The sequence below is a fragment of the Halorussus marinus genome, assembly GCF_004521895.1.
Classification (GTDB): domain Archaea; phylum Halobacteriota; class Halobacteria; order Halobacteriales; family Haladaptataceae; genus Halorussus; species Halorussus marinus.
This window is the reverse complement of the sequence record NZ_SBIR01000002.1, coordinates 54,644-164,171: the sequence shown is the minus strand read 5'-3', so window position 1 is coordinate 164,171 and position 109,528 is coordinate 54,644. Positions and strand designations below refer to the sequence as shown.

116 protein-coding genes (2 of these 116 cut by a window edge) are annotated in these 109,528 nt (G+C 68.9%); 56 read left to right on the top strand and 60 right to left on the bottom strand.

Translation table 11 applies throughout. The features are described 5' to 3' along the window. The 3 genes from EPL04_RS03070 to EPL04_RS03060 all read left to right on the top strand — a co-directional run. A protein-coding gene (locus tag EPL04_RS03070; protein ID WP_134669313.1) for a DUF3179 domain-containing protein crosses the window boundary here: on the top strand, positions 1–510 show its end. 600 nt of this gene lie to the left of the window's left edge; 510 of the gene's 1,110 nt are visible here — the last part of the coding sequence; its start codon lies beyond the left edge, outside the window; the stop codon is at positions 508–510. Next, positions 510–1,121, top strand: coding sequence for a hypothetical protein (locus tag EPL04_RS03065; protein ID WP_134669311.1), 612 nt, complete (start codon positions 510–512; stop codon positions 1,119–1,121). The genes EPL04_RS03070 and EPL04_RS03065 overlap by 1 nt, the downstream gene beginning before the upstream one ends. A gap of 230 nt (positions 1,122–1,351) precedes the next feature. Beyond that, the gene (locus tag EPL04_RS03060) at positions 1,352–1,885 is read left to right on the top strand and encodes a hypothetical protein (protein ID WP_134669310.1); all 534 of its coding nucleotides are present in this window, start codon (positions 1,352–1,354) and stop codon (positions 1,883–1,885) included. Positions 1,886–2,101: 216 nt separating this feature from the next. On the opposite strand, the gene EPL04_RS03055 is transcribed toward EPL04_RS03060, so the two are convergent. Both EPL04_RS03055 and EPL04_RS03050 read right to left on the bottom strand, forming a co-directional pair. Then, positions 2,102–3,337 (bottom strand): mandelate racemase/muconate lactonizing enzyme family protein, encoded by a 1,236-nt coding sequence (locus tag EPL04_RS03055; RefSeq protein ID WP_134669308.1) that lies wholly within the window; start codon positions 3,335–3,337, stop codon positions 2,102–2,104. A gap of 372 nt (positions 3,338–3,709) precedes the next feature. Next, the gene (locus tag EPL04_RS03050) at positions 3,710–4,627 is read right to left on the bottom strand and encodes a dihydrodipicolinate synthase family protein (protein ID WP_134669307.1); all 918 of its coding nucleotides are present in this window, start codon (positions 4,625–4,627) and stop codon (positions 3,710–3,712) included. 99 nt (positions 4,628–4,726) lie between these two features. Here EPL04_RS03050 and EPL04_RS03045 point away from each other — a divergent pair, with 99 nt between their 5' ends. Then, on the top strand, positions 4,727–4,999 hold the full coding sequence (locus tag EPL04_RS03045) for a MoaD/ThiS family protein (protein WP_134669305.1): 273 nt from the start codon (positions 4,727–4,729) through the stop codon (positions 4,997–4,999). Between the two features lie 15 nt (positions 5,000–5,014). Here EPL04_RS03045 and EPL04_RS03040 read toward each other — a convergent pair whose 3' ends face one another. After that, on the bottom strand, positions 5,015–6,283 hold the full coding sequence (locus tag EPL04_RS03040; RefSeq protein ID WP_134669303.1) for an HAD family hydrolase: 1,269 nt from the start codon (positions 6,281–6,283) through the stop codon (positions 5,015–5,017). Between the two features lie 147 nt (positions 6,284–6,430). Here EPL04_RS03040 and EPL04_RS03035 point away from each other — a divergent pair, with 147 nt between their 5' ends. After that, positions 6,431–8,113: an acyl-CoA mutase large subunit family protein gene (locus EPL04_RS03035; RefSeq protein ID WP_134669302.1), complete on the top strand. Its 1,683-nt coding sequence runs from the start codon at positions 6,431–6,433 to the stop codon at positions 8,111–8,113. 42 nt (positions 8,114–8,155) lie between these two features. Here EPL04_RS03035 and EPL04_RS03030 read toward each other — a convergent pair whose 3' ends face one another. Next, positions 8,156–9,277 carry an aminotransferase class V-fold PLP-dependent enzyme gene (locus EPL04_RS03030; protein ID WP_134669300.1) on the bottom strand — a complete coding sequence of 374 codons (1,122 nt, stop codon included), beginning with the start codon at positions 9,275–9,277 and terminating at the stop codon, positions 8,156–8,158. Positions 9,278–9,378: 101 nt separating this feature from the next. Here EPL04_RS03030 and mce point away from each other — a divergent pair, with 101 nt between their 5' ends. Next, positions 9,379–9,762 carry a methylmalonyl-CoA epimerase gene (gene mce / locus EPL04_RS03025; protein ID WP_134669298.1) on the top strand — a complete coding sequence of 128 codons (384 nt, stop codon included), beginning with the start codon at positions 9,379–9,381 and terminating at the stop codon, positions 9,760–9,762. Between the two features lie 95 nt (positions 9,763–9,857). Further along, complete coding sequence (locus tag EPL04_RS03020; RefSeq protein WP_134669296.1) at positions 9,858–10,613, top strand: creatininase family protein; 756 nt, start codon at positions 9,858–9,860, stop codon at positions 10,611–10,613. A 42-nt stretch (positions 10,614–10,655) separates the two neighbouring features. Here the strand turns inward: EPL04_RS03020 and EPL04_RS03015 are convergent, their stop codons facing one another. Then, positions 10,656–11,318: an FAD-dependent oxidoreductase gene (locus EPL04_RS03015; RefSeq protein WP_134669295.1), complete on the bottom strand. Its 663-nt coding sequence runs from the start codon at positions 11,316–11,318 to the stop codon at positions 10,656–10,658. Positions 11,319–11,542: 224 nt separating this feature from the next. On the opposite strand from EPL04_RS03015, the gene EPL04_RS03010 reads away from it, so the two are divergent. From EPL04_RS03010 to sppA, 3 genes are all read left to right on the top strand, one after another. Beyond that, a complete protein-coding gene (locus EPL04_RS03010) occupies positions 11,543–13,303 on the top strand; it encodes a 2-oxoacid:acceptor oxidoreductase subunit alpha (RefSeq protein WP_134669293.1) in 1,761 nt (586 codons plus the stop codon). Beyond that, entirely contained in the window at positions 13,300–14,163 is an 864-nt protein-coding gene (locus tag EPL04_RS03005) for a 2-oxoacid:ferredoxin oxidoreductase subunit beta (RefSeq protein ID WP_134669292.1), read from the top strand. The genes EPL04_RS03010 and EPL04_RS03005 overlap by 4 nt, the downstream gene beginning before the upstream one ends. A gap of 118 nt (positions 14,164–14,281) precedes the next feature. Then, positions 14,282–15,301 (top strand): signal peptide peptidase SppA, encoded by a 1,020-nt coding sequence (sppA, locus tag EPL04_RS03000; protein ID WP_134669290.1) that lies wholly within the window; start codon positions 14,282–14,284, stop codon positions 15,299–15,301. A gap of 19 nt (positions 15,302–15,320) precedes the next feature. Here the strand turns inward: sppA and EPL04_RS02995 are convergent, their stop codons facing one another. Further along, positions 15,321–15,689 carry a DUF7344 domain-containing protein gene (locus EPL04_RS02995; protein WP_134669288.1) on the bottom strand — a complete coding sequence of 123 codons (369 nt, stop codon included), beginning with the start codon at positions 15,687–15,689 and terminating at the stop codon, positions 15,321–15,323. Positions 15,690–15,929: 240 nt separating this feature from the next. Continuing rightward, entirely contained in the window at positions 15,930–17,864 is a 1,935-nt protein-coding gene (locus EPL04_RS02990) for a beta-CASP ribonuclease aCPSF1 (protein WP_134669287.1), read from the bottom strand. A gap of 366 nt (positions 17,865–18,230) precedes the next feature. On the opposite strand from EPL04_RS02990, the gene EPL04_RS02985 reads away from it, so the two are divergent. Beyond that, complete coding sequence (locus EPL04_RS02985; RefSeq protein ID WP_134669285.1) at positions 18,231–18,734, top strand: hypothetical protein; 504 nt, start codon at positions 18,231–18,233, stop codon at positions 18,732–18,734. Between the two features lie 90 nt (positions 18,735–18,824). Here the strand turns inward: EPL04_RS02985 and EPL04_RS02980 are convergent, their stop codons facing one another. The 4 genes from EPL04_RS02980 to EPL04_RS02965 form a co-directional block, all read right to left on the bottom strand. After that, on the bottom strand, positions 18,825–19,010 hold the full coding sequence (locus EPL04_RS02980) for a hypothetical protein (RefSeq protein ID WP_134669283.1): 186 nt from the start codon (positions 19,008–19,010) through the stop codon (positions 18,825–18,827). Positions 19,011–19,037: 27 nt separating this feature from the next. After that, positions 19,038–19,247 carry a DUF7576 family protein gene (locus EPL04_RS02975; protein ID WP_134669282.1) on the bottom strand — a complete coding sequence of 70 codons (210 nt, stop codon included), beginning with the start codon at positions 19,245–19,247 and terminating at the stop codon, positions 19,038–19,040. Continuing rightward, entirely contained in the window at positions 19,240–19,545 is a 306-nt protein-coding gene (locus EPL04_RS02970) for a HalOD1 output domain-containing protein (RefSeq protein ID WP_134669280.1), read from the bottom strand. The genes EPL04_RS02975 and EPL04_RS02970 overlap by 8 nt, the downstream gene beginning before the upstream one ends. Positions 19,546–19,634: 89 nt before the next feature. Beyond that, the gene (locus EPL04_RS02965; RefSeq protein WP_134669278.1) at positions 19,635–22,118 is read right to left on the bottom strand and encodes a PAS domain S-box protein; all 2,484 of its coding nucleotides are present in this window, start codon (positions 22,116–22,118) and stop codon (positions 19,635–19,637) included. Between the two features lie 153 nt (positions 22,119–22,271). On the opposite strand from EPL04_RS02965, the gene proS reads away from it, so the two are divergent. Next, positions 22,272–23,729: a proline--tRNA ligase gene (proS, locus tag EPL04_RS02960; protein ID WP_134669276.1), complete on the top strand. Its 1,458-nt coding sequence runs from the start codon at positions 22,272–22,274 to the stop codon at positions 23,727–23,729. Between the two features lie 18 nt (positions 23,730–23,747). Here the strand turns inward: proS and EPL04_RS02955 are convergent, their stop codons facing one another. After that, on the bottom strand, positions 23,748–24,164 hold the full coding sequence (locus EPL04_RS02955) for a MaoC family dehydratase (protein ID WP_134669274.1): 417 nt from the start codon (positions 24,162–24,164) through the stop codon (positions 23,748–23,750). Positions 24,165–24,252: 88 nt separating this feature from the next. On the opposite strand from EPL04_RS02955, the gene EPL04_RS02950 reads away from it, so the two are divergent. After that, entirely contained in the window at positions 24,253–25,071 is an 819-nt protein-coding gene (locus EPL04_RS02950; protein WP_134669272.1) for an alpha/beta fold hydrolase, read from the top strand. Continuing rightward, the gene (locus tag EPL04_RS02945; protein WP_134669270.1) at positions 25,064–26,638 is read left to right on the top strand and encodes an AMP-binding protein; all 1,575 of its coding nucleotides are present in this window, start codon (positions 25,064–25,066) and stop codon (positions 26,636–26,638) included. The genes EPL04_RS02950 and EPL04_RS02945 overlap by 8 nt, the downstream gene beginning before the upstream one ends. A gap of 15 nt (positions 26,639–26,653) precedes the next feature. Here EPL04_RS02945 and EPL04_RS02940 read toward each other — a convergent pair whose 3' ends face one another. The 4 genes from EPL04_RS02940 to EPL04_RS02925 all read right to left on the bottom strand — a co-directional run bounded on the left by EPL04_RS02940 (position 26,654) and on the right by EPL04_RS02925 (position 32,330). Beyond that, complete coding sequence (locus EPL04_RS02940) at positions 26,654–27,736, bottom strand: guanosine monophosphate reductase (protein WP_134669268.1); 1,083 nt, start codon at positions 27,734–27,736, stop codon at positions 26,654–26,656. Positions 27,737–27,789: 53 nt separating this feature from the next. Continuing rightward, positions 27,790–29,022 carry a digeranylgeranylglycerophospholipid reductase gene (locus EPL04_RS02935; protein WP_134669266.1) on the bottom strand — a complete coding sequence of 411 codons (1,233 nt, stop codon included), beginning with the start codon at positions 29,020–29,022 and terminating at the stop codon, positions 27,790–27,792. Between the two features lie 326 nt (positions 29,023–29,348). Further along, positions 29,349–30,212, bottom strand: a complete 864-nt coding sequence (locus EPL04_RS02930) for a coiled-coil protein (protein ID WP_134669264.1) — start codon at positions 30,210–30,212, stop codon at positions 29,349–29,351. A 252-nt stretch (positions 30,213–30,464) separates the two neighbouring features. Further along, complete coding sequence (locus EPL04_RS02925; RefSeq protein WP_134669262.1) at positions 30,465–32,330, bottom strand: hydrolase; 1,866 nt, start codon at positions 32,328–32,330, stop codon at positions 30,465–30,467. Positions 32,331–32,442: 112 nt separating this feature from the next. Between EPL04_RS02925 and EPL04_RS18600 the strand changes: the two genes are divergently transcribed. The 3 genes from EPL04_RS18600 to EPL04_RS02915 all read left to right on the top strand — a co-directional run bounded on the left by EPL04_RS18600 (position 32,443) and on the right by EPL04_RS02915 (position 33,971). Next, the gene (locus EPL04_RS18600; RefSeq protein ID WP_167599401.1) at positions 32,443–32,595 is read left to right on the top strand and encodes a hypothetical protein; all 153 of its coding nucleotides are present in this window, start codon (positions 32,443–32,445) and stop codon (positions 32,593–32,595) included. 96 nt (positions 32,596–32,691) lie between these two features. Next, complete coding sequence (locus EPL04_RS02920; protein WP_134669260.1) at positions 32,692–33,105, top strand: DUF371 domain-containing protein; 414 nt, start codon at positions 32,692–32,694, stop codon at positions 33,103–33,105. A gap of 32 nt (positions 33,106–33,137) precedes the next feature. Then, positions 33,138–33,971: an endonuclease III domain-containing protein gene (locus EPL04_RS02915; protein WP_134669258.1), complete on the top strand. Its 834-nt coding sequence runs from the start codon at positions 33,138–33,140 to the stop codon at positions 33,969–33,971. Positions 33,972–34,054: 83 nt separating this feature from the next. Here EPL04_RS02915 and EPL04_RS02910 read toward each other — a convergent pair whose 3' ends face one another. Continuing rightward, positions 34,055–35,314, bottom strand: a complete 1,260-nt coding sequence (locus tag EPL04_RS02910) for a DNA cytosine methyltransferase (RefSeq protein ID WP_134669257.1) — start codon at positions 35,312–35,314, stop codon at positions 34,055–34,057. 220 nt (positions 35,315–35,534) lie between these two features. Between EPL04_RS02910 and EPL04_RS02905 the strand changes: the two genes are divergently transcribed. From EPL04_RS02905 to EPL04_RS02890, 5 genes are all read left to right on the top strand, one after another. Further along, the gene (locus EPL04_RS02905) at positions 35,535–36,401 is read left to right on the top strand and encodes a helix-turn-helix domain-containing protein (RefSeq protein WP_134669255.1); all 867 of its coding nucleotides are present in this window, start codon (positions 35,535–35,537) and stop codon (positions 36,399–36,401) included. A gap of 110 nt (positions 36,402–36,511) precedes the next feature. Then, positions 36,512–37,654 (top strand): DUF373 family protein, encoded by a 1,143-nt coding sequence (locus EPL04_RS02900; protein WP_167599400.1) that lies wholly within the window; start codon positions 36,512–36,514, stop codon positions 37,652–37,654. 38 nt (positions 37,655–37,692) lie between these two features. After that, positions 37,693–37,836: a hypothetical protein gene (locus EPL04_RS18595; RefSeq protein ID WP_167599399.1), complete on the top strand. Its 144-nt coding sequence runs from the start codon at positions 37,693–37,695 to the stop codon at positions 37,834–37,836. A gap of 68 nt (positions 37,837–37,904) precedes the next feature. Then, positions 37,905–38,624 (top strand): diphthine--ammonia ligase, encoded by a 720-nt coding sequence (locus EPL04_RS02895; RefSeq protein WP_134669253.1) that lies wholly within the window; start codon positions 37,905–37,907, stop codon positions 38,622–38,624. A 57-nt stretch (positions 38,625–38,681) separates the two neighbouring features. Next, on the top strand, positions 38,682–39,485 hold the full coding sequence (locus EPL04_RS02890; RefSeq protein ID WP_134669252.1) for a DUF6498-containing protein: 804 nt from the start codon (positions 38,682–38,684) through the stop codon (positions 39,483–39,485). Between the two features lie 9 nt (positions 39,486–39,494). Here EPL04_RS02890 and EPL04_RS02885 read toward each other — a convergent pair whose 3' ends face one another. The 3 genes from EPL04_RS02885 to EPL04_RS02875 all read right to left on the bottom strand — a co-directional run bounded on the left by EPL04_RS02885 (position 39,495) and on the right by EPL04_RS02875 (position 42,623). Next, complete coding sequence (locus EPL04_RS02885; protein WP_134669250.1) at positions 39,495–40,463, bottom strand: sugar phosphate nucleotidyltransferase; 969 nt, start codon at positions 40,461–40,463, stop codon at positions 39,495–39,497. A gap of 90 nt (positions 40,464–40,553) precedes the next feature. Then, positions 40,554–40,931 (bottom strand): DUF7344 domain-containing protein, encoded by a 378-nt coding sequence (locus EPL04_RS02880; protein ID WP_209019550.1) that lies wholly within the window; start codon positions 40,929–40,931, stop codon positions 40,554–40,556. 60 nt (positions 40,932–40,991) lie between these two features. Beyond that, complete coding sequence (locus EPL04_RS02875; protein WP_134669248.1) at positions 40,992–42,623, bottom strand: bacterio-opsin activator domain-containing protein; 1,632 nt, start codon at positions 42,621–42,623, stop codon at positions 40,992–40,994. 90 nt (positions 42,624–42,713) lie between these two features. On the opposite strand from EPL04_RS02875, the gene EPL04_RS02870 reads away from it, so the two are divergent. Continuing rightward, a complete protein-coding gene (locus EPL04_RS02870; protein WP_134669246.1) occupies positions 42,714–43,013 on the top strand; it encodes a transcriptional regulator in 300 nt (99 codons plus the stop codon). 23 nt (positions 43,014–43,036) lie between these two features. Here EPL04_RS02870 and EPL04_RS02865 read toward each other — a convergent pair whose 3' ends face one another. Then, positions 43,037–43,447 (bottom strand): Rieske (2Fe-2S) protein, encoded by a 411-nt coding sequence (locus EPL04_RS02865; protein ID WP_134669245.1) that lies wholly within the window; start codon positions 43,445–43,447, stop codon positions 43,037–43,039. Between the two features lie 90 nt (positions 43,448–43,537). Here EPL04_RS02865 and EPL04_RS02860 point away from each other — a divergent pair, with 90 nt between their 5' ends. After that, complete coding sequence (locus EPL04_RS02860; RefSeq protein WP_134669243.1) at positions 43,538–44,917, top strand: UDP-N-acetyl glucosamine 2-epimerase; 1,380 nt, start codon at positions 43,538–43,540, stop codon at positions 44,915–44,917. A 6-nt stretch (positions 44,918–44,923) separates the two neighbouring features. Here EPL04_RS02860 and EPL04_RS02855 read toward each other — a convergent pair whose 3' ends face one another. From EPL04_RS02855 to trpC, 6 genes are all read right to left on the bottom strand, one after another. Then, the gene (locus EPL04_RS02855) at positions 44,924–45,475 is read right to left on the bottom strand and encodes a YqaA family protein (RefSeq protein ID WP_245154520.1); all 552 of its coding nucleotides are present in this window, start codon (positions 45,473–45,475) and stop codon (positions 44,924–44,926) included. Positions 45,476–45,617: 142 nt separating this feature from the next. Beyond that, positions 45,618–46,667, bottom strand: a complete 1,050-nt coding sequence (gene mfnA, locus EPL04_RS02850) for a tyrosine decarboxylase MfnA (RefSeq protein WP_134669241.1) — start codon at positions 46,665–46,667, stop codon at positions 45,618–45,620. 151 nt (positions 46,668–46,818) lie between these two features. Next, positions 46,819–47,613, bottom strand: a complete 795-nt coding sequence (locus EPL04_RS02845) for a 2-amino-3,7-dideoxy-D-threo-hept-6-ulosonate synthase (RefSeq protein ID WP_134669239.1) — start codon at positions 47,611–47,613, stop codon at positions 46,819–46,821. Positions 47,614–47,640: 27 nt separating this feature from the next. Further along, a complete protein-coding gene (gene trpA / locus EPL04_RS02840) occupies positions 47,641–48,456 on the bottom strand; it encodes a tryptophan synthase subunit alpha (protein WP_134669238.1) in 816 nt (271 codons plus the stop codon). Continuing rightward, positions 48,446–49,741: a tryptophan synthase subunit beta gene (gene trpB, locus EPL04_RS02835; protein ID WP_134669236.1), complete on the bottom strand. Its 1,296-nt coding sequence runs from the start codon at positions 49,739–49,741 to the stop codon at positions 48,446–48,448. The genes trpA and trpB overlap by 11 nt, the downstream gene beginning before the upstream one ends. Then, positions 49,738–50,523, bottom strand: a complete 786-nt coding sequence (trpC, locus tag EPL04_RS02830) for an indole-3-glycerol phosphate synthase (RefSeq protein ID WP_134669682.1) — start codon at positions 50,521–50,523, stop codon at positions 49,738–49,740. The genes trpB and trpC overlap by 4 nt, the downstream gene beginning before the upstream one ends. A gap of 104 nt (positions 50,524–50,627) precedes the next feature. On the opposite strand from trpC, the gene EPL04_RS02825 reads away from it, so the two are divergent. Continuing rightward, positions 50,628–51,089, top strand: a complete 462-nt coding sequence (locus EPL04_RS02825) for an MGMT family protein (RefSeq protein ID WP_134669680.1) — start codon at positions 50,628–50,630, stop codon at positions 51,087–51,089. Positions 51,090–51,224: 135 nt separating this feature from the next. Here the strand turns inward: EPL04_RS02825 and EPL04_RS02820 are convergent, their stop codons facing one another. The 6 genes from EPL04_RS02820 to EPL04_RS02795 all read right to left on the bottom strand — a co-directional run bounded on the left by EPL04_RS02820 (position 51,225) and on the right by EPL04_RS02795 (position 57,066). Then, positions 51,225–51,662, bottom strand: a complete 438-nt coding sequence (locus tag EPL04_RS02820; RefSeq protein WP_134669235.1) for a transcription elongation factor Spt5 — start codon at positions 51,660–51,662, stop codon at positions 51,225–51,227. A gap of 10 nt (positions 51,663–51,672) precedes the next feature. Next, positions 51,673–51,840, bottom strand: a complete 168-nt coding sequence (locus tag EPL04_RS02815; protein ID WP_134669233.1) for a protein translocase SEC61 complex subunit gamma — start codon at positions 51,838–51,840, stop codon at positions 51,673–51,675. A gap of 104 nt (positions 51,841–51,944) precedes the next feature. Next, on the bottom strand, positions 51,945–53,087 hold the full coding sequence (gene ftsZ / locus EPL04_RS02810; protein ID WP_134669232.1) for a cell division protein FtsZ: 1,143 nt from the start codon (positions 53,085–53,087) through the stop codon (positions 51,945–51,947). Between the two features lie 94 nt (positions 53,088–53,181). Beyond that, positions 53,182–54,534 carry a D-aminoacyl-tRNA deacylase gene (locus tag EPL04_RS02805; RefSeq protein WP_134669230.1) on the bottom strand — a complete coding sequence of 451 codons (1,353 nt, stop codon included), beginning with the start codon at positions 54,532–54,534 and terminating at the stop codon, positions 53,182–53,184. 135 nt (positions 54,535–54,669) lie between these two features. Then, positions 54,670–56,013 carry a sodium:calcium antiporter gene (locus EPL04_RS02800; RefSeq protein WP_134669228.1) on the bottom strand — a complete coding sequence of 448 codons (1,344 nt, stop codon included), beginning with the start codon at positions 56,011–56,013 and terminating at the stop codon, positions 54,670–54,672. 81 nt (positions 56,014–56,094) lie between these two features. Continuing rightward, positions 56,095–57,066, bottom strand: a complete 972-nt coding sequence (locus tag EPL04_RS02795; RefSeq protein ID WP_134669226.1) for a calcium/sodium antiporter — start codon at positions 57,064–57,066, stop codon at positions 56,095–56,097. A gap of 96 nt (positions 57,067–57,162) precedes the next feature. Here EPL04_RS02795 and EPL04_RS02790 point away from each other — a divergent pair, with 96 nt between their 5' ends. The 4 genes from EPL04_RS02790 (at position 57,163) to EPL04_RS02775 (ending at position 61,353) form a co-directional block, all read left to right on the top strand. After that, positions 57,163–57,999 (top strand): shikimate dehydrogenase, encoded by an 837-nt coding sequence (locus EPL04_RS02790; RefSeq protein WP_134669225.1) that lies wholly within the window; start codon positions 57,163–57,165, stop codon positions 57,997–57,999. Positions 58,000–58,026: 27 nt separating this feature from the next. Further along, positions 58,027–58,812 (top strand): helix-hairpin-helix domain-containing protein, encoded by a 786-nt coding sequence (locus EPL04_RS02785; protein WP_134669223.1) that lies wholly within the window; start codon positions 58,027–58,029, stop codon positions 58,810–58,812. 79 nt (positions 58,813–58,891) lie between these two features. After that, a complete protein-coding gene (locus EPL04_RS02780) occupies positions 58,892–59,440 on the top strand; it encodes a GMP synthase subunit A (RefSeq protein WP_134669221.1) in 549 nt (182 codons plus the stop codon). A gap of 35 nt (positions 59,441–59,475) precedes the next feature. Further along, positions 59,476–61,353, top strand: coding sequence for a DUF2070 family protein (locus EPL04_RS02775; protein WP_134669219.1), 1,878 nt, complete (start codon positions 59,476–59,478; stop codon positions 61,351–61,353). Between the two features lie 192 nt (positions 61,354–61,545). Here the strand turns inward: EPL04_RS02775 and EPL04_RS02770 are convergent, their stop codons facing one another. From EPL04_RS02770 to truD, 8 genes are all read right to left on the bottom strand, one after another. Next, positions 61,546–61,791: a DUF3194 domain-containing protein gene (locus EPL04_RS02770; protein WP_134669217.1), complete on the bottom strand. Its 246-nt coding sequence runs from the start codon at positions 61,789–61,791 to the stop codon at positions 61,546–61,548. Then, a complete protein-coding gene (locus EPL04_RS02765) occupies positions 61,792–62,193 on the bottom strand; it encodes a prefoldin subunit beta (protein ID WP_134669215.1) in 402 nt (133 codons plus the stop codon). Positions 62,194–62,331: 138 nt separating this feature from the next. Further along, positions 62,332–62,583: a KEOPS complex subunit Pcc1 gene (locus EPL04_RS02760; protein ID WP_134669213.1), complete on the bottom strand. Its 252-nt coding sequence runs from the start codon at positions 62,581–62,583 to the stop codon at positions 62,332–62,334. A 16-nt stretch (positions 62,584–62,599) separates the two neighbouring features. Then, entirely contained in the window at positions 62,600–62,734 is a 135-nt protein-coding gene (locus tag EPL04_RS02755) for a DNA-directed RNA polymerase subunit P (RefSeq protein ID WP_134669211.1), read from the bottom strand. Further along, the gene (locus tag EPL04_RS02750; protein ID WP_134669210.1) at positions 62,731–63,018 is read right to left on the bottom strand and encodes a 50S ribosomal protein L37ae; all 288 of its coding nucleotides are present in this window, start codon (positions 63,016–63,018) and stop codon (positions 62,731–62,733) included. The genes EPL04_RS02755 and EPL04_RS02750 overlap by 4 nt, the downstream gene beginning before the upstream one ends. 54 nt (positions 63,019–63,072) lie before the next feature. Continuing rightward, complete coding sequence (locus EPL04_RS18590) at positions 63,073–63,237, bottom strand: hypothetical protein (protein WP_167599398.1); 165 nt, start codon at positions 63,235–63,237, stop codon at positions 63,073–63,075. Positions 63,238–63,364: 127 nt separating this feature from the next. After that, entirely contained in the window at positions 63,365–64,084 is a 720-nt protein-coding gene (locus EPL04_RS02745) for a DUF2103 domain-containing protein (RefSeq protein WP_134669208.1), read from the bottom strand. A 113-nt stretch (positions 64,085–64,197) separates the two neighbouring features. Beyond that, complete coding sequence (truD, locus tag EPL04_RS02740; RefSeq protein ID WP_134669206.1) at positions 64,198–65,541, bottom strand: tRNA pseudouridine(13) synthase TruD; 1,344 nt, start codon at positions 65,539–65,541, stop codon at positions 64,198–64,200. A gap of 193 nt (positions 65,542–65,734) precedes the next feature. Here truD and EPL04_RS02735 point away from each other — a divergent pair, with 193 nt between their 5' ends. Beyond that, positions 65,735–66,112 carry a DUF7344 domain-containing protein gene (locus EPL04_RS02735; protein ID WP_134669204.1) on the top strand — a complete coding sequence of 126 codons (378 nt, stop codon included), beginning with the start codon at positions 65,735–65,737 and terminating at the stop codon, positions 66,110–66,112. Here EPL04_RS02735 and pth2 read toward each other — a convergent pair. Further along, positions 66,109–66,447 (bottom strand): peptidyl-tRNA hydrolase Pth2, encoded by a 339-nt coding sequence (gene pth2 / locus EPL04_RS02730; RefSeq protein ID WP_134669202.1) that lies wholly within the window; start codon positions 66,445–66,447, stop codon positions 66,109–66,111. The two genes, EPL04_RS02735 and pth2, sit on opposite strands and share 4 nt — an antisense overlap. 193 nt (positions 66,448–66,640) lie before the next feature. Between pth2 and dcd the strand changes: the two genes are divergently transcribed. Beyond that, a complete protein-coding gene (dcd, locus tag EPL04_RS02725) occupies positions 66,641–67,258 on the top strand; it encodes a dCTP deaminase (RefSeq protein ID WP_134669200.1) in 618 nt (205 codons plus the stop codon). Further along, positions 67,255–68,154, top strand: a complete 900-nt coding sequence (locus EPL04_RS02720) for a thiamine-phosphate synthase family protein (RefSeq protein WP_134669198.1) — start codon at positions 67,255–67,257, stop codon at positions 68,152–68,154. Before dcd ends, EPL04_RS02720 begins: the two co-directional genes overlap by 4 nt. Before the next feature lie 90 nt (positions 68,155–68,244). On the opposite strand, the gene EPL04_RS02715 is transcribed toward EPL04_RS02720, so the two are convergent. Continuing rightward, a complete protein-coding gene (locus EPL04_RS02715) occupies positions 68,245–70,734 on the bottom strand; it encodes a methyl-accepting chemotaxis protein (protein WP_134669196.1) in 2,490 nt (829 codons plus the stop codon). Between the two features lie 152 nt (positions 70,735–70,886). Here EPL04_RS02715 and EPL04_RS02710 point away from each other — a divergent pair, with 152 nt between their 5' ends. Then, on the top strand, positions 70,887–71,558 hold the full coding sequence (locus tag EPL04_RS02710; RefSeq protein WP_134669194.1) for a class I SAM-dependent methyltransferase: 672 nt from the start codon (positions 70,887–70,889) through the stop codon (positions 71,556–71,558). Between the two features lie 215 nt (positions 71,559–71,773). Here EPL04_RS02710 and EPL04_RS02705 read toward each other — a convergent pair whose 3' ends face one another. Further along, complete coding sequence (locus EPL04_RS02705) at positions 71,774–72,658, bottom strand: NAD-dependent epimerase/dehydratase family protein (protein WP_134669193.1); 885 nt, start codon at positions 72,656–72,658, stop codon at positions 71,774–71,776. A 123-nt stretch (positions 72,659–72,781) separates the two neighbouring features. Then, positions 72,782–73,711 carry a sulfide-dependent adenosine diphosphate thiazole synthase gene (locus EPL04_RS02700; RefSeq protein WP_134669191.1) on the bottom strand — a complete coding sequence of 310 codons (930 nt, stop codon included), beginning with the start codon at positions 73,709–73,711 and terminating at the stop codon, positions 72,782–72,784. Positions 73,712–73,862: 151 nt separating this feature from the next. On the opposite strand from EPL04_RS02700, the gene EPL04_RS02695 reads away from it, so the two are divergent. Continuing rightward, positions 73,863–74,060: a cold-shock protein gene (locus tag EPL04_RS02695; RefSeq protein ID WP_134669189.1), complete on the top strand. Its 198-nt coding sequence runs from the start codon at positions 73,863–73,865 to the stop codon at positions 74,058–74,060. A 76-nt stretch (positions 74,061–74,136) separates the two neighbouring features. Here EPL04_RS02695 and EPL04_RS02690 read toward each other — a convergent pair whose 3' ends face one another. From EPL04_RS02690 to aspS, 4 genes are all read right to left on the bottom strand, one after another. Further along, positions 74,137–74,880, bottom strand: coding sequence for a 4-phosphopantoate--beta-alanine ligase (locus tag EPL04_RS02690; protein ID WP_134669187.1), 744 nt, complete (start codon positions 74,878–74,880; stop codon positions 74,137–74,139). Positions 74,881–74,947: 67 nt separating this feature from the next. After that, positions 74,948–75,367 carry an SHOCT domain-containing protein gene (locus EPL04_RS02685; protein WP_134669185.1) on the bottom strand — a complete coding sequence of 140 codons (420 nt, stop codon included), beginning with the start codon at positions 75,365–75,367 and terminating at the stop codon, positions 74,948–74,950. A gap of 37 nt (positions 75,368–75,404) precedes the next feature. Then, a complete protein-coding gene (locus tag EPL04_RS02680) occupies positions 75,405–76,244 on the bottom strand; it encodes a pantoate kinase (protein WP_134669183.1) in 840 nt (279 codons plus the stop codon). A gap of 141 nt (positions 76,245–76,385) precedes the next feature. Continuing rightward, positions 76,386–77,687, bottom strand: coding sequence for an aspartate--tRNA(Asn) ligase (gene aspS, locus EPL04_RS02675; protein WP_134669181.1), 1,302 nt, complete (start codon positions 77,685–77,687; stop codon positions 76,386–76,388). Between the two features lie 185 nt (positions 77,688–77,872). Between aspS and EPL04_RS02670 the strand changes: the two genes are divergently transcribed. The 3 genes from EPL04_RS02670 to EPL04_RS02660 all read left to right on the top strand — a co-directional run bounded on the left by EPL04_RS02670 (position 77,873) and on the right by EPL04_RS02660 (position 81,316). Further along, positions 77,873–78,352: an Lrp/AsnC family transcriptional regulator gene (locus tag EPL04_RS02670; RefSeq protein WP_134669179.1), complete on the top strand. Its 480-nt coding sequence runs from the start codon at positions 77,873–77,875 to the stop codon at positions 78,350–78,352. Between the two features lie 265 nt (positions 78,353–78,617). Further along, positions 78,618–79,100: an NAD(P)-binding protein gene (locus EPL04_RS02665; protein ID WP_134669178.1), complete on the top strand. Its 483-nt coding sequence runs from the start codon at positions 78,618–78,620 to the stop codon at positions 79,098–79,100. 2 nt (positions 79,101–79,102) lie between these two features. Continuing rightward, positions 79,103–81,316 carry an amino acid permease gene (locus EPL04_RS02660; protein ID WP_134669176.1) on the top strand — a complete coding sequence of 738 codons (2,214 nt, stop codon included), beginning with the start codon at positions 79,103–79,105 and terminating at the stop codon, positions 81,314–81,316. Here the strand turns inward: EPL04_RS02660 and EPL04_RS02655 are convergent. From EPL04_RS02655 to EPL04_RS02645, 3 genes are all read right to left on the bottom strand, one after another. Then, positions 81,313–82,011, bottom strand: coding sequence for a phosphoglycerol geranylgeranyltransferase (locus EPL04_RS02655; protein ID WP_134669174.1), 699 nt, complete (start codon positions 82,009–82,011; stop codon positions 81,313–81,315). The two genes, EPL04_RS02660 and EPL04_RS02655, sit on opposite strands and share 4 nt — an antisense overlap. Positions 82,012–82,213: 202 nt before the next feature. Next, positions 82,214–82,840, bottom strand: a complete 627-nt coding sequence (locus EPL04_RS02650; RefSeq protein ID WP_134669172.1) for a hypothetical protein — start codon at positions 82,838–82,840, stop codon at positions 82,214–82,216. 170 nt (positions 82,841–83,010) lie between these two features. Beyond that, positions 83,011–85,524 carry a DNA topoisomerase I gene (locus EPL04_RS02645; protein WP_134669171.1) on the bottom strand — a complete coding sequence of 838 codons (2,514 nt, stop codon included), beginning with the start codon at positions 85,522–85,524 and terminating at the stop codon, positions 83,011–83,013. Between the two features lie 311 nt (positions 85,525–85,835). Between EPL04_RS02645 and EPL04_RS02640 the strand changes: the two genes are divergently transcribed. After that, the gene (locus tag EPL04_RS02640; RefSeq protein WP_134669678.1) at positions 85,836–87,233 is read left to right on the top strand and encodes an MATE family efflux transporter; all 1,398 of its coding nucleotides are present in this window, start codon (positions 85,836–85,838) and stop codon (positions 87,231–87,233) included. A gap of 119 nt (positions 87,234–87,352) precedes the next feature. On the opposite strand, the gene gatB is transcribed toward EPL04_RS02640, so the two are convergent. Continuing rightward, entirely contained in the window at positions 87,353–88,837 is a 1,485-nt protein-coding gene (gene gatB / locus EPL04_RS02635; RefSeq protein ID WP_134669169.1) for an Asp-tRNA(Asn)/Glu-tRNA(Gln) amidotransferase subunit GatB, read from the bottom strand. Between the two features lie 132 nt (positions 88,838–88,969). On the opposite strand from gatB, the gene EPL04_RS02630 reads away from it, so the two are divergent. The 3 genes from EPL04_RS02630 to EPL04_RS02620 are packed head-to-tail and all read left to right on the top strand — an operon-like array spanning position 88,970 to position 91,565. Continuing rightward, on the top strand, positions 88,970–90,103 hold the full coding sequence (locus tag EPL04_RS02630; protein ID WP_134669676.1) for an MBL fold metallo-hydrolase: 1,134 nt from the start codon (positions 88,970–88,972) through the stop codon (positions 90,101–90,103). Positions 90,104–90,156: 53 nt separating this feature from the next. Next, a complete protein-coding gene (locus EPL04_RS02625) occupies positions 90,157–90,750 on the top strand; it encodes a flavin reductase family protein (protein ID WP_134669167.1) in 594 nt (197 codons plus the stop codon). A 2-nt stretch (positions 90,751–90,752) separates the two neighbouring features. Beyond that, positions 90,753–91,565, top strand: a complete 813-nt coding sequence (locus EPL04_RS02620) for an aminoglycoside N(3)-acetyltransferase (RefSeq protein WP_134669165.1) — start codon at positions 90,753–90,755, stop codon at positions 91,563–91,565. Here the strand turns inward: EPL04_RS02620 and EPL04_RS02615 are convergent, their stop codons facing one another. Beyond that, complete coding sequence (locus EPL04_RS02615) at positions 91,566–91,895, bottom strand: 2Fe-2S iron-sulfur cluster-binding protein (RefSeq protein ID WP_134669163.1); 330 nt, start codon at positions 91,893–91,895, stop codon at positions 91,566–91,568. Positions 91,896–92,023: 128 nt separating this feature from the next. Between EPL04_RS02615 and EPL04_RS02610 the strand changes: the two genes are divergently transcribed. After that, positions 92,024–93,394 carry a geranylgeranyl reductase family protein gene (locus tag EPL04_RS02610; RefSeq protein WP_134669161.1) on the top strand — a complete coding sequence of 457 codons (1,371 nt, stop codon included), beginning with the start codon at positions 92,024–92,026 and terminating at the stop codon, positions 93,392–93,394. A gap of 199 nt (positions 93,395–93,593) precedes the next feature. Here the strand turns inward: EPL04_RS02610 and EPL04_RS18585 are convergent, their stop codons facing one another. Beyond that, positions 93,594–93,740, bottom strand: coding sequence for a hypothetical protein (locus EPL04_RS18585; protein ID WP_167599397.1), 147 nt, complete (start codon positions 93,738–93,740; stop codon positions 93,594–93,596). A gap of 243 nt (positions 93,741–93,983) precedes the next feature. On the opposite strand from EPL04_RS18585, the gene EPL04_RS02605 reads away from it, so the two are divergent. The 4 genes from EPL04_RS02605 to EPL04_RS02590 all read left to right on the top strand — a co-directional run bounded on the left by EPL04_RS02605 (position 93,984) and on the right by EPL04_RS02590 (position 96,068). After that, entirely contained in the window at positions 93,984–94,289 is a 306-nt protein-coding gene (locus EPL04_RS02605; protein WP_134669159.1) for a DUF7565 family protein, read from the top strand. Between the two features lie 74 nt (positions 94,290–94,363). Then, on the top strand, positions 94,364–94,945 hold the full coding sequence (locus tag EPL04_RS02600) for a GNAT family N-acetyltransferase (RefSeq protein ID WP_134669157.1): 582 nt from the start codon (positions 94,364–94,366) through the stop codon (positions 94,943–94,945). A 52-nt stretch (positions 94,946–94,997) separates the two neighbouring features. Beyond that, complete coding sequence (locus EPL04_RS02595) at positions 94,998–95,507, top strand: CinA family protein (RefSeq protein ID WP_134669155.1); 510 nt, start codon at positions 94,998–95,000, stop codon at positions 95,505–95,507. 78 nt (positions 95,508–95,585) lie between these two features. Further along, the gene (locus tag EPL04_RS02590) at positions 95,586–96,068 is read left to right on the top strand and encodes a metal-dependent hydrolase (protein ID WP_134669153.1); all 483 of its coding nucleotides are present in this window, start codon (positions 95,586–95,588) and stop codon (positions 96,066–96,068) included. Between the two features lie 24 nt (positions 96,069–96,092). On the opposite strand, the gene EPL04_RS02585 is transcribed toward EPL04_RS02590, so the two are convergent. Continuing rightward, positions 96,093–96,821 (bottom strand): PHP-associated domain-containing protein, encoded by a 729-nt coding sequence (locus EPL04_RS02585; protein ID WP_134669674.1) that lies wholly within the window; start codon positions 96,819–96,821, stop codon positions 96,093–96,095. A 142-nt stretch (positions 96,822–96,963) separates the two neighbouring features. On the opposite strand from EPL04_RS02585, the gene EPL04_RS02580 reads away from it, so the two are divergent. The 4 genes from EPL04_RS02580 to EPL04_RS02565 all read left to right on the top strand — a co-directional run bounded on the left by EPL04_RS02580 (position 96,964) and on the right by EPL04_RS02565 (position 100,836). Beyond that, on the top strand, positions 96,964–98,625 hold the full coding sequence (locus tag EPL04_RS02580; protein WP_134669151.1) for a long-chain fatty acid--CoA ligase: 1,662 nt from the start codon (positions 96,964–96,966) through the stop codon (positions 98,623–98,625). 37 nt (positions 98,626–98,662) lie between these two features. Then, entirely contained in the window at positions 98,663–99,817 is a 1,155-nt protein-coding gene (locus EPL04_RS02575) for an acyl-CoA dehydrogenase family protein (protein WP_134669149.1), read from the top strand. A 32-nt stretch (positions 99,818–99,849) separates the two neighbouring features. After that, entirely contained in the window at positions 99,850–100,494 is a 645-nt protein-coding gene (locus tag EPL04_RS02570; RefSeq protein ID WP_134669147.1) for an HAD family hydrolase, read from the top strand. A 147-nt stretch (positions 100,495–100,641) separates the two neighbouring features. Next, positions 100,642–100,836: a hypothetical protein gene (locus tag EPL04_RS02565; protein WP_134669145.1), complete on the top strand. Its 195-nt coding sequence runs from the start codon at positions 100,642–100,644 to the stop codon at positions 100,834–100,836. 313 nt (positions 100,837–101,149) lie between these two features. Here EPL04_RS02565 and EPL04_RS02560 read toward each other — a convergent pair whose 3' ends face one another. The 3 genes from EPL04_RS02560 to mvaD form a co-directional block, all read right to left on the bottom strand. Further along, positions 101,150–101,896 (bottom strand): proteasome assembly chaperone family protein, encoded by a 747-nt coding sequence (locus tag EPL04_RS02560; protein ID WP_134669143.1) that lies wholly within the window; start codon positions 101,894–101,896, stop codon positions 101,150–101,152. 80 nt (positions 101,897–101,976) lie between these two features. After that, on the bottom strand, positions 101,977–103,383 hold the full coding sequence (locus EPL04_RS02555) for an amidohydrolase (protein WP_134669141.1): 1,407 nt from the start codon (positions 103,381–103,383) through the stop codon (positions 101,977–101,979). 83 nt (positions 103,384–103,466) lie between these two features. Further along, complete coding sequence (gene mvaD / locus EPL04_RS02550) at positions 103,467–104,447, bottom strand: phosphomevalonate decarboxylase MvaD (RefSeq protein WP_134669139.1); 981 nt, start codon at positions 104,445–104,447, stop codon at positions 103,467–103,469. Positions 104,448–104,713: 266 nt separating this feature from the next. Between mvaD and nth the strand changes: the two genes are divergently transcribed. Both nth and EPL04_RS02540 read left to right on the top strand, forming a co-directional pair. Beyond that, the gene (gene nth / locus EPL04_RS02545) at positions 104,714–105,400 is read left to right on the top strand and encodes an endonuclease III (protein ID WP_134669137.1); all 687 of its coding nucleotides are present in this window, start codon (positions 104,714–104,716) and stop codon (positions 105,398–105,400) included. Between the two features lie 83 nt (positions 105,401–105,483). Beyond that, on the top strand, positions 105,484–105,687 hold the full coding sequence (locus EPL04_RS02540) for a hypothetical protein (protein ID WP_134669136.1): 204 nt from the start codon (positions 105,484–105,486) through the stop codon (positions 105,685–105,687). A 46-nt stretch (positions 105,688–105,733) separates the two neighbouring features. Here the strand turns inward: EPL04_RS02540 and EPL04_RS02535 are convergent, their stop codons facing one another. Then, positions 105,734–106,219 carry a DUF7321 family protein gene (locus EPL04_RS02535; protein WP_134669134.1) on the bottom strand — a complete coding sequence of 162 codons (486 nt, stop codon included), beginning with the start codon at positions 106,217–106,219 and terminating at the stop codon, positions 105,734–105,736. Positions 106,220–106,329: 110 nt separating this feature from the next. Here EPL04_RS02535 and EPL04_RS02530 point away from each other — a divergent pair, with 110 nt between their 5' ends. The 4 genes from EPL04_RS02530 to EPL04_RS02515 form a co-directional block, all read left to right on the top strand. Next, positions 106,330–107,223, top strand: a complete 894-nt coding sequence (locus EPL04_RS02530; RefSeq protein WP_134669132.1) for a GAF domain-containing protein — start codon at positions 106,330–106,332, stop codon at positions 107,221–107,223. Further along, the gene (locus tag EPL04_RS02525; protein WP_134669130.1) at positions 107,220–107,882 is read left to right on the top strand and encodes a DUF7504 family protein; all 663 of its coding nucleotides are present in this window, start codon (positions 107,220–107,222) and stop codon (positions 107,880–107,882) included. The genes EPL04_RS02530 and EPL04_RS02525 overlap by 4 nt, the downstream gene beginning before the upstream one ends. 66 nt (positions 107,883–107,948) lie before the next feature. Further along, the gene (locus EPL04_RS02520) at positions 107,949–108,788 is read left to right on the top strand and encodes a DUF7319 domain-containing protein (protein WP_244605523.1); all 840 of its coding nucleotides are present in this window, start codon (positions 107,949–107,951) and stop codon (positions 108,786–108,788) included. Between the two features lie 85 nt (positions 108,789–108,873). Then, positions 108,874–109,528: the 5' portion of a plastocyanin/azurin family copper-binding protein gene (locus EPL04_RS02515; protein ID WP_134669128.1), read on the top strand. The gene runs 14 nt beyond the window's last position; the window shows 655 of its 669 coding nt (coding positions 1–655); its start codon is at positions 108,874–108,876; the stop codon falls past the right edge of the window.

Sequence of the window (109,528 nt, the reverse complement as noted above, 5' to 3'; positions counted from 1 at the left end):
TTCCGACTGGTCTGGACTCGGTGGGGCCGGTGGAAGGCGGCCGTCCCCGAGACGGCGGTCCTCACCGAGGAGACCGGTCACGTCCGGGACTACGGGACCGATCCGTACGGCACCTACGTCCCGAATCGGGGCGGCTACTACGACCGGGACTCGACGCTGTTCCCGGCGCTCGGCGACGACGACACGTTCCCGGCCAAGCGCGTCGTGATCGGCGCTCGGACCGACGAGGGGCGGATCGCGTTCGAGGCGGACGCGCTCCGCGAGGACCGCCTCCTGTCGGGGACGGCGGGCGACACTCCGCATCTGGCGGTCTACGACTCCGAACTCGAGACGGGCTACGTGTACCGGAACCCGGACGGCGCGTCGTTCGACTACGAGGACGGGCGGGCGATCGCCGGCGACGCCACCGCCCACGATCCGGCGGCGCTCCCGCTGGACCGAGCGTACGCGTTCGACGCCATGTGGTTCGCGTGGTCTGGGTTCTACCCGAGCACGGCGGTGGTGGGCTGATGGCGACCGACACCGGCGAGCGCGGGGCGATTCGTCGGACCGTCTCCCGGACTCGGTACGCGGTCGTCGCCGCCCTCGGCCGACGCGACGGATTCGCGGTGTTCGGCGGCGTCACGGCGCTCTATCTGGTGGCGTACCTCTGGCTCGGCGATCTCCTGACGTTCGGGCGCACCGACGTGGGAGTCCTCGTCGCCTCGGACCCGATGGGGAAGCTCTTCCGTCCGGCCAACGGCGCTCTCTCGTTCGAACCGGTCGCGCTCGTCGAGTTCGGGGCCGCCACCTATCTGTTCTCGCTGAACACCGTCGTCGGGCTCGGGGTCGCCGTGCTCGTCGGGCTCAATCTCGCCGTGACGTACCTCGCGTGGACCCAGCCGACCGCCTGTGGCATCGGCTCGTCGACCTCGGGACTGCTGGCCGGCGTTCCGGCGCTGGCGTCCGGGGCGGCCTGCTGTGGGCCGATCGTCCTCATCGTCTTCGGAATTCAGGCCTCCACTGCCGTCGTGACCGTCTTTCAGTGGCTCGTCCCCGCCGCGGTGGTGTTGCTGGTCGGGAGTCTCCTGTGGGTGGGTCGGCAGGTGAATCCCGCGTTGGTTCAGGTGCCGTCTGAGTAGCCCCGGTGGGCTCTCAGCGCGTTTTTGACCGGCCGTCTCGGGCGAACTTGTTTCGGGATCGAACGGTCCTGTAGAATCTACTGGTGGATGACAATAATCGCCCGGGATACGGCGGAGAGTCTCAGCACGGCGTGGGCCCGTTCGGATCAGGCCGTCGCGGCGTCTCACTACGCTTGCGTTTCTCGGGGCGTGCAATAGTTTTGAGGTGCTGGAAACCCAGTGGGTACTAAATGCGGAGCATCGTCGAAACTCTCGAACCGGACGTTCCCTACCTCGTGAGACAGCGACTCGGGCCCTCGCTCACCCGACTCGCGCGCACTTTCGGCCAGCCCGAGTACCGCCTTCTGGACACCGAATACGTCGGCACCATCGAGCAACCGCTGGACGAGTTCACGGAGACGCTCAGAGAACACGGGTTCGAGTGGGACCCGCTGGCGTGGTACCACCGGCCGCCGGTCGGAGCGGAGCCAAACGGTAGCTGGACGTATCGACAGTCACGGCTGGCCGACAGACAGCTCCACGTCATCCTCATCGCCCACTCGCCGGAGTATCTCGACGTGTTCGCCCACGAGGAGTACAACTGGCTGCGCCACCCGATCAAACACATCCGGCAGGTCGGCATCGACCGGGAAGCCGGTAGCAGTACGATGCGCCGTTGGATCGAGAGCCACGACACGACGGTCGATGCCAAATCCCGCCGTCGGCGACGGGTCACAAACGCGGCAAAAGACCTCCGCAAACGCCTCGAATCGCTCGTTCAGTAGCGCGCATCCGGTCTCCTCCGTCGAAGAATCTCGGGACCCACGTCCCACGCGGTGTTTTCAGACGGTCGAGACGGAGCCGTCGAACGGCTCCGATCGGAGATTTTCGAGCCCGACGAAGCTACGCTTCGTCGAACGAGTCGAATCGAAGATTCGCCGGTTTGACCCGGCTTAGGCCGGGTCGAACGCCGCGGAGCAAGCTCCGCGAGCCCGACGAAGCTACGCTTCGTCGAACAACGTCTCGCCGGCGACCATCTTCTCCTCGACGACGTCCATGTCGAGGGTCACGCCGAGCCCCGGCTCCTCGGGAATCTCGATGTAGCCGTCCTCGATGACGTCCTCCTCGACGAGGTCCTCCCACCAGCCGAGCTGGTAGCTGTGGTACTCGACCGCGAGCGAGTTCGGGATGGCGGTGCCGACGTGGGCGGAGGCCATCGTGGCGACCGGCGAGGAGACGTTGTGCATCGCGACCGGCGTGTAGTAGGTGTCGGCCACGTCGGCGATCTTGCGGGTCTCGCGCATCCCGCCGACCTTCGGCATGTCGGGCGCGACGATGTCGACCGCCTGCTCTTCGAGGAGGCGGCGCTGGCCGTGCTTGCGGTAGACGTTCTCGCCCGCCGCGATCGGCACGGTCGTCGAGTGGGTGACGTTCTTCTGGACGTCGTGGTTCTCCGGCGGAACGGGGTCTTCGAGCCACCAGACGTCGTAGGCCTCTAACGCGGTCGCGAGTCGCTTGGCGCTACCGGTCGAGAACGTCCAGTGGCAGTCGAAGGCCACGTCCGCCCGGTCGCCCACGCGCTCGGTGACCGCCTCGACGATCTCGACCTTGTGGTCGATCTCGGGGTTCCGGAGGTGGCGGTTCGCCCGATCCTTCTCGTGGCCCGAGGGCACGTCGAGGTCGAACTTCAGCGCGTCGTAGCCCAGTTCCTCGACGACGCGTTCGGCCTCGTCGGCGCAGGCCTCGGGGTCGGCTTCGTCGGCGGTGTGACAGTCGCAGTACACCCGCACCTCGTCGCGATACTTCCCGCCGAGTAGTTGGTAGGCGGGCACGCCCAGCAGCTTTCCGGCGAGGTCGTGGAGCGCGACTTCGATCCCCGAGATCGCGGTGACGGTGACGCCCTCGATCGAGCCCTCGCCCGACATCTTCTGGACGAGGTGCTCGTACAGTCGGTCGATGTCGAGGGGGTTCTCGCCGACGAGGAACGGCCTCATCCGCTGGACGAGTTCGGGGACGCCCGCGCCCCAGTAGGCCTCGCCGGTCCCGACCACGCCCGCGTCGGTGTACACGCGCACGAGCGTCCACGGGAAGTTCCCGTCGATCATCGTGGTCTGGACGTCCGTGATCTCGACCTCGCGGTCGCCGCGCTCGCGGTCCAGCCCCATCGACGCCGACGAGAGGTCCCGCATCGTGTACTCGGCGTTCGGGTCGTGGAGCTCCGCGTAGTTGCGCACCATGAAGGGACTTACTTGGCACGGAGTAAAAATTTAGAGGGTACGGTCCAGGCGGACTCTCGCCGCCGGCCGAAAAGCAGGTACGCGCCGGCGGCGACCAGCGGCGCCGCCAGCGCGGGCTCGCCCGGCGGGAGGGCGAGGGCGCCACCGACGATCAGGTACTGTCCCCCCAGGACGGTCCGTTTGTCGAGACGGGATGGGAGCGGTGTCATGATGTGTTGGATCGACTGGCGGAGCGGCGAGCTGTCGGGCGGTTCCGCGAGCGGGGTCGACGATCAGTCGTGATCTCCGACACCGTGCTAAATGTTAGCACTGAAAATGTTAAGCCTTGCGACCGTTTACGGTCGATAAAAACGGGACGGCGGCCCGAAACCGCTACAGAAGGTCGAGGTCGGCGAGATCGTCTCCCAGCGCGTCGCGATCGGCGTCGTCCATCTTCCGAAGCGGGCTCCGGAGCGGCCCCGGTTCGAAGTCGACCGCGCGCAGGTCGAGGGCGGTCTTGACCCCTGCCATGTACGGCCCGCGCTTCAGCGCCGGCCGAACCTCGTACACCTCGCTCTGGAGGGTCCGGGCCCGCTCCTCGTCGCCGTCGTCGTAGGCCTCGTAGAGGTCGACGACGAGTTCGGGGAAGGCGTTGGCGACCGCGCTGACGACGCCGGCACAACCGACTTCGAGCCCCGGGAACAGAAGCGAGTCCGACCCCGCGAGAAACGTCAACTCGGGGTGGGCGTCGATCGCCTGTCCGAGCCACGGCACGTCCTTGCTCGAATCCTTGAGTCCGACGAGGTTGTCGACGTCGGCGAGCGCGTCGAGGGTCTCCAGCGACAGCGAGTTGCCGGTCTTGCTCGGGATGTGATAGACGTACACCGGAAGGTCGACCGACTCGGCCACCCGCCGGTAGTGCTCGACCGCGGCCTCTCGGTCGAGCGGGTAGTAGTACGGCGTGACCACGACCACACCGTCGGCGCCGACCATCTCGGCGCGCTCGGCGTGAGCGACCGTCTGGCGGGTGCTCGGCGCGCCGACCCCCGCGATGACGGGGACGTCGCCGCCGACGGTCTCGACGACCGCCTCGACCACGTCGTCGCGCTCCTCGGGGGTCAGTAGCGGGAACTCGCCGTTGGTCCCCAGCGGGAAGACCCCGTGGGCGCCCCGGTCGACGACGAACCGCGCGTGGGCCGCGGTCGCCTCGTAATCGACCGATTCGTCCTCGTCGAATGCGGTGATCGTCGGCGGCACGACCCCGCGAACGTCGAGCGGGTCGTCCGAACCCGGTGGTGGTGCGTTGCCCATGTTCGTCGCGTCGGGAGCCGCGTCCTTAAGCCGTTCCGTGCGAGAGTACTTTTTCGAGAGTGAGTAAACTTTTAGTCGATGGGATCCGGAGGGTGTGGTATGAACGTGACCGTCAAGCTCACGGGGACGCTGGTCGCCCGCACCGGGACCCGCGAGGCCCGCATCGCGGTGCCCGAGGACGCGACTCTCCGGGACGTAGTCGAGAAGTTCGCCGACTCCTACGGGCCGCAGGTCCGGGCGGGCGTCCTCGACGGCGAGCGCCTGCGCTCGGACACCGTGGTGGTCCGCGAATCCGTCGACGCCGGCGAGACGCTCTCGACCGCGAGCTCGCTCGAAAACGGCGATACGGTTCGGTTCGAACTCAACGTCTGAGCCGGTCGCTCGTCGCTACGCTCCCAGACTCGCCAGCCGGTTCAGCGCGTACACCGTCCGGAGCACGTCCCCGGCCTTCCCCCGGTCGAAGACGAGTTCGTCGGTCCTGATGACGTGGTCGAGCACGTCCCGGGAGGCGTGCTCGGGCGCGGCCGCCACCCCGCAGTCGTTCTCCGCGATCCACTCCATCACTCTGAGGTCGCTCTTGCTGTCGCCCATCACCGCGGTGAAGGGGTCCTCGATGCCGAGCACGTCGAAGGCCGCCTGCACGCCCGCGACCTTGTTGAGTTCGAGACTCCCGATCTCGGCGGCGTCGGCCTCGTAGTACGCCACGTCGATGCGCTCGAACACCGACCGGACCGGCTCGGGCGCGTCGTCGGGCGCGCAGTCTGGCGTTCGGCCCTCGGCTTCGAGGACCGCCCGGATCTCGGGGTCCTGATCGGCGTAGTAGGCGCGGGCCCACTCGCCGGCAGGGGCGTTCGCCTCCGGGTCGGCGGCGTCGGTGCCGACCCGCCGAACGACCGCCTCGCCCAGCAGGTCGAGTTCGTAGACGAGCGCTCGGTCGATGACCTCGGCGGCCTCCGGGCTCCCCGTCTCGAAGTTGGGTTTCAGCGTGACGTTGAACTCGTTGCCCTGGAGGTGACACCCCCGCCGGAGCGCCTCGGGGGCGTCCGAGAGGACGCGGGCGCGCACGTCGTCGAAGATCGACCGGATGTCCTCGTCGAGGTCCTCGTAGAGCAGGCGCTTGGTGTCCGCGCCGTGGCCGGGGGTGAACACCCCGGTCCCGGCCTCGTACACCACGCTCAGGTCCCCGGAGTGGACGAGTTCGTTGCCGAGCCCCTGGATCAAGAACCCCTTGACGTTCTCGAGGGTCTGGCCGGTACAGACCACGATTGGGACCCCGCCCTCGTGGAACTCCGTCAGGAGGTGGAGCGTCTCGCGGGGGATCTCGTTGTCGGTGCCGCCGGCCGACCGCAGGGTCTCGTCGACGTCGAGCACGAGGACGTTGATCCCCCGGTCGTACTTGGCGTGGAGGTCGAGGCCGGTGAACGCCTGATCGCGGGTGGCGTGGGCCGCCAGATCACAGAACGTCTCGCCGGCGTCCGGGAACGCCGACCGGACGGTCTCTTTGCGGTCGGCGAGGTCGTCGCTGGCCTCCTGCCAGTGTTCGAGGGCGACCCGCGAGTCGACCGGCGGAAAGAGGTCGACGAAGTCCTGTAGCGCGCGCAGGGTCGCCGCGTCGAACTCGTCGTAGAGCCGGTAGAGCTGGTCGTAGCGCTCCATGCCCGAACTGGGTCGCTGTCGGGCATAAAGCTCGTGGTGGGGGCGTCGGCGGGCGAATTCGGCGCGCGAGCCCGCCGGTCGGCCCCCGAGACCGCGACGACTCCGATCCGCCAAGGGTTAAGACCGGCCCGGCCGTCGGTTCAGATAATGTTCGACGCCGACGACCTCGCGGAGATCCGCGAGGCCCGCGAGGACTGGGAAGACGAGACCGTCGGGCCCACGGTCGAGCGGTTCGGCGAGCGCAAAGCGGAGTTCACCACCGACACCGGCGGCCAAGACGTGAAACGGCTGTACACGCCCGACGACGTCGCCGAGCTCGACTACGAGGAGGATCTTGGCTTCCCCGGCGAGGAGCCGTACACCCGCGGTCCGTACTCGACGATGCACCGCGGCCGGCTCTGGACCATGCGCCAGTACGCCGGGTTCGGCACGCCCGAGGAGACCAACGAGCGCTTCGAGTACCTCATCGAGAACGGCTCGTCGGGGCTGTCGATGGCGTTCGACCTGCCGACCCAGATGGGGTACGACTCGGACGCCGACATGGCGGCCGGCGAGGTCGGCAAGTCCGGGGTCGCGATCGACTCGCTCCGGGACATGGAGACCGTCTTCGACGGCATCCCGCTCGACGAGGTCTCGACGTCGATGACGATCAACGCGCCCGCGTCGGTCCTGCTGGCGATGTACATCGCGGTCGGCGACAAGCAGGGCGTCGACCGCGAGGAGCTTCGGGGCACGATCCAGAACGACCTCCTGAAAGAGTACATCGCGCGCAACACCTACATCTACCCGCCCGAGCCCTCGATGCGGATCATCACCGACATCTTCGAGTTCTGCGCGGCCGAGACCCCGAAGTTCAACACTATCTCGATCTCGGGCTACCACGTCCGGGAGGCGGGCGCGACCGCCGCCCAGGAGCTCGCGTTTACCCTCGGCAACGGCATCGAGTACGTCGAGGCGGCCCTCGACGCCGGACTCGACGTCGACGAGTTCGCCCCCCAGCTCTCCTTTTTCTTCAACGCCCACAACAACATCCTCGAAGAGGTCGCGAAGTTCCGGGCGGCCCGGCGGATGTGGGCGACGATCATGGACGAGCGCTTCGACGCCCAGAACCCCAAGTCCAAACAGCTCAAGTTCCACACCCAGACCGCGGGCTCGACCCTGACCGCCCAGCAGGTCGACAACAACATCGTCCGGGTGGCCTATCAGGCGCTGGCGGCGGTGCTCGGGGGGACCCAGAGCCTCCACACCAACGGCAAAGACGAGGCGCTCGCGCTCCCGACCGAAGAGAGCGTCCGGACCGCCTTGCGGACCCAACAGATCCTCGCCCACGAGTCGGGGGCGGCCGACACCATCGACCCGCTGGCGGGGAGCTACTACGTCGAGAGCCTGACCGACGACGTCGAGGCCGAGGCGTTCGACATCCTCGACACCGTCGACCAGAAGGGCGGGATGCGCCGGGCGATCGAGGACCAGTGGGTCCAGCGCCAGATCCAGGACGTCGCCTACGAGCGCCAACGCGAGATCGAGGAGAAAGAGCGGGTCATCGTCGGCGTCAACGAGTTCGAGGTCGACGAGGAGCCCGAGGTCGACATCCAGGAGGTCACCGAGGAGGAAGAACAGAAGCAGATCGACCGGCTGAACGAGGTGAAAGCCGACCGCGACGACGAGGCGGTCGAGGCCGCGCTCGCGGCGCTCCGCGAGGCCGCCGAGGGCGAGGACAACCTCATGCCGTACATCGTCGACGCGGTCAAGGCGTACGCGACCGTCGGCGAGGTCTGCAACGTGCTCCGGGAGACGTTCGGCGAGTACCAGCCCGGCGCCGCGATCTGATCCGGGCCGATCGGAGCGGCCGACCGACCGCGAGGCCCCGTCTCAGAGCAGTTCGACCAGCGCGTCGACGTCCTCGGCCGTGTTGAAGACGTGGGTCGACGCCCGGACCGCCCCGTCGGGGTACGGCAGGTCCCGAATCCGCACCCCGTCGTCGGCGTACTCCTCGACCAGCGCCTCGGCGTCGGCGCCGTCGACCCGGAAGGTGACGAGCCCCGACTCGTACTCGCGGGGGCTCAGCAGTTCGACGCCGTCGGCGTCGACGATCCCCGCCTTCAGCCGGTCGGTGAGCTCCTCGATGCGGGCCTCTATGGTGTCGTAGCCGATCTCCTCGACGATCTCGATCGACTCGGCGAGCCCGGCGTACGGCGCGGGCGAGACCGTCCCGACTTCGAGTCGGTTCGCGCCCGGTTCGTAGGCGTACGCCTCGGCGTTGGGGTCCTCGACGCTCCGATACCCGATGTGTGCGGGGTCGAGGTGGCGCTCGGCGCCCTCCCGAACGTAGAGAAAGCCCGCGCCGAACGGGCCGAGCAACCACTTGTGGCCCGCGCCCGCCACGAAGTCCGCGCCCCACTCGGTCACGTCGGTCTCCATCTGGCCCGGACACTGGACGGCGTCGACGAGCACGAGTGCGCCGGCGTCGTGGGCGAGTTCGACGATCTCCTCGACCGGCAGGAGCGTGCCGTGGGTCCAGGTCAGCGAACTCAGACAGACGAGGTCGGCGTCCGCGATCGCGTCGGCGGCCGCGTCGAGGTCGATCCGTCCGGCCTCGCTGTCGAGCACCTCGACTTCGACGCCCCGGCGCGCGAGTCGTTTCCACGGCAGGATGCCCGAGGAGTGTTCGAGGTCGGTCCGGACCACCGTGTCGCCGGGCTCCCAGTCGAGCGCGGCCGCGATCCGATTGATTCCGTCGGTCGTGCTCTGGGTGAGCGCGATCTCCTCGACGGTCGCGCCGAGGTGGTCGGCGACGACCTCGCGAGTCTCGTCTAACACCCCGAAAGCCGCGGGGTAGGCGCCCTCCGCGGCGGGCGCCTCGTACTCCTGATGTTCGAGACAGTCCTCGACGGCGTCGACAACCCGGGCGGGGCTCGGGCTCGCCGCCCCCGTGTTCATGTAGATCGTTCGGTCGAGCGCGGGGATGTCAGCGCGGAGATCGGTCGGCTCCATGGTCGTCGGCACGGCCGACGGTCTGATAAAGACTGTCGAAGCGACAACTGCGGGCGCCCCGGATCACCGGAGTTATCTCCGAGCGAGCCGAGCCATCGGCCATGCGCTTTGACCACGCCGGCATCGCGACCGACGACGCGGCCGGGCTCGCCGAACTGTACGCCGACCTGTTCGACGCGCCGGTGGCCCACGAGGAGGAGTTCGACGGGCTTCGGGTCGTCTTCCTCGAACTCGGCGAGGGCTACTTCGAGTTGCTCGAACCGATCGAGGACGGCACTATCGCGCGCTACCTCGACGCGAACGGGCCGGGGCTCCACCACCTCGCGCTCGCTACCGAGGACGTCGCGGCCGCGCTCGACGCCGTCCGCGACCACGGCGTCGACCTGATCGACGAGGAGCCCCGCCCCGGCGCGTGGGGCCACGACGTCGCGTTCCTCCACCCGAAGTCGACCGGGGGGGCGCTGATCGAGTTCGTCGAGCACTGAGAGTCTCCCGACGCGCGCGCGCCGCCCCGACGCGTCGGTTCCCCTGCGAGTGGCTCCCATAGTCTTAACTGCTCCGACCGGGACCGAGAGGGTAGATGACCGACGAAACACTGCGGTTGGACGACATGACCTGGACGGAAGTCGAGGCGGCGCTCGAAGACGGGACCCGGACCGCTGTCGTGGCGGTCGGCTCCATCGAGCAACACGGCCCGCACCTGCCCCTCCGGATGGACACCATCGCGGGCGAGGCCGTCACCGAGCGCATCGCCGCGAAGCTCGGCGACGCGCTCGCCGCGCCCCCGATCCAGCCCGGCTGTTCGGGCCACCACATGTCGTTTCCCGGCACGATCACGATCCCGCCCGAGACGCTGATGGACCTGATCGAGTCGTACTGCCGGTCGCTCGACGAGCACGGCTTCGAGTGCATCGCGCTCGTGCCGACCCACGGCGGGAACTTCGGCCCGGTCAACACCGTCGCGCCAGAACTCGCCCGCGAACTCGACGCGACGATCGTGACGCTCGCGGACCTCGAGGAGAACATGGCGCTGATGAACGAGGGGATGGCCGAGGCGGGCGTCGACTACGAGGAGCCGTCGATCCACGCCGGCGCGGCCGAGACCGCGGTCGTGCTGGCGGTCGAGGAGGGACTGGTGCGAACCGACGCCCTCGAACCCGGCGCGGAGGGCGAGATCTCGGCGGCCCGGATGATCAACGAGGGGTTCGAGGCGGTCACCGAGAACGGCGTCCTCGGCGACCCCCACGAGGGGACCGCCGAGGCGGGCGAGGCGATCGTCGAGCGGATGGCGAGCGCCTACGCCGAGCAGATCGAGGCCGCGCGCGATCTGGACTGATCGAGAGACGGCCCGTGGCGTCCCCACGCCCGCCGCCCGGGCTCAGGGCGCGGGTCCGAAGTTCTCGGTCTTGGCGTCCTCGGTCGAGCGGCCCGCGGCGTCGAGCGCGGCGGTCGCCTCGTCGAGGAAGTCCGCGAACCCGTAGACGAACACCTGTCCGACGCTGTTTGCGAGCAGGCCGACGACCTCCTCGCCCGAGACGTCGTCGGTGATCGCGACCGTCGCGCCGGCCGCCGAGAGGCCGGCGAGTCGCGCCTCGTGGACCGGGTCGTCGTCCTGGTAGACCACGACCACCTCGCCGCCCTCGGCGGTCGCGCGCTCGCCGATCCCGACCGCCGGGCCGATGCCGGGCCCGCCGGCGAGGACCACGACGCGCTGTTCGCCCTCGTAGTAGGCGTCGCCGAACGGGCCGGCGATCTCGATCGTCGCGCCGGCGTCGAGGCCCGCGAGGTGGGGCCCGAGTGTCCCCTCGGGGTCGACCTCGACGGTCACCTCGAAGGTGTCGTCGGCGCCCGCTTCGCCCGCGGCGCTCCCGGGCGAGGAGAGCGTGTAGTGGCGCGCGACCTGCTCGCCGTCGACGGTCGCGCCGACCTGCACGAACTGGCCCGGGTGAGCCGCGAAGCCGTCGGGGGTTTCGATCGTCAGCGCGACCGTGTCCGAGCCGACCGACTCGACCGACCGAACCGCGACTGCTGTGCCGTCCATGGTCGTGGTTGCGCGGGGACGACTAAAGGCCCTGCGACCCGCGGATTCGGGGCCGGGCGGCGCGGCGGCGCGATCGGCGAAACGTGAGAGCGAGTCGACAGCTCCGGGAGAAACCGGAACGCGTCGCCGGAATCTCGACGCCTCGCACGACCGACAGCCCGGTAGAACGACGACGGGCGCTTCAGAAGGCTTTTGATTTGGGGTGGGTTACGGCCTAGCTAGGAATGCCAGACGACCTGAACTGGGCCATCGGCGGCGAGGCTGGCGATGGCATCGACTCGACGGGGAAAATCTTCGCGCAAGCGCTCTCGCGAGCGGGCCGACACGTCTTCACATCGAAAGACTTCGCGTCCCGCATCCGTGGGGGGTACACCGCGTACAAAATCCGGAGTTCGACCGACCGCGTCGAGAGCGTCGTGGACCGCCTCGACATTCTCGTCGCGCTGACCGAGCGCACCATCGACGAGAACCTCGACGAACTCCACGAGGGAAGCGTCATCATCTACGACGGCGAGCGCACCGAGATGCAGGACGTCGAGGTGCCCGAGGGCATGATCGGACTCGACGTGCCGCTCCAGCGCCTCGCCGAGGAGGCCGGCGGCGCGATCATGCAGAACATCGTCGCGCTCGGGGCGGCCTGCGAGGTGACGAACTTCCCGATCGAGAACCTCGACTCCGCCCTCGAGAAGAAGTTCGGGAGCAAGGGCGAGTCCATCGTGGACAACAACAAGGAGGCCGCCCGGAAGGGTCAGGAGTTCGTGGCCGACGAGTACGACCACGAGTTCGACTACGACCTCGACACCACCGACAACGACTACGTCCTGCTGAACGGCGACGAGGCCATCGGCATGGGCGCGATCGCGGCGGGCTGTCGGTTCTACGCCGGCTACCCGATCACGCCCGCGACCGACGTGATGGAGTATCTGACCGGCCGCATCAACCAGTTCGGCGGCGAGGTCGTCCAGGCCGAGGACGAACTGTCGGCGATCAACATGGCGCTCGGCGCGGCCCGAGCGGGCGCGCGCTCGATGACCGCCACGTCCGGTCCGGGCATCGACCTGATGACCGAGACGTTCGGACTCGTCGCCCAGAGCGAGACGCCGCTTGTCATCTGTGACGTGATGCGGTCGGGTCCCTCGACCGGGATGCCGACAAAGCAAGAGCAGGGCGACCTCAACATGGCCCTCTACGGGGGCCACGGCGAGATCCCGCGGTTCGTGGTCGCGCCGACCAACATCGCGGAGTGTTTCCACAAGACGGTCGAGGCGTTCAACCTCGCCGAGAAGTATCAGACGCCCGTCTTCCTGATCGCCGACCTCTCGATGGCGGTCACCGAGCAGACGTTCGAGCCCGACGAGTTCGACATGGACGCCGTCGAGATCGACCGCGGAAAGGTCGTCGACGAGGACGAGATCGAGGCCTGGACCGACGAGCAAGACCGGTTCCAGCCCCACTTCTCGACCGCCGACGGCATCAGCCCGCGGGCGTTCCCCGGCACCGACGGCGCCGCCCACATGTCGACGGGTCTCGAACACAACTCGCTTGGCCGCCGGACCGAGGACACCGATGTCCGGGTCGAACAGGTCGACAAGCGCAACCGGAAGGTCGAGACCGCCCGCGAGCGCGAGGACTGGGACGTCCGGGAGTTCGGCGACCCCGACGCCGACAACCTCGTCATCTCGTGGGGGTCGAACGAGGGCGCGTTGCGCGAGGCCCTCGAATTCCTCGACGAAGAAGACATCGACGTGCGGTTCATCTCCGTGCCGTACATCTTCCCGCGGCCCGACCTGACCGAGGACATCGAGGCCGCCGACGAGGTCATCGTCGTCGAGTGTAACGAGACCGGCCAGTTCGCCGACGTGCTCGAACACGACGCGCTGACCCGGCTCAAGCGGATCAACAAGTACAACGGCGTCAGGTTCAAGGCCGACGAACTCGCAGACGAGATCAGAGCGAAACTCAGCGCGGAGGAGGTTACAGCATGAGCTCAGACGTACGCTTCACCGACTTCAAATCCGACAAGCAGCCGACGTGGTGCCCCGGGTGCGGGGACTTCGGCACGATGAACGGCATGATGAAGGCGCTGGCCGAGACCGGCAACAGCCCCGACGACACGTTCGTCGTGGCGGGCATCGGCTGTTCCGGCAAGATCGGCACCTTCATGCACAGCTACGCGCTCCACGGTGTCCACGGGCGGGCGCTTCCGGTGGGGACGGGCGTCAAACTCGCCAACCCCGACCTCGAAGTGATGGTCGCGGGCGGCGACGGCGACGGCTACTCCATCGGCGCGGGCCACTTCATCCACGCGGTCCGCCGGAACGTCGACATGACCTACGTGGTGATGGACAACCGCATCTACGGCCTGACCAAGGGTCAGGCGTCGCCGACCTCCCGCGAGGACTTCGAGACCTCGACGACCCCCGAGGGCCCCAAACAGCCGCCGGTCAACCCCCTCGCGCTGGCGCTGTCGGCGGGCGGGAGCTTCATCGCCCAGTCGTTCTCGACCGACGCCCAGCGACACACCGAGATCGTCAAGCAGGCCATCGAGCACGACGGGTTCGGCTTCGTGAACGTCTTCAGCCCGTGCGTGACGTTCAACGACGTCGACACCTACGACTACTTCAGAGACTCCATCGTGGACCTCGACGAGACCGACCACGACCCGACCGACCGCGACGCGGCCAAGGACAAGATCCTCGACGCCGACAAGGAGTATCAGGGCATCCTCTACCAGAACGAACAGAGCGTCCCCTACTCGGAACTCCACGGCCTCGACAGCAACATGTCCGAGATCCCCGACGGCGCGCCCGACGGCGCGACCGACCTCGTCCGCGAGTTCTACTGAGCGTTCCCGTCTCGTTCTCGCCCGGCGTCGCGTTTTTCGATCTTCGCCCCCGGAGAGCCAAGGCTTAACCGCCGTGCGGCCTCACTCGCCGGTATGCAGCGCACCGAGGTGAGCGGTCGTGGCCGATAGCGCGCGAATCCTGCAGACGCTCGTGGTTCTTGCCGGGCTGGCGGTCGCGGTGGGGATCGGGTGGGTCCTGTTCGTGTTCGTCCCCGACGGGAACCTCGCGAGGCTCCTCGGGGTCGTGTTCGCGGTCCTCGCGGGCGTCCTCGGCGCGCGGGCCGCGAGCGGCTTGGCCGCCAGCGCGTTCGCCGACTACGACGTGGCGGAGGTGGCCGTCGAGGGGCCGATCACCCGCGACGGCGGGGGCGGCCGGCTCCCGACGACGCCCGGCGGGACGCCCGCCGACGACATCGTCGACCAGATCGAGGCCGCCGACGACGACGAGGCGGCCCGCGCGCTCGTCCTGAAACTCAACACCCCCGGCGGCGAGGTCGTCCCGAGCGACGACATCCGGATCGCGGCCGAGCGCTTCGACGGGCCGACGGTCGCCTACGCCACCGACACCTGCGCCAGCGGCGGCTACTGGATCGCCAGCGGATGCGACGAGATCTACGCCCGGGAGGGAAGCGTCGTCGGGAGCATCGGCGTCATCGGCTCGCGGATCAACGCCGCCGGGATGGCCGACAAGCTCGGGCTGGAGTACGAGCGGCTCGCCGCCGGCGAGTACAAGGACGCCGGCACGTCGCTCAAGGAGATGACCGACGACGAGCGCGAGTACCTCCAGGGGCTCATCGACGGCTACTACGAGGAGTTCGTCGATCGGGTGACCGACGGCCGCCAGCTCAGCGACGAGCAGGTCCGTGACACCGAGGCCCGGGTGTATCTGGGCGAGGACGCGCTGAGCATCGGGCTGGTCGACGAACTCGGCACGAAACGCGAGGTGAAAGACCGACTCGCGGATCGGCTCGACGAAGACGAGATCGAGGTCCGGGCGTTCGAGCCCGAGAAGAACGTGATGGAGCGGCTCCGGGGCGGCTCGCAGGCGGTGGCGTACGCGCTCGGGGCGGGCGTCGCGAACGCGCTCGCGGGCGAGGACGGCTCTCGGGTGGACGGCTTCGAGTTCGAACTCCGGTGACTGCCCCGGCGGCTGGCGGTCAGGCTCGCGAGGGCGCGAGCAGCGACCGGAGGTGCGGGAGCTCGTTTGCGTCCCCGTCGATCCACTCGGCCAGCGAGGCGTGGCGCCGGTTCCGGACCGTCCGGGTCCGGGCGTCGTAGTCGATCGCGCCGGCGGCCGCGAGTCTGGGGAGGTGGTTGTGGTGGAGTTCGATGGTGACGGTCCGGCGGTGAGCGGACGTGTCGGTTCCGGCCGCGTCGTCCCACTCGCACTCCCGGCAGACGACCCGATCGGCCAGCTCGTCGAGGCCGAGGACGGTCCGGTCGGCCTCGTCGAGACAGTAGAGCACGTACCGACACCGGCGGTTCGCGAGCAGTCTCAGCAGGTCGTCGAGCGACGGTCCGTTCACTGGCGGTCCCCCGTTTCGGCCGCAGGAATTATTTCCAAGTTAATAATGCAGATGGAAACGTCTGACGTTCTTTTCAGTGTACTTCAGACGACAGTATAAGTCCATTGGCTACGAGATCGGCGTACTGGACTCTGAACTGCTACCGATCGTCACCGACACCCGTGACCGTCCGGACCGCGGCCGTCCCGGCGGTCACGCCGTCGAGTACGCGAAAAAGCGGTCGTCGAACCACCGATCGCGCTACTTGAACCGGAACGTCTCTAAGTTCTTGGGCGCGAACGTCCGCATGTTGAACTCGTGGTACAGCGCCGACGAGAGGTCCTGGGTCGACGACTCGTCGCCGTGGACACACAGCACTTTCTCCGGGCGGGGGCTCATCGTCTTCACGAAGTTCATCAGGCCCTGTCGGTCGGCGTGGCCCGAGAAGCCGTCGACGGTCTCGACGTCGAGTTCGAGTTTCAGGGACCCGTTCCGGCCGCCCCGACCGCGACCGCCGCTCCGGTTCATCGGAATCTCGTCCCACCCGTTCTGGATCCGCCGGCCCAGCGTCCCCTGAGCCTGGTAGCCGACGAACACCATGCGGTTGTCGGGGTCGCCGCCGAGGTGGTCGAGCCACGACATGATCGGGCCGCCGGTGACCATCCCGGACGTCGAGAGGACGATGCACTGATCGCCGTCGGCGACCTCGCGGCGCTCCTCCTCGCCGCCGTCGATGTGGTTGAACTGGTCGGCGAGGAACGGGTTCTCGTCCTCGTGGAAGATCCGGTCTCGCAGGTCGTCCCGGAGGTACTCGGGATAGGTGGTGTGGATCGCGGTCGCCTCCCAGATCATGCCGTCGAGGTGGACCGGCATCTCGGGGATGTCGCCGGTCCGCATCGCCTCTTCGAGCACGAGCATCATCTCCTGGGACCGCCCGACAGCGAACGCCGGGATGACGACCTTCCCGCCGCGCTCGTAGGTCTCGTTGATGACTTCCTTGAGCCGGCGCTCGGAGTCCTCCTGGTCGGTCTGGTAGTCGTTGCGGCCGCCGTAGGTCGACTCGAAGATGAGCGCCTCGACCCGCGGGAAGTCGTTGACCGCGCCGTTGAACAGCCGGGTGTCGTCGTAGTGGATGTCACCCGAGAACGCGACGTTGTAGAGGCCGTCGCCGATGTGGAAGTGACACACCGCGCTCCCGAGGATGTGACCGGCGTTGTGGAGGGTGAGCTTCACGTCGGGCGCGATGTCGGTCACGTCGCCGTACTCCAGCGGGATGGTGTGTTTGATCGCCTCCCGGACCATCTCGGACTCGTAGGGCGGCGCGCGGCCCTCCTTGGCCGCGACGTCGAGGTAGTCCAACTGGAGCAGTCCCATCAGGTCCCGGGTGGGCTCGGTGGTGTAGATCGGGCCGTCGTACCCGTACTTGAACAGGAGGGGGATGAGCGCCGAGTGGTCGAGGTGGGCGTGGGTGAGCACGACGGCGTCGATGGTGTTTGCGCCCGCCCCGAGCGCCTCCTCGACCTGAAGGTAGGGCACCTCGCCCTCGGCGCCGGGCTTGTCGCCGCAGTCGACGAGGATGCGGGTCTCGGGCGTCGAGAGGATGAACGAGGCGCGTCCGACTTCCCGACAGCACCCGAGGGTGGTCACGCGGACGTACTCGTCGTCGGACATCTCCTCGCGGTGGATCTGTCGGCCCACCTTCTCCAGGATGTCGCGCCGCTCGTCGCGCTCCTGTTTCAGGAAGTTCCGGACGTTCGAGACCGTCGAGGACTCGATCGGCGGCGTCCGGACGACCTCGGGCGTCCACCCGACCTCCTGGGTGATCTCCCGGAGCGTCGAGCCGTGCTTGCCGATGACCATCCCGGGCTTTTCGGCCTCGATGACGACCTCGCCCGTGTCGACGTGGAAGTCGAGGTCGGTCACGCCGGCCTCGTCGGGGATGACGTCGAGCACGTCGTCGCGGGCTCGGTCGGGCCGCGAGAGCACGTCCGGGTCCGGCCGGACGGTGATTCGCTTGCGGAGCTGGCTCGCGAGCTGTCGGATGAGGTCGCCGTTCCGCGCGAACTTCTTGGGATCGCGGGTGTAGACGACCAGCTCTGGCCCCTCGTACTTCACGTCCGAGACCGAGATGTCGCTCGGTAGCTCGCTCTTTATCTCTTCTCGCAGTTCTTCGAGTTGCTGGTCTACGTTACTCATAGTGGCAAAAGTCGGCTTCGTCGGTGGTGCGGTGTCGGCGCTCGGCGCGCGGCCGAGTCCGGCGTCTACGGTCCCGGCGACCGACCGGTGTCGGTCCCGAGCGGGCTATCGGTTGTAATGCCCGTGTCGATACGGTCGCAAAACCGTGACGACTACGACGTAGAGTACAGCGAAGCATAGATCTCGCTTCTCCGCGGGGTGAAGCTCGCGCGAGTGCGCGAGCGTTCGCGTCCCCGGCGGGACTGCCGCGGACCGGACGCTCATTCGGGGACGCAGGAAAACCCGCTTAGTCGGTATTAGTCGCCGATGTTATAAAAGCCTTCTCAAAACGCACACGCCCAAGGCCCGCGAGCGCGTCCGCCCGGTATGCGACTCACTCCGGAGACCGTCGCCGACGAGTACCGCTGGGTGCGCGAGCGGGCCGCCGTCGTGGTCCCGCTGGTGAACGAGGTGCGGGCCGACCTCGCCGACCGCTTCGACGCCGACGTCGGCGAGGTGACCGCCGGGACCTACCGCCGAGAGGTCGACGCCGTCTTCGCCGACGGCGACCTCGCGGTCAACGTCGCGGCTCTGGTCGCGATCCTCCGGGCCCTCGACGTCGAGGGCGACTACCCGGGGTTCGTGGTCGACGAGTTTCTCGGCCGGCGGCTCGCCGGAACGATCGCCGGGGCCCAGCCGCTCGGCCTGCTCGGCGAGGCGACGTTCCACGTCGCCGACGTGCTCGTCCACCGCGACCCTGACGCGGAAGCCGCCGGCCTCGACGACCTCGACGCCGCCCTCGCGGCGGGGTTCCAGACGCGGCTCCCGGGATGGAACTGGACCGCCGCCGAGAGCCCGTTCGCCGTCGCGGACCGTCCCGACGGCGAGTAGTCGCGCGGCGTCGACGCAGGACGTCCGGTGGGGTGTCGCTATCGTCCCGTCCGGCGCGGCGTCGCTACCGCTCGTCTCCTGACACGTCGCTCACGGCTCGACGTCGACGGGCCGCGTCGACTGTAGCCACGCGTCGGCCCCGTCCTCGGCCTCGATCACGTAGACCGGGCCCGCGTCCGGATCGTAGTCGGTGTAGGCGGTGTAGTTCGTCTCGTGGCGGTCGTTGTAGCGACCCCAGCGGTTCGGCGTCGTGTACTTCTGGGTGGTGTCGTTCATCGAGTATCGGTAGGGCGCGCTCGACGGTCAGTCGCTCGATTCGTCCCAGCGGGTCCGGCAGGCGGGCGAGCAGAAGAGGTAGAGGACTACCGCTCCCGACTCGCCGATCCGCGTCGCGACCGGATGGCGCTCGGCGTCGTCGATCGGCTCGTCACAGACAGCACAGACGTGGGCGCGATCGGCGTCGGGGGCCGGCGCCTCGCGGCGACAGGCCTCCGCGATCGACTCGTCACTCATCGACCGGCGCCGGGGCGTCCGGACGCCGCGCGTCGCCGCCGACCGCGACCGCGACCTCGACGCCGCGGGTCGGGGAGACGGTTACGTCGCAGTCGGCGAACGCGAACGAGACCTCGATCTCGTCGCCGCCGCGTGCGTGGTTCGGAGCGCGTGCCACGATCGCCGCCAGCGCGTCGGGGTCGACCGTGTCGTAGAGCGGCGGCAGTGCGTTCGGGTCGCGGCCGGTCGCGTCGGCGACGGCGTTCACGATTCGGACGGGGACCGAGTCGGCGGCGGTGTCGTGGATGGGCTCGTTCATGGTGATTCTATCCGATACGAGGGGCGCTACCTCCCTATTTCTGGGGCGTCAGTGTATACGCCCGCAGGGGTGGCGGCGTGAATACAGCTTCACTCGTCGGCCCGCTCGTCGAACACCATCGCGAGGAGCTTGCGCTCGCCCCGGCGCAGGTGGCGGTTCACCGTCGGCTGGGAGACCCCGAGCATCTCGGCGACCTCGCTGCCGGAGCTCCGGCGCGGCGACTCGAAGAAGCCGGCGTAGTAGGCGGTCTGGAGCACCTCGGCCTCGCGGTCGGTCAGCCGCTCGCGGTAGTGGGCCCGAAACTCCGCGTCCGACCGGACCGGCCGATCGAGTTCGCGGCGCGTCCGGAGCGAGACGCCCTCGTAGGTGTCGAGAAGCATCCGGAGGAACGCCTGAACGTCGCCGCTCTGTGGGAGCTCGACGGTCAGCTCCGTCCCCGACGGGGTGGCTATCAGCTCCGTGGGCCGCACGCCGTAATCGAGCAGCGACGCGAGGAAGCTCTCGGCGCCCAGCGTCGCCTCGAAGAGGTGACCGTCCTCGCGGTCCGCGACGTGATCGACGCTCTCGACCTCCAGCCCGCGGTCGTGGTAGTCCCGAACCACCGCCGGGTCCGCGCCCTCGATCGAGAAGAACACGCGGAGCGATCCGTCGGCCTGTTCGACCAGCGACTCGAACTCGAAGCGGCTGTCGGTCTCGGCCGCCAGCCTGGCGGGCAGTAGCTCGTGGTCGTCGAGTTCGAAGCTGAGTTCGACGGTCGAGTCGCTCACCACCGCGTTCTTCCGCTCGGCCGCGTTGATCGCGTACGCCACCACCTCCCCGAGCTCGGTCAGCACGTCGACCGCGAGGTCGTCGAAGGCGTCGGACTCGCCGGCGTACAGGTGCAACACGCCGTAGAGCATGTCCTCGTACCGAAGCGGCACCGCGATGCACGAGCGGTACTCCCGCTGGAGCGCCTCCTCGCGCCACGGCTCGAACGGCGGGTTCGCCGACAGGCCGTTGCGGACCTGCACGTCGCGGGTCGCGACCGCGCGCCGGCCGGGCTCGGTCCCGCTGGCGTCCTCGCCGTCGGTGGCGGCGATCGCGTCCAGATACCCCCGCTCGACGCCCGCCGAGGCGCGGGGGGTGAGCACCTGCCCGGTCGCGGTCGGCGAGCCGATCCACGCGAACCGGTACACGTCGGTGTTCGCCAGCTTCGTACAGACCGCCTGTTCGATCTCCTCGCGCGACTCCGCCCGGACGAGCGCGGTCGTCGACTCGCGGATCAGGTCGTTGATCCGGTTGGCCCGCTCCATAGCCGCGGCCCGCTCTTCTAACTGGTCGGCGCGCTCGCGGAGCGTCTGCTCGCGCTCGACGCGTTCGAGGGCGGTCTCGACGTCGGCGGCCAGCAGGTCGAGGATCTTGACCGCCTCCCGGTCGAAGGCCGCGGTCGCGGTCGCGCCGCTGACCAGCACGCCGTACGATCCGAACGGAACCGCCGCGACGCTCCGGAGCGGCGTCGCCGAGTCGTCGACCGCGTCGTCGGTCCGGGTGTCGGGACAGACGTACCGCTCCTGTCGCTGGAACGCGGTCCACGCCAGCGACCGGTCGGCGCCGAGCAGTTCGCCGTTCGGCGCGCCGACGTTCGGCACCGCGGGCGTGTGGGAGGCGGGGTCGAGTCGCCCCGCGTCCTCGTCGTACCGGTAGGCGGTCGCGAGCAGGTTCGGCAGGAGGTCGCTCGCGGTCGCCATCGCGAGGTGGTAGACGCCCTCGGCGGTCTCGGCGGCCGTGAGCGACTGGGCGAACGTGTGCAGCCCCGACAGCTGGCGCTCGCGGCGCTTGCGGTCCGAGACGTCCCGGAGCACGCCCGCCCGGCCGTACTCCCCGTCGCCGAGCGGGAACAGCGACATCCGGATCTCGCCCGGGAACTGCTCGCCGTCGGCGGTCTCTATCGTCGTCTCGATCGTGTCGACGTCGGCCTCGCCCCGTTCGAGTTGCGCCTGCGCCTCGTCGAACTCCGCGACCGATCGGGGCCCGGTCACTACGCTCGCGTGCGCACCGATTAGCTCGTCGCGATCGTAGCCGGTCAGCTCGGCGAACGCCGCGTTGACCGTGAGAAACCGCGCGTTCTCGTCGAGGGCGTACACGCCGTCCGCGACCGTCTCGACCGCCGAGCGATAGCGTTCGAGCGCCTGTTCGCGGGCGTTGCGACTCGTGATGTCCCGAACGATCCCCGTGAAGAACCGCTCGCCGTCGGCGGTGAACTCGCTCAACGAGACGCTCAGGGGAACCTCGGTGCCGTCCTCGTGGCGCCCGGCGAGCTCGACGTCCGTCCAGTCGAGGCGCCGCTCGCCGGTCTCCAGATAGCGCTCGAAGCCGGCGCGGTGTCGCTCGGCGAGGTCGTCGTCCATGATCCGAGTCAGCCGCGAGCCGACCAGTTCGTCGGGCGCGTACCCCAGAATGTCTTCGATCGCGGGGTTGGCAAAGCGGACCACCCCGTCGGTGTCGACGGTCAGGATGCCGTCCGAGGTCGCGTCCGCGACCGCCCGTAGCTGAGCGCTCGCCGGCGGCGCGGCCGAGCGCGATTGGCGGTTCATGGTGGTGTCTGTTCGTTCCGAATCGGCCGCGGGACGGAAAAGCGATTGGGTTCGCTCGGGATCGGGCGACCCGGGGAGCCGTCGGGCGGCGAGACCGCCCCCGACGCGGTCGCTTCACCGGATTTAAGACCACTACACTGGTGGTCTACACCTATGAGCGACGACGAACAGGAACTCGGCATCACCGAGTCCAAAGAACACAGCCCCGGCGACTGGTACGCCGAGGTCGTCACCAAGGCCAAGCTCGCCGACTACGCCCCGATGGGCGGGTTCATCGTCACCCGACCCCGCGGGTACGCCCTCTGGGAGGGCCTGCAGGACCACCTCGACTCGTGGTTCAAACAGACCGGCTCGCAGAACGCCTACTTCCCGGCGCTCATCCCCGAGAGCTACCTCGAACGCGAGAGCGACATCGTCGAGGGGTTCGACCCCGAGGTCGCGTGGGTGACCCACGGCGGCCACGACGAACTCGAAGAACGGCTCGCGTTCCGGCCCACAAGCGAGTCGATCATCACGCCGTTCATGAGCCAGTGGGTCCGGAGCCATCGCGATCTCCCGCTCCGACTGAACCAGTGGTGTAGCGTCATCCGGTGGGAGGCGACCGAGACCAAGCCGTTCTTCCGGACCAAGGAGTTCCTCTGGCAGGAGGGCCACACCGCCCACGAGACCGAAGACGAGGCGTGGGACGAGACGATGCTCCGACTCGATCAGTACGAGCGCCTCTACGAGGACGTGCTCGCGATCCCGGTGTTGCGCGGGCGCAAGCCGCCCCACGACAAGTTCCCGGGCGCCCACACCACGACCACGGTCGAGGCGCTGATGCCCGACGGCAAGTCCGTCCAGGGGGGAACCTCTCACTACCTCGGTCAGGGGTTCGCCGAGGCCTACGACCTCACCTTCACCGACGCCGACGAGGAAGAGAAGGTCGCCCACACCACCTCGTGGGGGCTGTCGTGGCGGGCCTTGGGCGCGCTCATCATGACCCACTCCGACGATCAGGGGCTGGTCCTGCCGCCGACGATCGCGCCCGAGCAGGTCGTGATCGTCCCGATCTGGAACGAGGACAACCGCGAGGAGGTCCTCGACTACGCCGAGGCGGTGGCCGACGACCTCGACGCCGCGGACGTCCGGGTCGAACTCGACGACCGCGACGAGCGCAACCCCGGGTTCAAGTTCAACGAGTGGGAGCTGAAAGGCGTCCCCGTCCGGTTCGAGATCGGCCCCAACGAGGTCGAGGACGACGAGATCACCGTCGTCCACCGCTCCGACGGCGAGGACGCGGTCGAGGACCGCGAGGACATCGCCGACGCGGTCGAGGACCACTTCGATGCGGTCTACGACAAACTCTACGACGCCGCCGAGCAGAACCTCGAAGCGAACGTCCGGGAGGCTTACGAGACCAGCGAGATCCTCGGCACCATCGGCCGGTACGGCGGCTACGTCAAGACGCCGTGGTGTGGCGACGAGGCCTGCGAGCAGGTCATCAAAGAGGAAATCGCCGCCGAGATCGTGATGGTCCCGATGGACCGCGACGAGGAGCCGATCGGCGAGGAATGTGGCGTCTGTGGCGACGACGCCGACGAGACCGCCTACTTCGCGAAGTCCTACTGAGCGTCCGTTTTCGGCTTTTTATTCAGCGTGGGGGACAGACAGCACCACCGCCTCGCCCGACAGCACCCGTTGGCGGTCTTCGTCCCCGTCGGCGCCCACGTCGGCGGCGGTCTCGACCCGAACGCGGTCCCCGCCCATCGCCTCGACGACGGTCGCGGTCGCGGTGACGGTCTGCCCCGGCCGGACCGGGCGCTCGAAGTCGAGTTCCTGTTTTACGTAGACGATGTCGCCCGGCAGGTCCGCGAGGGCGGCGCTGACGACGCCGGCCGACAGCATCCCGTGGGCGACCCGGCCGCCGAACATGGTGTCGGCGGCGTAGTCGCCGTCGAGGTGGATCGGATTGTCGTCGCCGACGAGCGCGGCGTAGTCGTCGATGGTCTGTTCGCCGACCGCGAGGCTCGCCTCGGCGGCGTCGCCGACGGATGCGACTGGCATGCCCGTACGTGGCCCCGGGCGTCGAATCAATCCGCGGGTTAACATGTGAAACAGGGTTTTGAAGGCGCGGTCGTGCGTGGATACCTCCATGCCTTACGCGGACAACGCCGGCGTCTCGCTCCACTATGAACTCGACGCGCCCGAGGACGGACGCGCCGACCGAGAGACGGTCGTCCTCGTGGAGGGGCTTGGCTACGGCCGGTGGATGTGGCGCTGGCAGCGCGAGCGACTCCTCGCGGAGGGGTACCGGGTCGTCCTGCCCGACAACCGCGGGAGCGGCGACTCGGACGCGCCGTCGGGCCCCTACACGATCGAACAGATGGCCGGCGACCTCGACGCCGTCCTCGCGGACGCCGGCGTCGAGCGCGCCCACGTCGTCGGCGCGAGCATGGGCGGGATGATCGCTCAGCGATACGCCCTCGACTACGACCGCGCCGAGAGCCTCGCGCTGTTTTGCACCTCGCCCGGCGGCGACGAGGCGGTCCCGACGCCGCCCGAAACCCAGCGCCGGATGTTCGAGGTCCCCGACGACGCCGACGACCGCGAGGCGATCCGGTACAAGATGGCGCCCGCGATGACCGACGAGTTCCGGGTCGACAACGACGACCTGATCTCGGACATCGTCGACTGGCGACTCGAGAGCGACGCGCCCGACCACGCCCGCGAGGCGCAGGGCGCCGCGGTCGCCGCGTTCGACGCGAGCGACCGACTCGGCGAGGTCGAACTCCCCGCGCTCGTCGCCCACGGCACCGCCGACCGCGTCATCCCGATCGAGAACGCCGACCTGCTCCATCGGGTCCTCCCCGACAGTCGGCTCGCGCTGTTCGAGGACGGCTCGCACCTCTTCTTCATCGAGCGCGCCGACGAGGTGAACGACCGGCTGGCGGCGTTTCTCGCCGATGTTTAGCGGCGGCGAGCGCCCGTACGACTGGGTGGGCGCGTGGAGCCGCAAGCGCGCCGAGCTCTCGCCCGACGCGGTGGGGCTGGTCGACGCGACGACCGACGAGCGCTACACCTACGCGGCGCTCGACCGGCGGGCGAACCGGACCGCCCGTCTGCTGGACGAGCAGGGGGTCGCGGACGGCGAGCGGGTCGCGGTCATCTCGCGAAACCGCCCGGAGCTGGTCGATCTGTTCTTCGCGACCGCCAAGACCGGCGGGGTGCTCGCGCCGCTGTCTCACCGGCTCGCGGCCGCCGAACTGGTCGAAATGCTCGGCGACGTCGACCCCGCGTTGCTCGTGGTCGAGGCGCCGTTCGTCGACCTCGCCGCCGACGTCCTCGACCACGAGGACGCCGACTTCGACCCTCGGGTCCTGACGCTTTCGGCCGACGGCGACGACGCGCGCGCGAACGGGACCGGCGATCCGCGCTGGGAGTCGTGGCCCCAACGCCTCCCGGCCGACGACTCGCCCGTCGAGGCCGGCGCCGCGTCGATGGACGACCCGCACCTCTTTCTCCACACCGGCGGGTCGACCGGGGTGCCAAAAGAGACCGTCCTGACCCACGAGTCGATCCTGTGGAACTCGTTCAACACCATCACCTCGTGGGGGCTCCGGCCCGACGACGCGACCCCGATGGTGTTCCCGATGTTCCACACCGGCGGGTGGAACGTCATCACGGTCCCCCTGTTTCACCTCGGCGGGACGGTGGTGATCGCCCGGGAGTTCGAGCCCGCGACGGTGCTAGACCGCATCGAGTCCGAGCGCGCGACCGTGCTGGTCGCGGTGCCGGCGGTGCTCCGGACGATGGCCGGCCACGACCGGTGGGCCGACACCGATCTCTCGACGCTCCGGTTCGCCAAGTCGGGCGGCGGGCCGTGCCGGGAGTCGGTGATGGAGGCGTGGTGGTCCCGGGGCGTCGACCTCTCGCAGGGGTACGGCCTGACCGAGTGTGGCCCGAACAACTTCACGATGCCCGAGGGGTGGCCCAAGGAGGCGGCCGACAGCGTGGGCGTGCCCGCGATGCACGTCGACGCCCGGATCGTCTCCGAGGACGGCGACCCGCTCGGGCCGGGCGAGATCGGCGAACTGGAACTGGCAAGCCCCCACGCCGCCGACCGGTACTGGCGCGATGAGGCCGAGACCGCCGAGACGTTCGGCCGGTGGGTCTCGACCGGCGACCTCGCCCGCAGGGACGAGGCGGGCTACTACTACGTCGAGGGGCGCAAGAAGAACATGTACGTCTCGGGCGGCGAGAACGTCTACCCGCCGGCGGTCGAAGACCGCATCGCCGACCACCCCAAAGTCGAGGAGGTCGTCGTGGTCCCCGTCCCCGACGACCGGTGGGGGCAGGTCGGCAAGGCGGTCGTGCAGGGCGAGGAGTCGCTGACCCTCGACGAACTCACCGCGTTTCTGGACGGGCGGCTCGCGCGGTTCAAGCGCCCGCGCCACCTCGCGTTCGTCGACGAGATGCCCACCTCGGGGCCCTCGAAGATCGACCGCGAAGCCGTCGAGCGGGCGTTCGGCGAGCGGTGAGCCCTCCTCGGGGGCTCAGTCGTCGTCGGCGTGGGCCTTCTCGGTGCTGTCGACCCCGATCGTCTCCCACTCGCGGTCCCCGTGGGCGCCCTCTCGCTCCTTCGCGCTGGCCGCGACCCGGACGAACTCCGCGTTCTCGCGGGCCGCCGGGATCGTGTGGCCGCCGGAGTACGACAGCCCGGATCGGAGCCCCGCGCAGAACTCCTCGCAGACGTCGCCGACCGGGCCCTTGTAGGGAGTCAGCCCCTCGACGCCCTCGTCGGCGCTGACGTTCTCGGCCTTGTCCGAGCGCTCCTCGGCGGCCGCGGTCGTCGCCATCCCGCGCGAGCGCTTGTACCGGACGCCGTCGCGCTCGATCACCTCGCCGGGCGCCTCCTCGGTCCCGGCGAACAGGCTCCCCATCATCACGGCGTCCGCGCCCGCCATCAGCGCCTTCACCGCGTCGCCGGAGGTGCGGATGCCGCCGTCCGCGATCACGGTGACCCCAAGTTCGCGTGCACGCTCGGCGCAGTCGTCGACCGCGGTGAGTTGGGGGACGCCCGCGCCCGCGACCTTCCGGGTGGTGCAGTGAGAGCCGGGGCCGATGCCGACCTTCACGCAGTCGGCGCCGGCGGCCGCGAGGTCCGCGACGCCCGCCGCGGTCGCGACGTTGCCCGCGATCAGGTCGGCGTCCGGGAACTGCTCGCGGAGGCGTTCGACCGCGGTCAGCGTGCGCTCGAGGTGGCCGTGGGCCACGTCGACGACCACGGCGTCCGCGCCCGCCTCCAGCACCGCCTCGGTCCGGGCGGCGTAGTCCTCGTCGATCCCGACCGCCGCGGCTACGCGCGCGCCGGCGTCGCTCGCGGCCGCGACCTCCGCGGCCTGCTCGTCGACCGTGTAAAAGCGGTGGACGACGCCGAGCCCGCCGCTCTCGTCGAGCGCGACGGCGAGGTCGGCCTCGGTCACGGTGTCCATCGCGGCCGACACCAGCGGTGCGTCGAGTTCGAGATTCGGCGTGAGCGACGTCGAGAGGTCGACGTCGGCGCGGCTATCCACCGGCGAGCGCTGGGGAACCAACAGCACGTCGCCGTAGCTCAGTCCGGTTCGGATGTCGTTCATACCCCTCGATTCGAAGCGACCCCGGAGTCATAAGTCTCTCGCTTCGCGCCGAGTCACTCGGTCAGCCGTTCGCGGGCGAACCGGGTCAAAAGCGGCAGGTCGTCGAGGTGGAACAGCTTCGCGAGGCTCCGCCAGTTGCCGCCGTTCGCCGCGCTCAGGACCTCCTCGTCGGCGCGGCGCAGATCGGCCATCAGGGTGTCGTACCGTTCGTTCGACGCGAGGTACAGCAGTTGGGTCATCAGGAGTCGCTGTCGCATGTGGGGGGCGACGTCGTTGTGCCACAGCTCGTCGTAGATCGAGAGCCGTTCGGCCGACGTGTCGCGGTCGTTGGTCATGAAACACCGGTCGGCCGTCATCGCGGCGGCCCGCCCGGACTTCATGCAGGTGTGGATTCCCTCGCCCCAGAGGGGGTCGATCGTCGGCACCGTGTCGCCGATGGCCATGAAGTTGTCCGTGCTCAGCCCGGTCGGCATCTGGATGTGGGCCGAGCCGCGGTGTTGTTTGCCCTCGATCCGCTCGGCGTCCGCGAACCGGGGGTCCTCGTCGAGCCAGTACTGGAGGTAGTCGTCGATCCCCATCCCCTCGCGGGCGTTCTCGCGGTGGGCCTGATTCTGGATGTAACAGAGCCCGACCTTCGCGGTGTCCCCGCCGGTGTGGAAGATCCACGAGTAACCGCCCGGCGCGAGGTCGTGGTCGAGCCGGAGCATCATCGTGTCGCTGAGGTCGGCGTACCCCTCGGCGTCCATCTCGACGCCTTCCATCTCGTACTCGATCCCGATCGCCTGATTCTTGCGCTTGAGATCGCTGACGCCGAGCGCCTTCGCGAGCGGCGCGGCCGGACCGGTCGCGTCGATCACGACGTCGGCGTACACCTCCCGGTCGCCGTCGTACCGTACCCCGACGATGTCGCCGCCCTCCATCACCGGCTTCGAGACCCGGGCGTCGAAGCGGTACTCGGCGCCCTTCTCGCGGCCGTCCCGGACGAGGTAGCGCTTGAAGTCGGCGAACTCGAGGACCGCGCCCGGCTGGTGGCGGACGTAGTGGTCGTTCGGCGATTCGAGCACCACGTCGTCGGTGTACTGCATCACCACGTCGTCGGGAATCCCGAACGCCGACATCATCGACGGGAACGTTCCCGCGGTCGACTTGTTGCTCTGGCGCGGGAACCCGTCCTCGGGTTCGGCTTCGAGGACGACCACGTCGTAGCCGCGCCGCGCCAGATCGCGGGCGCACTGCCCGCCGGCGGGGCCGGCGCCGGCGACGATCACGTCGAAGCGGTCGGTCATGGACGGTCGCCTCCGTGTGTGGAGACGCCGACAACCGCGCCAGAAGCCGCGCGGGGACGCCCGCGGCTCATCGCGTCGCCCCCGGTGAGAACGGTATATTCGTCCGCAGTCATCTCTACCGAGGGTAGAGACCACTCCCTTAAAAAACGGACGCAAACGCGCTCAACGCTGTAATCTGTTGATTCGACTCGGGCAAAAGGTCAGGTCGTCCGCCACACCTCTCGGCGCCCAGACACAGCCCGGTCCGACGCGTTCGACGAGAGACGTCGCTGTTCGAGCCGGTTCGGGTCGAGAAACAGCAGATCGCAGTTAGCGACGAACGTAGATTACAGCAGGCCCGTCTTCTGGAGCTTCATGAGGTCCTCGGTGTCGAGGGTCTCGCCTTCCTTGAACTGCTGGTAGATCTCCTCGGCCTCCTCTTTGGCCTCCTCGCGCTCCTTTTCTTTCTCGGACTTGCGCTCTTCTTCTTCCTGCTTGTCGAGTTCGCGCAGGCGCTTTTGGACGCGCACGAAGTCCTCGTGGTGCTGGTCGGCCGACTCCTGAGCTTCGACGAAGCTCTCGTGCATCTCGTCGGCCTCGTCGCGGATGTCGTCGGCCTCCCGATAGGCCTCGATCATCTGGTTGTGGTGCTCTTGGGCCTTGTCCGCGAGCTCCGTCACCTTCTCGTGGTGACGCGACGCCTCGGCGCGGACCTCCTCGGCTTCCTCGACGAGTTCGTCGAGGTCCTCGGTGCCGTCGAGCTTCTCCTTGCGCTGCTGGTACTCCTCGCGCTTGGCCTCGATCTTCTCGATGAGTTCGCGCTCTTCGTCGGTCGAGAGGACCTCTGTCTGCTGTTTGAACTCGAGGTCTTCGATCTCACTCTCGAGCTCTTCGAGGTCCTTTCCCTCGTCGAGTTCGAGGTCGGACTTCTTCTGCTCGACCTCGTCGAACAGCTCGTTGGCCTCCGCGTTGAGCTCGTTGCGCTTTTCTTTGTGCTCTTGGACCTTCTCGTTGAGCTCGTCGCGCTTCTCGCGGTGCTCCTGGGCCTCGTCGACCTTCTCGCGCGTCTTGGCGTTCAGGTCGTCGCGCTTCGACGCGCGCTTGCTGGCCTTCTGGTTCAGCTCGTTTCGTCGGTCTCGAAGCTGACCCGCGAGTTTGATTAGTTCGCCCTTCGACTTGTTCTGAAGTTCTTCTTCCGTTACACTTACCATGCTTAGTTAAACCTCGATTCCATGCCCGCCCCGGGGTTCGGCGATCGACAGCGAGCGCTGGCGACCGGTAGCAACCGTTCGGTGACAATAGTCCCTTGTCATTTGTCGCACGATGCCCGCCGAACGCCGGTGGCGTTCTGGTATCCTTACGTATTCGCCATGGATATTTAAATGTTGTGCTGTTTAGAACGGTGGAACCGGTTCACACGGCCGCTACCCGCCGTGTAAGCCGTTCCCACACTTCCGGCAGGGTTATAAACGATACTCGTTGGTCACCGCGGCCTCGCCGCGGTCGAGCGCGAGTTCGACCGCCTCGGCGCCGTCGGGCACCCGGAGGCGCCCGGCGGTCTCCCGGCCGTACGCCTCGACGCTCACGTCCGCGCCGCCGCTCCGGTCGCCGGCGGTCCACGAGACGCTCCCCGAGACCGCCTCGGGGGTGTCGTTGAGCACCGTCAGCTCCCGGCTCTGGCCCGCCCGCGGGTAGGCGTCGAGGACGACCTGGACGGGTTCGAGCGACGCCGCGACGGCGGCGTACCCCGATTTTTCGGTCCCGTCGGCCGCCAAGACGCCCATCCCGGCGCCCGCGTCGGCGTCCCGGAGCGCGTCGGCCGCGAGCAGGTCGATCCCCCGCCTCCGGAGCGTCTCGGTCACCGTCTTGAGCAGGCGGGCCTGATAGGCCTGGGACTCGTCGACGCCGCCCGAGACGTGGGCGTCGTGGGCCGCGGCGTCGAAGTCCGCCACGCCGTCGGGGTCGTCGGCGCCGTCCGGAGTCGCGAGCGCGCCCGCACCGAAGCCCCCGACCGCGCCGTCGCAGTCGTACTTCTCGGTGAGCCACGCCGCGTCGGCGGCGTCGCCGTACTCCCACCCCGGATAGAGGTGGGCGGCGTCGGGGTCGATTCCGGGCACGCCCGAGACGGGGTAGACCGCGGCGTCGTCGGGAAGCGCCTCGGCGACCTCGCGGTCGACGGTCGGGTCGTAGGACGCCCGCCAGGCCCGCCACCGCACCTTGTAGCGTGCGAGCCGGCCGGGGCCGACCCCCGAGAGGTGGTCGGTCGGGTCGGCGTGGACCCCGAACGCGGCGACGCTGGGGTGGCGCTCGACCGCTTCCGCGAGCCGGCCGGCGAGGTCGGTCGCGCGGTCGGCGTCGTACTCGCCCGGCCCCGCCAGCGGGAGGTCCTGCCACACCAGCACTCCGGCGTCGGCGGCGGCCTCGTAGAAGGCCGGCGGCGGGACGTGACCGTACGCCCGCACGAGGTTGGCGTTGGCGTTGGCCGCCCGCTCGACGTCCCACGTCGGGTCGCCGGTCGGGAGCAACGAGAACCCCCGGGCGGGGACGCGCTGGCCGTTTACGACCAGTCCGCCGTCGGTCGCCCGGACCGTCGAGAGCCCGGTCTCGACCACCCGCTCGGAGCCGCCGAGCTTCGCCCTGACCGCGTACTTGTGCTGGGGGCCGTGGCCCGCGGGCCACCAGTACGCGGGGTCTCTGAGTTCGAGGGTCTTCTCCACGAGGGCCCGCTCGCCGGCGTCGGCCTCGACGCGGGCCCGCTCCATCACGCCGCCGCCGCGAAACCCCTGCGGACGGACCGACAGCGAGATCCGGTCGTCGAGGTCCTCGCCCGCCTCGACCGCGATCTCGGCGTCGATGGCCGCCCCGTCGTCGGTCGTTCGGGGCGCGAGCGACACCGAGTCGAGGTACGTCTCCGGGTGCGTTTCGAGCGTGGCGCCCCACCAGATGCCGGGGACCGCCCGCTCGTCGGGGACCCGATCGGTCGCGTAGACGCCGCCGAACCGGTCGGGCGCGCGACACTCCACGACGAGTTCGTTCTCGGCGTCGAGATCGGGTTCGTACCGGGCGGGCCGGAAGTAGGCGCCGTGCTCGCCGAGGAGGTCGCCGTTGAGCCAGATCCGGGCGCGGGCGAACAGTCCGCGGAGTTCGAGGGTCGCGCGCTCGTCGCCGTCCCGGGGGTCGGGAAACCGGGTGCGGTAGGCGACTGCGTCGGCGCCGGCGAACTCGGCGGGGCGGCCGGGGACCTCGACGGCGCGCCACTCGTCGGGGGATGGAGGGTCGTCCCCCGCGGACGGTTCGACGACCGCGCCCGTCCAGTCGGGCAGAGACATACTGAGGCAACTAAACCCCGGCGTGATATGTTTTACGTCCCGCGGGGCTTCACTTTCACTTTCACCGCACCCATGGCTCAATTTAAGGGGGCCGGCGCGACGACTCCCCGACATGCTCGACGATCTTCGGTGCGCTTGCGACGCTCCGGGCTGTGACCGCGCGCTCGGCGACGACCAACTGCTGGTCCGCATGGTGACCGCCGCCGGCGAGCGCCGGGCCTACGAGTGTGCTTGCGGCGCGGTCACGGTGACCGTGGTGCGCTGAGTCCCGCGGGGACCCGCCGAGTCGCCCGACGGCGCCCGCACACCGTGATCGGAAGGCCGCGCTCAAGTACCCCCGCCGCGAACCCTCCCGGACACGATGGACGAAGTCATCCACGCGACGGGCCACGAGCACGTCTCGGCCGCCCACGCGAGCACCTTCGAGGTCACGACCGACGACTTCCTCACGCCGGCGGGCGACTGCATCCTCGGCATCGAGGCCGACCGGGCGCCCGCCGACTTCGACCCGGAGTTCGTCGCGGCGTGTCGGGACGCCGAGGCGACCGTCACCGCGACGTTCGAGGCCGACGGTCACCGCGAGACCGTGACCGGTCGGGGCGACCCCGACCTCACCTTCGAGAGCGACCGGAGCGCGGTCGGCCGGACCAGCGATTACGTCGACGACCGCACCGTGATGGTGGGCGCCGAGTTCGCCGCCGAGGCGTTCGACCGCGACCTCGCGGCGGCGCTCGCGGCGGGGGCGGACCTGACGGTGACCCTCTCGGTCGTGTAGGTTTTAATCCGCTGGCGTCCCGAACGCCCGGTATGGACGATCCCGAACCCGCCGAGAACATCAGCGGCGGCGACCCCGCGGGGAGCTCGTTCGCGAGCTTCCGGGACGGCGACCCCGACACCCGCGCCGAGGCGGTCGTCGACGAACTCGGCCGGCTGTACTGGACGAAGACCTACGGCGGTCGGCCGGCCTTCGAGTGTCTGGTCCGGACGATCCTGAGTCAAAACACCAGCGACAAGGCGAGCCAGCCGGCCCACGACGCGCTGATGGAGCGGTACGCCACCGGGGGCGCGGACGGGTCCGACGACACCGACCTCGCGGTCGCGCTCGCGGGCGCCGACCCCGACGAACTCGCCGACACCATCCGACCGGCGGGCCTCTACAACCAGAAGACCGACGTCATCACGACCGTCGCCGACCGCGTCCTCGACGACCACGGGAGCGCGGCCGCCTTCGACGAGTTCGTCCGGGAGGGCGATCCCGGCGAGGTCCGGTCGGCGCTCCTCGATCTGAACGGCGTCGGACCGAAGACCGCCGACTGCGTGTTGCTGTTCGCGGGCGGGCAGTCGGGCGTGTTCCCCGTCGACACCCACGTCCATCGCATCTACCGGCGGCTCGGGGTCGCGGCGCCCGACGCCGATCACGAGACCGTCCGGGCGGTCCTAGAACGCGAGGTGCCCGCCGAGAAGTGTGGCTTCGGCCACACCGCGACGATTCAGTTCGGCCGCGAGCACTGTACCGCCCGCAAACCGGCGTGTCTCGACGGTCCCGAGGCGTGTCCGCTGTCCGACCTCTGCAATCGGGTGGGCGTCGAACCCGCGACCGGCGAGGTCGTCGATCCCGCCGACGCCGTCACAAACGAGTAGCGGCGTTCGAGATCCGCTTCCGGCTCAGGCGGCCACAGCACTGCTACCGGGCGGAGTGGCGGGCCTCTGGAGAACGCGGTCGCTTAGATTTCGGCCGTGCGCTCGGGTCCGTCATCGATGACACACGCGGCGTAATCAGCCCGATACGACTCGTCGTACATCCCGACGACGTGTTCTGCCAGCACGCGCCCGAGTAGTGGCGGGACGGCGTTTCCTATCTGCTCTACGACGTCGCTCCGATTTCCGACGAACTCGAAGCTGTCGGGGAAACTCTGTATCCGAGCGCCCTCCCGCGGCGTGAGCGCTCTGTCTTGGGTCGGATGGATGCACTTGTTGGAGGCGGGATGGATGAAGTTGACCGTCATCGTCACCGAGGGGAGGTCCGGGTCGAGGCGGGAGTAGCTCGAACTGTACCCCGTAGTGATGTAGTCGTCGACGTCGTCCACTTCCGGTGACCGCTCCAGATTCTCGATGGTCGTCTGCTTGTTCGGGCCGCTGTGTCTGATTATCGTCAGCATCTTCTCCCCGTGATCGGTCGCCTCGTGTAGCGTGAGCTCCGCCGACCCGTCGCGTAGCGACGCCTGATAGCGGTTTTGTGGCGGCTGTGTGTACTCGACTGCGCGTTCTCCGGCCTCCAGTTCCGGGAGATCGCCGATGGCGTCGACTATCGTTCTCGCCTCTCGGAGGGCTTTGGCGTCCCGGAAACTGTCCAGCGTGGGCTGTGTCGTCACGACCTTCGACTTGTCCCGGTACCCGATCGTTCGACCGTCCGCCTCGTGTGTCGGATCCGGGAATTCGATCTCCCGCTCGTCGGCCGCACCGATCATAATCAGTCGCTCTCGGCGCTGTGGCAGGCCGAAATTGGCGGCGTTCAGGATCCGCCAGTCGGCGGTGTACCCGATGTGTCGCGTATCGTCCAAAATCTGGCCGATCGTCTCGCCGTCTTCGTGGGTGGCCAGTCCGACCACGTTCTCCATCACGAAGAAGTCGGGCTCGTAGTAGGCGACGTACTCTATGAAGTCGGAGTACAGCCCGTTCCGTTCGTCCAGAACGTCGTCGCCGCGGTCCGGACGAATCGAAGAGAAGCCTTGACAGGGCGGACCGCCCACGATCACGTCGACGTCGTCGGGAGTGACGTCCGTCTGTCGGGCCGTTTTCTCGGGGGGCCACTCTCGAATGTCCGCGTTCACGACCTCCGCGTCCGGATGGTTTCGTTCGAACGTCTCGGCGGCGACGTCCTTTTTATCGAGTCCCAACAGGACTTCGAACTGGTCGGAGGGGTGGGTCTCGAAGCCGTACGTGAAGCCGCCCGTGCCACAGAACAGGTCGATGACACCTACCATAGATTACGGTGAGACGATCGCTTCGTCGCCAGTTACGGCCGTCTCGGTCTGACTGGGGCGATGCATTATCCGTAGCTATCTTCGCGCCGCCTTAATACCCTTCGTAGGAGCCTCGAATTCGATCGAACCGTTGTCAGATCGGCGCAGAGTTAATCGATCGCCCACGATGAGACAATTGTCTCAATTATGTTTAACGAGCGACGGTGTCTGGTCCCAACGCATGAGCGACGAGTTCAGATCGGATCTCGGTCGGCGAATCAAGGAACTCCGCGAGCTACACGGGAACTCCCTCGAAGAGATCGCCGAGACCGCTGACATACACCGAACCACGCTCGGGAAGATCGAACGGGGCGAACGAGAGCCCGGTATCTCGATCGTGATGCGGATCGCAGACGCATTAGACGTCACCATCACCGAACTGGTGAACCCCGAATCGTTCAGAACACCGAAAGAAGAGTACGTGATCGAGGACGCAGATATCTACGACGACGTTCCCTTCGACAACTCGGCGATTCTGATGGGGATCGAGAGAGCGTACGAGAACCTGGATACGATCGACTTCGCGTTCGAACGGCGGGGTGTCGAACCGCTCGCCGAACAGTTCGACGAGTACTCTGCGCTCTCGACCGTGATCGGGGAGTTTTTCGCCTCCGGTGTCGCCGAGGCGTCTGAGGGGCTCTACGAAGTGAACGCGGGGAATTTCCCCGATCTGATCAGCACCGGCGCTCGGAGTGGCGTTCCGGGGATCGAGATCAAAGTCGCGATGGAGAACAACATGCCGAAAGGACACCTCCCGAAACCGGGCCTGTACGTCACGCTTCGGTACGTTCTGGCGGATCGAGACCGAAACTACGAGCGAGGAACGCGGAAAGACACCGCGTGGATCTGGGAAGTCCGAATGGGCGAGATGGACCCCGACCAGTTCAACAAGAGCGATACCGAGGGCGACTCGGGCAAGACGGCGACGTTCTCGGCCGACGCGCTCTGGGGGTTCGACTGCGTGTATCTCGATCCCGAGCTAAATCCGTACTCACGATACAAAGACGACGAAGCGCTCTCGGCGGTTCGGAACCAGACGACTCTCTGATCGGTCGACTCGGCGAGGTCGTCGATCCCGCCGACGCCGACTGATCGCGGAGTCGGCCGCCCCGACGCGAGCCTTTTTATCCCTCGCGCGTCTGGGCCCAGTCGAACGACATGAGCACGCTGGTGGTCTGTGTCGACCGCGACGACGACATCGGTGCCAAGACCGGGCTGGAAACCCCGGTCGTCGGATGGGAGGCGGTCCGGTCGCTGGTCACCGAGGTCGGGATCGCGGACCCCGAGGACGCCGGCGTCAACTGCTTGCTCGAATCGCTCCGGGTCGCCCGCGATCTCAGGGACGGCGACGAGGAGGTCACCGTCGCGGTCATCTCGGGGGCGGCCGACACCATGGTAGGCCGCGACCGAGCGGTCGCGGCCCAGACCGACGACCTCATCGCGGAGTACGACCCCGACTCGGCGATCGTCGTCATCGACAGCGCCCAAGACGAGCGGCTGGTCCCGATCATCGAGAGCCGGGTGCAGGTCGACGCGGTCGACCGGGTGGTCGTCCGGCAGGCCAGGGACATCGAGTCCACCTACTACCTGCTCAAGCAGTTTCTCGCCGACGAGGAGCTCCGCCAGACCGTGCTGGTCCCGGTCGGGGTCGCGCTGATCGCGTTTCCCATCCTGCTGATGGGGTTCGGGCAGGCGATCGCGGTCTCGACTATCACCGCCGTGATGGGGCTTTTCGTCCTCTACAAGGGGCTCGGCGTCGACGACTACGTGGCAGACCTCCCCGCGGAGGTCCGGGACGCCCTTTACTCCGGGCGGGTCTCGATCGTCACCTACGTCGTCGCCGCGGGGCTGTCGCTGGTCGGGGTGTTCGCCGGCGCGCTCCGGGTCTCGGATATGACGATCTCGAACGAGGGGGTGTTGATGCCCGCGATGGCGTTCGCGTTCGCGAGCGTGCCGTGGCTCGCGAGCGCCGCGATGGCGGCCTCGACCGGCCGACTGCTCGACGAGGCCATCCGTAACGACCGGGTCCGAAACGCCTACCTCAACCTCCCGTTCGGCGTGCTCGCGGTCGGGCTGGTCGTCCGGGGGTTCTCGGCGTACTTCCTCCAGCCCGCGGGGCTGGTCGCGCCCATCGTCGTCCCCCGGATCGAAGTCGGCAACCTCGTGATCGAGAGCATGCAGGTCCCGCCGGGCACCCGACTCGCGGTGTTCGTCGTCGCCGGCGTCGTGGTGAGTCTGGTCGGCGTCCAGCTCTCGTCGTACGTCACCGGGACGACCCTCGACGAGGAACTGGCCGAGTAGGCACAAGGTACATTTGACTCGCGTCTGAACGTCCGGGCATGCTCGACGCAGACCCGCAGGTGTGCACCGACTGTGGTAACCTCCACCTCCAGGGCGGCGCCGGTCCCGAGTACGTCGACGAGTGTGCGGCCTGTGGCGGCCGCGTGGCCGAGGTCGAACTCGACGACCTCATCGGATTCTAGGCGGGGGCGCCGAACCAAAGCGACCGAGACCGGGGGGTCTTTACTCGCTCGCGCCCGAATCGACGACCATGACCGACAACTGGGTGAGCCTCTTTTCGGGCGGCAAAGACTCCTCGTGGGCGCTGTATCGGGCCCTCGAGGAGGGACTGGACGTCGCCCGGCTGGTCACTGTCCACCCCGAGGGCGACTCGTACATGTACCACGTCCCGGCGACCGAGCTGGCGACTCTCGCGGCCGAGAGCGTCGGGATCCCACTGGTCGAGGTCGCGCCCGACGACTTCGAGGCCGAGGCCGCGACCGAGTCGGGCGCGCAGGGCGACGCCGAACTCCGGCCCCTCGAAGCCGCGCTCGGGGAACTCGACGCCGACCTCGAGGGCGGCGTCGCGGGCGTGACCGCCGGCGCGGTCGAGAGCGAGTATCAGACCTCCCGCATCGAGGCGATGTGCGACCGGCTCGACGCCGACCTGTTCGCGCCCCTCTGGCAGGAAGACCCCCGCGAGCTCGCCGACGCGATGCTCGACGCCGGCTTCGAGATCACCATCATCCGAGTGGCGGCCGACGGGCTCGACGAGTCGTGGCTCGGGCGCAGGCTCGATGCGGCGGCTCTCGACGAACTCGAAGCGCTCAACGAGCGCCGGGGCGTCCACATACTCGGCGAGGGCGGCGAGTTCGAGACGCTCGTAACCGACGGGCCACACATGGACCGCGCTATCGAATTGGAGTCCGAGACAGAGTGGGACGGGACCCGGGGGACGCTTCGGATCACGGACGCTCGGCTCGCCGACTGACCGCCGACCGTCGCCGGAGCGTTGGGCTTATCGACTCGGGGGCACCATGCTCGCCGTATGGCCCCCGACCGAGAGACCGACGGAGCGGGCGACTACCGGGCGTTCGTCCCGGTTGCCCTCTCGAACCTCCTGCCGCTCGCGGGCGTGGTCGTCCTCGACTGGGCGGTGGTGCAGGTGCTTGCGACCTACTGGATCGAGATGGCCGCCATGCTTGGCGCCTACAGCGTGGCGGCGCTCTTCGCCGAGCGACCGATTCGACTCGAAGGGCGGAGCGTCTACCTCCCCGGCGTCGGCAAGAACACCGAACTCGACCCCAAGTGGCGCGAGGAGCCCGATCCCGTTGGCCTGCCGGGGCCGCTCCCGCCGGTGTACCGCCGGAACGCGTTTCTGGTGTTCATGTCGCTCGTCTTCGGCGTCTTCTGGATCGCCGTTCCCCTCTGGGGGGACTTCCCGTTCGTCGACGTCGCGTCGGCGGTGTCGCCGGCGGTCCTCGCGGCCGCCGTCGGCATCCTCGTCTCCCAGCTCGTCGAGCTTCGCCGCGAGTTCTTCGGGAAGCGCCGTTACGAGGAGCTGTCGGTCCACATGGTGCTCGAGATTCCGATTCGGATCATCGCGTTCATGGGCTCGGTGCTGTTGGTCCTGCACGTCGGGGGCATCCTCCTGCTGATCGGGATCCAAGAAGCGCTCGGCCCGGCGGTGTTCGAGACCGTGCTGACCGGGCGGGTCATCGCGGTCTGTTACGCGCTCGTCGTGACTGCCGCCATGCTCGTCGTCGAGTGGTCCCGGTTCTGGGCCCGCCGCGACCCCGACCCCGGCGGCGTCGCGACGTGGTTCACCCCAGAAGACCCCCGAGAGCCGTAACCCTCGGGGCTACTCGCCGTTCAGGATCTGGGTGTGGGCGCCGATCAGGGCACCGGCGAGGTCCATGTTCTCGACCCGGGTCTTCTCGTCGATGATGGAGTCGCGGATGTCGCAGTCCCGGATCGTCGCCGAGGGGAACACGATGGAGTTGTTGACGCTGGAGTTTATCAGTTCGGCGCCCGCCATGACGTGAACGTTCTCGCCGAACGTGGTGTTTTCGACCGTGGCGTCGTCGGCGATCCGGTTCTCGCCGTCGAGCTCCCACGCGACCGCGTCGAGGTAGCTCTCGGGAGTCCCGATGTCGAACCACGCCTCGTCGAAGGTGTAGGCGTACACCGACTCGCGGGCCTGGAGCCACTGGAGGAACCACCCGGGCTCGTCGGGGTTGTTTCCGCCTTCGAGGTACTCCTCTAACATCGGGATCGTCTCGGCGGTGAAGGCATAGCAGGCGATCGAGACCAGCGTGCTCTTGGGGTCGTCTGGTTTCTCCTGGAAGTCGACGACCTCGTCGTCGTCGAGTTCGACCAGCCCGTAGGACTTCGCGCGCTCTCGGGAGCCGACATCGTAGGCCGCGAGCGTCGGCGACTCTTTCGCCTCGAAGAAGTCGACGAAGTCGCTGACCCCGAAGCTGATGAGGTTGTCCCCCGCGATGACGAGGGTGTCGTCGGTCACGTTCTCGCGGTCGAAAAGCTGGGCCAGCGCGCCCACGACCCCGAACTTCTCGTCTTCCTCGGTGGTGTCCTCGATAGTGAGCGTCGGCTTGTCGAACTCGCTGTCGTCGAGGTGGTCGCGAAAGTCCTCGGCGAACCGCTCGTTGGTCGAGACGAACACCTCGTCGATCCGATCGTCGGCCTCGAGCTCGCCGAATATCTGGTCGATGACGGTCGAGTCGCCGACCGGGAGGAACATCTTCGGTCGATGTTTGGTTATGGGCCACAGTCGCGTCGCGTACCCGCCCGCAAGAACGACGGCTTTCATGCCCCGAGAGTCGACTCGGCGCGATAAGTCCTTTTTCATTTCGCAAGTCGGTCCGGCGACCCCCTCGGGCGGTCGCTCTCGTCGCCGTCGCTACCGGCGGGCGAACTCGACCCACGCCGTCACCGCTTGTGACCCGCGATAGCGGACCGTCTCGCTCCGGGCGTCGTACTCGACGAAGCCCTCGTCTTCGAGTTTCGGCAGGTGATTGTGGTGGAGCCGGAGGGTCGCGCGCTCGGGATCCTCGCCGTCGGCGATCCGGTCGGCGAGCTCGGGGAGCGTCGCGACGCCGTCGTCGGTCTCGACCAGATATGCGAGTATCTGCCGACGCTGTCCGTTCGCGAGAATCCCGAACAGCGAGTCGAGTTTCGCCGTCGCGATCGACTGTTCGTGGGCGAACTGCGAGACCGCCTCTCGCGGAGTGGTCGGCCCGTTCGCTCCGCCGCCGTCCGGAAACCCGTCTTTGCTCATGATGTATCCCCGTCGCTACGGTGTTTCGTACAGACGGTTAAGAACGGTCGGCCTAACTGTCTAGGGTCCGCCCAGCTCGTCGTCGAAGAACGCCCCGAGCAGTTCGCGTTCGGCCTTCCGGAGGTGCTGGTGGAGCGTCGGCGAGGCGATCCCCAGCGAGTCGGCGACCTCCTCGGCGGTGCTGTCGCGGGGCCAGTTGTAGTAGCCGGCGAAGTACGTCGCCCGGAGCGCGCTCCGCTGGGCCTCGGTCAGCCGGCCGCTCAGCTCTCGCCTGAACTCCCGTGCGCTTCGCACCTCGCGCTCGCGGTCGCGCTTGGCGACCAACTCTACGTCCGGGAACGCGGCCCGGACGCGCTCGATCACCGCCCGGAGGTCGGCGTCGGCCGGGAGCTCGGCGACGATCCGACCCTCCCCGCGGTCGGCCACGGCCTCGGTGGTGTGTGCTCCGTGCTCGGAGAGTGCGAGCACCACCGACGCGCCCGTGGCGGTGAACTCGAACAGCGTGCGCTCGGGACCGTCGCTGACGATCCTCGCGTCCTCGATCCCGTCCCAGTCGGCCGCGAACGCCAGCACGGCGTCGGGGTCGACGTCGGTCACCGAGTCGTAGAACAACAGCGATCCGTCCGGCCCCGGGGTCATCCCTTCGAGCTCGAGGGTGCAGTCGAACGCCTCGGTGAGCGAGAGGTAAAACGAGTCTGTGTCGGTCAGCCGGAACTCCACCTCGGTCACCGTCGGCGACAGCGCCAGCCGCCGGTGGTTGACCGCGTCGATCGCGAACCCGACCACCTCGCCCAGTAGCTCGAAGGCGTCGGTCTCGGGCTGGCTGAACGCCGCGGGCCGCTCCGAGCCGACCGCGAGGACGCCGTAGGTGGCGTCGCCGTACCGGATCGGCACTGCGATCCCCGACTCGACGCCGCGCTCGACGAACGCCTCCCGGCGGTCGGCGTCGAGCGACTCGTGGTCCGAGACGTTCTCGACGACCTGCGGTTCGGCGTCGTAGTAGGCGAGCGCGAGCGGTTGATCGCTGTCCTCGCTCGCGTCGGCGTCGGCGATAATCTCCCGGAGGTCGTCGTCGAGGCCCGCTCCGGCGACGCCGGTCACGCGCTCGCCGGCGGGCTCGGGCGCGCCGATCCACGCGAACTGATAGAGCGTCGACTCGAGCACCCGCTCGCAGACCGACCGCTCGATGTCCTCGCGGCTCGGCTCGCCGATGAGTCGCCGGATCACGCCTCGGGTCACGTCGTTGATCCGGTTCAGCGTCGCCAACTGGTCGCGCTGGGTCTCTAAGGTCCGCTCGCGGGCGATCCGATCGGTCACGTCCCGACAGACCGTGACCGTCCCCGCGAGGTCGCCGGTCGGGTCGTAGTAGGGCGAGCGAGTGGTCTCGAACACCCGCTCGCGTCCGCCGACCCTCAGCGTCTCCTCGAACGTCTGGGTGCGTTCGATCTCGCGGACGGCCCGTTCCTGTCGGCGGATCCGGCGGCCGATCTCCGCGCCGAACAGGTCGACGTCGGTCGCGCCGACGACGTCGCTGGGCTCGCGGTCGAGGTACTCGGCGGTCGCGGCGTTGACGAATCGGTATCGGCCCGCGTCGTCTTTGAGGGCCATCGGGTCGGGGCTGGTCTCGACGACGGCCTCGAGCCGGTGGACGCGCCGTCGGAGGTCGTCGAGGTCGCGTTGGGTCTCGGTCATCTCTCGGTCGTTCCGCGGTACGTCGCACGTCCGGTATTTAACTCCCCCGCCGGGAGAAGGGTTATGTCCGTGCGGGGGCGACCACCGGGCATGCGCGAAGCCGACGCAACCACCCGCGAGCGCATCACTGCCCACCTCCGCGAGACCGCCGCGTCGCCGAGTTCGCTCGCGGCCGAGTTCGACGTGACCGCGAACGTCGCGGTCGAGCACGTCCGGCACGTCGCCCGGTCGCTGTCCGACCGCGACGAGGAGTTGCTGGTCGCGCCCCCGGAGTGTCGGGACTGTGGCTTCGACCGGTTCGACGACCGGGCGAACCGCCCGTCACGGTGCCCGGAGTGCAAGAGCGAGTCGGTCGCCGAGCCCGAGTTCCGGATCGCCGAGGAGTCCTGACTCCGAGTTGGTCTCCCGGTGCCTCAGAACCCGAGCGATCGGTCCGACGAGAGGTCGTACTCCATCGCCGACCCCGTCTGGACGAACTCGTAGTCGTCGTCGGTGAGATACACCCCGTCGCCGTCGACCGTCACCTCGACCGACTGGAGGGTCGCGCCCTCGCAGGGACCGTGGGTACAGGTCCCGGTGTCGACGGCGAACAGCGCGCCGTGCTTGCCACAGACGAGTTCGCCGTCGCGTCTGGCCGCGCCGCTCCCCTTGTCGAGGCGCACGTCGGTCCAGTGCTGGCAGTAGTTCTCGTAGGCGACCGCGTCGCCGTCGTCGGTCCGGGTCAGGACGGCCTCGCGCTCGTCGAAGCCGTCCCGGACCGTGAACAGTAGCGTCGAGTCTGCGGGTACCGCGTCGAGGTCGGCGATCCGGCTCTCGTCGTCCATCGGCTCGTCGGTTGTCGCCCGCCCGGTTTGAACGCTTCCGTTCGTGAATGGGAACCTACTCGTCGCTCGCCACACTGGTTCCGGTACCGAATGCCCGAGATGGAGATCTACCACGACCGACTCGCGGCCCAGTTGGACCGAGCCGACCGCGCACTCGCGGTCGTGACCGCGACGAAGCCCGACTTCTACAAGCAGGCGCCGCTGGTGACCGCGGCCGACCGGCGCGGCGTCCCGTGTTTCGTGCTCCACACCGGCCAGCACTACGACGACGTGCTCGGCCACGGACTGACCGAGTACGGCATCGAAGACCGGGTCGGGGCCGACCTCCGGGTCCGGGGCGACCTCTCGGAGAAGACCGCCCAGCTGATGCGGAAGGTCGAGCGGTTCGCCGAGACGCTCGACGAGCGGTACCCCGACACGACGGTGTTGCCGATCGTCCACGGCGACACCCTCGCGGCGGGGATCGTCCCGCAGGCGTGGCTGTTCGCGACGAACCAGCTGGTCGCGCACAACGAGGCCGGGCTCCGGGGGATGGCGCCGGTCGAACTGGAGCCGTCGGCCGACCCCGCCGAGGTCGTCGCCGCCCAGTGGGACGGCGAGTGGGAGCGCAACCGGACCGAGCCGTTCCCCGAGCAGTACGACACCTTCGTCGGCTCGGCGGCCGCGCTCTATCACTTCGCGCCGACCGACCTGAACCGCCGCCACCTCCGCGAGGAGGGCTATCCCGGCGCGGTCGACGGCCGCGAGCGCATCCCGGTGGTCGGAAACTCCGTGGTCGACGCGATCGAGGCGAAGAAAGACGCCGACCTCGACGAGAGCGTCTTCGACGTTTACCCGGTCTTAGAAGACCGCGACGACTGGATCCGGGTTGACATCCACCGCCGCGCGAATCTGCTCCCCGAGCGCTTCGAGAGCGTCGTCGACGCCGTGATCGGACTGGTCGAGGACGGCCACAACGTCAACTTCGTCGAGCTCACCGCGACCGAACGCGCCCTGCGCGAGTACGGGCTCCGCGAGAAGCTGGTCGGGCTCGCCGACGAGCGCGACAACTTCCTGTTCACCGGTCTGTGGAAGAAACACGCCCACGTCTACGAGTTCCTCGAATCGGGCCAGTGTTTCGCGGCGTTCACCGACTCGGGGAGCATGCAGGAAGAGCTCAACCACATCGACGAGGCGCTGTGTCTGACCGCGCGATTCAACACCGACCGCCCCGAGACGGTGTTCGACGCGAACACCAACCTGCTCGTCCCGCCCGTCTCGGGCGAGTTCGTCCGCGAGATGATCGAGCACGTCTACGACGACGACCGGACCCGCGAGCGCATGGCGGCGGGGCCGGCCCTCTACGGGAGCGACGTCGGCGACCGGATCGTGGAGTTCCTCGCCGACCGAACCGACGAGCGCCCGTTCGAGTGGGCCCACGAGCGACAGGGGTTCGAGACCGGAACCGACCGCGAGTTCGACTACCTGTAGCCCGCCTCAGAACACGAGCACCGTCGAGCCGACGAGAAACAGCGTCACCAGCAGGCGACCGACGCTCCCCGCGAACGTCGCCAGCGCGAACTTGCCGTAGTCCTCTTCGAGCACCGCGAACGCGTAGATGGAGATGGTGTCCGGGAAGAACGGCACCGAGAGCGCCAGCGCCATCCCGAGGTATCCCCACTTGCGGGCGAGCTTGACGGTGTTTTTCTCCGACCACTCGATGATGTCGAACCGCGATCGCCTGAGCGCGGCGATGATCGGCCCCGACTCTTTGGCCTCCTGTCCGATGTGGAACGCGAGCATGCTCCCGGCGGCCTTGCCGAGCCCGCTGATGACGATGATGACCGCGAGCTTGGCCGGCCGCGAGAGCCCGAGGTCGAGCGGCGCCGCGAGCACCACCTCGCTCACGCCGGGGAGCGCGAAGGCGATGAGAAACGAGTAGACGAAGATGATGACCAATCCGACCCACCCTGTCGCGGTCTCGACTGCGTGTTGGACCCACTCGAACGATCCGAGCGCGGGGATGTCGAGCAGCAGCGGCAGACCCAGACTAAACACGGCTCGTAGATGGGAAACCGCGGTCTTAGTTGTTGTGTCTCCCGGTGGCGAGCGCGACGGGCCGGCGCCGGCCGAGGCGGTGACGGCGCTCGCGAGAAACGCCGCGAGCGCGGTCCCCAGATCGTCCCGGCGGTCACGCCGCGTCGAGGTCGGCCACGAACGCTTCGAGCATCTCGCGGGTGACGTGGGGCATACAGACCACCCGGAGCTCGCCCGCGCCCGTCGGCGAGACCCGCCACCCCTCGGCCCGTAGCGACTCGACGGTCGCCGCCGGCACGTCGGCCGCGACGAGCGGGAGCACCGGCTCGATCGCGTCGTAGCCCCGCGATTCGAGGGCGTCGGCGAGCCACTCGGCGTTCGCGAGCCCGCGCTCGTAGTTGCGGCGGTAGCCGTCGGGCCACAGCGCGTCGAGCGCCGCGCGGGCGCCCGCGACCCCCGCGCCGCTCCGGGTGCCGGTCAGGCTGGCCTGGGAGGCCGAATCGAGGTAGGGCGTGTCGACCGCGAGCGCGTCGACGACCGCCTGCTCGCGGGCGAGGAACCCGCCCGCCGGAACCGGCGCCCGGCCCAGCTTGTGGGGGTCTATCGTCATCGTGTCGACCGGGGCGTCGGCGAAGTTCCAATCGCGGTCGGTAAACGGGAGGGCGAACCCGCCCCACGCCGCGTCGACGTGCACCAGCGCCCCGACCTCCTCGGCGACCGCGGCGAGGTCGGGAATCGGGTCCACGCGCCCGTACTCGGTGGTCCCCGCGACGCCGACCACGAGCGCGGTGTCGGGGTCGGCGAGCCGCCGGACCGCGGCGGGGTCGGCCCGGCGGTCGGCGTCGACCGGAGCGAGCCGCAGTTCGACGCCGAGTACGTCCGCGGCCTTCCGGAAGCTGAAGTGGACGCTCTCGGGGGCCACGACGTTCGGGGCGTCGGCGTCCGAGCGGTTCCGGGCGGCCCGCACCGCCTGGAGGTTCGCCTCGGTGCCCCCGCTGGCGACGTAGCCGTGGGGGTCCGAGAGGCCGGTGATCTCTCCCAGCGTCGCGACCACCTCCCGTTCCAGGTCGGCGACCGCGGGGTAGGTGGTTGGGTCGCCGGGGTTGCTCGCGAGGAAGCGGTCGGCGGCCGCGCGGGCGTCGGGGTGGGGCTCGGTACACATCGACGAGAGGACCCGCCCGAAGTCCTGCGGTTCGCGCTCCATGCGAGTAAAAATTGCCGGGATTCGTTTATCCGTTCCGTTCCCGACCGGCCTCGGGGCTCGGTCCGGCGTTGGGCCTTCGATTCGGAGCGATCCGGCGTAGAACGCGACTGCACTCGTGAAGACCGCGAGAACGGCGTCTGCCGGAACCGCGTCAGGCCTCGACCGCCAGCCCGGCCTCGCCGAGCGCCTCGTCGGCCGAGTAGCCCTCGTGGACCACGAGCGCGACGGCGTTCGAGAGCGCCTCGGGGTCGCCGTGCTGGAACATGGTCCTGCCCATCGACACCCCCGAGGCTCCGGCGTCCATCGCGCCCCGAACGTTTCGGAGCGTCGCGCGGTCGCCCTCGGGCTCGCCGCCCGCGATGATGACCGGCTTGGCGGTCGACTCGGTGACCCGCTCGAAGCTCTCGGCGTCGCCGCTGTAGGCGGTCTTCACGAGGTCCGCGCCGACCTCCTCGGCGAGTCGGACCGCGTGGCCCAGACTCTCCGCGTCGTGTTCGTCGACCCCCGGCCCGCGAGCGTAGGCCATCGCGAGCACGGGCATCCCGTACTCGTCGGCGGTGTCGGTGATCCGGGAGAGCGTTTCGAGCTGGTCGCGCTCGTAGTCGCTCCCGACGTTGATGTGAAACGAGACCGCGTCCGCGCCCGCCCGGACCGCTTCCTTGACGCTCCCGGTGAGCCGCTTGTCGTTGTTGTGGGGACCGATCGTCGTCGAGGCGTTGAGGTGGACGACGTAGCCTTTCCCGTTTTTGTTCGGGTGGACGCGGGGCGCGATGCCCTTCTGGGTGAGCACCGAGTCCGCGCCGCCGCGGGTCACCGCGTCGACGGTCGATTCGATGTCGACGAGGCCGTCGACGGCTCCGAGCGTGATGCCGTGGTCCATCGGGACCATTACGTAGTTTCCGTCTGTACCGATCCGGTCGAGTCGTGCCGCAGTTCCGGCGTCCATAGTATGTGAGTCTGTGGCAAGCGGCCGTTAAGTTCGTTCTGGTTCCGGTACTTTCTCCGCGCCCTCGACCGCGCCCGCCTTGAGTTCGCGGGCCTTGGCTTCGAGGCGGTCGGCCACGTTTTCCTGGGAGGCCACGATGTCCACGAACGCGCTCCCGACGATCACGCCGTCGGCGCCGCCCGCGACGATCTCGCGGGCGTGCTCGTGCTCGCTGATCCCGAACCCGACCGCCTTCGGCAGGTCGGCGGCGTCCAGCCGGTCGAGGCTGACGTGGGTCTCGTCGCTCACGTCCGAACGCGCGCCCGTCGTCCCGAGCCGTCCCTGCACGTAGACGAACCCGGAGGCCCGCGCGAGCATCCGGTCGAGCCGGTCGTCGGTCGTGGTCGGCGCGACCATGAAGATCAGATCGAGGCCGTGGGCGTCGCAGGCCTCCTTCAGCGGGTCGCTCTCGTCGACCGGGAGGTCGGGGACGATCAGCCCCGCGATGCCCGCCTCGGCGGCGGCCGCGACGAAGGGCTCGACGCCCCGGTCGTCGCCGTACTGGTAGATCAGATTGTAGTAGGTCATACAGACAAGCGGCACGTCGACGTCGAGGTCCGCGACGAGGTCGAGATACGTCTGGGGCGTCATGCCCGCCTCGAGCGCGCGCCGGATCGCGCCCTGAATCGTCGAGCCCTCCGCGATCGGCTCGGAGAACGGCAGGCCCAACTCGACGATGTCGGCCCCGCCCCGGACCAGCGCCCGGACGTACTCCTTCGTACTCTCGGCGTCGGGGTCGCCCGCCGCGACGTACGAGATGAGCGCGGGGTCGTCGTCGAAGGCGGCTTCTATCTCACTCGCCACCGTTGAACACCTCCATGCTCGGCGCGGCGTCGATGTCGCGGGCGTCGCTCTCCTCGATGACCGTATCGAGGTCCTTGTCGCCCCGCCCCGAGACGTTGACGACCACGAGGTCGCCCAGTTCGTCGGCGCTGTCGTCTCCGGGCTCGCTTTGCTCGCCGCTCGACCCGTCGGCGGTGTGTAGCGCCGCGCGCTCCAGATAGGCCAGCGCGTGGCTCGATTCGAGCGCCGGGATGATTCCCTCTAACTTCGAGAGCCGGTGGAACGCTTCGAGGGCGGCGTCGTCGCCGACGTTGACCGGCGTCACCCGGTCGTCGTCGACCAGATGTGCGAGCTCCGGGCCGACCCCCGAGTAGTCGAGCCCCGCGCTCACGCTGTGGGACTCGAGGATCTGGCCGTCGGGGTTCTGGAGGAGCTTGGTGCGCGCGCCGTGGAGGACGCCCTCCTCGCCCGCCGACAGCGACGCCGAGTGGGGCGCGAGGTCGTTCTCCTCGTCGATTGTCAGCCCCGAGCCGCCGGCCTCGACCGCGTAGAGGTCGACCGCCTCGTCGTCGACGAACTCGTGGAACGCGCCCATCGTGTTCGAGCCGCCGCCGGCGCACGCGACCACGCTGTCGGGGAGCCGGCCCGCTTTCTCGCGGATCTGCTCGCGGGCCTCCTCGGAGATGACCGACTGGAAGTCCCGGACCATCTGGGGGAACGGGTGCGGGCCGACGATCGAGCCGATCACGTAGTGGGTGTCCTCGACGTTGGTCGCCCAGTCGCGCATCGTCTCGTTGATCGCCTCCTTGAGCGTGCCCGACCCCATCTCGACGGGGTTGACCGCCGCGTCGTGGATGCGCATCCGGAAGACGTTGGGGCGCTGGCGGTTGATGTCGGTCCGGCCCATGTAGATCTCGCAGTCGATGTCGAGGTGGGCCGCCGCCATCGCGGTCGCGGTGCCGTGCTGGCCGGCGCCGGTCTCGGCCACGATGCGGTCTTTGCCCATGTACTTCGCGAGCAGGACCTGCCCGAGCGCGTTGTTGAGCTTGTGGGCGCCCCCGTGGAGCAGGTCCTCGCGCTTGAGGTAGATCTCTCGATCGTACCGCTCGGAGAGGGCGTCGGCGCGCTGGAGCGGCGTGGGCCGGCCGCCGAAGTCGGCCAGCCGGCGCCGGAACTCGTCGACGAAGCCGTCCTCGTTTTTCAACACGTACCGCTCGTACGCGTCGGTCAGTTCCTCGACGGCGGGCATCAGCGCCTCGGGGACGTACTGGCCGCCGTAATCGCCGAACTTGGGTTCGCTACTCATGCGTGTGTCAGCCTCCGTGTGTTCTCGGTCACCGTTTCGAGGGCGTCGCCTTCGCCGTCCGCGACGCCGTCCATGATCGCCGAGCCGACCAGCAGCGCGTCGGCGCCGGCCGCTCGCATCCGCCGGGCGTCGTCGGGGGTCGCGATCCCGCTCTCGGCGACCAGCGTCACGCCGTCCGGGACGTGGGGCGCGACCGACTCGAACGTTTCGAGGTCGACCGCGAGCTTCGCCAGATCGCGGTTGTTCACGCCGACGATCTCGGCGCCCGCCTCGATCGCCCGTCTGAGCTCCGCGCGGTCGTGGACCTCGACGAGCACCTGAAAGCCACGGGCCTTCGCGGCGGCGACCAGCCCGTCGAGGTCGTCGACGAACCGCGCGATGAGCAAGACCAGATCCGCTTCGACGGTGTCGAGTTGGGCCGCTTCGAGCAGAAAGTCCTTCCGGAGCACGGGCACGTCGACCGCCGCTCGGACCCGCCGGAGGGTCTCGGGCGAGCCGCCGAAGTGTTCGGGCTCGGTCAGCACCGAGAGCGCGGCCGCACCGCCGTCGATCATCCGCTCGGCGAGCGCCACGGGGTCGGCCTCGCGGGTGCCCGCCGTGGTCGGGCTCGTCGGCTTGATCTCCGCGACGACCGGGAGGCGGCCGTCGGCCTCCGCCGACGCGACCGCGTCCGGGAACGATCGAGCGTCGACAGACAGTCGGTCGGCGTCGGGGTCGCCCCGGTCCTCCGCGGCCCGCAGGATCGATCTGACCGCGGGCGCGAGCGCGTCGTTTTCGTCCATCATTGTGCATTAACGGACGGAATTGTACATAAGGCTTGCGTCTGTCCGGGCCCGCCCGCGGAATCTTCAAGTCCGAACCGCTCGAAGCGGCGGGCATGGACGAGATGGACGACGTCGCCGGCATCTACGCGCGAGAATCGTCGTACCTCGACCGATACGTCCAACTCGGCATCGCGAGCGGGCGGGTGCTCAGCGTCTCGTTTCCCGACTCGCCCGACGAGGAGGCGATCGAGGACCACGACCTGCTCGACCGGATCGCCGACTATCTCGGGGGCGTCGAGGACGACTTCTCGGACGCGGAGGTCGCGCTGACCGTGCCGACGACCCAGCGGGCCGTGCTAGAGCGCGTCCGCCGGGTCCCGTACGGCGACCAGATCACCGTCGAGACGCTGGCGCGGATGACCAGCGGCGTCGACCACACCGACGAGGCGGACCTCGACGCGGTCCGGACCGCGCTCGCCGAGAACCCCGCGCCGCTGGTGATCCCGGACCACCGGGTGCGCGACGGGCCGAGCGCCGCGCCCCCGAGCGTCGAGCAGAAGCTCCGGTCGCTGGAGGGGCTGTAAGACACCTTTTTGGGCCTCGGGTGTCCTCGCTCACGCCGTTCGCTGTGGGCACCTCGGCGCAAAAATCTGGACCAAAAAGACCGACCGCGAACGCGGTCGGTGAAACGCCACACTCCGTTCGGCGTACGCCGGCGACTACCGCTCTTCGGAGTCCAGCACCCGGATCTGGTCGCCCCGGACCGTCACCGGAATCGGGACCGTGGCCTCGTACAGTTCGACGGTCACCTGGTCTTTGCCCTCGTCGATGCGCTGGACCTGGGCCTTCTCGCCCTTGAACGGGCCGGCGATGAGTTCGACGATGTCGCTCTCGGCGATCCCCTCGACGTCCGGGGTCGGCGACAGGAAGTGTTCGACCTCCGAGATGTCGCTCTTGCCCGGCACGATGCTCTGGGCGTGGGGGATCTCTTCGAGGACCCGGCTGATGGCGGCGTCGTCGTCGGCCTCGACCATCACGTAGCTCGTGAGCGAGTCGGGCGCGAGCGCGGCGTGGATCTCGGGCTCCTCGCGGTTGATGATCATATCTGCGACGGTGCGTTCCTGGCTCGCGGTCGTCTTGACGGCGTACATTGGCATCCGAGATCACCTACGAGGGGAGGAAGCTCATGACCGCGAAGATGAGGAATCCGAGCAGGCCGACCAGCACGATTCCGGCGCCGGCGATCTTCGAGATCTTCGAGAACTCCTCCCACGACGGCGTGCTGGCGAGCTTCAGCACGCGGACGTACGACGAGAGGTCTAGCTTGACATCCATGTTATCGGGGGTTAGAGAGCGAGGGTTTTCTATCTATTGTTCTGGGGCGGGGGCGGCGATCGACAGAGCGGGAGAGACGCGGGGCAGGGCGATCGGGGGGAGCGCTACTCGACGTAGTCGATGTCCTGGAGCTTCTGGTCGGCCTTGGCCTGCTGGGCCTCGTTGCGGCCGTAGATCTGGGGCGACTCGACGCCCGTGACGACGATCATCGTGCGCATCTCGCCGTCGAGTTCCTCGTCGATGGAGGTCCCCCAGATGATGCGGGCGTCGGGGTCGATCCGGTCGTAGATCTCCTCGACGACGCCCTCGGCCTCCTCGATCGACATGTCGTTGCCGCCCGTGACGTTCACCAGCGCGGAGTTCGCCCCGGAGATGTCGACGTCGAGCAGGGGAGAGCGGAGCGCCGACTTCACCGAGTCCTGGGCCTTGGCGTCCGAGTCGCTCTCTCCGAGCCCGATCATCGCGACGCCGCCTTTCTCCATGACGGTCCGGACGTCGGCGAAGTCGAGGTTGACGAGTCCGGGCTTGGTGATGAGTTCGGTGATGCCCTTGACCGACCGCATCAGCACCTCGTCGGCGACCTTGAACGCTTGGCGGACGGGGAGCTTGCCCACCGAGTCGAGCAGTCGGTCGTTGGGGACGACGATGACGGTGTCAGAGACGTCCCGGAGCCGTTCGAGGCCGGCCTCGGCGTTGGTCCGTCTGACCTCCCCCTCGGCGGTGAACGGCGTCGTCACGATGGAGATGGTGAGCGCGCCCGACTCGCGGGCGGCCTTCGCGACGACCGGGGCCGACCCCGTACCGGTCCCCCCGCCCAGACCCGCGGTGACGAACACCATGTCCGAGCCGTCGATGGCGTCGTAGACCTCGTCTTGGCTCTCGAGGGCGGCCTCCTCGCCGACCTGCGGGAGCGATCCGGCGCCCCGGCCCTGGGTCTTCTGTTCGCCCATCAGGATCTTGGTGTCGGCCTCGATCTCGACGAGGTGCTGTACGTCGGTGTTTGCGGCCACGAGCTTCGCGCCGTGGATGCCCTCCTCGGCCATGCGGTTGACCGTGTTGCCGCCGGCGCCGCCACAGCCGACCACCGTGATGTCGGTCTGGAGGTCCTGCAGAACGTCTTTCAGCTCCTCGTCGGTCATCGTTCCCGACGGGGTCACGTCTTGGGCGGCTCCCCCCGAAGTGGGCTGCCGGGAGGGCTCCTCGTCCTCCTCGGCTTCCTCGATGGCGTCTTCGACTAGCGAGTCCATGCTGAAGTTGGCTTGAGAACGGAGCTTAATTATCTTTCCCCTCTTCGTCGGACGAATGTCTGACGATTTCTGATATTTCCGGCCCGCCGGGAGGTCAAACCGGGAATTCGTGAACGCGCTCGGTCCGGACCGCCTCGGGGTCGATCTCCCGGTCGCCGAGCGTCACCGTCTCGCCGGCGGACAGTTTCCCGAACGCGGGACCCTCGGGGACGCCCAGCGTCTCGGCCTTCTCGGGATCGAAGGCGACCTCGCGCGCGAGGATCGCCCCGTCCGATCGTTCGATCGAGTCGTACTTCCGGGCTAGCACGTCGGCCAGCGCATCGACGATCGCGTCGCGGTGGGCGGTCGCCCGGACCGCGACCGGGCCCGCCGCGCGGCTGGCGCCCTGCTCGGTCTCGAACGCGAGCGCCCGGGACGCGACCGCCTCCCGGACCGCGTCGGGGTCGATCCCCTGGGCCTCCGCGAGCAGTTTCCCGGGGAGCCCGACCACCTCGTAGTCGGCGTCCGGGCCCGCCCCGGTCGCCGGGTCGCCGAACCGAAGCCCCTCGGCGACCGACGCGAGGTCGGCTTCGAGGGCCTCGACCAGCCCGAGGGCGACGCCGGTCGTCTCGCGGAGCCACGTCTCGCTCACCACGTCGTAGCCCAGATCCGCGATCGCGGCCGCCAGTTCCGGGCGGTCGCCGTCGACCACCGCCCGGTCGGCCCCGCTCGCCGCGAAGGCCCGCCCGAGCACGTCGCGGTTCGCCTCGGGCGCGCCCATCGCGTCGAGCACCCAGTCGGCCGCGACGTGGCCGACCGCCCAGTCGGTCTCCCGGACGATCCGCTCGACCCGGGGTGCGTAGTGGCCGCCGCCGAACGCGACGACCTGTCGGTCGCGGTGGGGCTCGACTCCCTCCAGGTCCAGCACCGCACGGGCGACCGCTCGCGCGCCCTCGGGGTCGTCCCACTGGGGCTCGTCGCTACCCAACTCGACGAACATCGAGGGGACGCCGACCGACGACGGGCCGTGGTGGGTGCACTCGGTGCCGACCTCGTAGCCGCCGGGCGCGTGCTCGTCGAACGCCGCGAGCAGTTCGGCGTGGGCGTTCGGGCACGCCTCGGCGAGTCCGCCCGCGGTGCCCCCGAACTCCGCCGGTCCGAAGTTCCCCGTGAAGTGAGCGGTGAGAAGCGGGCCGGTCTCCCCCGAGTGTCGGGAGACGAACACCAGCAGATCCGGGGTCGCTCGCGAGCCCGCCGGCTCGCCGAAGGCGTCGGCGACGTCCTCGATTTCGAGGTGGAGGTCGTCGAACGTCCGGAGTTCGAACCCGTCGCGTCGGTAGTAGGTCCCGCCGCCCGCGCCGTCGGGCCGGGCGTCGTCCTCCCGGGGCTCCCAGTCGGCGAGTTCGAGCAGGCGGTCGCCGATGTGCTCGGACGCCGAGTCGGCTCTGCTGACGACGATGGCTATCACGGCCACACGTAGGGTCCGAGCCGGGGAAAAGCGCGTCGGAAGGCGCTACGGGATCGCGTGCGAGCACGTCCCCGCCTCGACGTCTCGAAGATGGAATCGGTCGCGGAGCCATCTCTCCGGGCCCGAACGACCGGCTCAGTCGGCGTGCTCGGGCGATTTCGAGCGACCCGGCAGGGCGCTCCGGGCGTTCGCGGCGGTGCGACCGAAGATTCCCCGGACCTCGTCGCGACGCACGACGAACAGCGCCGCACCGATCGCGAGGTACACCGCGGTGTACGCGTAGAGAATGAGGATACTGAGCTCGGTGGCCGCCGGCTCGGCCGTAGTCCGGATCACGTAGAACTCCGCGAGCACCTGCGAGGCGAACAGCACGAGCACCACCACCGCCTCCCGGACGCTGATCTCGAAGTTGGCGAGCACGCCGAGCGCGAAGAAGCTCTGGGCCGCCGTGATCCAGATCTCGGCCTGCTGTTTCTCGTCGAACGGGAGCGCGCCGACCGACCCCGCCGCGATGCTGTAGACGACCGCCAAGGTCCCGATGAGCAGGGTCCACTGGTTGAGCTTCGAGGAGATGAGCGCGTTGAACCCCGCGGTCGACCGGGCCTTGTTGACGAGGTAGGCGACGACGATGAGCTCGGGCGACTCAGACGCCAGCGGCGCGATCCACTGGATCATGAAGAACGGCGGGATCCCGAGCGCCAGTCCGATCTCCTCCAGCCCGTGGGCGAACGGGTGGACTGCGGTGTAGATCATCGCGCCCGAGTAGCCAAACAGCAGGAGGACGCTCGCGATCCGGCGCCCCTTGGGGAACGACTGGAGGTACGCCGGGATGCCGACCTGCTCGTCGTGGTCCTCGACGTCACCCCGGATGATGATGCCGATGTAGACCGCGTAGATGCCGACGAGAACGATCGTGTCGACGATGCCGATGCCCGCGCCGAACGGAACCACGAAGGCGTAGGCGGTCGCGGCCAGCAGGAAGGCGATCTCGGTCGCGAGGTTGCGGTCGAGCTGGACCGTGCTCCGCAGGAAGCCGGGCTTGCGGACGACCGCGGGGTCCGCCGAGCTCAGCGTGCGGTAGACGGTGAACAGCGCGATCCCCGACCAGCCGAGGCCGATGAGGATCCGGTTCGCGCCGGTCATGTTCGCGACCGCGAGGTTGGCGGCCTCGATCCCGCGCTCGGTGCCGACGTTGGCCCCGGCGGTCCACGCGTAGAGGGCGTCGACCGCGTACTCCGGGGCGACCGCCAGCACGGCGAGGATCGCGATCGCGAACGCCCGCGGGACGTCTTTCTCCGCGGTCTCGGCGCCCCACGCGAGCAGAAACGAGGCGCCGAGCACCGCCACGCCCGAGATCGCGACCGTGCCGAGCGTGCCGACCGCCTCGGCCGAGCCCGTGGCGTAGATCCCCAGCCACGGCACCGTCAGTAGAACCGTGGCCGCGACTGCGGTCAGCGGATGGCGGAGTCGAGCAGACATAGCGTTCCGCGTGGATAGACCGGGCGGAAAGGTAGGTTTTGCGCTCCGAACCGACGACGGTGCGCGCTCGCCCCGGCCGGCTCAGGGGAGCAGGAAGTAGACGAACACCGCGTAGCCGCCGAGCAACGCGACGCCGTTCGGTCGGGAGATCCGCCGGCTGGCGGCCATCAGCGCGATCGCGCCGACGGTGAACCCGATCAGGACCGGGAAGTGAAACGACTGGACGCTCGGGGCGACTCTGAGGGGGTCGACGACCGCGAGGACGCCGATAACCGCGAGCACGTTGTAGATGTTGCTCCCGATGACGTTGCCGATGCTGAACTCGGCCTCGCCCCGGAACGCGCTCACGACCGAGGTGGCGAGTTCCGGGAGCGACGTGCCGAACGCGATGACGGTCAGGCCGATGAAGAGGTTGCTGAACCCGTAGGCACGCAGGAGGTTCGTCGAGCCTTCGAGCAGTCCCATCGACCCCCCGAGCAGGCACACGCCCGCGCCGAGCAAGACCACGCCGTCCCGCACGGTAGCCGAGGCGCTGTCGTCGATCTCGACCTCCTCGGTGACCGCGACCTCGCCCTGCTGGGAAGTGTAAAACAGGTAGCCGGTGAACCCCGCCAGAAGCGCCAGCAACAGCGCGCCGTCGAGCGCGCCGAGCGAGCCGTCGAGCCCGAGCACCACGAGCAGCGCCGCGGCGGCGAACATGAACGGCCCGTGTTTCATCAGCACGTCCCTGTTGACGTTCATCGGCCGGACGAGCGCCGACGCGCCCAGCACCAGTCCGATGTTGGCGATGTTCGACCCGAGGATGTTCCCCAGCCCGATGTCGTCGCCGATGCCGATCGAGCCGACGGTGCTGACGAACAGCTCCGGGGCGGTCGTGGCGAACGCGACGATCGTGACCCCGACGGTCGCGGGGTTGATGCCGAAGCCGACAGCGAGCTTCGAGGCGCTGTTGACCAGCAGTTCCGCGCCGAGGTACAGAAACAGGATGCCCCCGAGGAGGAGCCCGAGATCGAGTAGCGGGCCGGTGGCGATCGCGAGTGGAGCCAGTGACATTTAGCGCTTCTTTCTGTGGGGGTGGTTAAAGTTCATCGAAACGCCGCGACCGAACCAACCGGGGGAACTATCGGGCTCGGCGCGCTCGGCCCAGACATGGACGTGTTCGGCCTGCTCGGCAACCCCGTCGGCCACTCGCTGTCGCCGCCGATGCACGAGGCGGCCTACGACGAACTCGGCCTCGACGCCCGCTACGTCACCTTCGAGCCCGACCCCGACGACCTCGGGGCCGCGATCGAGGGCGCGCGCGCGCTCGGGATCGCGGGACTCAACGTCACCATCCCGTTCAAGGAGGCGGCCCTCGATCGGGTAGAGCCCGACGACCTCGCGGCCCGGATCGGCGCGGTCAACACCCTCGATTTCTCCGACGCCGGGCCGGGCGACCCCCCGACCGGTCACAACACCGACGCCGCGGGCGTCCGGCGGGCGTTCGCCCACCACGACGTCCGACTCGCAGACCGGCACGCGGTCGTCGTGGGCGCCGGCGGGGCGGCGCGGGCGACCGCGTTCGCGCTCGCCGACGCGGGCGCGACCCTCCACGTCGCCAATCGGACCGCCGACCGCGCCGAGGCGCTCGCGGCAGACGTGGGGCGGGCGACCCCCTCGGCGTCGACCGCGCCGACCGCCGGCGGACTCGACGACCTCGACGACCGGGTGGCGGCGGCCGACGTGGTGGTCAACGCCACCAGCGTCGGGATGGAAGAAGACCGATCGCCGGTCCCGGCCGACGCGCTCCACGCCGATCTGGCGGTGCTCGATGCGGTGTACCGGCCGCTCGACACCAGACTGCTCCGGGAGGCCCGCGAGCGGGGCGCGACCACCGTCGACGGGGCGTGGATGCTCCTCTATCAGGGCGTCGAGGCCTTCGAACGCTGGACCGGACTGGACGCGCCCGTCGACGCGATGAACGCGGCGCTCCGGGCACGACTTTAAGTAGTCCGGTCGTCTACTGTCACGCAAATGGGACTGCTCACCAAGCTGAAGTCGTTGCTCGGACTCGACGATGACCGCTCGCAGGTGCGCCGCACCGACTCGGGCGTCACCATCGAGCGCGAACCGGAGGCGTCGCCCGACACCGAGACCGAGAGCGCGGTCAAAGGCGTCGACGCGGGAGCCGAGGAGTCCTTCGAGGCGACCGACGAGTCCGAGACCGATGCGGACAGCGCGGAGACCGGCATCTCGACCGAGGACGTGACCACGGCGCCGGCGGCCCAGAGCACGGAGAGCCAGACCGACGACGCCGCCGAGCCGGCCGAAGCGGTCCAGCCGTCCACGGAGGCCGCACAGCCGACACAGACGGCGGGGACCGAGCCCGAGCCGACGCCGGAGCCGGACGTCGACGGCGACGACGAGGACGAAGCGACCGACGACGGGCTCGACGAAGAAGCGACCGACGACACCGAAGACGAGGAAGTCGCCGACGACGAGGACGAAACGATCGACGGGGCCGGCGAGGAACCAGACGACCACGAAGAAACAGCCGACGAACAGGCGCCCGCCGACGAAAAAACGGACGACGAGGCGGAAGCCGACGACGAGCCGGCCGCCTCCGACGAACAGCTCGGCGAGGGCGAACCCCTCGACGACATCAAGGGGATCGGCTCGGCGTACGCCGAGCGGCTCAACGACGCCGGCGTCGGCGACATCGCCGAGCTCGCGAGGGCCGACCCCGAACAGCTCGCGGCCGAGACCGGCGTCTCCGAGAAGCGAATCGTGACGTGGATCGACCGCGCGAAGGCGCGGTGATCGCTCCGACTCGGCGACCGCGGTTCGCCGGCTGTGGTCTTCGAACCGCTTTTGTAGGCCGCCTCACTACCTCTCTCCAATGACGCGTATCGTCGTGGTCGACAACCACGGGCAGTTCACCCACCTCGAACACCGGACGCTTCGCGACATGGGGGTCGACACCGAGATAATCGACAACACCACGCCCCCGGAGGAGATCGACGCCGACGGGCTTGTCCTCTCGGGCGGTCCCGACATCGACGACGCCGGCAACTGCGCCGACTACCTCGAACTCGACGTGCCCGTGCTGGGCATCTGTCTCGGGATGCAACTCATCGCCGACGCGCTCGGCGGCGCGGTCGGCGAGGGCGACTACGGCGGCTACGCCGACGTGACCGTCGACGTTCTGGACGACGACGACCCGCTGGTCGGGTCGCTCGCGCCCGAGACCCGGGTCTGGGCCAGCCACGCCGACGAGGTCAAAGCGGTCCCCGACGGCTTCGCCCGGACCGCCGAAAGCGACGTCTGCGGCGTCGAGGCGATGAGCGACCCCGACCGGGACCTCTACGGCGTCCAGTGGCATCCGGAGGTCGCCCACACCGACGAGGGCGAGGAAGTGTTCGAGAACTTCGAAGCGATCTGCGAGTAGCATCTTTTAACCGTTCGGTCGCGTATCCTCCGCGTATGTCAGCGACGCAGGGCGATCTGGCGAGCCTGTCGCGGTACATCTTCCGCGCGCCTCGCTGGTACGCCAGCGTGGGCTTCGCGCTCCTCGTCGCCGCGGTCGCGGGCGTCGGCGCGTTCGACGCCGGCTACGTGCTGGAGGACGCCTGGCAGGGCGTGTTCTTCATCGGCGTTCCGACCGTGGTCGCCAGCCTGCTCACCACGCCGGTCGACCGACGGCTCGGCGGCCAACTCACCTACAACCGATCGTCGTTGCTCGCGCTGACCTGCGAGGGCGTCGTCGTCGCGGTGATGGCGGCCGCGGGCGCGGCCACGGTCCTGTTCGAGGGGCTCGATCAGGGGTTCGTCTTCGACGCGCTCATCGTCGCGCTCGCGTCGGTGTTCGCGCTCCGACTGCTGGTCGTCCTCGCCATCTCCGGGACGTCGGTCGTCGTCGCCGCGATCCCGGCGAGCGTCCAGACCGCCGCGGCCGCGGTGCTCGTGTTCATCTACAGCGGCACCATGCAGTACCTCTACGTCGGCGGCGGCCCGCTGGTCGAGACGTTCATCGACATCACGATGACACGGGCCGCCGAGGCGCCGCCGGAGCTCGGCGCCATCGTCGCGGTCGACTTCGTGCTGTTGGGTCTGCTCTGTCTGCTCTACGGGGTGGCGGTCTGGGCGTTCGTCCGGTTCATCGACCGGCCGTGGGAGCGCAGTCTCGGGGTGAGCATGCTCGATTTCCTCCGCGGGTTCGTCGGCCACCTCGCGGAGGGGACCGACGAGCTCGAGGACTTCTTCGAACAGATCGGCGAGGAGGCGGTCGTGCCGGTCACGGTACTGGCGTTCCGCCGACGAGACCACACCGAGAAGGCCCGGTTCGTGTTACCGATGATCCACCCGGGGCCGATGGGCGAGATCGGGGGCGGCAACCTCCCCAAACGAGTGGCCGAGACCGCGGACGGGCTCGGGTTCCCGCCCCACGCGACCGCCGGCCACGACTTCAACCTCGTCACCCAGCGCGAGCTCGAATCGGTGATCGAGACCGCCGAATCGGCCTACGACGACATCGAGTACGGCGAGACGGCGACGCCGCCGGTCCGATCGCAGGTCGGGGACGCGAAGGTGTTCGGACAGGCGTTCGGCGACGACCTCCTGTTGACCGCGACCTACGCCCCGGGGTTCGCCGACGACATCATGTACGCGGTCGGCCTCTCGGCCGCCGCGGAGGCCCGATCGAGCGGCTTCGACGACGTGCTGTTGGCGGACGCACACAACTCCAACGACGGGCTCAGCGACGTGGAGGACCTCGGCCACGTCTACCCCGGGAGCGAGCGATCGTTCGACCTGATGGCGGCCGCCCGCGAGGCCGCGACCGAACTCGACGAGACGACCCAGCGCCCGATCCGACTCGGCACCGCGTGGGACCCCACCGAGTGGGAGCCCCGCGAGGGGATCGGACCGCTCGGGGTCCGGGTCGCGGTGTTCGAGATCGGCGACCGGACCGCCGCCTACGTGCTGGTCGACGGCAACAACATGGAGCCGGGGCTTCGCGATCGCATCATCGCCGCCATCGAGGGCGTCGACGACGCGGAGGTGTTGACCACAGACAACCACGTCGTCAACACGGTCGAGGCCGAGAATCAGGTCGGATCGTCGATCTCCCAGGACGAACTGGTGGCGCTGATCGCCGACCTCGTCGCGGAGGCCCGCGCGGACTGCGAGCCCGTCGAGGCCGGGATGGCGACCGAGCGCGCCGCGGTCACGGTCTTTGGCAACGACCGAACCGAGACGCTGGCGAGCCACGCCAACGCCGTCGTCTCGATGGGCGGGGCGCTGGCGGGCGCCGTCATCGTCGCCGCGATGGCGATCAGCCTCGTGATCTTCTTTTTGACCTGATCGCGGCGGGCTCTCGACGCCGCCGCTGGCGATCTCGAGACGCTCCGACCCGACGCCGAAAAAACGCCGCGAGTACCCCTACCCGCGGTGTTCGAACTGAGTCCGAGGCAGGAGAATATACTTTGTGGTCTCGGTGGCCGCGACCACAGCCGGCGCTCTGGAGCGAGAAACGTCGCCGGAAGGCGACGGCGGTCAGCCGTCGGCGTCGGCGAATAGGTCGTCGACCGCCGAACGCGCCGCGAGGGCGGCGTCCTCGGCGACCTGGTCTTCCTCGTCGCGGGCGTCGGGAACGTTGAGATACACGTCCACGTCGAGGATCCCGTCTTCGAACGTGACCGTCACGTCGAAGTCTTTCACCGCCGACTGCTTGAACCGGGCGAAGATGACGCCTTCGGCGGCCTCGGCGGCGGTCTGGACGACCTCGTCGTCGCTGGGCATCTATGCGCCGCCGGCGCCGCCGCCCATGCCGGGGCCCTGCGGGCCGCCGGGGCCGCCACCGCCGCCCAGCATCTGCTGGAGCTCCTGCTGGAGGCTCTCGAACTGCTCTTGAACGCGCTCTTCCTGTTTCTGGAGGGTCTCGACGCGGATTTCGAGGCTGTCGACCTTCTCTTCGAGGTCGTCCTGGGCCTCGTCGTAGCCGGTCTTGACGAGCAGTTCGCCGACCTCGCGGTACATCGTCGTCTCCTCGTCGATGTCCTCGAGCTCGTCGAGGGCGGTCTGGGCCTCGGTGAGCTGGGTCTCGGCCTGGTTCTTCTGGGCGGCGACCTGCTGGGCCGTCTCCTGAAGGTCCTGCAGATCTTCGAGTTTCTCTTGTGCTTCCGGTGGCAGATTACCCTGCATACGTCGATGGATGCTCCCCGGACTGAAAAACCCCCGCTTTCGGGTCCGGCGGCGCTGACCGGCGGTCGTCCCGGACTCGGCGATCCGGCGCGCGGGCGCTCGTACGCCGTCGGGAGTGGCCGCCGATCGAGCCCGAACTCACGCGGCCGCGGTCGTCCGCTCGGCCACCTCGACCAGCGACCCCCACGAGTTCAGCCCCGCTCGGAGCGCCACGAGGTCGTCGGCGACCACGCGGACCGCGACGGTCGCGCCCTCTCGGGAGACGCTCGCGGCCGACCGGTCGCCGTCGATCTCGCCGACCTCCCGGGAGACCGCGCGGGCGACGGTCCGGGCGCGGCTGGTCGATTCGTACGAAAAGCGGAGAACGGCGTCGTGCGGGCGGTCGCTCATGCGGGGGCGCGGACGCTCAGTTGACGCTGACTTCCTTGACGTCGCGGCTCCGCTCTTTCAGTAGCACGCGGTGGCCACAGTACGGACAGCGGACGCCGCCGTACTCGTCGAGTTCGACGTCGCGCTTGCACCGCGAACACTTGTAGCTCATTCGTCGCTTTCGTCGTCGCCGAGCGCGGCCCGGATGGATCGGGTGACGGTGCGACCGGCGGGCGTCTCGGGGCGGTAGGTGCCGCCGGCGAACTTGTAGTCGCACTTGCCACACTGCCAGATGCCGGTGCCCTTCCGGTCGACGGCGTCCGAGCCGCACTCGGGGCAGGCGTGGTCGTCGTTCATGTCGCTCTCGATGTCGGCGACGCGCCTGCGAGCGACGCGCCCGTATCGCGCTCCGAACCGCCCGGCGCTGCCGGTACGGCTCTGAGTGTCTTCGGCCATAGTACTGCGAATTTATCCGGGCGCGCTCATAAAGCCTTTGAGTCGAGGCGGCGCTCAGTCGGCCGCGCCCGGCGGATCGAACAGTTCGTGACCGATGACCGCGAGCGACGCCACCAGCCCCGCGATCGCGCCCGGAAGCCCCGTGAGCTGTCCCACCAGATACCCGCCCCCGGAGAGCAGCGGTATCGCCGCGAGGACCGCGTCGTAGTAGCTGACCATCGCGTAATTAGATATAATTACTTCCCACAAGAAGCTTGCGGCGCTCGATGCGGACCGCCGCCGACGTAGCGTGCGCTGAACGCCTTCGGAACCCGTTTTTCGAACGGAGAACTCGACCCGGGATCGCCTACTGCAACTCCGCCTCGGTCAACACGTCGTTGAGGTCGGCCCTGACGCGCTCGCCGGTCTCGCGGTCTTTCGCGGTCGTGACGATCCGGTTTTCCTGCACGCTGGAGCCGTCCCGGAGCAAGAGTCGGACGTTGCCGTTCTCGCCGGCCCGGGTCGCCTTCGCGCGGATGCCGGTCCGGCTCCCCGAACCGCCGGCCTCGATCGGTCCCGGGATCACCTTCTTGACGTGCGGGTGGCCCGCGACCGTGTGGACGACCTTCCGGCCGGTGCGGCCCCCGATCAGCGTCGAGTGGCTCCCGCCGATCTTCTCGGCCGGCGGGGTCTCGACCACCTCCAGCGCGCGGTCGCCCCGGCGGGACTGGACCGCCGCCACGGGGTCGTCGTCCTCGACCCGGTAGAACGAGTAGCGCAACTGCCCGCGGGTCGCCCGGAGCACGTCGCGGTCGCCCGCCGCGTACACCTCCTCGGGGCGCTTTCGCCGGACCTCGTCGGCGACCCGCCCGGCGAAGTTCCGGAGTTCGACGACGCCCTCCTCGCCGCCGTCCTCGGGGGTGGTCGTGACGATGGTCTCGCCGACTACTTCCTCGCCGTCGAGCATCGTGAGCGTCGCCCGGTCGCGGTCGAGGTCCAGCACCACGGCGTCGGCGTTGGGCGTCCGACAGACCAGACAGTAGTCGCCCGGTCGTTCCAGCGGGGACGCACACTGCCGACACTCCATAGTCGGGTCCTAGCCGCGGGCGGGATTTAACCCCGGTGTTTCGCGTCGCGCCGATCGACTCCCGTCGGGCGCCCCGACGCGCGGCTCGCCTCGGCGACCCAGCCGGCGGTCGCTCACTCGTCGGCGGGATCGGTCTTCAGAAACTCCCGGAGCACGACGGTCGCGTACGAGCCCTTCGGGAGCGAGAACTCGAAGGTCACCGCCTCGTCTTCGATCGCGACGTCGAGGTCGGTCCGCACGAGGACGGGCCGACGGGTCCCGGTCGAGTCGAACTCTCCCGGCAGGTCGAAGTCCCCGGGACTCAGATCGAGATCATCGAGCACCTCGCGCTCGATCTCGCCGGGCTCGCCCGCCCCGAGTTCGGTCGCGGTCCCGACCAGCGGCGCGGTCACGAACGCCCGGCCGCGCTCGCAGTGGCGCGCGACCGTCTCGACCCGGCTCTCGGTCACGCGCTGTTCGCGGTCGGTGTCGGGCACCGTCAGCCCCGAGACGGTCTCCGAGAAGCAGACCACGTCGCCGGCGACCGGCCGGTCGAACGGGAGCCCGCGTTCGAGGCGCTCGCTCAGGATGCGGTTGAACGCGTACGACTGGGCGGCGTTGACGAACAGCCGCTGGAGGTTCGATGGCACCGCTTCGAGCGCCGCCCGGAAGTCCTCGGGGGCGTCGCCGCCGCGCTCGGCCAGCCGGTTCGCCATCGCGCGCTCGAAGCCGAGCCGCCGCGGGAGCGCCTCGACCACGCCCCGCCAGTCGCGGGCCGCGAAGGCGTCTGCGGCCTCCCGGCGCGCCCGCCGGGTGTCTTCGGGCTCGGTCTCGTAGGGTTCGACGACGTACGCCCGGACCGCCGCCTCCCACTCGCCGCGGACGACGGCGAGCCCGACCTCGTGGGTGACCGGCCGGTGGCTCCCGAACCGCTGTTGGCCGAAGAAGTCCGGGACGCCGACGGTCCCGGGGTCGCCCCCGCCGAACGCTTCGAGTTGCTCGCGGACCGCCGGGGCGTTGGCGGGGCGATCGGCGTCCCGGACGGTGATCTCGAAGGCGTTGCCCGCGAGGTCGCCGAACTCCAGCCCGCGGCCCGCGCGCCCGACGACGTCGAGGTCGACGTCCCGGACGTCGAGGCCGTCGAGGTCCTCCGCGTCGACCTTCCGGAGGCTGAACAGCTGGGTCGTCACCGCGTGCTTGTCCTTGGTGCCGGCCCACGAGACGCGCTCGCGGCTGATCCCCAGCGCGTCCGAGAGCCGTCTCGCGAAGTCGTTGGTGTCCCACCCACGGAGAGTCGCCCGGACCACGAGGTAGGGGTAGGCGCCCGGGTCGGCGCCGACCGGTTCGGCGTCGAACCGTTCGACCTCCCGGACCCGGAAGTCGGCGTCCTCTTCGCGGATGTGGCCGCCGACGCCGTCGGCGTCGCTGACGAAGTGCTCGATCCCGACCGCCCGCTCGACTGGGTACGCCTCGCGCATTCGTCGGCCCTTGGTCGAGGAACCGCTTGTATCTGGCTTCCGCCGACGGCCGACGATCCCGCTCCGAGTCGCGGGTCGGCGAACGCGTCGCCGCGTCGGTGTTCGACCGCGATCGCGTTCACTCGGTTAATCAATACCCGCTCGATCGTGAAAAGCTCGCAAGGGTTTCCGTCTCGAGTCACAAATAGAGCTGATGTCCGATACAAACCGACCCGGAGCGACCGACGCCGAGAACGGGCTTCGAACCACTGAGACGGCCGACGACGCCGCGCTGAACCAGGCGTTCGACGTGCTCGGTGATCGGCGCCGGCGCACGGTCCTCGAAACGCTGTACGCGGCCGACGAGCCGGCCCGCTCGATCGAGGACCTCGCCGGTGTCCTCGCCCGCGGTCCCGACGGCTCCGATCGGGAGCGCGCACTGGTCGGGCTCCACCACAGCACCCTACCGCGGCTGGCCGACGAGGGCGTCGTCGATTTCGACCCCCGAACCGACGTCGTCCGCTATCGCGGGACCGATCCGCTCGACGAGCTTCTGGACGTGCTCGTCGACGAGTCCGACTGCCCGGATTAGTACAGCGAGAGGTCGCCCGTCACCTTGTCGACGAGCTCCTCGTCGGCGGGACCGACCGCGAGCGCGGTGACGGTGCCCGGGTCGAGTTGGGTGTGGCCCGCGTCCCGGACCACGGCGTGGGCGAGCCCTTCGGCTCGCGCTTTCTCGGCGAGCTCGAAGATCCGGTCTTCGCCGTCGGCCTGCAGGACGATCTTCTTCTGGCCGCCGCCTTTCCACTCTTTGCGGGCCTTGGTTCCGGTCTCCTCGTAGGCCGACAGCGAGGCGTGGGCGACCTGCGCGGCGAGCTTTCCCTGTCCCATGCCGATGTCCGTTCGGGCGACGATGGCCTGTTTCATGTCCGCTCGAACGCGGTCGGCCGTTAAATCGGTGACTACTCGAACCGGCGGTGGCGTTCGGGCTGAAACACGCCCGCGACCTCCCGACGCGCCCGGCGGCGTTCGCCGGGGGGACCGTCGCGCTCGCCGGCCTGCTCGTCTCGCTCGCCTGAGAGACCGGATTATTTAGGCACCCTCGCACTAACTGCCGGGTATGATACTCTCGGACGCGGACATCCTCGACCGGATGGAGGCCGGCGATCTCGTCGTCGACCCCCTCGACGACCCGGACCTCCAGATCCAGCCCGCCAGCGTCGACCTCCGACTGGGTCGGGAGTTCCTGGAGTTCCAACGTACTAACATCTCCTGCATCCACCCCGACAGCGAGCAGGAGATCTCCGAGTACGTCTCCGAGACGGTCGTCGAGGAGGGCGAGGAGTTCATCCTCCACCCCGGGGACTTCGTGCTCGGCACCACCAAAGAACGCGTCGAGATCCCGGCCGACCTCATCGCCCACGTCGAGGGCCGGTCGTCGTTCGGCCGGCTCGCGGTCGTCATCCACGCCACCGCCGGGGTCGTCGACCCGGGCTACTGCGGTCAGATCACCCTCGAACTCTCGAACCTCGGCACCGCGCCCGTGGCGCTCAAACCGGGCACTCGGATCTCCCAGCTCATCTTCACCGAGCTCCGGACCGCCGCCGACCGCCCCTACGGCGAAGAGCGGGGCTCGAAGTATCAGGACCAGTCGGGCCCGCAGGCCTCCCGGATCGGCGGCGACCACGAGTTCGGCGGCGACCAGAAGGCCCCCGACGGGTCGGGTGACTCCCGATGAGGTTCGTCGAGGAGATCGTCGTCGAGGAGTTGCTTCCGACGGTGCGGTCGATGCTGGCCGAGGACCTCCGCGAGCGCGGGCTCACCCAGAGCGAAGTCGCGGACCTGCTCGGCATCTCCCAGAGCGCGGTCTCGAAGTACGCCAACGGCGAGGTCGAACGCAACGACCGGGTGCTCCGGGACGACCGGGTCGAGTCCCTCGTCGCCCGGGTCGGCGAAGGGCTCGCCGAGGGGACGATGAGCCGAGTCGAGGCGCTGGTCGAGATCGAGGTGCTGGTCCGTCGGCTCGAAGACCGCGACCTGCTCGCGGAGATCCACGAGCTCCAGATGCCCGAACTGTCGGGCTACGGCGGCGACTTCAACGTCCACGATCCGGAGGGCGACCTCCGGGTGACCGAACGCGTCCGGTCGTCTCTGAGGCGCGGGCTGACCATCGTCGAGAGCGCCAGCGGGTTCGCGTCGCTCATCCCGGCGGTCGGATCGAACCTCTGTGAGTGTACGCCCGACGCCGACGGCATCGACGACGTGGCCGGCGTCCCGGGCCGGATCTTCGACGTGAAGGGCCGGGCGACGATCCCCTCCGAACCGGAGTTCGGCGTGAGCGAACACGTCGCCTCCGTCCTGCTGGCGGCACGGGCCAACGGCAGCGACGCGCGGGCGGCGATGAACCTCCGCTACGACCCCGATCTGGTCGCGGCCCTGCGCGACCTCGGCCGCGAGACCGCGGCGTTCGACGCCGAGTACGACGACCTCGACGCCGCGGTCGGCGCCGCCCTGCGCGAGACGCCCGGCGCGACCGTCCTCTATCACACCGGCGGCTACGGGATCGAGCCGATCACCTACGTCCTCGGCGACGACGCCGAATCGGTGGCCGAGACCGCCCGCGACCTGCTGTGAGACGCGGCCGGGCGCCGTGACGGCGTCGGCGGGACGACCGCACGCCGGTCGACAGCTACGGCGCCCGACCGCGGACGCAGTCGGTCGCCCCTACGGCGGCGTCACGGCTTCGCCGCTTTCGTCGTTCCGTCGCGGTCCCGTACCGTCCTCGTCGCCGTTCCGGGCCTCGTCGTTCCCGTGATCGCGGCCGTCGCTCGCCCCGCGGCCGTTCGCGTCCCGGTCGTCCGAACGCTCGGCGCTCGCGGCGTCCGGGATTCGATCGATCTCTCGGTCCCCGGCCGTCTCGAAGGATTCGAGCAGGGCGTTCAGGTCCTCGGCCCGATCGGCCAGCGCGGCCACGCCGTCGGCGGCGTCGTCCAGCGCGGTCGTCTGCTCGGTCGCCGCCGCCGCGACGGTCTGGGCTTCGGCGGCGGTCTCCTCGCTGATCGCCGAGACCGCTTCGACCGTCTCGACGACCTCGCGAGCCGACTCGGCCTGTCGCTCGGTCGCGTCGCTCATCGCTTGGATGTCCCGGTTCGTCTCCGCGACCCCGTCGACGACCGCCTCGAAGGCCTCGACCGCCTCGGTGACCGTCTCGGCGCCGTCCGAGACCGCCCGCCGGGTCTCGTGAATTCCCGCCGCCGCGTCGTCGGTCTGGTCGCGGACCCGGTCGATAGAGGCCGTGATGTCCTCGGTCGCGTCGCGGGTCTGGTCGGCCAATTCCTGTATCTCCTCGGCGACGACGCCGAACCCGTCTCCGGCGTCGCCCGCGCGGGCCGCCTCGATGGAGGCGTTGAGCGCGAGCAAGTTGGTCTGCTCGGCGATTTCGGTGATGAACTCCGTCACGTCTTCGATGTCCGCGACCAGATCGCGCAGTTCCTCGATCGCCTCGACGGTGTCTTGGGTCCGGGCCTCGATGGCGTCGAGGTCCCGGACCGCGGAGGCCGCCGACTCGCGCCCGTCCTCGCCGCGTTCGGCGACGCGCTCGGCCCGTTCGGCGGCCTCGTCGGCGGCGGCCGACACCTCCTCGACGGTCGTCGAAAAGTCGTTTATGTCGGCGACGGCCGTCTCGAGGTGGTCGCTCTGTTCGGCCGCGCCGTCGGAGATCTGCCGGACGGAGTCGCTCACCTCGGCGCTGGTCTCGGTCACCTGCGAGACCGTCTCGTTCACGAGGTCGCTCTCGTCGGCGACCGCCTCGCCGAACGCGCGAACCGACCGCAGGGTCTGGTCCCACTCGTCGAGCATCTCGTTGAAGGCGCGCGCGACCGCCGCCATCGCCTCGCTGTCGACGTCCTCGTCGAGCCGACGCGTCAGATCGCCGTCGGCGCAGTCCGCCATCGCGTCGCCGAAATCGGCGGCGGTCGCCTCGAGTCGATCGCTCAGGCGCTCGGCCTCGGCGCGGGCGCGCTCGGCCTCCCGGCGCTCTCGCTCGACCTCCTCGCGGGCGCGCTCGGCTTCGGACTCGGCGGACTCGGCGGCTCGGATCTCGTCGCGCAACGAGTCGCGCATCGCGTCGAAGCCGTCGTAGAGCCGGCCGAACTCGTCGATACGCCCGGTTTCCAGCGGAACGTCGAGGTTCCCGCGTTCTATCTCCGCCGCCGACTCCGTGAGCGATTCGAGCGTCTCGGTCTGTCGCCGACCGAACCAGATCGCCGCGACGCCCAGGATGGCGATGGTCGCGACGACCATCGCCGCGAGGCTCGTCCCGACGCTGTCGCGCATCGCGTAGGCGCTGGCCTTCGGCGCGTGGGTCAACACGATCCAGTTGGTTCCCGTCACGGGCGCGTATCCGACGACCGACGACTCCGTCGCGGCGAATCCGGTCGCGTTCCGCGTCGCCGACCCATCGGCGTTCCCCTCTGCCCGCCGGGCCAGCGCCGCCGCGTCGAACGACTCGGTCTCGGTGTCGTCGGTGTCGAGCACCGTCTCGCCCCCGCCGTCCACGACCATCGTCTCGCCGGCGTCGACGGTCTGATGGAAGTCGCTCGCTCGCGCGCCCAGACTGGCGACCGCGACCACGGCGTGCTCGGTGTTTTTCGGCGGCGCGCTCACGAACGCGATGGACCGATTCCCGGAGACCGGGCTCTCGTACGGATCGCCGGTGACGTGGACGTACGACGGCTGGTTCGTTCTGTTGTCGATGGTGGCGGTGTCCCAGCCGGCGAGTTCGGACAGATTCCCGCCGACCGTTTCCCGCGAGGTACTGGCGAGTATCTCGCCCGAACGCACTCTGACGTAGTGGACCGCGACGAGGCTCCCGTCGAGCGACCGCTGTCGGTCCAGCAGATAGAGGCCGATCTCCTCGACGTTCCCGTTCTGGAACTGCTTGGCCTGCGAGAGGGTCTCAGTCTGGCGCGAGAGCCCCTCGATCCACCCGTTCAGGCCGTCGGCCTGCAGTTCCGCGGTCGAGGTGAGCTGATTCCGGACCTGCGACTCCAACCGCTCTTGGGTGTTCGCGTAACTGAACGCACCGACGGTCCCGGTCACGAGTATCACCACCAGAACGCCCACGAAGAACTTGCGAGCGTATCGACGCCGAATCGCGTCGGGAACGAGCGACGACGCGTCGACCTGCCGGAACCGCCTGTCGGAGTCCGTCATCGCGCGGACCTCGATTTCACGACCGTATAAAACCTAAGAATATATAGGTAATGTACGGGAATATATTTCTCCCCTTTCGCCGCCCGAAGGCGGGACCGCTCGCGTCCCGTTTGGCCCGTACGCTTTACCTGTCGGGCGCCGTATGACTCTCCATGTCACGCGAAGCGGCGGCCCAGCAGTTCTACGCCAGATGGGCGGATCTCTACGACGTGCTGGCGCGCTCGACGCCCGGCCTCGGACGGCTCCGCGGGCGGGCGGCCGACGCGCTGGCGCTCGAACCCGGTGACACCGTGGTCGAGATGGGCTGTGGCACGGGCGCGAACCTCCCGCACCTCCGCGAGCGGGTCGGTCCCGAGGGGCGAGTCGTGGGCGTGGACTTCACGCGGGGGATGTTGGCCCGGGCCCGCGACCGGATCGAGCGCGAGGGGTGGGCGAACGTCCACCTCGTGCGGGCCGACGCCGCCGAGGTCGAGTTTCGCGAGGCGGTCGACGCCGTCCTCGCCACGTTCGTCGTCGGGATGCTCGCGGACCCCGGCGCGGCCGTCGACCGGTGGGCGGACCTGCTGGCGCCCGGCGGCCGGATCGCGTTGCTCGACGCCGCCCAGACCGCGCGGTGGTTCGGCTGGCCCGTCAACCGGGCGTTCCGGGGGCTGGTCGTCGCGTCGTCGCCGACCGGCACGGACGGCTACGAGCGCGCGCCGTGGACGGTACTCGACAACCGCGTCGACGCCGCCCGGCGAGCGCTCCGGGCGCGCGCAGACGAGACGACCCACACCGAACACGCGCTGGGCGTGGTTCGGGTGACCGGCGGACGGATCCCGTAGCAGTCGCTCGGGGGCTGTCGGATCCGGAGGGATCGAAACAGTGGTTTCGGGGTGTCAGCCCGGGATGACAGACACTCCTTGACAGGCGTGTTCCGTGTCTGTCAATCGGTCACAGGGGTCAATGAACAATAAAACTAACTATCGGACAGATATGCGGAACCAGTCCGGAACCGGTCGCTCGTTTCGGTGACGGACCCAACTTCCGCGTCCGGGTCTCAGCGAAACGATGGCCCCGGAACCGACTCGTCTTCGGCCGTCCGCCAGGAGTGGTCGGGGGTCCAGCCGAACCGCTCGCGGGCCTTCGCGGTCGAGAACGCCGACTGCTCGCCGTCGAGATCGCAGTCGTCGGGCAGGCCGCCGAACACCGCCGCGACGGTCTCGGCGGTGGGCCGACCGAGGTAGTTGTCGTCGGCGACCGCGAGGTACGCCTCGTGGCCGGACCGATCGGCCGCCAGCGCCGCCGCGACAAGCGAGACCACGTCCCGGACGTCGACGTACGACCAGAAGTTGCCCGACCGATCGGCGGTCTCGGGGTCGAAGTCCTCCCGAACCTCGGACACCTCGTAGCGGCCGGGGTAGTTCACCCACGACGGGCGCAGGGAGGTGACCGCGATCCCGTACCGCCGGACGACCATCTCGGCGACCTCCTCGCCGACGAGCTTCGAGGTGCCGTAGGGGTCCTCGGGGCGCTTGGGGTGGGCCTCGTCGATCGGCAGGTAGTCGGGCAGCGACGGCTCGCGGGCGAACGGCATCCCGTAGAGGCTCTCGCTGGAGGTCCAGACCACGTCGGCGCCGACCGTCCCGGCGGCGACGAGCACGTTGTACGTACACTCGACGTTGTTGCGGAACGTCTCGGTGCCCGGGTGGGTGCCCGCGACCGGGATCGACGCGCAGTGGACGACCTGATCGGGGTCCTCGCTCTGGATCAGCTCCCACGCCTGCCCCTGGTCGGTCAGATCCGCCGCGTAAAAGCGGGCGTTCTCCCGGTCGCCGGGCGGGCGTTCGAGGTCGACGCCGACCACGTCGTGGCCGTCCGCGGCGAGGCGCTCGACGATCCAACTCCCGATGGCGCCGGTCGCGCCGGTGACGAGTACGTCCATAGTCTCGGCTCGGACCGCGGGGCAAAAACGGTGGGGCTTGCGGCGAGCGCGGGGCGATCGCGCGGTCGGCCGGTCGAGGGTCGGTCGTCAGCGGGGTCGGTTCTGGGCCGTCGAGGTCGGGGCTCAGTCGTCGGCGGGCGCGGTCGGCGGGGACATCTCGACGGGGTCGGCGTCGACGCCGAGTTCGTCGAGGGCACACTGAGCCGCACGCTTGCCCGACACCAGCATCGCGCCGAAGGTCGGGCCCATCCGCGGGAGGCCGTAGGTCGTCGCGGTCGCCATCCCGGTCGCGATCAGGCCGTCGTGGACGACCCCCGTGTGGTCGACGACCGCGTCCTCGCTCTCGCCGACCCACATCGAGTCGTGGCCGGGCGAGTCGTGGCCGGGCGCGCCGTACGAGTCGTCGCCGGTCTGGTCCATCCCGGTGGCGTTTTCCTTCGCGTCGCCGATGCCGGGCGCGTCGAGTACGCCCCGTTCGTCGAGCTTCGAGACCGCCATCGCGTCGTGGCCGGTCGCGTCGATGACGAGGTCGGACTCGACGGCGATCGGGTCGACGCAGGTGATCTCCCGGGGCAGGGCGTGGACCGGCGTCCAGTTCATCACGATGCCGCCCACCCGGTGGTCCTCTCGGATCACGATGTCGGTGAACTCGGTCATGTTCTGCATCTTCGCGCCCGCGTCGCAGGCCGCCTTGATGAGACCGGAACACGCCTCGGGACCGTTCGCGACGAACAGCCCCTCGCTGTCTTGGGCGGGCTTGTAGTCGACCTCGAGTTCGTCGAGGATCTGCTGGGCCGGGTCCCGGACGGTCACCTTGTTCATCAGGAAGCCGCCGAGCCAGAACCCGCCGCCGAGGTAGTTGTTCTTCTCGACGACCATCGCCTGGACGCCCCGGTCTGAGAGTTCCTTCGCGGCCATCAGCCCCGACGGGCCGCCGCCGACGATGATCACGTCCGAGTCGGTGAAGTCCATGAACTCCTCGGTCCACTCCTGTCCGATCGCGCGGGTCACTTCCGCCTCGCCGACGTCGCTGAACTGGTCGAATTCGCGCATACAACCTAGTAGTATTATTCCGTGGTGAAAGTCGTTGCGGTGCGGCTTCGGGCCCGCCCGGACGAGCAAATCACCGCTTTGAGGCGCCGAAAACCGTGATATCTCGACTCTCGGAACAGTTATGCGTGGCTGGCGCCTCCCTATACTTGCAATGGCAAACGGAACTGTTGATTTCTTCAACGACACTGGCGGCTACGGTTTCATCTCGACGGACGACGCGGACGGCGACGACGTATTCTTCCACATGGAGGACGTTGGCGGCCCCGACCTCGAAGAGGGAACGGACATCGAATTCGACATCGAACAGGCCCCCAAGGGCCCGCGCGCGACGAACGTCGTCCGCGCGTAAGTCGGAACACAACGTCCCGCACGGGACGCGATATAGCGATTTTTACGGACCGATCCGGCCGAGAGCGACGCCGCCGTCACTCGAGGTCGCCCTGCCGAATCGCGCGCTCGGCCTCCCGGAGCGCGTCCTTGGGGTCGAACTCGGCGACGATTCGCTCTAAGGCGGCCTCGTCTGCGTCCCGCAGGTCGCGGGCGTGCTCGGTCACGTTCGGCACCGCCCGCAGGATGTTGTCCACGATCGGGACCGCGACCGACCGCGCCGACCGCGAGAGGGGATTCAGATCGATCACGATCTCGGTCTTGCCCATCTCGGCGAGCGCCTCGGCCCGGTCGCCGTCTTCGAGCGGCACGACGACCACGTCGGCGGCGTGGATGCCGTCGGCGTCGACCTTCGCGCGCTCGTGGTCGAGCCCCGGAATCCGGGCGTCGGCCGCCAGTCCCTTCACCGACTCGGCGCCGTGCTCGCGGAGGTGGTCGGCGATGGCTCGCATCCGTTCGTCGGTCCGGTTGAACAGATTGACCTCGATGTCCGCCTCGACCGCCTCGGCGAGTTCGACGATCTCTCCCGGGACGAGCGCCGCGACGTTGCCGTTGACCGACAGCACCGGCCGGTCGGCCAGCAGGAGGTGGGCCGCGGCCGCCCGCGCGGCGTCGTCGGCGCTGGGCAGGGTGCGCTCGCCCAGCAGGTAGTCGAACGCCTCGCCGCGACCCTCCGCGATGAGCCCCTGTCTGCTGGTGATGCCCTTCTCGACGCCCTCCTCGATGCGGTGGCGGGTGAGCAACGACTCCTGTCGGGGGTGATCCTCGGGAATCTCGGTCATACTCGTGGCTTGCCCCATATCACCGAAAAGGCGTCGTTACGTCCGACCGCGGGGCGGACGATCGCCGTCACTCGATTTCGGGGTCGCGTTCGGGCGTCCGGTCGCGCTCGTCGGCCGCGGGCTCGCGGTCGAGCGACGCCCGGGCGCTCTCGGGGGTCTCGGTTTCGAGCAGGCGTTCGAGCCGGCTCTCGAACTCCGCCTCGGTGAGTTCGCCGCGGGCGTACCGCGCCCGAAGCGCGTCGAGCGCGTCCTGCTCGTCGCTCTCGTCGACCCCGCGGTCGCGGTACCACTGAGCGAGACCGACCGCCAGCGGGATCAGTCCGCCGCCGATCGGGAACGCCATCCACCACCACGAGACGCCCGCGGCGAGCAACGCGACCGCAAGCACCCCCATGAGTACCATGCTCGCGCCGACGGCGATGGTTTCGAGCGCGCCGTCGGGGTCCTCGCCGTACCCGGAGCGGGTGTCGGGACTGCGGTCGCCCATACGCGATTTCGCGCCCGCGATCACCGAAAAGCTATCGCTACTTTCGGAGCGTCGCGCCCGCGGGATGGACCTCGCAGGCGTCGGCGTCGTAGCCCGCGTCGGTCAGGCCGGTCCCGAGCGCGAACACGGTCTCGCCGAGCATCGCCATCGCGGCCTCGCCGCCGGCGGCGGTCACGTCGGCCAGAACGCCCTCGACCTCCGGCGTGAGGAGGTCGGCCGATTCGGCGAACTCCCGGGAGGCGTCCATCAGCATCGGCAGGGTCGGCGTCTCGACCAGTCGGACCAGCATGTCGACCCCGACCGACGAGAGCCGTTGGGTGTTGCCCGACAGCACCGCCTCGGTCGAGCGTTCGCCGAGGGTGAGATACTCGATCCGACCCGCGGCGGGCACGCCGTCGAGCCGGTTGTACTCGGGCGCGCCGGGGTCGAGTCGAATCGGGACGCCCCCGCGGGCCTGCGCGACCACGTCGCCGAGCCCGGTGCCCGACTCGACTTCGGCGGCGTGGGCGAGCGCGATCAGTTCGTTCGCCGAGCGCTCGCAGTCGAACGCCCGGTTCGCGGCGAGCGCGGTCCCGAGCGCGGTCGCCCCCGAGACGCCGAAGCCGGCGCCGACGGGCAGGTCGGTCCGGGCGGTCACGCGCGCCTCGGCGTCGAGCGCGTCGAGCACTCGCGTCACCGCCTCGATCGCGGCGGGCTCGTCGTTCAGTTGCATCGCGGTCTCCGCGGCGGGCTCGACGTCGACGGTCACGCCCTCCGAGAGGGTCACCCCCGCGCCGCGCGACCCGGCCTGCTCGGGGTCGTCGGCGTCGTGGACGCTGAAAAAGCCCGTGACGTGGCCCGGCACGAACGCCCGCGCCGACTCTCGGTCGTCAGTCATCGCCCGCATCTCGGGAGCGGTCACGTTTAACGGTTACAATCTCGGGCCGCGGTGGCCCGTTTCGAGCCGGACCGCGGACCCCCGACCGAGCGCAGACTCGGGCGCGACGCCACAGAAACGGACGTCAGCTCAGAACGAGTCCTACGGGCTCAGCCGTTGGCGATCGCGCGGGAAGAGGACGGCCTCCCGGATGTTCTCCAGCCCGAGCATCGTCATGACGAGCCGTTCGCCGCCGAGCCCCCAGCCGGCGTGGGGCGGCATGCCGTACTTGAACATCTTGGTGTAGTAGTCGAACGCCTCGGGGTCGAGACCCTGCTGTTCGAAGCCCTCCACGAGCCGGTCGTAGCGGTGCTCACGCTGGCCGCCAGAGACCAGCTCCATCGAGGGGTGCATCAGGTCGAAGCCGGTCGACAGCTCCGGATCGTCGTCGTGGTCTTTGATGTAGAACGGCTTGATCTCGCTGGGCCAGTCGGTGATGAAGTAGTGCGAGCCGACGTCGTCGCCGAGCGCGGTCTCGCCCTCGGTCGGCAGGTCGTCGCCCCACACGAGCTGGTCGTCGAGCGCGCCGGTGGCGTTGATGCGCTCGATGGCCTCCTCGTAGGTCAGCCGGGGGAACTCGCCCGACGGCGCCTCGAACTCCTCGTAGCCCAGCGCTTCGAGCTCGGCCTGACAGTTCTCGGCGACGCCCTCGTAGGCGGCCTTCACCACCGTCTCGCAGGCGTCCATCGCGTCCTCGTAGTCGAAGAAAGCGCTCTCGAAGTCGATCGAGGTCGCCTCGTTGAGGTGGCGGGGCGTGTTGTGCTCTTCGGCCCGGAAGATCGGCCCGATCTCGAAGACGCGTTCGAGCCCGGAGCCGACCATCAGCTGCTTGAACAGCTGGGGCGACTGGTTCATGAACGCCTCTTGGCCGAAGTAGGTGATCGGGAACAGCTCGGTGCCGCCCTCGGTGCCGGTCGCGACGATTTTCGGCGTGTTGATCTCGGTCGAACCCAGCTCGCGGAACGCCTCGCGGACCGACCGCAGGATCTCCGCGCGGATCTCGAAGATGGCCTTCTGCTCGTCCTTGCGGAGGTCGAGGGTCCGGTTGTCGAGTCGGGTCGAGAGGTCGGCGTCGACCTTGCCCGAGGGGTCGAGCGGGAGCTCGGGCTCGGCGGCGGCGATGACCTCGACCGAGTCTGGCACGATCTCGACGTCGGTCGGAGCCCGGGGCTCTTCCTCGACGTCGCCCGAGACTTTCACCACGCTCTCGCGGTTGACGTCCGTCCCGGTCTCGACCAGGTCGTCGTCCATCTCGTCTTTCTCGAACTTGACCTGAATCTTGCCGGTGGTGTCCCGGACGATGAGAAAGGCGATGCCGCCGAGGTCGCGGATCTCGTGTGCCCACCCGGCCACGGTGACCGTGTCGCCGGGTTCGGCGTCCGCGGTGTACGTTCGGTCTTGCATACCTCTCGATTCACGCGGCCCGGTCTTAAACGCGGTCATTTTCCGCGCGACCGGTCGCCGCGCTCGCGGTGGGCACGGCGTCCCGACACCGGAACCGCCGCGTGCCGGCCGCCACCGGCGTCGCTGTATCCCCGGGTAGCGAAAACGGAACAGTTCTTTTGAGGCCGCCCTACGACACCGAACGTATGAGCGACGAACGCCTCGACGACCTCGACAAGTACATCATCCACATGCTCCAGCGCGACGCCCGGAAGGCGTCGACGAGCACCATCGCCGAACACGCCGACGTGTCGGCCAGCACCGTCCGCCACCGGATCCGCCAGCTCGAGGACGACGGTGTCATCACCGGCTACCATCCGGCGGTCGACTACGAGGCGGCCGGGCTCCAGCTCCGGACGCTCATCGTCTGTTCGGCCCCGATACCCGACCGCGAGGCGCTCGCCCAGAGGGCCAAAGAGGTCGAGGGCGTGGTGGCGGTCCGCGAGGTGATGACCGGCCACGAGAACATCCACATCGAGGTCGTCGGCACCGACGGCGACGATCTGAGCCGGATCGGCCAGGAGCTCGACGAGCTCGGGCTCGAAATCGAGGACGAGGATCTGATCCGCAACGAGTACGAGAACCCCTACGAGGGCTTCCGGACGTTCGAAGCCGACGACGCCTGAGGAGCGTTTCTCCCCGGATTCCCAGCCGCGGTAGCCACGGCCGTCGCGATCTCATTCCTTATCCCCGGAACGACAATATATTCTAAATATATTCACGGACCGGGCATTAATCCGATCCATTTATTGCTATCCGTGATCTACGGTCGGGTGACGGAACCATGCAATCGTTACGACTCGACCGTTCGTCGAGAGACGCTCGCGGACCGACCACGTTAGACTCACGGCCGAGAATCCCTGCCGTTTCCTTCGGAGGAGGTGAGTTCGAATGTCCCGAAACGGACCGACCGCCGGGCTGATGTCGGCCGTCGGATCGGGGACCGCCGCCGGGTCCGCCCGTCGGCGTCGTGCCCTCGTCGTCGGGGGCGGTCACGTCGGGCGCCTGCTCGCCGAGCGTCTCGCAACCGACTACGAGGTGACGTTTCTCGCCACGGCACCGGAGGCGGCCCAACGAGCCGACGAATCGACCGTGACCGCCAGACACGTCGAAGAGATCAGCGCAGAAACGCTCGACCGGATCGGCGCCGGGGAGGCGTCGCTCGCGGTCGTCGCGTCGCGGACCGACGGCAGTAACCTCCTCGCCGCGCAGTTGCTCCGGACCCGGTTCGGCGTCGACAGGATCCTCATGCTGGTCAACGACCCCGACCGCGTCGACTCGCTCGAAACCCTCGACGTCGACGCGGTGTGTGCTTCCGATCTGGTCGCGTCGAGTGTTAACGACCGCCTCAAACGCTCTTCCGGGGAGAGTTGACCATGGGAAAGGAACTCGAACGAGACCTCGGACTGTTCGCGGTGATCGCTATCAGCATCGGCGCGATGATCGGCAGCGGTATCTTCATCCTCCCCGCGCTCGCGCTCAAGATGGCGGGTCCGGCGGTCATCCTCGCGTATCTGGCGGCGGGCCTCCTCGTGCTCCCCGCGGCGTTGAGCAAGGCCGAGATGGCGACTGCGATGCCCGAAGCCGGCGGGACCTACATCTTCATCGAACGCGGGATGGGCCCGCTACTGGGCACCATCGCCGGGCTCGGAACCTGGTTTTCGCTGTCGTTCAAGGGCGCGCTCGCGCTCGTCGGTGGGGTTCCGTACCTCGTCGTACTGTTCGACCTCCCGGTGAAGCCGGTGGCGCTCGGACTCGCCGCCTTCCTCGTCGCGGTGAACATGCTCGGCGCCAAGCAGACCGGCCGGCTCCAGGTCGGCATCGTCGCCGCGATGCTCGCCGCGCTCGTCTGGTTCGTCGGCGGCGGGGCCGGGTCGATCGAGGCCGCCCAGTACGAGGGCTTTTTCGCGAAGGGCGCCGGCGGACTGTTCGCCGCGACAGGACTCGTGTTCGTCTCCTACGCGGGTGTGACGAAGATCGCCAGCGTCGCCGAGGAAGTCGAGAACCCCGACCGAAACATCCCGCTCGGGATCCTCGGCTCGCTGGGCTTCACGACGTTGCTGTACGTTCTCATCGTGTTCGTCGTCGTCGGGATCGTGCCCGGCGAGGCGCTGTCCGGGTCGCTGACGCCGATGGCCGACGCCGCGGAAGTCGCGCTCGCCCAGCCCGGGGTCGTCATCGTCGTCGTCGCGGCGGTGCTGGCGCTCGTGAGCACCGCCAACGCCGGCATCCTCTCGTCGTCGCGGTACCCCCTCGCGATGAGCCGCGACAAGCTGATGCCCGACTCGCTCAGCACCGTCAGCGATCGGTTCAACACGCCGACGCGCGCCATCTCGCTCACCGGCGTGGTGATGCTCGCGCTGATCGCGTTCGTCCCGATCCTCGACATCGCGAAGCTCGCCAGCGCGTTCCAGATCCTCGTGTTCGTGTTCATCAACGTCGCCGTCGTGGCGTTCCGCGAGGGCGACGTCGAGGACTACGACCCGGCGTTCGAGTCGCCGCTCTACCCGTGGACGCAGGCGTTCGGCGCGGTCGGCGGCCTCGCGCTCCTCACCCAGATGGGGACCGTGGCGCTGCTCGGGTCGGCGGCTATCATCGCGGGGTCGGCGGTGTGGTACGTCGTCTACGTCCGCGACCGCATCGACCGCGAGGGCGTCGCCAGAGACGCCGTCCGGCGGTCGATGGGCCGGCGCGTCGTCGAACGGACCCGCTCGGCGGTCGACGGCGCCGGCGGCTACGAGGTGCTCGTCCCCGTCACCGAGGACACCTCAGAGGAGCGTGAGGCCGCGCTCCTCGGCGTCGCGGCCGACCTCGTCAGGCAGGGCTCGGGGACGGTCCGGGTGGTCCAGTTCGACGAGGTGCCCGACCAGACGCCCCTCGAACAGGCCTCGGCGACCCAGTCGCCGGCCGACATCCGGTTCGAAGAACGGACCGACCGGCTCGCGGCCGACGTCGACGTGCCCGTCGAGTACGGCGAGATCGTGAGCCACGACACCAAGCACGCGGTCGTCAACTTCGCCGACCACCACGATACCGACGTGATCGTGCTCGAACGCGACTCGACGCCGCGCCGGTTCGGTCTGTTGCGCAACGACTTCGAGTGGGTCCTCGACCACGCGCCCTGCGACGTGCTCGCGGTCGACGACCGGGGGTTCGACGCCGTCGGCGTGCTCGGCATCGTCACTGATCGGGGCCCCTACGACCCGCTGAAGGTCGAAGTCGCGAACGCGCTCGCGGCGCAAGTGGGCGCGGAGATCGAACTGCTCTACCCGGTTTCGCCGTCGGCCACGCCCGAACGCCGCGAGACGCTCCGGGACTACCACGCCGAACTCGAATCGGTCTGTTCGGTGCCGGTCGAGTCTCGACTCGTCGAGACCGACGGCGACGCGCTGGCGGATCTGGCCGACGCGACCCACGCGGTCGACATCGCGGTCGTGGGCGACGACGGCGGACAGGTCCGCCGGACCCTGTGGAGTCGCTCGCACGAACAGATCGTCGACGAGTCCGAGACGCCCTCGATCCAGGTGTACCCCCACCGGTCGCGGCGTCCGGGGCCGGTCGGAAAACTCCTCGAACGACTCGCCTTCTAGGCGTCTTTCGCGGCGTCGACGGTCTCTGCGACCGCGTCGACGCCCTCCTCGTGGACGAGGTCGCCGACGACCACGGTGTCGGCGTGCCGGGCCATCGCGTACGCCGAGTCGTAGTCGTGGATGCCGCCGCCGTAGAAGAGCGTGGCCGCGTCGAGCGCCTCCTGAGCCGCCGCGACGACCTCCGGGTCGCCGAAGGTGCCCGAGTACTCGACGTAGACGATCTCCTGGCCGAGCATCTGTTCGGCCAGTTCGGCGTAGGCCGCCACGTCCTCGACCGACTGGTCGCAGTCGGCGCCGGTGAGTTCGGCCACGCTCGCGTCGGGGTTCATGATGATGTAGGCTTCGGTCGTCGTCCGGTCCCAGTCGACGTCGGTGATCCGGACCCACTCTTTGTGTGCGCCCGTCACCCACGAGACGCCGCCCGCGTTGAGCACGACCGGCACGAGGTAGCCGTCGAGCGCCTCGTCCTCGACGACGACCGCGGGGTTGCTCGGCTCCTGATACAGGGGGACGTCGTACTTCGCGCAGGCGTCGATGACCTGCTCCATCTTCTCGCTGGTCACGTCGAGCGTGCCGCCGATTTCGAGCGCGTCGGTTCCGGTCCGACAGACGTCCTCGAAGGTCTCGCCCTCCACGAGACGCTTGTCGGGGTCGATCTTCAGGACGTGGTCCCAGTCGTCCCACGGTGCAGTCATTGTTCGAGTTAACCTCGAGGCGGGCTAAAACCCCTTCGGAACGACCTTTCGTTGCGGGCGGTGCCTGAACGCGTCGCCCTTGCAAACGCTCGATCGAAAACCGCCGAAAGAGCAGAGTCCCCGAGCCTGCGTTCGCTTTTCCCGGCCAGACGCCGTCACGGAATCTCGCTTGTCACTTCCTCCCGCCCGCACTGTGGCGCGATTAGTTGTGCCAACCACGATCGGGTTCGGTCGGTGGAAAGGCGTAGCCGACGACGAGCATGCTCGTCGCCACCGAGACGACCAGCACATCCGCGAGCCACGATGGATATGCGCCCGACAGTTTTGCCACAGCCAGCGGGATGGCCCACCCGGACGCAAACAGCACCAGCGATCCACCGAGCAACCGGGTTCGGTCGTCCCGGAGGAAAACGACTCCGAACGCCGCGATACCAATCGCAAACAGGCCCAAAAGCGTGAAAAAGGCGGTACTGATCGTGACCGGCAGGACAGTCACGTTGGGTACGAGATCGCTGGCACGCGCCAGGCTCGCCCACCCAACCAAGACGATGGTCCCCACCGGTAGTGACGCCACGAACGCAACCCCGACGATCGCTGTCATCGGGGTGCGGTCGGCGAGAGACTGATACGACCTGAGCAACACGAGCGGTGCGAGGGCGAATCCGATGCCGAACGGAATCGCAGAGAGCGCCCACGAAAACGGAACGCCGGCCAGACTCTCACTGTAGAGGCCACTGGCGGCCTCGACCAAGAGGATCGCGCCAGCGACCCCCAGTAGTCGCCCAGTCCAGCGCTCGATTTCGGGCCGTCCGCTGTCGGCGAGGGACATACCGGAGAGATCCGAGGCTCGAACATAATAGTAATGCATTCTACAACTCTCCTCCAAACCGGTCTGATTCTGATAGGTGCCGCGCCGGAGAGCAAACACCACGACCCTACCGAACCGGGTGTCTCGGGTCCGGTCTCGCTTCCAGACAGCGACTCCGGACTCCCTTACACCTAGTCGGCTTTCGCCTGCCAGCTCCGGAGCCGGTCTTCGCTCACGCCCTGCACTTCCGACGCCACCGTCTCGACCTCGGCGTCTTTCAGGTCGTCGACGCTCTCGATGCCCGCGGCTTCGAGCTTCTCGGCGGTCTTCGCGCCGATGCCGTCGAGGCTCTCGAGGTCGGTGCCCGACTCGCTGTCGCGGGCCTGAAACTCCCGGTAGTTGCAGATCGGACAGCCCAGTTCCCACGGCTCGTCGCCGTTGTGGACCACCAGCTCGGGCAGGTCGTGTTCCTCGCACCGCTCGTCGGTGACCTCGATGTCGCCCCGACGGGGGAGCGGCAGCGAGTAGTCGCAGTCGGGATAGCGCGTACAGCCCACCAGCCGCGAGCCGTTCTGGAGGTGCTTGATGGCGAGTTCGCCGCCGTGTTCGTCGGCGCAGTCCGGACACTCGCCGATGACCTCGTCGTCGGCCTCGTCGGCCTCTTCGGCCTTGCAGAGTGGACAGCCGTGGACGAACGTCTGGCGGCCCGCGAGCATCTTGACGTGGTGGAGGTCGTGGTCGTCGCAGGTCTCGTCGAGGATCAGCGGCTTGCCGGTGTTTGGCAACGGCAGGGTGTACTCACAGTCGGGGTAGCCGTCACAGCCGACGAAGTACGACCCCCGACGACTCTGGCGCACCAGTAGCTCCTCGCCGCAGTCGGGACACGGCCCGAGGGTCTTGTCGGCCTTCAGCGACTTCTGGAGCAGGTCGCCGACCTCCTCGCGGGAGTCCCGAAGCTCGTCGAACACCTGCTGGAGGTACTCGCGGGACTCGTCGGCCACCTCGTTCAGGTCGGCCTCGCCCTCCGCGATGGCGGTCATGTCGGCTTCGAGGTCGCTGGTCATCTCCTCGCTGACCACCAACTCGGCGTACTCCTCGGCGGCCTCCACGACCGCCTTCGCCAGCTGGGTCGGGCGCGGCGGGTCGCCCTCGACGTAGCCCCGGTCGTAGAGTTTCTCGACGGTGTTGTGGCGGGTCGACTTCGTCCCCACCCCAAGCTCCTCCATGGTCTCGATGAGCCGCGACTGGCCGTACCGCCGGGGCGGCTGGGTCTGTTTGTCCTCGATGCGGGCGTCGGTGATCGCGAGGGACTCGCCCTCGGTCACGTCCGGGACGTAGTTCTCGGTGCTGTTGAAGTAGGGGTAGACCGCGTGGTAGCCCTCTTCGAGCAGGCGCTTGCCGTTGGCCTTGAGCCGGTGGGTGTCGCCGTCGGCCTCGACGCCCGCGACGACCTTGAGGTGTTCCCACGTCGCCGACTCGGCCACCGTGGCGAAGAACCGCCGGACGACCAGCTCGTACACCTCCCACTCGTCGTCGTCGAGTTCGCCCTTCGTCGGGACGTCCTCGGTCGGGTGGATCGGCGGGTGGTCGGTGGTCTCCTCGTCGCCCTCGGTCGGTTCGATCTCGTCGGCCCCAAGCAGGTCCTCGGCGTCGTCGCCGAAGTGGTAGTCCCCGGCGAAGGCGTCGAGCAACTCCTCGGGGTCCAGATCGTCGGGGTACACCGTGTTGTCGGTCCGGGGGTAGGTGACGTACCCCGCGGTGTAGAGATCCTCGGCGATGCTCATCGCGCGCTGGGCCGAGTAGCCGAGGCTCCCGGCCGCCCGGATGAACTGGGTGGTGTTGAACGGCGCGGGCGGGTCGTCGGTCCGGGTCCGCCGCGAGACGCGCTCGACGATCGCCTCGGTCGCGGCTTCGAGCGCCTCGAAGGCGGTCTCGGCGGCCGCCTCGTCCCAGACGCGCTCGGCCTCGTTGTCGTCCTCGTCGAGATAGAAGTACTGGGACTCGAACTCGGCGGTCTCCTCGTCGGTCTCTTTCAGGAGGTCGGCGAACAGCTCCCAGTAGTCCTCGGGGTCGAACGCCTCGATCTCGCGCTCTCGGTCCACGATGAGCTTGAGGGTCGGGCTCTGGACGCGCCCGACGGAGATGAAGTCCTCGCCGAGCTGGCGGGCCGAAAGCGAGAGAAATCGGGTCAGGGCCGCGCCCCAGATGAGGTCGATCTCCTGGCGGGCCTCGCCCGCGGCCGCGAGGTCGAAATCGAGCTCGTCGGGGTCGGCGAACGCGTCGACGACCTCGTTTTCGGTGATCGAGGAGAACCGGACCCGCCGGATCGGCACGTCGTCGTTGGCCTCCCGGACGAGCTCCCAGGCCTCCTTGCCGATGAGTTCGCCCTCGCGGTCGTAGTCGGTCGCGATGGTGACCTGATCGGCGTCCCGGGCCAGCAGTCGGAGGGTGCGGACGATGTTCTCCTTGGTGGCTTTCTTCTCGATTGGCGCGTCGATGAGCTCGACCGGTTCGACGTCGCGCCAGTCGTTGTACTCGTCGGGGAAGTCGACCCCCACGACGTGGCCCGACAGCCCGATGCATCGCTTGCCGCCCCACTTGTAGACGTTGACGCCGTTTCGCCGCTCGGCCTCCGCCGACTCGCCGCTCAAAATCGCGGCGATGCGCCGGGCGGCGTTGTCCTTCTCGGTGATTATCAGCTCCATGCCCCACCTCCGGTCGGCTCGCGTCGCCCGGCGCGAAGGCCCGCCGGGGGTCGCTGGTCGGTCATCGTGTTCCCGGTAGGACAACAGACCGCCTAAAGCTTTCGCCGCGAGAAATCGCAAGCGGGCGGCGGGACAGACGCGCTCACGCGCGGGTCCGCCGCGGGCGCCTGACGCGTGGCGACCGGCCGCTCGCGACCCCCGCGACGCCGACCGCGACTCCCGGCAGGTCCGACGGGGAACCCGCGCGTTTAAGAACTGATCGCCCGATTGACCACTGAGTAGTGTCCGAGAGCACCGACAGCCGCGTCGACATGACGACCGGAGCGATCACGCCGAAACTGACGAGCCTCGCGTGGCCGCTGGTCGCGGGCAACCTCCTCCAGACGTTCTACAACCTCGCGGACATGTTCTGGGTCGGCCGAGTCAGCCCCGAGGCGGTCGCGGCGGTCTCGCTGATGTTCCCGACCTCGTGGATGTTCGTCTCGGTGGCGATGGGACTGACCGCGGCCTCGGTCGCGCTGGTCTCCCAGCACGTCGGCGCGGGCAACGACCGACAGGCCGACAACGTCGTCGCTCAGACGCTGTTGCTCACGGTCGCGGTGTCGGTGACGCTGGCGACGGCCGGCTACACGTTCCGCGAGCCCCTCGTCACGCTCGTCGGCGCGCGCGGGGAGGTCTACACCGCGGCGCTCGCCTACATCGAGGTGCTTTTCGTCGCGATCCCGTTCACCTTCCTCTTTTTCGTCTTCCGGGCGGTGCTCCGGGGCGCCGGCGACACCAAGACCGCGATGTGGCTGATGGTGTTTTCGGCGGGGCTCAACGTCGTGCTCGACCCCTTCCTGATCCTCGGGTACGGCCCGTTCCCGGCGTGGGGCACTCGCGGCGCGGCGGTGGCGACCCTGATTTCGCGGGTCCTCGTCGCGATCGTGGGCGTCTACATCCTCGTCAAAGGCGAGTGGGGCGTCCGGCTCCGGCTGGCGGATCTCCGGCCCGACTGGCCGGTGCTCAAGAAGCTCGTCACCGTCGGCTCGCCCGCGACCGTCGACGGCGCGGCCCGGAGCTTCGCCGCGGTCGCGATGGCGGCGCTGGTCGCCCGGTTCGGGCCCATCCCGACCGCGGCCTACGGGGTCGGCGTCCGGCTGATGTCGGTGTCGTGGACCGTCTCGGGCGCGGTCGGACAGGCGGCCGCGACCGGCGTCGGCCAGAACCTCGGCGCCGACACCCCCGACCGGGCCGCTGAGGTGACCTGGAAGGCGACCGCGGGGACGATGGCGGTGCTGTTCGGGGCCGGCGGGCTCATGTTCGCCTTCCCCGGGGCGGCGATGCGGATCTTCATCGGCGACCCGGCGGTCGTCGCCGAGGGCGTGCGGTTTCTGCGCATCATCGGCCCGTTCCTCGCCTTCTTCGGCGGGCTGATGGTCGTACAGGGCGGGTTCCGGGGCGCGGGCGACACGCTGGTCGCGATGGCCCTATCGTTCCTCTCGCGGTGGGTGCTCCGGATCCCGCTCGCGGTGCTGTTCGCCTACGGCGGGACGGTCACCGTCGCGGGGCTCACCCTCTCGGGGTTCGGCTGGGGGGTCACCGGCCTCTGGTGGTCGTGGGCGGCGTCGGCGATCGGGTCGTTCGTGGTCGGCGTCCTGTGGTTCGCGCTCGGCCGGTGGAAACGCGGCGTCGTGGAGAAGGAGCCGGCGGCCACGCCCGGCGACTGAGGACTTAAATCGGAAGGCGCGGCCACCTCGTCGCGTGATCTGACAGCACGCCGCGACAGGGTCGAGACGGGAGCGCGGCGCGCCCCTCGCGGTCCGAGAACCGACGCGTCGCCCGTCCGCTACTCGTCGAGGCGCTCGCGCAACAGCCCGTTGACCGACCCGGGGTCGGCGCTCCCGCCGGTCTTCTGCATCACCTGCCCGACGAGGAAGTTGAGCGCGCCGTCCTCGCCGGCGTGGTAGTCCTCGACCGCGTCGGGGTTCTCCTCGATCGCGGCCGCGACGGCTCCCTCGACGGCGCCCTCGTCGGCCTTCCCGAGCCCCTCGCGGTCGATGACGGTCTCGGGGTCGTCGCCCTCGTCGAGCATCTCGCGGAGGACGACCTCCTCGGCGTTCTTCGTCGTTATCTCCCCGTCGGCGACCAGTTCGACGAGTCGCTTGAACTCCCCGAGCCGGTCGGCGACGTCGGTGATCGCCATGTCGCGGTAGTTGAGTTCGCCGAGCAGGTTGTCCGCGACCCACGTCGCCGCGAGGTCGGGGTCGTACTCGCCGGCCACGTCCTCGTAGAAGTCCGCGACCTGCTTCGTCGAGGTGAGCTTGCTCGCGGCCTCCGCGCTCAGGCCGTACTCCTCGCGGAACCGCTCGCGGCGGGCGTCGGGGAGTTCGGGAATCTCCAGTTGTTCCTTCCAGTCGCTGACCCGCAGGGGCGGCAGGTCGGCCTCCCGGAAGTACCGGTAGTCTTTCTCCTCTTCCTTCGAGCGCATCGAGACGGTGATGCCTCGCGACTCGTCCCAGTGGCGGGTCTCCTGGGCGACCTCGCGGCCGCGCTTGACCGCGTTCTTCTGGCGGGTCGCCTCGTAGGACAGCGCCTTCTCGGCGCCCTTGTGGCTGGAGATGTTCTTGACCTCGGTGCGGTTTGCGTCTTCGAGGGCCTCGTCGCTGATCGCGCCGTCGTCGATCTCCTCGCCGGGCACCACGCTGAGGTTGGCGTCGATCCGGAGGCTCCCGTCGCGCTGGCTGTCGAACACGCCGAGGTACTCGAGCACCTCTTCGAGCTTCGCGAGGAACGCCCGGACCTCGGCCGCGCCCCGGAAGTCGGGCTCGGTCACGATCTCCATCAGCGGGACGCCCGCGCGGTTGTAGTCGACCAGCGTGTAATCGGCGGTGTCGATGCTCCCGCCCTCGTGCTGGAGGCTCCCGGGGTCCTCTTCGAGGTGGGCGCGCCGGATGCCGACGGTCCTGCGCTCGCCCTCGACCTCGACTTCGAGCTCGCCGTCCTGACAGATCGGCGCGTCGTACTGGGTGATCTGGAACCCCTTCGGGAGGTCGGGGTAGAAGTAGTTCTTCCGGTGGAACGCCGTCTCCGCGGGGACGTCGGCGTCGATGGCCTTCCCGACCTTCACCGCCGACTCGACGGCCGCCTCGTTCAGGACGGGGAGCGCTCCCGGCAGGCCGAGACACACCGGACAGGTGTGGGTGTTGGGCTCGTCGTCGGCCACGTCGGTCGAACAGCCACAGAAGATCTTCGTGTCGGTCTCCAGCTGGACGTGGACCTCCAGTCCGATGACGACCGCGAGGTCCTCCTGCTGGACAGCCTGAGCAGTCATTACCCGGCCGTTCGGGGTGTGAGCGTTAAAAGGCTACGGGAGCGAGCGGGCGGCTCCGAGCCGACCCCGGTCTGCCACAGCGTTTTGACCGCGCGGCCCGTATCGCCGGGCGTGACCGACGACACCCCTTCGCTGTCGCCCGAGGAGCTGTACGACACGCTCGCTCGCGGCGATCCCGTCCACCTGCTCGACGTCCGAAATCGCGACGAGTTCGAGGCGTGGCGGATCGCGGGCGAGACCGTCACGGCGACGCAGGTCCCCTACTCGGAGTTCGCCGCCGCGAAGGCCCGCGGCGAGATCGACGAGTTCGCGGCCGACCTCGACCTCGACTCGCCGATGATCGCGGTCTGTCCCCGCGGCGAGGTCAGCGCGACCGTCGCCGACCACCTCCGGGCGGCGGGGATCGACGCCCGGAACCTCGCCGGCGGGATGCACGGCTGGGCCCGGGTGTACGTCGCCAGCGAACTCCCGGCGGCGTCCGCGGATGCGACGGTCGTCCAGTACGACCGACCGGCGAGCGGCTGTCTGTCGTACCTCGTCGTCTCCGGCGGGGCGGCCGCGGTCGTCGACCCGCTCCGGGCGTTCGCCGACCGGTACGTCGCCGACGCCGAGGCTCGGGGCGCCGCGGTGACCCACGCCGTCGACACCCACGTCCACGCCGACCACCTCTCGGGCGTTCGGACGCTCGCCGAACGCGACGGCGTCGAGGCGGTTCTCCCGGCGGGCGCCCGCGACCGGGGGCTGGCGTTCGACGCGCGCTTGCTGGCTGAGGGCGACGAGCTCCGGGTCGGCGACGCGACCCTCACCGCGCTCCACGCCCCGGGCCACACCACTGAGCTCACCGCGCTCAGACTCGGCGACGCGATCTTCACCGGCGACGCGCTGTTTCTCGACGGGTTCGGCCGCCCGGACCTCGAACGCGGCGCCGACGGCGCCGCCGACCTCGCCGAATCGCTGTACGACACCCTCCGGGATCGACTGTTCGCGCTCCCCGACGAGACGGTGGTCGCGCCGGGCCACCGATCGCCCGACGCGCCGGTCGGTTCTGGGGAGGCCCACGCCGCGGCGCTCTCGACGGTTCGGGAGCGGATCTCGCTGGCCGCCGACCGCGAGGCGTTCGTCTCGCGGGTGACCGACTCGCTTCCGCCCCGACCCGCCAACTACGAGCGGATCATTCCGGCGAACCTCGGGACCGAGCGCGTCGACGACGAGGCGGCGTTCGAACTCGAACTCGGGCCCAACAACTGCGCGGTCACCCCGGACTGAGACCGGCGAACCGCGACCGCAATCCCTTCATTCTCGCGGGCCGTTCCGGAGGTATGGAACTCGACCCGGACGAGCTGTCCTCGCTCTACCGGACGCTGGCCGGTGCGGTGGTCCCGCGCCCGATCGCGTGGGTCAGCACGACCACCTCCGACGGCGTCGACAACCTCGCGCCGTACAGCTTCTTCAACGTCGTGTCGGTCGCGCCGCCGGTGGTGATGTTCGCTCCGGTGAACGACGACGACGCCCCGGAGGGGCTCAAAGACACGCCCCGGAACGTCCGGGCGACCGAGGAGTTCGTCGTCAACGTCGTCACCGAACCGCTCGCCGAGTCGATGAACGCCACGAGCGCGACCCTCCCCGCCGGCGAGAGCGAGTTCGACGACACCGGCCTCGCGCGGGCCGACTCCCGAACGGTGACGCCCCCGCGGGTGGCCGAAACTGACGTGGCCTTCGAGTGTTCGCTGTACGAGATGGTCGCCGTGGGCGACTCGACGATGATTCTCGGCGAAGTCGAGTGGGTCCACGTCGCCGACGAGGTGACGACCGACGGCAAACTCGACACCACGAAGCTCGACGCGGTGGGGCGGCTCTCGGGGAGCCGCTACACGACGATCGAGGACCAGTTCGCGCTGGAGCGACCCCCGTAAGCATGATCGGAGCCGACGCCGTCGACCGATCCGACCCCGTGACCGTCTCGCGCCTCGCCGACGACCTCCGGTCGCTCGGTGTTCGTGAGGACGACACCCTGCTGGTCCACTCGTCGCTGTCCTCGCTCGGGTGGGTCCCCGGGGGCGCTCGGGCGGTCGTCGACGCGCTGTTTGACGCCGTCTCAGCGGCGGGGACGCTGGTGATGCCGACTCACTCGCCCCAGTACGCGGACCCGACCGACTGGGAGAACTCGACGGCTCCCGACGGCGCGTCCGGCGGGATCCGGACCTCGATGGCGCCGTACCGCCCCGACGTGTCGCCGACCCGCGGGATGGGCGCGATCCCCGAGACGTTCCGGTCGTCGCCCGGCGTCGTCCGGAGTCGCCACCCCATCTACTCGTTCGCGGCGCGAGGCGCGGACGCAGACGCCGTCGTCGCCGACCACGCCTACGACGGCGGACTCGGGGAAAAATCGCCGCTCGCGGCGGTGTACGACCGCGGTGGGTCGGTGCTACTGCTCGGGGTCGGTCACGACAGCGACACCTCGCTCCACCTCGCCGAGCACCGCGCGCGGTTCGACCAGACGGTGTTGAGCGACGGCGCGCCCGTCCTGCTCGACGGCGAGCGAGCGTGGATCGAGTTCGAGCGCCCCGACTACGACGGCGGCGACTTCGCGGACCTCGGTCGGGCGTTCGAGCGCGATCGGCCGGACGCGGTCGCTCGCGGGCGAGTGGGCCACGCCGAGGCGCGACTTCTCGACCAGCGCCCGCTGGTCGAGTACGCGGTCGAGTGGTTCGAGAGAACTCGTCGGTGATCAGTCGTCGTCGGCCGCGGGCGCCTCGCTGGCCGCCGCCTCGTCGTCGATGCTCGGCGGGTACTTCCCGCGGTCGAGCACCAGATCGCTCTGCGGGCGGGCCATGCAGGTCAGCGCGTACGACTCGGCCTCCTCGTCGGTCAGTCCCCGGGCCGCGGGCTGGGTCACCTCTCCCTCGACGATCTCGGCCGAACACGCCAGACACATCCCGACCCGACAGGAGTACTCCTGGGCGATGCCCTCCTCGATACAGCGGCTCAGGATCGTCTCGGTGTCCGAGACCTCGACGGTCTCGCCCGTCCCGGCGAACTCGACGGTATAGTCGGCCATACTCCGGAGTAGACAACTCCGACACTTCACTCTTTATTCCCGGCGACCGCGTCGCGTCGGCTCGCGCCCGACAGATTCCAAATTCCGCGTATAAAGAGTTTTGCCCCCTGCGTCTCGTACCCGAAGGTATGGCTACTCACGAGCACGACGTCGTCGTCGTCGGCGCGGGAACGGCCGGCTGTTACGCCGCCGCCACCGCCAGCGACGCGGGCTACGATGTCGTCGTCGTCGAGCGGAAGGACGAGGAGGAGGCGGGCCACATCGCCTGCGGCGACGCGCTCAAGGGCGCCGACGCCTTTCCCGAGGCCATCCCGAAGTCCCAGTTGGCGTCGTCGTTCACCAACACCGACGTCGACCACGGCCGGTTCGAGATCCCACAGGAGGACACCGTCCTCGAGATCCCGGTGCCGGGCGAACTCGCGGTCATCGACCGGTGGGAGTACGGTCGGTCGATCATCGAGGGTGCCGAACGCGCCGGCGTCGAGTTCCACTACGACACGGTCGTCAAAGACGTGACCCAGCGCGAGGACGGTCGGGTCACGGGCGTCCGGGGCAAACGCGACGGGAGCGTCCAGCGGTACAACGCCGACGTGGTGGTCGACGCCGCCGGCTCGCTGTCGATCCTCCAGGACAAGGCCGACCTCGACCAGAGCACGTTCGACACCAACGTCACCTACTCGCAGTTCTGCTCGGCCTACCGCGAGATCGTCGAAGTCGAGGAGCCGGTCGAGTGGTCGGACGCGCTGGTGTTCAAGCCGACCGAACGGGCGGCGGGCTACCTCTGGTACTTCCCGCGGACCGAGACCGAGATCAACGCCGGGCTCGGCTTCCAGATGAACGAGGAGCCGATGCACCTCGTCGACGACCTCAAGCGCGACCTCCGCAATCGGCCGGAGTTCGCGGGCGCGACGGTCGAGGACAAACTCGGGGCGGCGCTCCCGACCCGCCGGCCCTACGACTCGGCGGTCGCGCCCGGGTTCGTGGCGGTCGGCGACGCGGCCGGCCACGTCAACCCCACTACCGGCGGCGGGATCGCGGGCGCGGCCTACGCCGGCAAGTACGCCGCCGAGGCCGCGATCGACGCGATCGAGGACGGCGACGTCGGCGAGGACGCCCTCTGGGAGTACAACGAGCGCGTCATGGACCACTTCGGCGCGCGCTACGCCGGCCTCGACGTGTACAACGTCTTCTCGACCGCGGTCGACGTCGACGACCTCATGGGACTGCTCGGCGCGCTCCCCTCCGACAAGCTCGCCGAGGCGCTCTACTCGGGGAGCGCCAACGTCGGCTGGTGGCTCAAGGTCCAGACCGCGATCAAGTCCATCGGCCACTGGGACCTGATCTACGACCTCTACAAGACCAAGCGCCACGCCGACGACCTCATCGACCACTATCGGGACTACCCCTCCTCGCCGGACCGGCTCTCGGCGTGGCAGGCCCGCCGGGACGCGATCATGGACGACATCTACGCGACGACCGGCGCCGAGCCTAAATACTAACGACCTTTTGCTGCGGGCGGCGCCTGAACACGCCGCCCTTGCAAAAGCTCGATCAAAAACACGGCGTCACCGCCTCCCTCCCGCCCTCGCTTCGCTCGGGCGTTCGGTCGACGGTTCCTTGGTCCGCTCGCTCACTCCGTTCGCTCGCGGTGCGACTGCAGGTACTCAACGGCGGTTAGTCAGGCTGCTTCGAGAGTCGCTACTCCCGCTGCTCTCGCAGCGTCCCGATATGGTTCTCGATACGCTCTAGGGCCGCGTCCGCGTCCATATACCCCTGTTCGTACTCGCTAAACACCGTATCCGTCTCGCGGAGGAACTCGTCTACTGCGTCTTCGATGTCGCTCATACATCCACGAAGGCGAGTCGCCGAGAAAGGTCTGATGAAGTCGCGCCGCCTCGACAGTCCACAGTTACTCCAGCAATCGCACCGCGAGCGAGGGCGAAGCCCGAGCGAGCGGACCAAGGAACCCCCGAAGGGGGTGACGCAGTGTTTTTGATCGAGCTTTTGCAAGGGCGCGGCGCTCGTGCCGCGCCCGCAGCAAAAGGTCGGGCGGAAAGAGATTTACCGGGGGAGTTCGACCACCCGCTCATGAGCGACTGGGAGTGCGCCATCGACGGTTGCGGCGAGGAATTCGACGACGTCGAGGAAGCCATCGTCCACCAGACGACCGACCACAAGCGCCGCGAGTGCAAGGTGTGCGGGTCGGTCGTCCCCGACGGCTACTTCGCGATCCGGCACGCGTTCAACGAGCACTCGCGAGCGGAGTACGTCCGGGCCTACGGCGCGAGCGCGGCGGAGGTCCGCCAGCGCGAGCGCGCACGCGACGCCATCGAAGACGCGGCCGACCTCCAGCAGGTCGTAAACCGCCTCGACGAGGTGACCGGCGGGCTCTGACTCCGGTCGGCTCCGGCCGCGCCCGACTCGGGCGAGCGCCACCCTTTTTACCGTACGGCGGCGAACGGACACCCATGTACGTCCGGGACGCGAAAAACAGGGAGGAGGTCTGGCTGCTCGACCACATCGAGGAGATGGGGCTGGACGAAACCGCGTTCCGCTCGCGAGACTACGTGGTCGCCATCGACGAGGCGTCGGGCGAGAAGGCCGGGTTCGGCCGCATCCGCATCCACAAGACCGACGAGGGCGAGTTCTGTGAGCTCACCAGCATCGGCGTGCTGGACTCGTGGCGCCGGCAGGGCGTCGGCGCCCACGTCGTCGAGCGACTGGTCGAACACGCCCGCGATCAGTCGTTCGAGACCGTCTACTCGCTGACGAGCGCGACCGACTACCTCGCGCAGTTCGGCTTCGAGGGCGCCGATGCCGCCGACCTGCCCGAACGGCTCGTCGAGCGCCTCGAAACCAAACGCGAGAACCTCGACCCCGACGCAGTCGGGATGCGTCTCGCCGTCGCGGAGTTCGAGATGCCCGACCGGCTCCGCGAGCGGTTCAAAGGCGCCCAGCCGACCGACGACGACGGCGAGCCCGAGGAGTCGGCCGAGGACTTCGGCATCGACCCCGACTCCGCGACCTACAAGTACGACACCGGCGGGTGACCGCCCCGCCGGAGCCCACACATTCTTTCTGTCCGCGTCCCTCGGTCCGGCCATGCGCGAACACGCCGACGACCCGCCGATCGAGGAACGGATCGGGAACCCGCTCCGGGAGGCCGACCAGACCGTCGCGGTCGCGGAGTCGTGTACCGGCGGCCTGATCGGCTCGCTGTTGACCGACGTGGCCGGATCGAGCGACTACTTCGACCGGAGTCTCGTCACCTACTCGTACGACGCCAAGCGCCAGCACCTCGGCGTCTCTCGTGAGAGCCTCGACGAGTCCGGGGCGGTCAGCGAACCGGTCGCCCGCCAGATGGCCCGCGGGGTCCGGGACGTGGCCGACGCGACGTGGGGCGTCGCCACCACCGGGATCGCCGGGCCGACCGGCGGGACCGACGAGAAGCCGGTCGGGACCGTGTTCGTCGGCGTGGCGTACGCCGCCGACTGGGGCACCCAGGAGTCGTACGCGACCGTCTCGCGCTACGAGTTCGACGGCGACCGCCGGGCGATCAAAGAACAGATCGCTCGCCGGGCGCTCGAGGACCTCCGCGCCGAACTCCGATAGGGAAAACCTTGTCACCCCTCCGGCGAAGGCATCGGACATGCCCCCGCGACGCGACGACGAGGCGACGGAGGTCCGACCATGAACAAGGAGGGACACGTCCTGAACGCGGTGCTTTTGAGCATCGGACTCGGGTACATCATCTACCCGGCGGGCGACGTGCCGACGTTCCGGATGATCGCCGAGGTGTCGGTGCCAGTCGTGCTCGGCGCGCTGTTCCCGGACGTCGACACCGCGTTCGGCAAGCACCGCAAGACGCTCCACAACCTCCCGGTGTTGGCGGTCATCGCGGCCTACCCCGTCTACTTCGGTAATCTCCACTACGTCTGGATCGGCGTCGCCACCCACTACGTCCTCGACGTGATCGGGAGCAAGCGCGGTATCGCCCTCTTTTACCCGTACTCGAAGGAGTACAACCTCCCGGTCGGCGTCGCGGTCTCCAGCGACCGGGCGACCGCGGTGACCGTCGCGGTCACCGGTCTCGAACTCGCGGCCATCGCGGCGGTCGTCCACCTCGACGTGCCGGTTCAGGACATCACGACCGTCGTCGCCGGACTCGTCTGACCGCCGCGACGGACCCGCGGCGGCTCAGTAGACGCCCTCGAAGCGACCGTCGTACACGATGTGATCGGGGTGGGTGGGTTCGGTCCCCGAGAGGAACAGCCGATCGATCTTCTTCCAGGAGTTCTCCCACCCGAGGTGGGCGAACTCCGCGGCACACCGGAGCCGGTGGCCCAATCCCGTCCGGTGGACCACCCGGCGTTCGACGCCGTCTCTGAGCGCGTCGACGAGCGCCCGCGCCGAGTCGACCCGGCGGTCGAACTCGACCCACGCCTCGCCGATCGTCCGCCGGAGGTGGGCGTACGAGGAGGTGTACGCCGGGAGGTCGTACTCCCGAGCCAGCCCGCGGGCCCGCCGGTCGTGGTGTCGCCAGTGTTTGGGGTTGTACGCCTCGACCGCGTCGATCCGGTCGCGGTAGGCCGCCAGATCACCGGCGTCGAGACCAACCGTGAGAAACTCCGGGTGCGGGACCAGCACCGCGGCGTCCTGACGGTCGAACTCCGCCATCGCGTCGCCGAGCGAGATGAAGTCGGGCACCGGCTCCTCGAGCCCGAGCGCGAGGACGTGCTTGCGGTTGCGCCACGACCCGGTAAAGACCTCCCGGCCCGGGACGACGAGCAGGTCCTCGTCGGAGAACCGCCGGGCGCGCTCGCGGACGTCGGGGAGCCGGGTGAAGTGTGGCGCGTACGCTATCGCGTCGAGCCCGCGGGCTTTCGCCCGCTCGACGACGCCTTCGTCGAGCACCTTGACGTGCAAGTCCACCCGAAACGGGTCGGCCTCCGTCACGTCATCTCGTTTCGACACTTCGGTGATAACGATTCTGATTCGTGGAGTAAACTCCCCGCCGGTAGTCGACTGTGGTAGCAAGCCCTATCAATCCGGGCACCAACTCGACGGTATGGGAGGCGCAGACACGACGCTCCGACCGTTCCTGTGGCGCGCGGCCAACCTCTACCCCGACACCGAGATCGTCTCGCGCACCAACCGCGGGATCGAGCGCTACGACTACGCGACCTTCGAGGACCGCACCGCCCGCCTGGCGAACGCCCTCGACGCCGCCGGGATCGAGTCCGGCGAACGGGTCGCGACCTTCTGCTGGAACCACCACCGCCACTTCGAGACGTACTTCGGCGTGCCGAACTCGGGCCGACAGCTCCACACGATCAACCCCCTGCTTCCCGACCACCACATCGAGCACATCGTCGAGAACGCCGACGACCGACTCATCTTCGTCGACGCCTCGCTGGTCGAAAAGCTCGAAGGCGCGGCCGACTCGGCGGCGTTCGACGGCGTCGAGCAGTTCGTCGTGATGGACGAGGAGGTGCCCGACACCGACCTCGCGCCCGTGACCGACTACGAGTCGTTCGTCGGCGACGAGTCGACCGACTACGACTGGCCGAGCCTGTCGGGCGACACGCCCGCCGGGATGTGTTACACCTCCGGCACCACCGGCGACCCGAAGGGCGTCGAGTACACCCAGCAGATGCTGTGGGGCCACACGATGGCGTCGCTGACCCCGCAGGGACTCCAGTTCGACGAGTCGGACGTCATCATGCCGGTCGTCCCGATGTTCCACGTCAACGCGTGGGGGATGCCGTACTCGGCGACCGCCGCCGGCGCCACCCACGTCTACCCCGGCCCGTCGCCGGACCCCGCCGATCTGGCCGACCTCATCGAGTCCGAAGGGGTCACCTTCACCGCGGGCGTCCCGACGGTGTGGCTCGGACTGCTGGAGTACCTCGAAGACAACGACGCCGACATCTCGTCGCTCGAAACCATCGTCATCGGCGGGAGCGCCGCCCCGAAGTCGGTCATCCGGCGGTTCGACGAGGAGTACGACGTCGAGGTGCTCCACGCGTGGGGGATGACCGAGACCGCGCCGATCGGCAGCGTCTCCCACCTCAAAGACGGCATGGAGGAGTGGGACGCCGACAGCCGGTACGACAAGCAGGGCAAACAGGGGCTCATCGTGCCCGGCCTCGAGTTCAAAGTCGTCGACGACGACGGCACGGAGGTGCCGTGGAACGGCGAGGACTTCGGCGAACTCTACATCAAGGGGCCGTGGGTCACCCAGTCGTACTTCAAACGGCCCGAGGCCAACGAGGAGGACTTCGAGGGCGAGTGGCTCAAGACCGGTGACGTCGTGACCGTCGACGAGGACGGTTACATCAACATCGTCGACCGCGCCAAAGACGTGATCAAGAGCGGCGGCGAGTGGATCTCCTCGCTCGAACTCGAGAACGCGCTGATGGCCCACGACGACGTGGCGGAGGCGACCGTCGTCGGCGTCCCCCACGAGCGCTGGCAGGAGCGGCCGGTCGCGTTCGTCGTCCCGACCGCGGGCACCGATCAGGAGACGCTCAAAGACGAGCTACTGGCCGCGATCAGCGAGGAGTACCCCCGGTGGTGGGCGCCCGACGAGGTCGTGTTCATCGAGGAGGTCCCCAAGACCGCGACCGGCAAGTTCGACAAGAAGGTGTTGCGCGACCAGTACGACGACCACTCGCTCGTCGACGGGGCGGTCCCCGAGGAGGCGGCCCCCGACGAGGAGTCCGAGTAGCCCCGAGCTATTTCACGTCGCGGTCCCTTCGTCCGGTATGGAGTTGCTCTCCGCGGACGTCGTTCCGGAGTACGCCCGAGACGTCAAACAGGAGGCCCGCGAGTTCGCCGACGAACACGTCGCGCCCAACGCCGAGGAGTGCTTCCGGGCGGGCGAGTACCCGTGGGACGTGCTGGAGGCCGGCCGGGACGCCGGCCTCGTCGCACAGGACATCGGCGAGGAGTACGGCGGCCGGGGCCTCGACGTCGTCGAGATGCTCGCGGTCGCCGAGGAGTGGTTCCGGGCCGACGCGGGGATCGCGCTGTCGCTCCAGCTCGCGAGCTTCGGCGCCGAGATCGTCGAGAAGTACGGCACCGACGAGCAAAAAGAGGCGTACCTCCGGCCGGTCGCAGAGGGCGACCAGCTCACGGGACTGGCGGTCTCCGAGCCCGAAACCGGGAGCGACCTCTCGGGGATGGAGACGACCGCCGAGAAAGACGAGGACGCCGACGAGTGGGTCCTGAACGGCGAGAAGTACTGGATCGGCAACGGCGTCGAGGGCGACTGGCTCACCGTCTACGCCCGGACCGGCGAGGACCCCGACAACCGCTACGGCAACCACTCGCTTTTCATCGTCCCGACCGACGCCGACGGGTACGACGCCGAGCACATCCCCGAGAAGATGGGGATGCGCGCGAGCAAGCAGGCCCACATCGTCTTCGACGACTGCCGGATCCCGGCCGACAACCTCGTCGGCCACGAGGGCGCCGGGTTCATGATGCTCGCCGAGTTCTTCAACTTCGGTCGCGTGGTCGTCTCGGGCCACGGGCTCGGGCTCGCGGCGGCCGCCATCGAGGAGGCGTGGTCGTTCGTCCACGACCGCGAGCAGTTCGGCCGCACCATCGCTGACTTCCAGGCGGTCCAGCACGGCCTCGCCGACATGCAGATCGAGTTCGAGTCCGCCCGCGCGCTGGCCTACCGGGCCGCCCAGAAGGTCCGGGACGGCGAGAACGCCGGTCGGTGGGCCGCGATGAGCAAGGTGAAGGCGACCGAGACCGCGACCGACTGCGCCGAGCAGGGGATGCAGTTCCACGGCGGGCGCTCGATCCTGACAGACCGGCGGATCGCACGGGTGTATCGGGACGTTCGCATCCCGGTTATCTACGAGGGCGCAAACGAGATCCAGCGAAACCTCGTGTATCGGCAGTCCTGAGACTTTTGTCGGTGGGGTGTGAGGTCCCTGCCATGCGCGCAGTCTGTTTCGACCTCGACGGAACGCTCGTCGAACTCCCGGCGGACTTCGAGTCGGTCTTCGAAACCGCCCTCTCGGACGCGGGCGTGAGTCCCGACTCCGACTACCACGAGTACTACACCGAGGTGTTCTTCGAGTACCTCGAGGAGTGTCACCCCGAACCCACCCGGGCGGCGATGGCCGACCTCTGCGAGGAGTTCAACTTCGTGGCCGACTTCGACGAGCTCGCGTCGGCCTACGTCGATCGGGAGGTCGACGCCGCCCAGCCCCGGCCGGGCGCCCGCGAGGCGCTCGACGCCCTCGACTGCCCGACGGCCGTGCTGACCAACGGCTCCGAGCGGGTCCAGCGCCGGAAGCTCGACCGGTACGGCCTCGCCGATCGGCTCGACGCGGTCGTGGTTTCGGGCGACGTTGGCGCGGCCAAGCCCGACCCCGAGATCTTCGCGGCGGCCAGAGACGAACTGTCGGCCGACGAGTACGCCTTCGTCGCCGACGACCTCGAACGCGACGTGCTCCCGGCGCAGGCCGCCGGCTTCGCCGGCATCTACCTCGCCGAGGACCCCGCGGACGGCGCAGATCGAGCCGACGCCGTCGTCGAGTCGCTCCGTGAGGTCCCGGAAGTGCTCGATCGAGTGTAACAGCAGTTGGTGATACGGTTTTATTCAGTTTGCAGTTCGTGAATGACTCCGTGGTTTTGCTCGATACGTGGTGCGAGTCGGTCACGACTTGTTCAGAGAGAATCAAGGGACACCACTCTTATTGATTCTCCAATAGAAAGTGGAGATATGAACTCTATTGTACTAACGGCTATATCCATCATTGTGGCTCTTTTCCTCGGATTCACCGTCTCCTTTGTCGTTGGCCCCGACCCAACAGGTATTCTCCCAGTCGTCGTAGGAGTCGTTCTGACTGGAGTATTGATACCTGTTTTTTACTTCGGAATCCAGCGGCTATTCACACCAAACGAGAGTTCGACGTGACCGATACACCCTCTGCATCTATCCGGGGTTACACTGGAAGTTCTGAATAAAAAAATGTAATACTATCGACTGGTATTTTTCACCAGCCAGCGCAGATTCGAAACTCTATGGGGACGTAGAGGTCACACCGCGAGCGAACGGTGAGCGAGCGGACCAAGGAACCGTCGAACGAGCGCCGCAGGCGCTCGTGAGGCGGTGACGGCGTCTGCGTGAGCAAAGCGAACGCAGGCTCGGGAGAGCTTCGCTCTCCCGGCGGTTTTCATGAACGTTTTGCAAGGGCGCGGCGCTCGTGCCGCGCCCACAGCAAAAGGTTCTACTGGAACATCCGAAGCGGCTGGGCCTGCGAGCTCTCGTCGGGGTCGGCCTCCTGCATCCGCTGGGCGAGTTGCTCTTTCTGGTCGCTGATCTCCTCGGCGCGGTCGACGAGGTCCTCGGTCGCGACCTCGACGCCGGTCAGCGGCGCGATGCCGTTCTCGATCAGGATGTGGGCGGCCTCCGGATCCGGGAACTGCGGATCGCTCTCGACGACCAGTCCCACCGCGTCGAACCCGCGGACGCCGGCCTCGTGGAGGAGCGCGCCGGTCGGGCCGCTGACGGCGCCGCGCTCGCTCGGGCGGCCGATGTCGTTGTCGTCGAGCCGTCCGGCCCCGTCGCCGGTGGCGACCCCGTACAGCGACGGAACGCGGTCGGCCTCCTTCTCGCGGGGGAGCCCGCTCATGTAGATCGGCGTGGCGTCGTTGTCGTCGAGCCACTCCGTGACGCAGTTCGCGAAGTCCGCGGCCGCCGAGGCCGAGACCGGCACGTCGCTCTGGAGCGCGAGCAGGTCCCGGTCGGCGTCGGCGTACACCCGGACCGGCGGGCGGACCTCGCGGCTCCCCGACTCGTAGACCGAGATGCGCGGCAGGCCCTCACACTCCAGACTGGCGTAGTAGGTCATATCGAGCGTCTCGACGAGGTGGTCGGTCGCGAGCTTGCCGACCAGCCCGACGCCCGGCAGTCCTTCGACCATCGTCGGGCTGTCGAGATCGACGTCCTCATCGTGTACGGTGACGTGCGCCATACCGGCCCATTGGACCAGCGAGCGCATAAAGGAGGGGGCCGGCTCGCTGGCGCGTCGCACGGACGGCGCGGTCGAGCGGGCTATCGGTTCACGAGCTCGTAGGGGTCGGCCCCCTCGGGGAGCGGAGAGTCGTACTCCGCGTCGGCGGTGCGGTCCTCGAACTCCGCCCGGGCCTCGGCCAGCAGTTCGTCGTCGTCGAGCAGGTCGTACAGCGTTCCGGCGATCACCTTCGCGGCGAACTCCATCCCGCCGGTGCCCAGATCCGCGCCCGCCGCGACCGCCTGCCACGAGTGAGCCGGCGTGCCGACCGGCCACGTCGCCGCCTGGAACCGACCGAGCGGGACGTTCCACGACACGTCGCCCGAGTCGGTCGAGTACGACCCCGTCACGCCCTCGTCGACGGCGTCGATCGGTTGGGTGAACATCGCGGCGTCGTCGGCCTCCTCGCGGCGGTCTTCGGGGAGCTGTGCGAGCGCGCCGTCGACGTCGCCGAGCGTCTCCCGGAGCTCCGCGGCGAACGCGGCCTGCTCGTCGTCGAGGGGAAACTCCGCGTCCGCCATGTTCTCCCGGATGGCGTCCCCGAGCGCGTGATTGGGGAGGACGCCGTACATCCCGCTGGTCTTGGTGGTGTCGAGGTCGGTCTGGGTCATCAGGGCCGCGCCCTCGGCGACGTCCCGAACCCACTCGCTGATGCGTTCGACCTGTTCGCGCTCGGGCGCCCGGACCAGATACTCGACGCTGGCCTGGGGCGGGACCACGTTCGCGGCGTCGCCGCCCTCGGTGATCACGTAGTGGATCCGGGCGGCGTCGGGGACGTGTTCGCGCATGTACTCGACGCCCGTGTTGAGCAACTGGACCGCGTCGAGCGCCGACCGGCCCGCCTCCGGGGCGGCCGCGGCGTGGGAGGACTCGCCCTCGAAGGCGAACTCGAAGGAGTCGACCGCGAGACACGACCCCTTCCCGGGGGCATTGTACCAGCCGGGGTGCCACGAGACGACCGCGTCGACGTCGTCGAACGCGCCGTCCCGGACCATGTACACCTTGCCGCCGCCGGCCTCCTCGGCTGGCGTGCCGAAGAAGACGACGCTCCCCGAGAGGTCCCCGCGCTCGATGGCGCGCTTGACCGCGAGCGCGCCGCCGAGGCTCCCGACGCCGAAGAGGTTGTGACCACAGCCGTGGCCCGGCTCGCCCTCCTCGATCGGCTCGCGCTCGGCGGTCGGCCGCTGGCTCAGACCGGGGAGCGCGTCGAACTCGCCCATCGTCCCCACCACGGGGTCCTCGTCGCCGTAGCGGGCGACGAACGCGGTCTCGATGCCGCCGACGCCCGCCTCGACGTCGAAGCCCTCCTCGCGGAGCACCGACTGGAGGCGCTCGCTCGACTCGGTCTCCTGCAGGGCGACCTCCGGAGTCTCCCAGATCTCTCGGGAGACCGAACGGAGTCGCTCGCGTTCGGATTCGATCGTCTCGAACAGCTCTCGCTTTGGCATGCGTTAGCTCTGTCCGAGCGTCGACAAAAGCGTTCGCCCACCGGCAGGCGGGACCCGGCGGCGGACGGAGAACGGGGCCGATCTCAGAACAGCGCGTCGTCTTCGGGGAGTATCTCGGCGGGACCGCCGGCCTCCCAGACCATCGTCTCGACGCCGCAGTCGGCGACGACGTCCTCGACGCGGTCGACGTGGTCGGCGGTCGTGTTGACGTAGACGCTCGCGCCCGTGTCGGTCGAGAAGTACACCGGCACGCCCTCTTCTCGGAGTTCGCGCACGGCGTCGAAGATCTCGATGGTCTCGGGCTTCCAGTACACCCACCCGGAGGGCCCGGTCATCGTGGTCGCCGCCAGCGACAGCGAGTCGTGCTCGGCGGTCTCGAACACCCGGTCGAAGTCGCCGGCCCGGAGCGCGTCCCGGACCGTCGCGAGCTGGTCGTGGATGTGGGCGAGTCGGGCCTCGAACATGTGGCTGTCGGCGGCCTCGCGGTGGGCGTGTTCGGTCTCTTTGTACGCCGGCACCAGCCCCGCGACGATGCGGAGGTCGTCTTCGAGCGGCGAGTCGAGGCGCTCGGACCGGCAGTCCTCGTCGTTGAGCCCGGCGTGGAGGTCCGAGAACCCGCCGGTGACCGCGCGGGCCGCCGACGACGACCCCCGGCGCGCGATGGTCGAGATCTCGGGGAGCGTGAGATCGAGGTCGGCCGCCTCGGCGAGCGCCCGCGCCGCGGCCGCGAACCCCGACGACGACGAGCCGAGCCCGACGTTCGACGGGAAGGAGTTTTCGCTCTCCAGCCGGACCGGGTAGTCGGCGTGGTCGGCCTCGGCGAGCTCGCGAACCCGAGCGACGACGCTCGCGACCCGGTCGGCCTCGTGGTCGGCCAGTTGCTCGCCGCCGACGACGAAGGTGTCGCCCTCGAGGTCGGGGTCGAACTCGACGGTGGTCTTCGTGTGGCTCGGTGCGGTGCAGACGCTGATCGAGTCGTGGTACGGGAGCCTGAGCTGCTCGTCGCGCATCCCGTGGTACTTGACGAGGCCCTGGATCGGGTGGGCCTTCGCGGTCGCCTTCATGCGTGGACAGGTGTGGGGTCGGCGGTTAAAACTCTCGGAACGTCGGTCGGGAGCGAACGGCGGTTAGTGAGCGTGTTCGAATGGCGGTTGGTGTTGTTATTCTCACACTCCGGTCGAAGTGACGCTCGGCTCGTTTCCTCGCGTTCGGAACGATCGTTCGACGTTCGAGACGGACCCGGTCGCTCGGCGTTCCAAACGGACCTCTCGACGCCGCGTCTCGGGGCCGACGAACAAGATTCAAACCGCGCCCACCCCACCACGACAGTATGGGAACGCAACTCGACACGCGCGAGGCGCAGGTCGAGGAGGTCCTCGACCGCCTCTACGACGCCTACCCCGACTCGACCATCTCGCTGAACTTCTCGAACCGGCTCGAACTCCTCGTCGCCGTGATCCTTTCGGCGCAGTGTACAGACGAGCGCGTGAACAAGGAGACCGCCCATCTGTTCGAGAAGTACGAGATGGTCGAGGACTACGCGAACGCCGACGTCGACGAGCTCTCGGAAGACCTCAATTCGATCACCTACCACAACAGCAAGGCCGACTACATCAAGACCTCGGCCCAGCTGATGCTCGACGAGCACGACGGCGAGGTCCCGGACACGATGGACGAGCTCACCGACCTCAAGGGCGTCGGGCGCAAGACCGCCAACGTCGTCCTCCAGCACGGCCACGACGTCGTCGAGGGCGTCGTGGTCGACACCCACGTCCAGCGTATCTCCCGACGGCTCGGCATCACCGACGAAGAACGACCGGAGGCCATCGAGCGGGACCTGATGGAGATCGTCCCGGAAGACGACTGGCAACAGTACACCCACCTGTTCATCAGCCACGGCCGGGCGACCTGCACCGCGCGCAACCCCGACTGCGCCGACTGCGTCCTCGAAGACGTCTGTCCGTCCTCGAAGCTCGACGGCGACGTCGACCTCGCCAGCGGCGAGAAGTGGGCGTAGGCCGCCCGGGCCGTCTCGCTCGACTTGGCCCCTCGTCGGGCACACGTTACTTGTGCCGTCGTCCCGTTACCGGAGAGACACCAATGGGGAAGACAACGATCCGGGAGTATCTCGTCGTCGGCGTCCTGTCGTTCGCTTCGGCGGGGCTCGCGGTCGTCGTCCGCGAGGTCACCGGCGAGTGGCCGGGCGCGATCGGGCCGTGGATCGTCGGCGCGTTCGCGCTCGTCGGGGTCGCCTTCGTGGGCGCGTACCTGAACGGTCGCACCGGCGGCCCGACTCCGTCCTGACGCCGCGGTCGCTCGCGGACGACGAGAAAGGCGGGGCGAGGAGCTCTCACCCGTACAGCACGTACTCGTTGAGGTAGCGGGCCACGCCCACGACCCACGCCAGCAACCAGAACACCACGTAGCCGGCGACGCCCATCCGGAGGCGGGCGCGCCACGCGCCCATGTTCTCGTGGAGTTCGTCGATGTCGACGTCCGTCTCGGGGTCCTCGTAGAGGTCGTGGCGGTGTTTGACCTGAAAGATGCGGACGATGCCGGTCAGCGCGAGGACGAGCATCGCGTACGCCTGGAGGCCGAGGAAGACGTGGAGCGCGGTCAACCCCCCGACCTGATTCAGAAAGCGGGGCGCCATCCAGGTCACGACGGGGACCGTCGTCAGCGTCAGGCCCACCGCGATGTACTTGAGGTGGTGGACCAGCACGTCCCACGTCACCGTCTCCTGATTCAGGATGTACCACGCGCCGTAGAGGTAAAACGGGAGACTCGCGGTGACGAGGATGGCGACGGCGCTCGCAACTATCGCGTCGCTGACCATGCGCGGCGGTTAGGAGCGAGCGCGGTTAAGCGACCCGAAAGCGGTTCCGGCGGGCTCGCGGCGACAGAGTTAATTCCCTTCCACCCAGTCGTCACGTACGACCGACTGACATGCCGGAACTCACCGCGATCTGCGTCGACCCCGACGAGTCGGAGCGTGCGGCCACGCTCGAACGCCTCGGGGCGGCTATCGACGACGCCGCGCTCGTGGCCGCCGGTTCGATCGAGGCGGCCGTCGCGGCGTGTCGGAACCACGCTCCCGACTGCGTCGTGACCGAGTACGACCTCCCCGACGGCACCGGGCTAGAGCTCGTCTCGCGGATCCGAGAGATCGCCCCCGACACGGGGTGTGTGCTTCACACCGCCGTCGACCGCGAGACGGTCGTGGCGAACGCCCCCGACGACGTCGTCGTGGAGTACGTCGACAAGAGCGCCGAGACCGCGAGCGTGCGGCTCGCGCGACTCGTTGACGCGACCGCGCGGTTCCGAACCCAGACCGCCTACCCGCTCCCGAAAGACGAGTCTGCTCGGCTCGCCGCGCTCGACAGCTACGACCTCGACGCCGACGACCTGCGGGCCGACGTCGAGCGACTCACCTCGCTCGCCGCGCGCCACTACGGCGTCTCGACGGCGTCGATCAACATCATCGACGAGAGCCAACAGGACTTTCTCGTCTGTCACGGCGCCGACTGGACGCCCACCGACCGCGAGGACGCCATCTGCACCTACACCATCGTCGACGACGGCTCGGTGACGGTCATCGAGAACGTCGCCGAGGACCCGCGGTTCGCGGACAACGAGACGCTCGAATCCATGGGGATCCGGTCGTACATGGGCGCGGACCTGACGACGCCGTCGGGCGAGACGATCGGGACCTTCTGTGTCTACCACGACGAGCCCCGGAGCTTCGACGACGACGATCGGGCGTACCTCCGGACGCTCTCGACCGTCGCGATGCGACTGATCGAACTTCACGACGACGACGCGGGAGGTGACACGCGATGAGTCGCAGTTCGGATCGACCCTACGAGTTCGGCCCCGACCTCCCGCTCGCGGCGGTCGACCCCGGGACCAACATCCTCGTGGCCGGGTCGACGATGGGCGGCGCCCGCGACCTCGCGCTCCGACTGGTCACCCGGGGCAACGACGCGGCCGAGGGGATGTTGATGGTCTCGACCAACAGACACTGCGAGAAACTGCTGGGCGACTGCGATCGGCTGTGTCCCGATCTGGACCGAAGCAAGTTCGGGCTCCTCGACTGCCTGAGCGACCAGCACGGCCCGAAAGACCTCCCGGTCCGGATGGCGACGGTGTCGAACCCCAGCGACCTCACCGGGATCGGGATCGAGTTCTCGGGGCTCTACGAGTCGCTGTACCAGGAGGCGACCGACCGCGTCCGGGCGGGACTGTACTCGGTCTCGACCCTGTTGATGTACTCGGACCTCCAGACGGTCTCGCGGTTCGTCCACACTCTCGGCGGCCGCATCGCCGCCAGCGACGGCCTCGGCGTGTTTCTCATCGACTCGACCACGCAGGACGAGCGCGTGGTCAACACGATCACGCAACTGTGTGACGGCCGAATCGACGTCCGCGAGACCGACGGCACGTCCGAACTCCGCGTCAGGGGGCTCGGCGGCCAGCCCGCGACGTGGACCGAGTTCTGATCGACCGTCCCGACCAGCCTCGCCGAGACAGAAGCGTTTAGCCGCTCGAAACCCAACCATCGACCGATGGCCGACCCCGAGAGCGAGTCGTCGCGCGAGGACCCGCCCGGCGAGAGCGCGGGCGACCGATCGGTCCCCGAGACCGACGACCGCGCCGAACTCCGCGACGAGGTCGAGCAGAAGTACGATTTCGAGGAGTTCGGCCCCCGCGACATGGCCGAGATGTCCTACGAGGAGTGGGAGGCGGCGTTCGACCACGACTCGTGGATCACCGGCGAACGGCTCCTCGACCGCGTGGCGGCCGACCTCGAAACCCGGGTCGCCAAGCGAGACGTGTTCGCGGTCACCGAACGCATCGAGCGCGACGGCGAGGACCAACTGCTCGCATACTCCGACGAGGGGTACGCGGTGGTCTACCCCGACGGCACCGTCGAGGGCAGCGGGACCGTCCTCCGAGACGTGAAGCCGTCAATCGCGCTCGCGTCGATGGAGAGCTACGAGGTCCCCGACCCGCCCGAGGGCGGCGCGCTTCCCGAGCCCACCGAGGTCCCGGAGGGATCGGGCGAACTCGGCAACAGACTGATGCAGATCATCGCGGCGGTCCACCTCCTCGCGGGGGTGGCACTGCTGGTCGCCTGGGTTCCGCTCGCGCTCCCGCTCGTCGCCGGGGTCGCCGGATTCGGCTTCCTCCTGTTCGGCGGGTTCGTCTTCCTGCTGGTCGCGAACGCGCGTCTCTCCGATCGGTTCCGATCCGAGGAGTACCGCAACCGGCTCCGGGCGGTCGGGGTCGAAGACGGCGAGCGCCCCGCGTTCCTCCCCGACGAGGACGCCGAGGAGGCGACCGGCGACGCCCCGGTCGGGCCGAACGACGCGGGCGTCTCGTCGGAACCCCGAGACGGCAACTGAGCCCTCGCTGGCCGGGCTCGCGGCCGAAACTCCCGTCCGGCGGCATCGGTGGCTTTAAGCAAGTCCTGCCCTGAGTTCGAACTGTATGAAGAGGCGGGACTTTCTGACGGCAGCCAGCGGTGTTGCTGGCGGAACTGCCGCGGGAGCGGCGACTGCGGGCGCACAAGAGACGACCACGTCCGCCGGTGACACCACGACTGCCTCCGGAAACGAGACGATGACGACGACCGCCAACGGGACCGCGGAGGGGACTCAGTCCGGCGGGGGCGCGGCCGGCGGCGGACCGACCCAGGAGGTCACGGTCGGCCCCGGCGGCGACCTCGTGTTCGAACCGGCCGAACTGACGATCGCGCCGGGGACGACCGTCCGGTGGGTCTGGGACTCGGACAACCACAACGTGGTCCGATCGAGCCAGCCCGAGGGCGCGGACTGGGACGGCACCGAAGGCGGCGACAGCGAGACGTACAACACCGGCCACGAGTACAGCCACACGTTCACCGTCGAGGGCACTTACGAGTACTACTGTACGCCCCACCGGAGCGCGGGGATGGTCGGGAGTATCACGGTCCAAGAAGGTGGCGGCGGTGGCGGCGGTGGCGGCGCGGCCGCCGAGCAGGACCCCGAACACATGGGGGTCCCGATTCAGGCTCACTTCGTCGGCATCGCGACCATCCTGATGATCATCGTATCGCTCGTCTACACGTTCTTCGTGGTGAAGTACGGCGAGTCGCCACACACCG

Coding starts and splice junctions, on each gene's coding strand:
- EPL04_RS03065 (WP_134669311.1), top strand. CDS start 510: ATGGCGACCGACACCGGCGAGCGCGGGGCGATTCGTCGGACCGTCTCC.
- EPL04_RS03060 (WP_134669310.1), top strand. CDS start 1,352: ATGCGGAGCATCGTCGAAACTCTCGAACCGGACGTTCCCTACCTCGTG.
- EPL04_RS03055 (WP_134669308.1), bottom strand. CDS start 3,337: ATGGTGCGCAACTACGCGGAGCTCCACGACCCGAACGCCGAGTACACG.
- EPL04_RS03050 (WP_134669307.1), bottom strand. CDS start 4,627: ATGGGCAACGCACCACCACCGGGTTCGGACGACCCGCTCGACGTTCGC.
- EPL04_RS03045 (WP_134669305.1), top strand. CDS start 4,727: ATGAACGTGACCGTCAAGCTCACGGGGACGCTGGTCGCCCGCACCGGG.
- EPL04_RS03040 (WP_134669303.1), bottom strand. CDS start 6,283: ATGGAGCGCTACGACCAGCTCTACCGGCTCTACGACGAGTTCGACGCG.
- EPL04_RS03035 (WP_134669302.1), top strand. CDS start 6,431: ATGTTCGACGCCGACGACCTCGCGGAGATCCGCGAGGCCCGCGAGGAC.
- EPL04_RS03030 (WP_134669300.1), bottom strand. CDS start 9,277: ATGGAGCCGACCGATCTCCGCGCTGACATCCCCGCGCTCGACCGAACG.
- mce (WP_134669298.1), top strand. CDS start 9,379: ATGCGCTTTGACCACGCCGGCATCGCGACCGACGACGCGGCCGGGCTC.
- EPL04_RS03020 (WP_134669296.1), top strand. CDS start 9,858: ATGACCGACGAAACACTGCGGTTGGACGACATGACCTGGACGGAAGTC.
- EPL04_RS03015 (WP_134669295.1), bottom strand. CDS start 11,318: ATGGACGGCACAGCAGTCGCGGTTCGGTCGGTCGAGTCGGTCGGCTCG.
- EPL04_RS03010 (WP_134669293.1), top strand. CDS start 11,543: ATGCCAGACGACCTGAACTGGGCCATCGGCGGCGAGGCTGGCGATGGC.
- EPL04_RS03005 (WP_134669292.1), top strand. CDS start 13,300: ATGAGCTCAGACGTACGCTTCACCGACTTCAAATCCGACAAGCAGCCG.
- EPL04_RS02990 (WP_134669287.1), bottom strand. CDS start 17,864: ATGAGTAACGTAGACCAGCAACTCGAAGAACTGCGAGAAGAGATAAAG.
- EPL04_RS02985 (WP_134669285.1), top strand. CDS start 18,231: ATGCGACTCACTCCGGAGACCGTCGCCGACGAGTACCGCTGGGTGCGC.
- EPL04_RS02980 (WP_134669283.1), bottom strand. CDS start 19,010: ATGAACGACACCACCCAGAAGTACACGACGCCGAACCGCTGGGGTCGC.
- EPL04_RS02975 (WP_134669282.1), bottom strand. CDS start 19,247: ATGAGTGACGAGTCGATCGCGGAGGCCTGTCGCCGCGAGGCGCCGGCC.
- EPL04_RS02970 (WP_134669280.1), bottom strand. CDS start 19,545: ATGAACGAGCCCATCCACGACACCGCCGCCGACTCGGTCCCCGTCCGA.
- EPL04_RS02965 (WP_134669278.1), bottom strand. CDS start 22,118: ATGAACCGCCAATCGCGCTCGGCCGCGCCGCCGGCGAGCGCTCAGCTA.
- proS (WP_134669276.1), top strand. CDS start 22,272: ATGAGCGACGACGAACAGGAACTCGGCATCACCGAGTCCAAAGAACAC.
- EPL04_RS02955 (WP_134669274.1), bottom strand. CDS start 24,164: ATGCCAGTCGCATCCGTCGGCGACGCCGCCGAGGCGAGCCTCGCGGTC.
- EPL04_RS02950 (WP_134669272.1), top strand. CDS start 24,253: ATGCCTTACGCGGACAACGCCGGCGTCTCGCTCCACTATGAACTCGAC.
- EPL04_RS02945 (WP_134669270.1), top strand. CDS start 25,064: ATGTTTAGCGGCGGCGAGCGCCCGTACGACTGGGTGGGCGCGTGGAGC.
- EPL04_RS02940 (WP_134669268.1), bottom strand. CDS start 27,736: ATGAACGACATCCGAACCGGACTGAGCTACGGCGACGTGCTGTTGGTT.
- EPL04_RS02935 (WP_134669266.1), bottom strand. CDS start 29,022: ATGACCGACCGCTTCGACGTGATCGTCGCCGGCGCCGGCCCCGCCGGC.
- EPL04_RS02930 (WP_134669264.1), bottom strand. CDS start 30,212: ATGGTAAGTGTAACGGAAGAAGAACTTCAGAACAAGTCGAAGGGCGAA.
- EPL04_RS02925 (WP_134669262.1), bottom strand. CDS start 32,330: ATGTCTCTGCCCGACTGGACGGGCGCGGTCGTCGAACCGTCCGCGGGG.
- EPL04_RS18600 (WP_167599401.1), top strand. CDS start 32,443: ATGCTCGACGATCTTCGGTGCGCTTGCGACGCTCCGGGCTGTGACCGC.
- EPL04_RS02920 (WP_134669260.1), top strand. CDS start 32,692: ATGGACGAAGTCATCCACGCGACGGGCCACGAGCACGTCTCGGCCGCC.
- EPL04_RS02915 (WP_134669258.1), top strand. CDS start 33,138: ATGGACGATCCCGAACCCGCCGAGAACATCAGCGGCGGCGACCCCGCG.
- EPL04_RS02910 (WP_134669257.1), bottom strand. CDS start 35,314: ATGGTAGGTGTCATCGACCTGTTCTGTGGCACGGGCGGCTTCACGTAC.
- EPL04_RS02905 (WP_134669255.1), top strand. CDS start 35,535: ATGAGCGACGAGTTCAGATCGGATCTCGGTCGGCGAATCAAGGAACTC.
- EPL04_RS02900 (WP_167599400.1), top strand. CDS start 36,512: ATGAGCACGCTGGTGGTCTGTGTCGACCGCGACGACGACATCGGTGCC.
- EPL04_RS18595 (WP_167599399.1), top strand. CDS start 37,693: ATGCTCGACGCAGACCCGCAGGTGTGCACCGACTGTGGTAACCTCCAC.
- EPL04_RS02895 (WP_134669253.1), top strand. CDS start 37,905: ATGACCGACAACTGGGTGAGCCTCTTTTCGGGCGGCAAAGACTCCTCG.
- EPL04_RS02890 (WP_134669252.1), top strand. CDS start 38,682: ATGGCCCCCGACCGAGAGACCGACGGAGCGGGCGACTACCGGGCGTTC.
- EPL04_RS02885 (WP_134669250.1), bottom strand. CDS start 40,463: ATGAAAGCCGTCGTTCTTGCGGGCGGGTACGCGACGCGACTGTGGCCC.
- EPL04_RS02880 (WP_209019550.1), bottom strand. CDS start 40,931: ATGAGCAAAGACGGGTTTCCGGACGGCGGCGGAGCGAACGGGCCGACC.
- EPL04_RS02875 (WP_134669248.1), bottom strand. CDS start 42,623: ATGACCGAGACCCAACGCGACCTCGACGACCTCCGACGGCGCGTCCAC.
- EPL04_RS02870 (WP_134669246.1), top strand. CDS start 42,714: ATGCGCGAAGCCGACGCAACCACCCGCGAGCGCATCACTGCCCACCTC.
- EPL04_RS02865 (WP_134669245.1), bottom strand. CDS start 43,447: ATGGACGACGAGAGCCGGATCGCCGACCTCGACGCGGTACCCGCAGAC.
- EPL04_RS02860 (WP_134669243.1), top strand. CDS start 43,538: ATGCCCGAGATGGAGATCTACCACGACCGACTCGCGGCCCAGTTGGAC.
- mfnA (WP_134669241.1), bottom strand. CDS start 46,667: ATGGAGCGCGAACCGCAGGACTTCGGGCGGGTCCTCTCGTCGATGTGT.
- EPL04_RS02845 (WP_134669239.1), bottom strand. CDS start 47,613: ATGGACGCCGGAACTGCGGCACGACTCGACCGGATCGGTACAGACGGA.
- trpB (WP_134669236.1), bottom strand. CDS start 49,741: ATGAGTAGCGAACCCAAGTTCGGCGATTACGGCGGCCAGTACGTCCCC.
- trpC (WP_134669682.1), bottom strand. CDS start 50,523: ATGGACGAAAACGACGCGCTCGCGCCCGCGGTCAGATCGATCCTGCGG.
- EPL04_RS02825 (WP_134669680.1), top strand. CDS start 50,628: ATGGACGACGTCGCCGGCATCTACGCGCGAGAATCGTCGTACCTCGAC.
- EPL04_RS02820 (WP_134669235.1), bottom strand. CDS start 51,662: ATGCCAATGTACGCCGTCAAGACGACCGCGAGCCAGGAACGCACCGTC.
- EPL04_RS02815 (WP_134669233.1), bottom strand. CDS start 51,840: ATGGATGTCAAGCTAGACCTCTCGTCGTACGTCCGCGTGCTGAAGCTC.
- ftsZ (WP_134669232.1), bottom strand. CDS start 53,087: ATGGACTCGCTAGTCGAAGACGCCATCGAGGAAGCCGAGGAGGACGAG.
- EPL04_RS02800 (WP_134669228.1), bottom strand. CDS start 56,013: ATGTCTGCTCGACTCCGCCATCCGCTGACCGCAGTCGCGGCCACGGTT.
- EPL04_RS02795 (WP_134669226.1), bottom strand. CDS start 57,066: ATGTCACTGGCTCCACTCGCGATCGCCACCGGCCCGCTACTCGATCTC.
- EPL04_RS02790 (WP_134669225.1), top strand. CDS start 57,163: ATGGACGTGTTCGGCCTGCTCGGCAACCCCGTCGGCCACTCGCTGTCG.
- EPL04_RS02785 (WP_134669223.1), top strand. CDS start 58,027: ATGGGACTGCTCACCAAGCTGAAGTCGTTGCTCGGACTCGACGATGAC.
- EPL04_RS02780 (WP_134669221.1), top strand. CDS start 58,892: ATGACGCGTATCGTCGTGGTCGACAACCACGGGCAGTTCACCCACCTC.
- EPL04_RS02775 (WP_134669219.1), top strand. CDS start 59,476: ATGTCAGCGACGCAGGGCGATCTGGCGAGCCTGTCGCGGTACATCTTC.
- EPL04_RS02770 (WP_134669217.1), bottom strand. CDS start 61,791: ATGCCCAGCGACGACGAGGTCGTCCAGACCGCCGCCGAGGCCGCCGAA.
- EPL04_RS02765 (WP_134669215.1), bottom strand. CDS start 62,193: ATGCAGGGTAATCTGCCACCGGAAGCACAAGAGAAACTCGAAGATCTG.
- EPL04_RS02760 (WP_134669213.1), bottom strand. CDS start 62,583: ATGAGCGACCGCCCGCACGACGCCGTTCTCCGCTTTTCGTACGAATCG.
- EPL04_RS02755 (WP_134669211.1), bottom strand. CDS start 62,734: ATGAGCTACAAGTGTTCGCGGTGCAAGCGCGACGTCGAACTCGACGAG.
- EPL04_RS02750 (WP_134669210.1), bottom strand. CDS start 63,018: ATGGCCGAAGACACTCAGAGCCGTACCGGCAGCGCCGGGCGGTTCGGA.
- EPL04_RS18590 (WP_167599398.1), bottom strand. CDS start 63,237: ATGGTCAGCTACTACGACGCGGTCCTCGCGGCGATACCGCTGCTCTCC.
- EPL04_RS02745 (WP_134669208.1), bottom strand. CDS start 64,084: ATGGAGTGTCGGCAGTGTGCGTCCCCGCTGGAACGACCGGGCGACTAC.
- truD (WP_134669206.1), bottom strand. CDS start 65,541: ATGCGCGAGGCGTACCCAGTCGAGCGGGCGGTCGGGATCGAGCACTTC.
- EPL04_RS02735 (WP_134669204.1), top strand. CDS start 65,735: ATGTCCGATACAAACCGACCCGGAGCGACCGACGCCGAGAACGGGCTT.
- pth2 (WP_134669202.1), bottom strand. CDS start 66,447: ATGAAACAGGCCATCGTCGCCCGAACGGACATCGGCATGGGACAGGGA.
- dcd (WP_134669200.1), top strand. CDS start 66,641: ATGATACTCTCGGACGCGGACATCCTCGACCGGATGGAGGCCGGCGAT.
- EPL04_RS02720 (WP_134669198.1), top strand. CDS start 67,255: ATGAGGTTCGTCGAGGAGATCGTCGTCGAGGAGTTGCTTCCGACGGTG.
- EPL04_RS02715 (WP_134669196.1), bottom strand. CDS start 70,734: ATGACGGACTCCGACAGGCGGTTCCGGCAGGTCGACGCGTCGTCGCTC.
- EPL04_RS02710 (WP_134669194.1), top strand. CDS start 70,887: ATGTCACGCGAAGCGGCGGCCCAGCAGTTCTACGCCAGATGGGCGGAT.
- EPL04_RS02705 (WP_134669193.1), bottom strand. CDS start 72,658: ATGGACGTACTCGTCACCGGCGCGACCGGCGCCATCGGGAGTTGGATC.
- EPL04_RS02700 (WP_134669191.1), bottom strand. CDS start 73,711: ATGCGCGAATTCGACCAGTTCAGCGACGTCGGCGAGGCGGAAGTGACC.
- EPL04_RS02695 (WP_134669189.1), top strand. CDS start 73,863: ATGGCAAACGGAACTGTTGATTTCTTCAACGACACTGGCGGCTACGGT.
- EPL04_RS02690 (WP_134669187.1), bottom strand. CDS start 74,880: ATGACCGAGATTCCCGAGGATCACCCCCGACAGGAGTCGTTGCTCACC.
- EPL04_RS02685 (WP_134669185.1), bottom strand. CDS start 75,367: ATGGGCGACCGCAGTCCCGACACCCGCTCCGGGTACGGCGAGGACCCC.
- EPL04_RS02680 (WP_134669183.1), bottom strand. CDS start 76,244: ATGACTGACGACCGAGAGTCGGCGCGGGCGTTCGTGCCGGGCCACGTC.
- aspS (WP_134669181.1), bottom strand. CDS start 77,687: ATGCAAGACCGAACGTACACCGCGGACGCCGAACCCGGCGACACGGTC.
- EPL04_RS02670 (WP_134669179.1), top strand. CDS start 77,873: ATGAGCGACGAACGCCTCGACGACCTCGACAAGTACATCATCCACATG.
- EPL04_RS02665 (WP_134669178.1), top strand. CDS start 78,618: ATGTCCCGAAACGGACCGACCGCCGGGCTGATGTCGGCCGTCGGATCG.
- EPL04_RS02660 (WP_134669176.1), top strand. CDS start 79,103: ATGGGAAAGGAACTCGAACGAGACCTCGGACTGTTCGCGGTGATCGCT.
- EPL04_RS02655 (WP_134669174.1), bottom strand. CDS start 82,011: ATGACTGCACCGTGGGACGACTGGGACCACGTCCTGAAGATCGACCCC.
- EPL04_RS02650 (WP_134669172.1), bottom strand. CDS start 82,840: ATGTCCCTCGCCGACAGCGGACGGCCCGAAATCGAGCGCTGGACTGGG.
- EPL04_RS02645 (WP_134669171.1), bottom strand. CDS start 85,524: ATGGAGCTGATAATCACCGAGAAGGACAACGCCGCCCGGCGCATCGCC.
- EPL04_RS02640 (WP_134669678.1), top strand. CDS start 85,836: ATGACGACCGGAGCGATCACGCCGAAACTGACGAGCCTCGCGTGGCCG.
- gatB (WP_134669169.1), bottom strand. CDS start 88,837: ATGACTGCTCAGGCTGTCCAGCAGGAGGACCTCGCGGTCGTCATCGGA.
- EPL04_RS02625 (WP_134669167.1), top strand. CDS start 90,157: ATGGAACTCGACCCGGACGAGCTGTCCTCGCTCTACCGGACGCTGGCC.
- EPL04_RS02620 (WP_134669165.1), top strand. CDS start 90,753: ATGATCGGAGCCGACGCCGTCGACCGATCCGACCCCGTGACCGTCTCG.
- EPL04_RS02615 (WP_134669163.1), bottom strand. CDS start 91,895: ATGGCCGACTATACCGTCGAGTTCGCCGGGACGGGCGAGACCGTCGAG.
- EPL04_RS02610 (WP_134669161.1), top strand. CDS start 92,024: ATGGCTACTCACGAGCACGACGTCGTCGTCGTCGGCGCGGGAACGGCC.
- EPL04_RS18585 (WP_167599397.1), bottom strand. CDS start 93,740: ATGAGCGACATCGAAGACGCAGTAGACGAGTTCCTCCGCGAGACGGAT.
- EPL04_RS02605 (WP_134669159.1), top strand. CDS start 93,984: ATGAGCGACTGGGAGTGCGCCATCGACGGTTGCGGCGAGGAATTCGAC.
- EPL04_RS02600 (WP_134669157.1), top strand. CDS start 94,364: ATGTACGTCCGGGACGCGAAAAACAGGGAGGAGGTCTGGCTGCTCGAC.
- EPL04_RS02595 (WP_134669155.1), top strand. CDS start 94,998: ATGCGCGAACACGCCGACGACCCGCCGATCGAGGAACGGATCGGGAAC.
- EPL04_RS02590 (WP_134669153.1), top strand. CDS start 95,586: ATGAACAAGGAGGGACACGTCCTGAACGCGGTGCTTTTGAGCATCGGA.
- EPL04_RS02580 (WP_134669151.1), top strand. CDS start 96,964: ATGGGAGGCGCAGACACGACGCTCCGACCGTTCCTGTGGCGCGCGGCC.
- EPL04_RS02575 (WP_134669149.1), top strand. CDS start 98,663: ATGGAGTTGCTCTCCGCGGACGTCGTTCCGGAGTACGCCCGAGACGTC.
- EPL04_RS02570 (WP_134669147.1), top strand. CDS start 99,850: ATGCGCGCAGTCTGTTTCGACCTCGACGGAACGCTCGTCGAACTCCCG.
- EPL04_RS02565 (WP_134669145.1), top strand. CDS start 100,642: ATGAACTCTATTGTACTAACGGCTATATCCATCATTGTGGCTCTTTTC.
- EPL04_RS02560 (WP_134669143.1), bottom strand. CDS start 101,896: ATGGCGCACGTCACCGTACACGATGAGGACGTCGATCTCGACAGCCCG.
- EPL04_RS02555 (WP_134669141.1), bottom strand. CDS start 103,383: ATGCCAAAGCGAGAGCTGTTCGAGACGATCGAATCCGAACGCGAGCGA.
- mvaD (WP_134669139.1), bottom strand. CDS start 104,447: ATGAAGGCGACCGCGAAGGCCCACCCGATCCAGGGCCTCGTCAAGTAC.
- nth (WP_134669137.1), top strand. CDS start 104,714: ATGGGAACGCAACTCGACACGCGCGAGGCGCAGGTCGAGGAGGTCCTC.
- EPL04_RS02540 (WP_134669136.1), top strand. CDS start 105,484: ATGGGGAAGACAACGATCCGGGAGTATCTCGTCGTCGGCGTCCTGTCG.
- EPL04_RS02535 (WP_134669134.1), bottom strand. CDS start 106,219: ATGGTCAGCGACGCGATAGTTGCGAGCGCCGTCGCCATCCTCGTCACC.
- EPL04_RS02530 (WP_134669132.1), top strand. CDS start 106,330: ATGCCGGAACTCACCGCGATCTGCGTCGACCCCGACGAGTCGGAGCGT.
- EPL04_RS02525 (WP_134669130.1), top strand. CDS start 107,220: ATGAGTCGCAGTTCGGATCGACCCTACGAGTTCGGCCCCGACCTCCCG.
- EPL04_RS02520 (WP_244605523.1), top strand. CDS start 107,949: ATGGCCGACCCCGAGAGCGAGTCGTCGCGCGAGGACCCGCCCGGCGAG.